At 61.7% G+C, this 88,262-nt stretch carries 89 protein-coding genes and 1 pseudogene; 50 read left to right on the top strand and 40 right to left on the bottom strand.

Translation table 11 applies throughout. The features are described 5' to 3' along the window. Both B0G73_RS34110 and B0G73_RS34115 read left to right on the top strand, forming a co-directional pair. The coding region (locus B0G73_RS34110; RefSeq protein ID WP_181196710.1) for an electron transfer flavoprotein-ubiquinone oxidoreductase at positions 1-678 on the top strand (678 nt) is incomplete at its 5' end. Continuing rightward, positions 647-979, top strand: a complete 333-nt coding sequence (locus B0G73_RS34115) for a pantoate--beta-alanine ligase (RefSeq protein ID WP_258194102.1) — start codon at positions 647-649, stop codon at positions 977-979. The genes B0G73_RS34110 and B0G73_RS34115, both read left to right, overlap by 32 nt. Before the next feature lie 446 nt (positions 980-1,425). Here the strand turns inward: B0G73_RS34115 and B0G73_RS34120 are convergent, their stop codons facing one another. The 3 genes from B0G73_RS34120 to B0G73_RS34130 all read right to left on the bottom strand — a co-directional run bounded on the left by B0G73_RS34120 (position 1,426) and on the right by B0G73_RS34130 (position 4,888). Continuing rightward, the gene (locus B0G73_RS34120; RefSeq protein ID WP_106285521.1) at positions 1,426-3,009 is read right to left on the bottom strand and encodes an AMP-binding protein; all 1,584 of its coding nucleotides are present in this window, start codon (positions 3,007-3,009) and stop codon (positions 1,426-1,428) included. After that, positions 3,006-3,863, bottom strand: a complete 858-nt coding sequence (locus tag B0G73_RS34125; protein WP_106285522.1) for an alpha/beta fold hydrolase — start codon at positions 3,861-3,863, stop codon at positions 3,006-3,008. Before B0G73_RS34125 ends, B0G73_RS34120 begins: the two co-directional genes overlap by 4 nt. 89 nt (positions 3,864-3,952) lie before the next feature. Beyond that, positions 3,953-4,888: an NmrA family NAD(P)-binding protein gene (locus B0G73_RS34130; protein ID WP_106285523.1), complete on the bottom strand. Its 936-nt coding sequence runs from the start codon at positions 4,886-4,888 to the stop codon at positions 3,953-3,955. An 865-nt stretch (positions 4,889-5,753) separates the two neighbouring features. Here B0G73_RS34130 and B0G73_RS34135 point away from each other — a divergent pair. Beyond that, entirely contained in the window at positions 5,754-6,959 is a 1,206-nt protein-coding gene (locus tag B0G73_RS34135; protein ID WP_106285591.1) for an amidohydrolase family protein, read from the top strand. 257 nt (positions 6,960-7,216) lie between these two features. Here the strand turns inward: B0G73_RS34135 and B0G73_RS34145 are convergent, their stop codons facing one another. Next, positions 7,217-8,242, bottom strand: a complete 1,026-nt coding sequence (locus tag B0G73_RS34145; RefSeq protein ID WP_106285524.1) for an NADP-dependent oxidoreductase — start codon at positions 8,240-8,242, stop codon at positions 7,217-7,219. On the opposite strand from B0G73_RS34145, the gene B0G73_RS40245 reads away from it, so the two are divergent. Next, the gene (locus B0G73_RS40245) at positions 8,241-8,678 is read left to right on the top strand and encodes a hypothetical protein (RefSeq protein ID WP_146144265.1); all 438 of its coding nucleotides are present in this window, start codon (positions 8,241-8,243) and stop codon (positions 8,676-8,678) included. The two genes, B0G73_RS34145 and B0G73_RS40245, sit on opposite strands and share 2 nt — an antisense overlap. On the opposite strand, the gene B0G73_RS34155 is transcribed toward B0G73_RS40245, so the two are convergent. The 6 genes from B0G73_RS34155 to B0G73_RS34180 all read right to left on the bottom strand — a co-directional run bounded on the left by B0G73_RS34155 (position 8,655) and on the right by B0G73_RS34180 (position 14,681). Beyond that, complete coding sequence (locus tag B0G73_RS34155; RefSeq protein ID WP_258194103.1) at positions 8,655-9,206, bottom strand: DUF302 domain-containing protein; 552 nt, start codon at positions 9,204-9,206, stop codon at positions 8,655-8,657. The genes B0G73_RS40245 and B0G73_RS34155 overlap by 24 nt on opposite strands. A gap of 85 nt (positions 9,207-9,291) precedes the next feature. Further along, positions 9,292-10,878, bottom strand: coding sequence for a cation acetate symporter (locus B0G73_RS34160; RefSeq protein ID WP_106285527.1), 1,587 nt, complete (start codon positions 10,876-10,878; stop codon positions 9,292-9,294). After that, positions 10,871-11,245, bottom strand: a complete 375-nt coding sequence (locus B0G73_RS34165) for a DUF485 domain-containing protein (protein ID WP_106285528.1) — start codon at positions 11,243-11,245, stop codon at positions 10,871-10,873. Before B0G73_RS34165 ends, B0G73_RS34160 begins: the two co-directional genes overlap by 8 nt. A gap of 54 nt (positions 11,246-11,299) precedes the next feature. Then, a complete protein-coding gene (fahA, locus tag B0G73_RS34170; RefSeq protein ID WP_106285529.1) occupies positions 11,300-12,622 on the bottom strand; it encodes a fumarylacetoacetase in 1,323 nt (440 codons plus the stop codon). Positions 12,623-12,678: 56 nt separating this feature from the next. Beyond that, entirely contained in the window at positions 12,679-13,908 is a 1,230-nt protein-coding gene (locus B0G73_RS34175) for a CaiB/BaiF CoA-transferase family protein (protein ID WP_106285530.1), read from the bottom strand. Between the two features lie 2 nt (positions 13,909-13,910). Beyond that, positions 13,911-14,681, bottom strand: coding sequence for an enoyl-CoA hydratase/isomerase family protein (locus tag B0G73_RS34180; protein ID WP_106285531.1), 771 nt, complete (start codon positions 14,679-14,681; stop codon positions 13,911-13,913). A gap of 387 nt (positions 14,682-15,068) precedes the next feature. Here B0G73_RS34180 and B0G73_RS34185 point away from each other — a divergent pair, with 387 nt between their 5' ends. Beyond that, positions 15,069-16,121 carry an AraC family transcriptional regulator gene (locus tag B0G73_RS34185; protein ID WP_106285592.1) on the top strand — a complete coding sequence of 351 codons (1,053 nt, stop codon included), beginning with the start codon at positions 15,069-15,071 and terminating at the stop codon, positions 16,119-16,121. 166 nt (positions 16,122-16,287) lie between these two features. After that, positions 16,288-16,719 carry a hypothetical protein gene (locus tag B0G73_RS34190; protein WP_106285532.1) on the top strand — a complete coding sequence of 144 codons (432 nt, stop codon included), beginning with the start codon at positions 16,288-16,290 and terminating at the stop codon, positions 16,717-16,719. A 75-nt stretch (positions 16,720-16,794) separates the two neighbouring features. Here the strand turns inward: B0G73_RS34190 and B0G73_RS34195 are convergent, their stop codons facing one another. The 6 genes from B0G73_RS34195 to B0G73_RS34220 form a co-directional block, all read right to left on the bottom strand. Next, on the bottom strand, positions 16,795-17,613 hold the full coding sequence (locus tag B0G73_RS34195; protein ID WP_106285533.1) for an ABC transporter permease: 819 nt from the start codon (positions 17,611-17,613) through the stop codon (positions 16,795-16,797). A gap of 26 nt (positions 17,614-17,639) precedes the next feature. Continuing rightward, positions 17,640-18,893 carry an ABC transporter permease gene (locus tag B0G73_RS34200; protein ID WP_106285534.1) on the bottom strand — a complete coding sequence of 418 codons (1,254 nt, stop codon included), beginning with the start codon at positions 18,891-18,893 and terminating at the stop codon, positions 17,640-17,642. Between the two features lie 37 nt (positions 18,894-18,930). After that, the gene (locus tag B0G73_RS34205) at positions 18,931-19,986 is read right to left on the bottom strand and encodes an ABC transporter substrate-binding protein (protein ID WP_106285535.1); all 1,056 of its coding nucleotides are present in this window, start codon (positions 19,984-19,986) and stop codon (positions 18,931-18,933) included. A gap of 1 nt (position 19,987) precedes the next feature. Further along, positions 19,988-21,169 carry an ABC transporter ATP-binding protein gene (locus B0G73_RS34210; protein ID WP_106285593.1) on the bottom strand — a complete coding sequence of 394 codons (1,182 nt, stop codon included), beginning with the start codon at positions 21,167-21,169 and terminating at the stop codon, positions 19,988-19,990. A 32-nt stretch (positions 21,170-21,201) separates the two neighbouring features. Continuing rightward, a complete protein-coding gene (locus tag B0G73_RS34215; protein ID WP_106285536.1) occupies positions 21,202-22,365 on the bottom strand; it encodes an SRPBCC family protein in 1,164 nt (387 codons plus the stop codon). Between the two features lie 182 nt (positions 22,366-22,547). Beyond that, entirely contained in the window at positions 22,548-23,474 is a 927-nt protein-coding gene (locus B0G73_RS34220; RefSeq protein WP_106285537.1) for a LysR family transcriptional regulator, read from the bottom strand. A 264-nt stretch (positions 23,475-23,738) separates the two neighbouring features. Here B0G73_RS34220 and B0G73_RS34225 point away from each other — a divergent pair, with 264 nt between their 5' ends. Genes B0G73_RS34225 through B0G73_RS34245 form a run of 5 tightly spaced genes read left to right on the top strand, consistent with a single transcriptional unit; the run spans position 23,739 to position 28,877 of the window. Next, on the top strand, positions 23,739-25,088 hold the full coding sequence (locus B0G73_RS34225; RefSeq protein WP_106285538.1) for an NAD(P)/FAD-dependent oxidoreductase: 1,350 nt from the start codon (positions 23,739-23,741) through the stop codon (positions 25,086-25,088). Positions 25,089-25,142: 54 nt separating this feature from the next. Further along, positions 25,143-25,580, top strand: coding sequence for a RidA family protein (locus tag B0G73_RS34230; RefSeq protein WP_106285539.1), 438 nt, complete (start codon positions 25,143-25,145; stop codon positions 25,578-25,580). Between the two features lie 10 nt (positions 25,581-25,590). Further along, complete coding sequence (locus tag B0G73_RS34235) at positions 25,591-26,268, top strand: DUF1028 domain-containing protein (RefSeq protein WP_106285540.1); 678 nt, start codon at positions 25,591-25,593, stop codon at positions 26,266-26,268. Next, positions 26,261-27,424 (top strand): acetylornithine deacetylase, encoded by a 1,164-nt coding sequence (gene argE / locus B0G73_RS34240; protein ID WP_106285541.1) that lies wholly within the window; start codon positions 26,261-26,263, stop codon positions 27,422-27,424. The genes B0G73_RS34235 and argE overlap by 8 nt, the downstream gene beginning before the upstream one ends. Before the next feature lie 25 nt (positions 27,425-27,449). After that, positions 27,450-28,877, top strand: coding sequence for a cytosine permease (locus B0G73_RS34245; RefSeq protein WP_106285542.1), 1,428 nt, complete (start codon positions 27,450-27,452; stop codon positions 28,875-28,877). Between the two features lie 163 nt (positions 28,878-29,040). Here B0G73_RS34245 and B0G73_RS40760 read toward each other — a convergent pair whose 3' ends face one another. Continuing rightward, positions 29,041-29,220 (bottom strand): hypothetical protein, encoded by a 180-nt coding sequence (locus tag B0G73_RS40760; protein ID WP_181196711.1) that lies wholly within the window; start codon positions 29,218-29,220, stop codon positions 29,041-29,043. A gap of 273 nt (positions 29,221-29,493) precedes the next feature. Here B0G73_RS40760 and B0G73_RS34255 point away from each other — a divergent pair, with 273 nt between their 5' ends. Then, on the top strand, positions 29,494-29,766 hold the full coding sequence (locus B0G73_RS34255) for a hypothetical protein (RefSeq protein WP_106285543.1): 273 nt from the start codon (positions 29,494-29,496) through the stop codon (positions 29,764-29,766). An 86-nt stretch (positions 29,767-29,852) separates the two neighbouring features. Here B0G73_RS34255 and B0G73_RS34260 read toward each other — a convergent pair whose 3' ends face one another. Continuing rightward, positions 29,853-30,140 (bottom strand): hypothetical protein, encoded by a 288-nt coding sequence (locus B0G73_RS34260; protein WP_106285544.1) that lies wholly within the window; start codon positions 30,138-30,140, stop codon positions 29,853-29,855. 990 nt (positions 30,141-31,130) lie between these two features. On the opposite strand from B0G73_RS34260, the gene B0G73_RS34270 reads away from it, so the two are divergent. The 5 genes from B0G73_RS34270 (at position 31,131) to B0G73_RS34285 (ending at position 34,296) form a co-directional block, all read left to right on the top strand. Then, complete coding sequence (locus B0G73_RS34270; protein ID WP_106285546.1) at positions 31,131-31,328, top strand: hypothetical protein; 198 nt, start codon at positions 31,131-31,133, stop codon at positions 31,326-31,328. Between the two features lie 235 nt (positions 31,329-31,563). Next, the gene (gene phaP, locus B0G73_RS34275; protein ID WP_106285547.1) at positions 31,564-32,130 is read left to right on the top strand and encodes a TIGR01841 family phasin; all 567 of its coding nucleotides are present in this window, start codon (positions 31,564-31,566) and stop codon (positions 32,128-32,130) included. A gap of 157 nt (positions 32,131-32,287) precedes the next feature. Further along, a complete protein-coding gene (gene phbB / locus B0G73_RS34280) occupies positions 32,288-33,031 on the top strand; it encodes an acetoacetyl-CoA reductase (protein WP_106285548.1) in 744 nt (247 codons plus the stop codon). A 27-nt stretch (positions 33,032-33,058) separates the two neighbouring features. Beyond that, a complete protein-coding gene (locus tag B0G73_RS40765; RefSeq protein ID WP_166799213.1) occupies positions 33,059-33,217 on the top strand; it encodes a hypothetical protein in 159 nt (52 codons plus the stop codon). A 413-nt stretch (positions 33,218-33,630) separates the two neighbouring features. Then, on the top strand, positions 33,631-34,296 hold the full coding sequence (locus B0G73_RS34285) for a protein-L-isoaspartate(D-aspartate) O-methyltransferase (RefSeq protein WP_106285594.1): 666 nt from the start codon (positions 33,631-33,633) through the stop codon (positions 34,294-34,296). A gap of 54 nt (positions 34,297-34,350) precedes the next feature. Here B0G73_RS34285 and B0G73_RS34290 read toward each other — a convergent pair whose 3' ends face one another. Further along, the gene (locus B0G73_RS34290) at positions 34,351-34,695 is read right to left on the bottom strand and encodes a hypothetical protein (RefSeq protein ID WP_106285549.1); all 345 of its coding nucleotides are present in this window, start codon (positions 34,693-34,695) and stop codon (positions 34,351-34,353) included. Positions 34,696-35,262: 567 nt separating this feature from the next. Here B0G73_RS34290 and B0G73_RS34295 point away from each other — a divergent pair. Beyond that, on the top strand, positions 35,263-35,526 hold the full coding sequence (locus B0G73_RS34295; protein WP_106285550.1) for a DUF2934 domain-containing protein: 264 nt from the start codon (positions 35,263-35,265) through the stop codon (positions 35,524-35,526). 191 nt (positions 35,527-35,717) lie between these two features. Here the strand turns inward: B0G73_RS34295 and B0G73_RS34300 are convergent, their stop codons facing one another. The 4 genes from B0G73_RS34300 to B0G73_RS34315 form a co-directional block, all read right to left on the bottom strand. Further along, on the bottom strand, positions 35,718-36,635 hold the full coding sequence (locus B0G73_RS34300; RefSeq protein WP_106285551.1) for a YihY/virulence factor BrkB family protein: 918 nt from the start codon (positions 36,633-36,635) through the stop codon (positions 35,718-35,720). 91 nt (positions 36,636-36,726) lie between these two features. Further along, a complete protein-coding gene (locus B0G73_RS34305; RefSeq protein WP_106285552.1) occupies positions 36,727-37,599 on the bottom strand; it encodes an endonuclease/exonuclease/phosphatase family protein in 873 nt (290 codons plus the stop codon). 50 nt (positions 37,600-37,649) lie between these two features. Then, a complete protein-coding gene (locus B0G73_RS34310) occupies positions 37,650-38,249 on the bottom strand; it encodes a ParB-like protein (RefSeq protein WP_106285553.1) in 600 nt (199 codons plus the stop codon). 277 nt (positions 38,250-38,526) lie between these two features. After that, on the bottom strand, positions 38,527-39,432 hold the full coding sequence (locus B0G73_RS34315; protein WP_106285554.1) for a DUF72 domain-containing protein: 906 nt from the start codon (positions 39,430-39,432) through the stop codon (positions 38,527-38,529). Between the two features lie 153 nt (positions 39,433-39,585). On the opposite strand from B0G73_RS34315, the gene B0G73_RS34320 reads away from it, so the two are divergent. Then, positions 39,586-40,092 (top strand): hypothetical protein, encoded by a 507-nt coding sequence (locus B0G73_RS34320; RefSeq protein WP_106285555.1) that lies wholly within the window; start codon positions 39,586-39,588, stop codon positions 40,090-40,092. Between the two features lie 12 nt (positions 40,093-40,104). Here the strand turns inward: B0G73_RS34320 and B0G73_RS34325 are convergent, their stop codons facing one another. Further along, positions 40,105-40,848: an SDR family oxidoreductase gene (locus tag B0G73_RS34325; RefSeq protein WP_106285556.1), complete on the bottom strand. Its 744-nt coding sequence runs from the start codon at positions 40,846-40,848 to the stop codon at positions 40,105-40,107. 98 nt (positions 40,849-40,946) lie between these two features. Here B0G73_RS34325 and B0G73_RS34330 point away from each other — a divergent pair, with 98 nt between their 5' ends. The 6 genes from B0G73_RS34330 to B0G73_RS34355 all read left to right on the top strand — a co-directional run bounded on the left by B0G73_RS34330 (position 40,947) and on the right by B0G73_RS34355 (position 45,630). Next, entirely contained in the window at positions 40,947-41,849 is a 903-nt protein-coding gene (locus B0G73_RS34330; protein ID WP_106285557.1) for an AraC family transcriptional regulator, read from the top strand. Positions 41,850-42,008: 159 nt separating this feature from the next. Then, the gene (locus B0G73_RS34335) at positions 42,009-42,482 is read left to right on the top strand and encodes a hypothetical protein (protein WP_258194104.1); all 474 of its coding nucleotides are present in this window, start codon (positions 42,009-42,011) and stop codon (positions 42,480-42,482) included. A gap of 11 nt (positions 42,483-42,493) precedes the next feature. Continuing rightward, positions 42,494-43,375 (top strand): RNA polymerase sigma-70 factor, encoded by an 882-nt coding sequence (locus B0G73_RS34340; RefSeq protein WP_106285559.1) that lies wholly within the window; start codon positions 42,494-42,496, stop codon positions 43,373-43,375. 185 nt (positions 43,376-43,560) lie between these two features. Beyond that, positions 43,561-44,040 carry a carboxymuconolactone decarboxylase family protein gene (locus B0G73_RS34345; RefSeq protein ID WP_106285560.1) on the top strand — a complete coding sequence of 160 codons (480 nt, stop codon included), beginning with the start codon at positions 43,561-43,563 and terminating at the stop codon, positions 44,038-44,040. Between the two features lie 71 nt (positions 44,041-44,111). Further along, positions 44,112-44,519, top strand: a complete 408-nt coding sequence (locus B0G73_RS34350) for a cupin domain-containing protein (RefSeq protein WP_106285595.1) — start codon at positions 44,112-44,114, stop codon at positions 44,517-44,519. 100 nt (positions 44,520-44,619) lie between these two features. Then, positions 44,620-45,630: a LysR family transcriptional regulator gene (locus B0G73_RS34355; protein ID WP_106285596.1), complete on the top strand. Its 1,011-nt coding sequence runs from the start codon at positions 44,620-44,622 to the stop codon at positions 45,628-45,630. 202 nt (positions 45,631-45,832) lie between these two features. On the opposite strand, the gene B0G73_RS34360 is transcribed toward B0G73_RS34355, so the two are convergent. Both B0G73_RS34360 and B0G73_RS34365 read right to left on the bottom strand, forming a co-directional pair. Beyond that, positions 45,833-47,308, bottom strand: a complete 1,476-nt coding sequence (locus B0G73_RS34360) for a UdgX family uracil-DNA binding protein (protein WP_106285561.1) — start codon at positions 47,306-47,308, stop codon at positions 45,833-45,835. 9 nt (positions 47,309-47,317) lie between these two features. Further along, positions 47,318-48,526 carry a putative DNA modification/repair radical SAM protein gene (locus B0G73_RS34365; protein WP_106285562.1) on the bottom strand — a complete coding sequence of 403 codons (1,209 nt, stop codon included), beginning with the start codon at positions 48,524-48,526 and terminating at the stop codon, positions 47,318-47,320. A gap of 325 nt (positions 48,527-48,851) precedes the next feature. On the opposite strand from B0G73_RS34365, the gene B0G73_RS34370 reads away from it, so the two are divergent. Continuing rightward, positions 48,852-49,457: a 2'-5' RNA ligase family protein gene (locus tag B0G73_RS34370; protein ID WP_106285563.1), complete on the top strand. Its 606-nt coding sequence runs from the start codon at positions 48,852-48,854 to the stop codon at positions 49,455-49,457. 44 nt (positions 49,458-49,501) lie between these two features. Here B0G73_RS34370 and B0G73_RS34375 read toward each other — a convergent pair whose 3' ends face one another. Beyond that, entirely contained in the window at positions 49,502-49,735 is a 234-nt protein-coding gene (locus B0G73_RS34375) for a hypothetical protein (protein WP_106285564.1), read from the bottom strand. 259 nt (positions 49,736-49,994) lie between these two features. Here B0G73_RS34375 and B0G73_RS34380 point away from each other — a divergent pair, with 259 nt between their 5' ends. From B0G73_RS34380 to B0G73_RS34425, 10 genes are all read left to right on the top strand, one after another. Beyond that, positions 49,995-50,396 (top strand): DnaJ family domain-containing protein, encoded by a 402-nt coding sequence (locus B0G73_RS34380; RefSeq protein ID WP_106285565.1) that lies wholly within the window; start codon positions 49,995-49,997, stop codon positions 50,394-50,396. Next, positions 50,393-51,136, top strand: a complete 744-nt coding sequence (gene tadA / locus B0G73_RS34385) for a tRNA adenosine(34) deaminase TadA (protein WP_106285566.1) — start codon at positions 50,393-50,395, stop codon at positions 51,134-51,136. The genes B0G73_RS34380 and tadA overlap by 4 nt, the downstream gene beginning before the upstream one ends. A 28-nt stretch (positions 51,137-51,164) precedes the next feature. Further along, positions 51,165-52,091, top strand: coding sequence for a muramoyltetrapeptide carboxypeptidase (gene ldcA, locus B0G73_RS34390; RefSeq protein WP_106285567.1), 927 nt, complete (start codon positions 51,165-51,167; stop codon positions 52,089-52,091). Between the two features lie 316 nt (positions 52,092-52,407). Next, positions 52,408-53,148, top strand: coding sequence for a GntR family transcriptional regulator (locus B0G73_RS34395; RefSeq protein WP_106285568.1), 741 nt, complete (start codon positions 52,408-52,410; stop codon positions 53,146-53,148). A 335-nt stretch (positions 53,149-53,483) separates the two neighbouring features. Next, the gene (locus B0G73_RS34400) at positions 53,484-54,965 is read left to right on the top strand and encodes an NCS1 family nucleobase:cation symporter-1 (protein ID WP_106285569.1); all 1,482 of its coding nucleotides are present in this window, start codon (positions 53,484-53,486) and stop codon (positions 54,963-54,965) included. A gap of 26 nt (positions 54,966-54,991) precedes the next feature. Next, positions 54,992-55,858, top strand: coding sequence for an aspartate/glutamate racemase family protein (locus tag B0G73_RS34405; protein WP_106285570.1), 867 nt, complete (start codon positions 54,992-54,994; stop codon positions 55,856-55,858). Between the two features lie 237 nt (positions 55,859-56,095). Beyond that, positions 56,096-57,046, top strand: coding sequence for an allantoinase PuuE (gene puuE / locus B0G73_RS34410; protein ID WP_106285571.1), 951 nt, complete (start codon positions 56,096-56,098; stop codon positions 57,044-57,046). Continuing rightward, positions 57,043-57,564 (top strand): 2-oxo-4-hydroxy-4-carboxy-5-ureidoimidazoline decarboxylase, encoded by a 522-nt coding sequence (gene uraD / locus B0G73_RS34415; RefSeq protein ID WP_106285572.1) that lies wholly within the window; start codon positions 57,043-57,045, stop codon positions 57,562-57,564. Before puuE ends, uraD begins: the two co-directional genes overlap by 4 nt. A gap of 72 nt (positions 57,565-57,636) precedes the next feature. Beyond that, on the top strand, positions 57,637-58,650 hold the full coding sequence (gene alc / locus B0G73_RS34420; protein ID WP_012433323.1) for an allantoicase: 1,014 nt from the start codon (positions 57,637-57,639) through the stop codon (positions 58,648-58,650). Next, positions 58,647-59,159, top strand: coding sequence for an ureidoglycolate lyase (locus tag B0G73_RS34425; protein ID WP_106285573.1), 513 nt, complete (start codon positions 58,647-58,649; stop codon positions 59,157-59,159). Before alc ends, B0G73_RS34425 begins: the two co-directional genes overlap by 4 nt. Positions 59,160-59,281: 122 nt before the next feature. On the opposite strand, the gene B0G73_RS34430 is transcribed toward B0G73_RS34425, so the two are convergent. The 4 genes from B0G73_RS34430 to uraH all read right to left on the bottom strand — a co-directional run bounded on the left by B0G73_RS34430 (position 59,282) and on the right by uraH (position 63,059). Then, positions 59,282-60,631 carry a type II toxin-antitoxin system HipA family toxin gene (locus tag B0G73_RS34430; protein ID WP_106285574.1) on the bottom strand — a complete coding sequence of 450 codons (1,350 nt, stop codon included), beginning with the start codon at positions 60,629-60,631 and terminating at the stop codon, positions 59,282-59,284. Next, on the bottom strand, positions 60,631-60,894 hold the full coding sequence (locus tag B0G73_RS34435) for a helix-turn-helix transcriptional regulator (protein WP_106285575.1): 264 nt from the start codon (positions 60,892-60,894) through the stop codon (positions 60,631-60,633). The genes B0G73_RS34430 and B0G73_RS34435 overlap by 1 nt, the downstream gene beginning before the upstream one ends. Positions 60,895-61,162: 268 nt before the next feature. Continuing rightward, entirely contained in the window at positions 61,163-62,356 is a 1,194-nt protein-coding gene (locus B0G73_RS34440) for a urate hydroxylase PuuD (RefSeq protein ID WP_106285576.1), read from the bottom strand. Between the two features lie 349 nt (positions 62,357-62,705). Further along, positions 62,706-63,059, bottom strand: a complete 354-nt coding sequence (uraH, locus tag B0G73_RS34445; protein ID WP_012433320.1) for a hydroxyisourate hydrolase — start codon at positions 63,057-63,059, stop codon at positions 62,706-62,708. 537 nt (positions 63,060-63,596) lie between these two features. Here uraH and B0G73_RS34450 point away from each other — a divergent pair. After that, positions 63,597-64,985: an 8-oxoguanine deaminase gene (locus B0G73_RS34450; protein WP_106285577.1), complete on the top strand. Its 1,389-nt coding sequence runs from the start codon at positions 63,597-63,599 to the stop codon at positions 64,983-64,985. A gap of 53 nt (positions 64,986-65,038) precedes the next feature. On the opposite strand, the gene B0G73_RS34455 is transcribed toward B0G73_RS34450, so the two are convergent. Continuing rightward, positions 65,039-65,971 carry a LysR substrate-binding domain-containing protein gene (locus tag B0G73_RS34455; protein ID WP_074764203.1) on the bottom strand — a complete coding sequence of 311 codons (933 nt, stop codon included), beginning with the start codon at positions 65,969-65,971 and terminating at the stop codon, positions 65,039-65,041. Positions 65,972-66,222: 251 nt separating this feature from the next. Here B0G73_RS34455 and B0G73_RS34460 point away from each other — a divergent pair, with 251 nt between their 5' ends. From B0G73_RS34460 to B0G73_RS34475, 4 genes are all read left to right on the top strand, one after another. Next, the gene (locus B0G73_RS34460) at positions 66,223-67,824 is read left to right on the top strand and encodes an ABC transporter ATP-binding protein (protein ID WP_106285578.1); all 1,602 of its coding nucleotides are present in this window, start codon (positions 66,223-66,225) and stop codon (positions 67,822-67,824) included. Positions 67,825-67,899: 75 nt separating this feature from the next. Continuing rightward, the gene (locus B0G73_RS34465; RefSeq protein ID WP_106285579.1) at positions 67,900-69,006 is read left to right on the top strand and encodes an ABC transporter permease; all 1,107 of its coding nucleotides are present in this window, start codon (positions 67,900-67,902) and stop codon (positions 69,004-69,006) included. Positions 69,007-69,050: 44 nt separating this feature from the next. Next, positions 69,051-69,980, top strand: coding sequence for an ABC transporter permease (locus B0G73_RS34470; protein ID WP_012433315.1), 930 nt, complete (start codon positions 69,051-69,053; stop codon positions 69,978-69,980). A gap of 53 nt (positions 69,981-70,033) precedes the next feature. Then, complete coding sequence (locus tag B0G73_RS34475) at positions 70,034-71,140, top strand: BMP family ABC transporter substrate-binding protein (protein WP_106285580.1); 1,107 nt, start codon at positions 70,034-70,036, stop codon at positions 71,138-71,140. 122 nt (positions 71,141-71,262) lie between these two features. Here B0G73_RS34475 and B0G73_RS34480 read toward each other — a convergent pair whose 3' ends face one another. After that, a complete protein-coding gene (locus B0G73_RS34480) occupies positions 71,263-71,469 on the bottom strand; it encodes a dodecin (RefSeq protein ID WP_091793652.1) in 207 nt (68 codons plus the stop codon). Between the two features lie 171 nt (positions 71,470-71,640). Here B0G73_RS34480 and B0G73_RS34485 point away from each other — a divergent pair, with 171 nt between their 5' ends. Together B0G73_RS34485 and B0G73_RS34490 are read left to right on the top strand one after the other, a co-directional pair. After that, positions 71,641-72,657, top strand: a complete 1,017-nt coding sequence (locus tag B0G73_RS34485) for an NAD(P)-dependent oxidoreductase (protein WP_106285581.1) — start codon at positions 71,641-71,643, stop codon at positions 72,655-72,657. Positions 72,658-72,740: 83 nt separating this feature from the next. Continuing rightward, positions 72,741-74,333: an ABC-F family ATPase gene (locus tag B0G73_RS34490; protein WP_106285582.1), complete on the top strand. Its 1,593-nt coding sequence runs from the start codon at positions 72,741-72,743 to the stop codon at positions 74,331-74,333. A gap of 233 nt (positions 74,334-74,566) precedes the next feature. Here the strand turns inward: B0G73_RS34490 and B0G73_RS34495 are convergent, their stop codons facing one another. From B0G73_RS34495 to B0G73_RS34505, 3 genes are read right to left on the bottom strand one after another with little or no spacing between them, the layout of a single operon-like run. Beyond that, a complete protein-coding gene (locus B0G73_RS34495) occupies positions 74,567-75,028 on the bottom strand; it encodes a hypothetical protein (protein ID WP_106285583.1) in 462 nt (153 codons plus the stop codon). 21 nt (positions 75,029-75,049) lie between these two features. Then, positions 75,050-75,832, bottom strand: a complete 783-nt coding sequence (locus tag B0G73_RS34500; RefSeq protein ID WP_106285584.1) for a hypothetical protein — start codon at positions 75,830-75,832, stop codon at positions 75,050-75,052. Between the two features lie 9 nt (positions 75,833-75,841). Next, positions 75,842-76,474, bottom strand: coding sequence for a hypothetical protein (locus tag B0G73_RS34505; protein WP_106285585.1), 633 nt, complete (start codon positions 76,472-76,474; stop codon positions 75,842-75,844). Between the two features lie 535 nt (positions 76,475-77,009). Here B0G73_RS34505 and B0G73_RS34510 point away from each other — a divergent pair. The 3 genes and pseudogenes from B0G73_RS34510 to B0G73_RS34520 form a co-directional block, all read left to right on the top strand. Then, positions 77,010-77,183 (top strand): annotated as a pseudogene (locus B0G73_RS34510) (aldehyde dehydrogenase family protein); the annotation flags it as partial. A 161-nt stretch (positions 77,184-77,344) separates the two neighbouring features. Then, complete coding sequence (locus B0G73_RS34515) at positions 77,345-78,535, top strand: nitronate monooxygenase family protein (protein WP_106285586.1); 1,191 nt, start codon at positions 77,345-77,347, stop codon at positions 78,533-78,535. Between the two features lie 71 nt (positions 78,536-78,606). Beyond that, a complete protein-coding gene (locus B0G73_RS34520; RefSeq protein WP_308706160.1) occupies positions 78,607-79,275 on the top strand; it encodes an OmpW family protein in 669 nt (222 codons plus the stop codon). A gap of 143 nt (positions 79,276-79,418) precedes the next feature. Here B0G73_RS34520 and B0G73_RS34525 read toward each other — a convergent pair whose 3' ends face one another. The 3 genes from B0G73_RS34525 to B0G73_RS34535 all read right to left on the bottom strand — a co-directional run bounded on the left by B0G73_RS34525 (position 79,419) and on the right by B0G73_RS34535 (position 82,699). Further along, positions 79,419-79,622, bottom strand: a complete 204-nt coding sequence (locus B0G73_RS34525; protein ID WP_012433308.1) for a DUF1289 domain-containing protein — start codon at positions 79,620-79,622, stop codon at positions 79,419-79,421. A 156-nt stretch (positions 79,623-79,778) separates the two neighbouring features. Beyond that, complete coding sequence (locus tag B0G73_RS34530) at positions 79,779-81,116, bottom strand: phospholipase A (RefSeq protein WP_106285598.1); 1,338 nt, start codon at positions 81,114-81,116, stop codon at positions 79,779-79,781. Between the two features lie 278 nt (positions 81,117-81,394). Beyond that, positions 81,395-82,699 (bottom strand): Nramp family divalent metal transporter, encoded by a 1,305-nt coding sequence (locus B0G73_RS34535; protein WP_106285587.1) that lies wholly within the window; start codon positions 82,697-82,699, stop codon positions 81,395-81,397. Between the two features lie 510 nt (positions 82,700-83,209). Here B0G73_RS34535 and B0G73_RS34540 point away from each other — a divergent pair. From B0G73_RS34540 to B0G73_RS34555, 4 genes are all read left to right on the top strand, one after another. Then, a complete protein-coding gene (locus tag B0G73_RS34540; protein WP_106285588.1) occupies positions 83,210-84,310 on the top strand; it encodes a polyamine ABC transporter substrate-binding protein in 1,101 nt (366 codons plus the stop codon). A 92-nt stretch (positions 84,311-84,402) separates the two neighbouring features. After that, positions 84,403-85,569, top strand: coding sequence for an ABC transporter ATP-binding protein (locus B0G73_RS34545; RefSeq protein WP_181196712.1), 1,167 nt, complete (start codon positions 84,403-84,405; stop codon positions 85,567-85,569). Then, positions 85,566-86,495 (top strand): ABC transporter permease subunit, encoded by a 930-nt coding sequence (locus B0G73_RS34550; protein WP_106285589.1) that lies wholly within the window; start codon positions 85,566-85,568, stop codon positions 86,493-86,495. The genes B0G73_RS34545 and B0G73_RS34550 overlap by 4 nt, the downstream gene beginning before the upstream one ends. Beyond that, on the top strand, positions 86,495-87,313 hold the full coding sequence (locus B0G73_RS34555) for an ABC transporter permease subunit (protein WP_106285590.1): 819 nt from the start codon (positions 86,495-86,497) through the stop codon (positions 87,311-87,313). The genes B0G73_RS34550 and B0G73_RS34555 overlap by 1 nt, the downstream gene beginning before the upstream one ends. A 596-nt stretch (positions 87,314-87,909) precedes the next feature. Here the strand turns inward: B0G73_RS34555 and B0G73_RS34560 are convergent. Then, positions 87,910-88,262 (bottom strand): transposase (locus B0G73_RS34560; RefSeq protein WP_146144249.1); only part of this gene is annotated, 353 nt, incomplete at its 5' end.

The raw sequence follows: 88,262 nt of genomic DNA on the forward strand, positions 1-88,262 counted from the left end.
GTCGGCGACGATGCGGGTTTCCTGAACGCATCGCGGATCAAGGGTTCGCATGCGGCGATCAAGACCGGCATGCTGGCTGCCGAAGCTGCTTTTGACGCTGTGCAGGCAGGTCGCACCAGCGATGAACTCACCGCGTATCCGGAGAGTTTCAAGACGTCGTGGCTGCACACCGAACTGCACCGCGCACGCAACTTCAAGCAGTGGATGAGCAAGGGCCTGTACCTCGGCACGCTGATGGTGGGTATCGAGCAGAAGCTGCTGGGCGGCAATGTACCGTGGACGCTGCATCACCAGCATTGGGATCACGAGATGCTCAAGCCGGCTTCCCAATGCAAGCCGATCGTGTATCCGAAGCCCGATGGCAAGCTTACGTTCGACCGGTTGTCTTCCGTGTTCATCTCGAACACCAACCACGAAGAGAATCAGCCGGCTCACCTGACGCTGAAAGATCCGTCCGTGCCGGTGAATGTGAACTGGCAGACGTATGCCGGTCCGGAATCACGCTATTGCCCGGCGGCCGTGTACGAGTTCGTCAAGAACGACGACGGCAGCGAACGCCTCGTGATCAACGCGCAGAACTGCGTGCACTGCAAGACCTGCGACATCAAGGACCCGACGCAGAACATCGTCTGGGTCACGCCTGAAGGTGGCGGCGGTCCAAACTATCCGAACATGTAATCAATCTCCCAGACTAAATCGGTACCTGTCGCCGGCAGAGCGCGCCGAAGCGCCTGGTCTATTCCGACTGCTGAATCGGATTCGTGACGAAGTGTTGGGCGGACAGCGAGATCTGCAATCGATCGAGTTCAAAGCGTTCAGAGCACTTGCCGAACGGGGATGGGTTCCGGACTATGTTTCTATCCGCAAGCGGTCGGATCTGCAGCCGCCGGGTGCATGTGCATCCGTCGACGAGCCTCTTGTGGTGACGGCTGCGGCGAAGCTCGGCGCAACTCGCCTGATCGACAATCTGGAAATCTGAACGCGCGGCACCGTTGGATTAAACCATGAGCGTCCATGCGCAAGACGTCCGTACAACGATTATCTGACGGCCGGCAGCAACTGATCGCGCGTCGCCAGCGGGATGTGCAGATATGTCTCTCGCCTTCGGGTTAGGGGCGCAACGAGACCAGTGACGAAGGGGTTTGAGAGTCGCCGCGTGGCACGCGTCGTCGACGGAGGATGTACATACTGACCTGAAAAGATTGCCCTTCCTTCAGTTCGCGACAGCGATTGAGTTGTGCGCGGAACTCGTCAGGGACTGCGAACCCTGCCGCCGTCCAAGCCACCAGCATTGACTACTGCAGCTACGTAGTCAGCATCGGATACGCGAGGTCCGAGGCCTCCCCATAGTATGGGATGGCGGATACCTGGGAAGATCGTGGTGCTTGTGGTCATTTGAAACTCTCGTTGTCCGTTTGCCCGACGTCATGGGCTGGTCTTTAGCGCGTTGGCCCGAGCGCGCAAATCGCCTTTGCGCACTTTCCCCGATGCCGTGCGGGGCAACTCGTCGACGATAAGCAGACGCTCAGGCGTTTTCTGACGCGCCACGCCGGCTTGGGCGAAATGTCGTCGTACAGCGGCGAGATCGAGTTCAGCGCCGGACTGGAGCACGACAACAGCACACACTTTTTCGCCGTATTGCGCATCGTGCTGGGCGACCACTGCGACGTCCCGTATCGCGTCGTGTGTGGCTAGCACACGTTCGACCTCTTGTGATGAGATGTTCTCGCCACCACGAATCACAATATCTTTCTTGCGGTCGGTTATCGTCAGGCAGTTCGCCGAATCGAGCTTGCCGATGTCGCCGGTACGAAACCAGCCGTCGCGGCTGAACGCGTTCGCATTGAGCGACGGATCGGTGTAGCCGACAAACAGCTCGGGACCCTTTGTCAGAATCTCGCCCTCACTTCCGGTCGGCAAGTCACAATCCAACTCATCGACGATGCGAACCTGACTACCGGGCTGAACGCGACCGTCTGTGCACGCGCGCTCGGAGAACGTGTTGTCGCGCCAGCCGATGCTTACCGTCGAGTGTTCTGTCAGGCCGTAAGCGCGCGTGCCGGCGAACCCGGAACTGTCGGCTAACGCCACATGCTCCGGGGTGACTCCGGTCCCCCCCAGTCCGTATGTGACCAGAGACGAGAGGTCGCGTCCGGCGTGCCGTGCGGCGTCAAGCAATCCTTGAAGATGAAACGGCGTCCCTCCGGACAGGCGAACGCGATAACGCTCAATCAGTTCGGCCGCGAGGGGCGCGTCCCAGCGGTCCATGAACACCATGTCGGTGCCAGTCACGAAAGGACGCAGCAGGAAGTTGAAGCCAGCAATGTGTCCGGCGGGGAAGGGCGTGAGATAAGGCCCGGGGCCGTCTATGAATGGAATCGACCACTCCGCTCCGACAGTCTGATGCGTGTGCTGAACGCCCTTCGGGGCGGCGGTGGTGCCTGAGGTATACAGCAGCAGGCAAACGTCCTGTGGCTGCGGTGGCGACTCGTTTTTGATCTTGCCATGCTGCGAAATCGCTTCGACCTCTTTCAGCGTGATGCCGTTTTGTGGCGTGCGCTCGCCGACGACGATGACCCGCTCCAGATCAGGCAGATTGCCGAGCGCTTCGACACGCTCCAGAAAATCGATCCCGCGCCAGCGCTCAGGCACGCACAGGAATCGCGCGCGCGACTGACGCAGAATAAAGCCGACTTCGGCAGGGCCATAGATGTGCACAATGGGCACCAGCACCGCACCGACTTCGAGCGCAGCCAGATAGAGCACGGCGGTCTCGCGCTGCGTCGGCAACTGCATGGCAATGACATCACCGCGGCGCAGGCCAACGGCACGCATCCCGCGCGCGAGTCGATCCGCGGCGGTAGCCAACTCTAACGTCGTGACGCTCGTCACCCCCTGCTGAGTATGAAAGTGCATGCGCGTTCCCGGATTGGAGTGCGCTGCCTTCGACAACAATACGTTCAGGGGTACGTTTGGAACCCAATTTCTATCGCTAACCGACTCATTCATAACAATTGCTCCAGCAATTTCCGCAACTGATCGACGAGCGCTAGCGGGTTATCCAGCATGAGGTGGTGATGTGCACCGGGCATCGTGATCAAGTTCCGCGCGGTAGGGATGGCACCGATGATTCTGTTGGCCCGATCGGCGCTGACGACCGTGCTCATTTCCGCGTGTACATAGGTCACAGGAACTGTTATTCGGCCCAGCAACCCCTCATCGCTCTCGACCGTCTGGACATGACGCAAAGCTGGGTCGAAGCGCCAGGTCCAGCCCGTTTCTGCTTGTCGCAGGGACGTCCTCGCAAGATGATCCATCAGCCATGGCTCACACTTCTGATCGGGAATAAGCCGAAAGTGCCTCATGCCAGTCGCGGCATCGAGGTACGGTCGAGGCGCGGGGCGTCCTTCTATCACTGGAAGCGCGTCGCCAGGCAGCGCATAGAATGAATCGAGCACGATCGCATGGCGGATCAGTTCGGGGAACGTCGCGCAAGTCTGCAGAAGGCGCGAGCCACCAAAGCTGTGTCCCACTACGAAGGCCGGTGCAATGAATGCGGCCTTGAGCACTGCGGAAAAATCGCGCACAAAACTGTCGGGGCGATACTCCGCGCGATAACCACTCTCGCCCATGCCGCTGAAGTCGAATGCGTGCACGCGGAATCGTTCCGTAAAAAACGGTGCAATAAAGTCCCACCAATGGCTATGGCCTAGATAGCCATGCGCGAACAGCAAGCCGGGTTTGTGCGTGTCTTCAGCATTCCATGACACGTAATGGATGCGTGCGCCGCTGGCATCGGTGAAGTGGGATTGGCGTGGCCGTTGCAGAGCCCGTTCAAACCACGAAGGTGCCGCGCTCGTCATCACTTTGACTCCATCATTGGTTGGCCTTTGATATGAAGCCGGGGCGTCGGCGGCTCCGCAGACCACGACTTCTGCCCGGTCTCGTCACGTTATTCATGCAAGAGGGTATTGTTGGTCGGTAGCCGGTTACGGTGGTTCTGAGCCCATTCCCGCAGGGAAGTCAGCGGAATACCGTACGACTCGACTTTGTCGATATCGACGCGGTAGCCCACCTCGTTGATCCATTCCTGTGCGTTCACCCAAGCCGGAAAGAGACCGCGTGCGATCGCCTCCTGCGGCGCCACGTGCACCGCTTTGATACCTGTCCTGAGCACAGCGGAAAGTGTCGCGGCTACCTGGGACATCGTAAACGCTTCGGAAGCCAGCGGGATAGTCTGCTCATGAAAACGCAGAGGATCAACTATCGACGCCGCAGCGAATGCGCCTATGTCATCGGCCGCAACGAAGTCCAGTCTGGTTTGTGGCAGCAGCGCGGATAACAACTCCCCTGTTTGTAAATGCGGAAACATGGACGTGGCTTTGGGGAGTGCCAGATTGTCCATCATGAAGGCAGGCCGCAGCACGGTCCAGCTGCCGAATCCCGCATTGCGCACTGCGTTTTCAACGTCCCACTTGTCCGTCCAATATTGGGTCGACCAGCGGTTTTTATTCCAATCTGGAAAGGACGTGTGATTTCCCGATTGCGCCACTGACGTGTGCACGAACTGCTCGACGCCGGCCGCTAGCGAAGCGTTGACAAGCGCAAACCCGTGGCGGCGCTCGCTATCCTTGCCGCTGACGCTCGGCAATTGCACCGAAAAGACTGCATTGACTCCATGTAAGGCCACTACGAGGGAATGAGTGTCATCGAAATCCCCCTTAATTGCATACGCGCCAGCGGCTTGGAGTGCGCGTGCGGCAGCAGACTCCGGGTCGCGTGTCAGGAATCGCACGCGGAACCCGCTGGCAAGCAAGCGACGCGCGGTGGCGCCCCCTTGCGCTCCGGTGGCGCCTGTGACAAGGACTGTGCCGGATGGTCGAGTCATTGAGTCTCCTTAGTGGCCTTGGCGTCGTACTGGCGGCCATCGTTTCGAAGCTCACCCCCGCGGGAACACCCGAAGGCGGATCATTTTTTACTTCGACTGACAGCATTGCTCGTTCGAATTATCATACACCGTTCAAATATTGCGTGTCTGAGTTATGATTCGCTCGTTGAGGCCCGGCGAGTCGGGTCCGGGTCTTCGGCGGTTCCTGGCTTGCAGAGAACTCCATGTCTTCCATAGTGTTTGAGGTGAGCCGCAAGGTTGCTTTATGTTCTGACTGATGGGACGGATTTCCCGTGGTTCGAAACCGATTCGTCGGGGCGTCCACCGATGCTGCCGGCCGAAAAACGCTTCGAAGAACTGGTTGTGCTGTTTGGTGAAACGGGATGAACACGAACAACGCGCCGCGTCCGTGGGGCGGCCCGTATGTCATCTTCTGGAAACGTCGTATGCACAAAGCTGGCCGCGACAGGCATTGCCGTTACTCCTTTACGCTTATCTGCAGAGCGCGCGTGGTGATGCCGCGTGTATGAGTATCTTGCTCGGCATGACCATGTGCGCTCCGGCCTCACTGAATGACGTCCATGAACTTGTGCTCAAGCGGGATCACGATACTTCTATAGCCTACCGAAAGGCGCTTGAGATTCTTTCGGCATCGCGTTTAAACGAGCTTTCCTCGCGTGATACCTTGCAGATCGTCGATAATCTGATGTCTAGTTCATCGAACTGGCGTGGCTCGCTGCGGGTGGCCCGTTGGACGGCCATCCAGCAACTGCCGTTCGGGGAGACGCTGCCTATGGTGCATGTTGGCAGTCCGCTGCAAAGAGGACGAACACCGAGCCCGTATCGTTATTTCTGCCAAATCAACATGACATCTTCGCTATCTTCTCTCGTCATTTCCAATGTCCGGCTGGCCGACGGCCAGCCGGTGGACGTGTCGATTGCCGGCGGGCGCATCGCCGCTCTCGGCCCGGACCTCGTGCCGCAACCGGGCGCCGCTGTGGAAGACGGCGGCGGCGCGTTGCTGCTGCCTGGTTTCGTCGAAGGGCACACGCATATCGACAAAACCAACTGGGGCAGGCCGTGGTATCGCAACGAGGTCGGCGCGACGTTGCTCGATCGCATCAACAACGAGCGCCGCTGGCGCAAGGAATCGGGTCACGACGCGGGCGCGCAGTCGCTCGCGCTTGCGCGCGCCTTTGTAGAGGCGGGCACCACGCGCCTGCGTACGCATGTGGACGTCGATACCGACGCGGGTTTGCGCTACCTTGAAGGCGTGCTCCAGACCCGCCAGGCGATGCGCGATCTGCTCGACATCCAGATTGTGGCGTTTCCGCAGTCCGGTCTGCTGGGCCGTCCAGGAACGGACGAACTCTTGGGCCGCGCGCTCGCCGACGGCGCGGACGTGCTCGGCGCGCTCGATCCGGCATTGATCGACGGCGATCCGGTCGCCTCGCTGAACCTGACGTTCGCGCTTGCCGAGCGCTATCACAAGCCGATCGATATCCATCTGCACGAGCCCGGCGAGGTGGGCGCATTCACCTTCAAACTGCTGCTCGATCGTGTCGAGGCGCTGGGAATGCAAGGACAGGTCGTGGTCAGCCACGCGTTCTGTCTGGGCGCACTGCCGGAGCGCGAACGCGATGTGCTGCTCGAACGGATTGCCCGGTTGAACGTGGCGCTCCTGACCTCGGCGCCGCCGTCGCGTCCGGTTCCGCCATTGAAGATTTGCAGGGAAAAAGGCATCACTATCTTTGGCGGAAACGACGGCATTCGCGATACCTGGTCGCCGTATGGCTCGCCTGACATGCTCGAACGCGCGATGTTGATCGGCCTGCGTTACGACATGCGCCGTGACGACGAACTGGCCGTCGCTTTCGATTGCGTCAGCGCAGCGGCGGCACGCGGTTGCGGGTTCCGCGACTACGGGCTGCACGCCGGCGCAAGGGCCGACCTCGTGCTGGTCGACGCGGAAACCGTCGCGCAGGCGGTGGTCGCCCGGCCCAGGCGCAAGCTGGTGGTAGCCAACGGGCGCATCGTCGTGCGCAACGGCGAACTGGTCGTGGAGGCGTAACGTGACGTCTTCAGAAGGACCATGCTCGGCGAGGCAATTCGGGTAGGAACAGTCGGGCACGGATCGATGTACTGATCAAAAACGCCTGTGTGATCACTGTCGATTCACAGCGACGTGTGATCGAAGATGGCGCAGTCGCTGTGTAGGGCGAGCGCGTCGTCGCTGTCGGCGAGACGTCCGCGCTGGCGTCGCATTACTGCGCGCATCGGATGATCGATGCGAGCCTTGCTTCTTTTGCGGGCGCGAAACGAATTCGTTCAAACCCTCACGAGCAACTTGCCGACATTACCGCCTTCGAACAGGCTATTCAGCGCAGCAGGCAGTTGTTCGAATCCATCGACGAAAGTCTCCTTGAATACGATCTCGCCGCTCTTAACCCACGGCGTCACTTGCGCGACCATTTCGTCCATACGATTGGTGTAGTCTCTCGCCAGCACGCCCTGGATGGTGGCGCGCTGAAAGAGCATGTGCTGGAGAAATCGTGGGCCCACGTCCGGCGTGTCCAAACCACCGTCGTATTGACTGATCGCTCCGCAAATCACAATGCGAGCCCGGCGCTTGATAAGTGGAATCACGGCATCCGTGATCGGGCCGCCGACGTTGTCGAAATAAACGTCCACTCCTCCTGTGGCCTCGATCAGCGCGCTCGTCAACCCTTCGTGCGTTTTGTGTTCCCGGTAATCGACCGCGCGATCCAGTTTCAGTTCGTCGAGCAGGAATCGGCACTTGTCTGGACCACCGGCAATGCCCACGACCTTGCAGCCCGCCTTTTTACCGAACTGTGCAACCAGCGAGCCGACGGCCCCGGCCGCACCGGACACAACCAGGGTATCACCAGGGCGCGGCCGGCCGGCTTCCATGAGGCCAAACCAGGCGATACGCCCCGGCATGCCGAGCACACCGAGTGCCGTGGAAACCGGCGCGCTTGCCGGATCGAGTCTGGTCAGTTCGCTGTGATGGCACCGCGCGTACAACTGCCAACCCGAATAGGTCGAGACCCAGTCGCCTTTGGCGAACAGTGGGCTGGCTGACTCGACCACTTCTCCCACTACGCCGGAGCGTTGCACGATGCCGAGAGGATGAGGCACGTCATACGTGTTGCGCTCGTGCTGCTGGATGCGAATGTACGGGTCCACGCTGATATACCGCGCGCGGACGATGACTTCGTTCTCCGCCAACGGTCCCGAGATTTCGCTTTCACGAAGCTCGTAGTGTTCCGATCCAACGCGACTCGTGGGACGTTTTACATAGAACCATTGGCGATTCGAATAGGGTGCGTTCATGGATTGGATTTCCGGTGTGACTTGCGATGCCGTGGGCACGATTCAATTGAGTTGCGCGAGGCGTTTGCAATGTTGGTATGACGGATTCAACAAGGCAAGACAGCGATCTTCGGCGGCTGGTTTCGTGCGCCAATATTTTAATTTTATGGACAGCCGCCGTCGACTCATTATTTATCGTCGCCGCGATATCCCGTTCCACGAGTTGCTCGCTGGTCAGAGCGACGCCTTGGCCCGATATCGCGGCATCGATTGCAAGGGCGGGTTGGCCGGCAGCGCGGTTTGCTCAAAACGGAATTTGCCGGCGGTTGGCTGTCCATCCGGACGGGCGGCAAGAACGATCTGTCTGGAAGTGTCTATTTTTATGGCGAATATCCGCTTCGTCAGGACACTCGCCCGTCAGATCCCGCAGGATCTACTGCAATACCGAAGCACATAACTTCGCTAGCCTGTCGTCGAGCGAGCGGCCTTGCACGTCGATCTGAGCGCTGTGGAACTGGCTGAGTTGGGTCGACGGCTTATCGTACTCGATCGTCGTGCCACCCTGTGCGTTTTCGTAGACCATGATACGCAACGGCGCATACAGTCCCGCCGCCATATTGACGCTGGTCATTTCTGTCGCGGTGAGAACATTGCCGGTGAAATACTCGGTGCCGTTTCTGCGCTGTCCTTTCAGCACGAGCCAATCTCCATGCAGCCCGATGTAGTGAATCACAAGACCGTCGTTGCCGGCGGCTTTCTGAAGGGCGACACGCAATTCGTCGACCTTGTCCTGCTTTAGCAGCGTGCGGATATGATCGTCGAGTCGGCCGAGACGGCTCTCCAGATCCTGCTTGACGGACGCGTAGGGTTTGCTGGAAGAGACGGTCACGTGATCGATAATCGTCTTTGTTTCCGATACCTCGACTGTCGCCGCCATCGCGGGCGCACAGAACATGTTCAAACTGATCGCAGCAACGGCGGCCATTGGCAATGCAACTCGTGAAGCGGTAGTACGTAAGTTAATCACTGTTGTCTCCTTGTTGGACAGATAAGTAGGGCGCTTTCTCGCCTCAGTGTTCCGACGCGGCTTCGGCTCCAAGGCCGCTTAGCATGCGAAGTTGCTGGGCATCGAAGGAGGCGTCGGCGGCGTTCTTGCGTGTCGTGACCGATCCGATCCAGCCCGCGATAAAGCCCACCGGAATGCTGAACAGGCCGGGATTCGAGAGCCAGAAAGGCGGGGTGGAATCCTTGAAGATAATGCCTTTCGCTCCGATAACGGCCGGCCCCAGCAGCACGAGCCCAATCGAGGAAAGGGTGCCGGCGAGCACGGCGGCCACTGCGCCTCGATCCGTGAAACGCCGCCAGTACATCGAGAAAAGAATCACGGGCAAGTTTGCGCTGGCTGCGATGGCGAACGCGAGACCAACAAGAAATGCGACATTGAACGTCTTGACGAGCAGTGCGAGTCCCATCGCGGCGATGCCGAAGACTATCGTGGCGATCTTCGCGATCACGACCTGCCGGCGCTCCTTGTCGCGAGACGCCGAGAAGAGCTGGCCGAAGATGTCGTGAGAGATGGTCGAGGCCGAGGAAATCATGATGCCGGAGACGACCGCAAGAATCGTCGCGAAGGCGATTGCCGAAACGCAGGCGAGCAGCAGTTCACCGCCGGCAGAACCCGCACCGCCGCCGAGTGCCGTGGCGAGCAGGGTGATGGCGCTGTTTCCTGAACTATGTGTCGCAAGAATCGCCGCCGGCCCCACGATTGCGGTGGCGGAAAATCCGAGCACGATCATCATTACCGCAAAAGACGTCATCACGATCAGGCCGATTTTCGCGGACTTTCTTGCCGCGACGGCGGACGGCACCGTGTAAAACCGGGTCATGACGTGCGGCAGTCCTGCTGTGCCCAACGCCAGTGCGAGGGTGAGCGACAGCGTATCTAACGGATCCTTGAAGTAGCCGCCCGGCACAAAGTACTGCGCCGGATGCAGCGAAGAGAGGCGTGCCTTACTGAATAGCGCACCCACGTCGAAGGAAAAGTGGGCGAGAGCGAGCAGTACAAGCACCGCTCCGGCAGTCCAGACGAGAACAGCCTTGACGATCTGCACATAAGTCGCGGCCACCATTCCGCCGAACAGCACATACGCGATCATGAGTACACCGATCAGCACGATCGCGGCGTTGGTGCCGATCGGCAGTAGCAGACTGGCCAGTGCGCCGCCGCCGACGAGTTGCGCGAGCAGATAGGCTAACGAAATGATCAGCGAAGAAACCGATGTGGCCGCTCGAACGCCGCGGCTGCGCAAACGCAGTGCGACCACATCGGAGAGCGTGTATTTGCCGCAGTTTCTGACCGGCTCGGCGACAATCAGCATGATCATGATCCATCCGGCGATAAAGCCGACCTGATACACGATGCCGTCGAATCCGAACAGGGAAACGAGTCCCGTCACACCGAGAAACGAACCGGCGGACATAAAGTCTCCCGCCAGCGCGAGGCCGTTCTGGAACGGCGACAGATTGCGTCCGGCCACGAAAAATCCCGCGGTTCCGCGTGACCGGCGAGCGCTCCATGCGGTCAGAATGAGGCTGAGTCCGATAAATCCCACGAAGGCGACGATTCTGAGCCCGCCATGACTGATCAGATTATTCATGTCGATCACCGTTCGATTGTGCAAACGCGCTTTTAAGCAGGTCGGCGGCTTTCGGGTCGTAGACGCGCTCGGCCCATGCGCAGTAGCCCCAGAAGGTAGCGATCGTGAGCGCGAACTGAACGACCACCGCGAGCAGTCCGAGGTTGAGCTCGCCGTAGACGGATACGGACATCGCACCGGGAAACTCCAGCACCGCGATCAACAGGCCGAAATAGATTCCCAATGAGATGTAAAGCAATGACCACACGAAGCGGTTCCGGAACTTTGCGAGCGCTCGAGTCTTCTCGACGAGCGATAAGCCGGATGATCTGGCTTTCGTCACGTTTTGCCTCTCGAACTCCGCGTTGATTGATTCCATCGATTGCATGTCGGGTCTCCTCCGTTATGGTGTTCATGACAGACATTTGAAGAGGTTGGGTCGCTAGAGTTTTGCCGGCAGAACCTGGCCGCGGCTCTCTCCAAATCCAATTCGTGCAAAGCCTGCTTTCTCACAGTAGCCGCGCAGGATAATGGCGTCGCCATCCTCCACGTAGCTGCGCTTTTCGCCTGTATTCAGCGTGACCGGCTCGCTTGCGTTGCGTGCAAGTTCCATCAGTGCGCCCGCTTCCGATTTCTCGGGACCTGAAATGGTGCCGCTGCCAAGCAGGTCTCCAGCACGCAGATTGCAGCCGCCCACGGTGTGATGCGCGACCATCTGTGCGATGCTCCAGTACTGATGCCTGAAACTCGTGAGTGAGAGTTGCGCGGCAGGAAGACTCGCGGCTTTATGGCGGGAAGTCTCCATGCAGACTTCCAGTTGGATATCGATGGCGCCCGCCGTGCTATTCCGGTCGGAATCCAGATAAGGCAGCGGCTTTCCATCCGTGTCCGGACGCGGCAGGGGAAGTCTGAACGGCGCCAGCGCCTCCATGGTCACGATCCACGGCGAGATCGTGGTGGCGAAATTCTTCGCCAGAAAGGGTCCTAATGGCTGCATCTCCCAGGCCTGAATATCGCGAGCGGACCAGTCGTTGAGCAGACACAGCCCGAATACGTGACTGTCGGCCTGATCCAGGCCGATCGGCTCGCCGGCCGCATTGCCTTGTCCAATGTAGATGCCGAGTTCGAGTTCGTAATCCAGCTTGCGCGACGGCGAGAAGATCGGCGCATCTTCGCCCGGGAGCATGATTTGGCCCGCCGGGCGCCGGAACCGCTGACCGCTGAGCCCGATGCTCGAAACCCGGCCGTGATAGGCAATGGGTATCGATTTGAAATTGGCGCCTACACCGCTTAGGCCGAGTAGCTTGCTGATGTTCGTCGCGTGATGAATCGAGGTGTAGAAATCCGTGTAATCGCCAATCTGTGCAGGCAGGCCGTATTCCACTTCCGATTGCGGGACCAGACAGGCCTCGATCGCCGCGCGATCGTCCGAAGGGGCTCGCTCGTGAAGCGCCGCGAATAGCGCGTGCCGTACAGCGCGCCACGCGGACGGACCCAGTGAGAAGAACTCGTTGAGCACGGGCTGCGCGCACGCCCGCGCGGCCTCGCGCGCGATTCCATTCAGACCGGCATGAGCCGCCCAGGCGGCCATATCGACGACCTGATCGCCGATTGCGACCGCACCCCGGAACGCCTCACCGGAATGCTTTCTGCGGAAAACCGAAAACGGCAGATTCTGGATTGGAAAGTCACACGCCGGTGCATTGGCGGATTCGACCCAACTGCGCGCAGCGGGGTCATGCGTCTGATTCAGAGTGTGTTGCATGTTCGTCCCGATTCATTCGGTTATGGCGCGAGCGGCTCGCGTAATAGCAGCGACGTTCAGTCGAACGGGCGCGTGGGGCTGTGCCTGCTGAGAAGAATTCCGCGCTCCTGCAAATCCCGGATGAATGCTGCGCTAAGGTTGCGTTCCGAGAGCACCTCGGCGTTATGCTCGCCCTGGAAAGCAGGGCTGCCCGGCTGCGGCAACTCGGACTGGCTGAAATGCCAGGGCGCGCCTGGCATGCGTGTCGTGCCGCCGGATCTGTCGTCGACATCGACTAGCGCACCCCATTCCTGCACCCACTCGGAATCGGCGAACTCGTTGACGCTGCGGACCACGCCAATGGCCAATCCCGCTTCGCTGACCTGCGTCTGGAGCTGATCCAGGTCATTGAACGTGAGAAGCCATGCGCGTACTTCGGCCAGCAAATCAGCAATGTTTTGCCGGCGCAATAGCGCCGTGCCGAAGCGGGGATCGCTCAGTAGATCGTTGCGGCGCATCATCGCGCAGTAACGCGAAAACATTGGCGTGTAGATCGGGCTGCCTGCGATAGTGAGTCGACGTCCATCGGGTAAATCGAAGATGTGCGAATCGGGCGCGGAGAGAATAATCGGTTCGCCCTCCGTATCGATTTCCGACAGTTGGGCACCCACGCGTTCGTTCACCGATAGCATGGTCGCCGCCATCGAGACGTCCACGTGTTGTCCCTCGCCGGTTCGCGCGCGATGCTGAAGCGCGGCCAGAATACCGATTACGCCGTGAAGACCGGTGTACATGTCGGCGTGGCTGCATGCGTCGTTACGAACTTCGGTGAGCGCAGCGCCGAAATGGTGCTGGACGATGTCGGTCAGTCCCGACTCGGCTTGCACGGTCGGCGCGAAGGCGGGGCGGTTGCGCCATGAGGTCGATTGTCCATAGCCGCTCAAAGAAGCGTAGATCACGGACGGATTGAAAGCGCGCACCTGCTCATAGCCGAGCCCGAACCGGTCCAACGTACCGGGGCGAAAATTCTCGACGATGATGTCCGCGTCCCGGCACATGTCGACCATGATCGAGCGTGCCTCCGGGAAGTTGAGGTCGAGGCTCACGTTGCGCTTGCCGGCGTTCTGTTGCACGTAATACAGCGACATGTCGCCGATATGCGGCATGCTCACGCGGCCGATGTCGCCGGAGGGCGGTTCGATCTTGGTCACGGTGGCGCCGAGATCGAGGAGCGTTTTGGTGCAATGCGGTCCGGCCAGCACGCGTGTGAAATCGATCACACGAATACCTTCGAGCGGTGCTGACATGATCAATCTCCCTTGAATTCGGCGGTGGCGGGCCCGGTCGAAAAGAACGAAGCGAAACCTCGTTCGCGATCCCCCGTCTGCCAGATCATGTTGTTGAGACGGATCTGTTCGAGGTCGGCGCTGCGCACGCCGCCGTTGGCGGCAAGATTGGCCTGCTGTTTTATGCCGTAGAGAACTTTGGTCGGACCTGCCGCCAGTTGCCGCGCGAACGACATGGCGGCGCTCTGAAGTTCGGCTTCGGGCACGACGTGATTGATGATGCCCCAGCGCTCGAATGCTTCCGCTGCGTGCCGCCGTCCGATTAGTGCGATTTCCTTGGCGCGCACGACGCCCGCTCGCTGTACGAGTCGTTGCGTGCCGCCGAGCAGGGGAATCAGACCGACGATGTTCTCGACCTGGCCGAAGTAGGCCGTGTCCGCGGCGACGATCATGTCGCATGTCAACGCCAGTTCGAGGCCGCCGCCGAGCGCGGCGCCGTGAACAGCGGCGAGTGTGGGGACCGGCGCGTTCTCCAGCACGTCGAGGAACTCGAGGAATTGATCGGCGTTGTGCTGGATCACTGTCTTGCCGTCGGTAAATGAACTCATTTCCGCACCGGCGGAAAAGTGCCGCATGTCGCTTTTGAGCACGATCGCGCGGGCGCCTTCAGCGACTACGCTGCGATACGCGGCGAGCAGATCCGCAATCATCGCGTCGTCGATCAGGTTGTGCGGTGGCTTGGCTAACGAAACGATTCCGACGGCGCCATCCATTTCGATCTTTACTGTGGTCATGGTTCTCTCTGCAAGTTGTTCGCAATATGGCCTGTGTGTGGGAGTGCCGGCTGACGGGTCTGTTATCGGTGTATTAAACCGATGCGGCAGTGGTGCTTATCAGCGGAGCGTGTTGCGTCGCCGCATTGACGGGACCGATTGCGCCAACCACGGTCTCAGGATGCGCACCGATCAGGGTTGTCACTAGTGTCCGCGCGGGGTCAACTGAGGACTTCATAGCTTGTCTCCATCTGTTTTTCGGCATGCGCCGTTGATGGTTACTATCTCAGCCAGCTCGTTGAGCGGCAACGTCCAACCCTGCCAATTGCCGTGTCAAACTGTGCCAAACGCGCCCAACGAAGATCGAGAAAATGTGCGAGCATGTCCGCAACTGGAATGAGGCATATCGTGCGACCACCCAAAATCATCACGCCATTGCATCCGGATCTCGACGCGCCCACGCAGAGTCTTCTGGGCTTGGCCGCGCTCGCCGCGGAACTGGCGGCGGAGGGCGTTTCCGTCAACAAACTGTTCGCGAACACGGGTGTCCATGCGAACCAGTTGGAGGATTCGCAGGCGAGAATTTCGCATCGTCAGCGCCTCGCCATTTATCGAAACGCTCAACGGCTTGCGACACGAGCCGATGTTGGATTGCTCGCCGGCGCTCGTCAGAGGATCAGTGACTTCGGCATATATGGCTACGCCATGGTCAGCAGTACAACCTTTGGAGACGCGCTGAAATTCAGCGTCGAAAATGTCAGGATGGCCGGCGCGGTTCTGCAGATCAGCTATTCCACCAAAGGGGACACCGGCATTCTGAGCAGCCACGGACTCGCATCGCTTGGCGACATGTTGCCGTTTGTCGCCGAATTCTGGCGCAGCTCTATGACCGTGTTATTCAGCCGCGTGCTGGAAGCGCCTTTTCCGTCGAAGCGCATGGTTATGGCGTATCCGGCGCCGCCGCATTGGCGGAATTACGAAAGGATGTTCGACTGTCCCGTGGAATTCGGCGCGGATACGATGGAGTGGCATTTCGACGTGCATGTACTGGACCGTCCGTGTCCGAATGCAAATCCGATTACCGCGCAAATCTGCCAGCAACTGTGTGATCGCATTCTCGAAGAACGCGATGGCATTCCCGAACTTCCTCGGCAAATCCGCATGGCGTGCCTGAACGCACCGGGCGTGTTCCCATCCGCGGAGAAGATGGCCGCCCAACTCGGCATGTCACTGCGAACCTTGCATAGACGGCTCGCCGACGATAACTACTCGTATCAAACCTTGTTGAACGATGTGCGCCGGTCGCTTGCCATCGAATTTCTCGAGAACACGCGACTTCCTATCGATCAGGTTGCCGAGCGTATTGGATTTTCGGACGCGGCGAGCTTTCGCCGGTCGTTCAGGAAGTGGACTGGAAACTCACCCAGTCTTTATCGGAAGGGAACGGGCCAGGATGGGTGACAGGCGCGGCGCGCCTGCATAGGTCCGCGACAGTGCCATGGCGAGCGCAGATGATCATTCAGTTGCAGACCTTCAACGTGTCGGTCAGAATTGATGACCGCGTTCCCAAGGTCCGATTGCAAGTCGCACTCCGCCGTTGGAACCGCCACTGAATCCAAAAGAAAACATGAGACGACTATTCCTCGCTTCACTCACGGCCATCTCTTTCGCGACCTCCGTTCATGCGCAGAGCAACGCGCCCGGCCCGCTTGCCACGCCTTCGGGCGCACTGGAATTCGCTCGCGCGGAGCGCGATTTCGTGGGGATGCTCGACAAGGAAGTTTTCGATCGTTTCAGCGCCGACACACTCACGCATTTCGATGAGGTCGGTAATGCAAGCGACACCGTCACGCGCACGCTGGTGCAGACCGATTCCGGTCCGGTGCTGTACGACTTTCGCCGTCGTCCGCCGCTTGTGCAGCGCTCGGGTAAGCGCATGACGGTCAGGCGCGTGTTCTGGCAAGGCGATGAAGTCGTGATGCAAAGCTCGCAAGGCTGGTTCAGATTCAAAGGCGGTGTACTGACGAAGCTGCAATCGTCGACGACGACGTACCATTGATTTCGCGGCGCATCCCGAAGCGAGGAGGGCGAGCGTCTTGCGCCGACGATAGATATCGCGGGGCAGCACGCTCCGTTATTCCTTAATCCCGTCCCGGCTCCCATGCAGCCAGTTGATGCTCGCGAAGAGCAGCACGGCGAACACGATCAGCATCGTGGCCACGGCGAGGATCGACGGATCGATCGAGTCGCGAATCCCACTCCACATCTGCCGCGGTACGGTTTTTTGATCCGGGCCGCCAATGAACAGAATAACGATGACTTCGTCGAACGAGGTCGCGAAAGCGAAGACGCTGCCGGTCGCGACCGCCGGCGTGATGAGCGGTAAGGTCACGCGCCTGAACGTGATCCAGGGCGTCGCCCCGAGTCCGGACGCGGCGCGCAACAGACTCTGATCGAATGAAAGCAGCGACGCCGTCACGGTGATCACCACGAACGGCGTGCCGAGCGCCGCATGCGCCAGCACCACGCCGGGATACGAGTTGACGAGGCCGAGCGGCGCGAAGATCAGATAGAAGCCCGCGGCCACAACGACAATCGGCACGATCATCGGCGAGATGAGGATCGGCATGATCAGCGAGCGCAGCGGAAACTGCGTGCGTGAAATGCCCAGCGCGGCCAGCGTGCCGAGACACGTGGCGATCAGCGTGGACGCCGCGCCTATGCCGATGCTGTTCAGAAGCGATCGCTGCCAGTCCGCGCTCGTGAGCGCCTGCTCATTCCAGCGCAGCGAAAAGCCCTGCAACGGGTAGGAGAAGTACGAACCCGAATTGAACGAGAGCGGAATGATCGCGAGAATCGGCGCAATCAGGAAGAACAGCACAAGCGCTGTATGCAGCCGCACCCAGCGCGCGGCGACGCGTTCCGTCAGCACCTTGTTGCGTTGTTCTTGCATGTCGATCTCTCGTCGTGTCAGCGTGTTTAACCGAAGCGCAAGCGGTCGATGCCGACGATCCGGTTGAACAGGAAATAGAAAATCGCCGTGAAAATCACGAGATACGCCGAGAGCGCACCGGCGAGGCCCCAGTTGAGTTGCGTGTTGGTCTGTATGGCAATGAGCTGGCTGATCATCTCGTCGCCGGCGCCGCCGAGCAGCGCGGGCGTGATGTAGTAGCCGAGCGCGAGCACGAACACGAGGAAGCAGCCCGCTCCCACGCCGGGCAGCGTCTGCGGAATGTAAATCCGCACGAACGCGGTGAACGGGTGCGCGCCGAGCGATTGTGCGGCGCGTACGTACACGGGCGATACGCTCTTCATCACCGAGTAGATCGCGAGAATCATGTACGGCAGGAGCACATGTGTCATGCCGATGAGCACGCCCGCGCGGTTGAAGATGAGCGGCAGTGGATGGGTGGTGAGACCGAGACCCATCAGCAGGCTGTTGATGACGCCGCCCGGCTGCAGCAAAACGTACCACGCGGTCGTGCGCACGAGCAGCGAGGTCCAGAACGGTACGATTACGAAGAGCATGAGGCGATTGCTGCTTTTCGCGGGCAGATTCGCGAGCAGCCATGCGACCGGATAGCCGAGCAGGAGGCACAGCAGCGTGACCGTGGCGCTGATCGAGATCGTGCGCACGAATGCCTGCCGATAGACTGAAGCGTTATCCGGCACGAAGGCGACCGCGCCTTGTGGTGTCACATGCGCATCGACGGCCGCGAGCAGATAGTCGGGCGTCGGCGAAGTGGCGGCGCGCTTCAGCAAGCGCCAGATCTCCGGCGAATTCCAGCGTGGGTCGAGTTCGATGAGGGCCGGTTTCCATGAGGGCGGCGCGTCGGCGGGCAACTGGCGCGCAGTACGCATTAACAGGCTGCGGAACTCGGCCTGATCGAAGTTCAGCCGCCGCGCGACCGTGCCGAGCTGCCCGCTTTGCTGCGCCTCCCTGAGCCCCGCGGCGAGCAGGGTGAACATGCGCTCGTCCGGCACGCCGCGCCCGTCCCATGCATCCAGCGCACGGGTGAGCGTGGGCATGCTGTCGGGCACTTCGTGGTTCTGTACGCTGCGCGCAAGGAGCAGCGCGATCGGCGCAATGAACGTCGACAGCAGAAACACGATCAGCGGCAGCGCGAGCAACAGCGCCTGCACCGAGGCACGGCGGCGCGCCTTTTGAAACGACGCGCGGCCGTCGGCTCTCGTCGGAGAGCCCGGGGCCGTGGCGCGGGCCGAAGCGGGCATGTGAGCAGTCAAGTCGGGCTCTCGTCGGACGGTTGTGTTACTGCGTCAGCCATACCTGGAAGCGCTTGTTGATCTGGTCCGCGTTGTCGGCCCAGAAGTTCGCGTTGATCTGCAAGGCGCGCTTGAAGTTCTCGGGCGCGGTCGGCAGATCGGCGAGACGTTGCTTGTCGATCAGCGCGATTGCGTCCTTGCGCGGCGGCGCGTAGGCGATGTACTTCGACAAGTCCGCGTACGCCTTCGGCTGCGAAGCGGAGGCGATGAACTTCGCGGCGGCGTCGGCGTGCTTCGCGCCCGTCGGCACGGCCCACCAGTCGAAGTCGTAGACCTGCGCGTCCCACACGGTCTTGAACGGCTTGTTGTCCTTCTTCGCGGCGTCGGATATGCGGCCGTTGTAGGCCTGCGTCATCACGACGGCGCCGTCGGCGAGCAACTGCGGCGCCTGAGCGCCCGACTCCCACCACACGATGTTCGGCTTGATCGTGTCGAGCTTCTTGAACGCGCGATCCACCCCGGCAGCTGTCCCGAGTACTTTGTAGACGTCCTTCGGATCGACGCCGTCCGCAATCAACGCCCATTCCATCGTGACCTTCGGCGATTTGCGCAGGCCGCGCTTGCCCGGGAATTTCTGCAGATCGAAGAAGTCGTTGACGGTGGTCGGCGCGGTCTTGAGCTTGCTCGCGTCGTACGCGTAGACCGTGGACCAGACCATGCTCGCGACCGCGCAATCGCTGATCGTGCCGGGAATGAAGTCGCTCGTCTTGCCGATCGTCTTCTTGTCGAACTTCTGCAGGAGGCCTTCGTCGCAGGCGGTGATCGCGTCGTTCGTTTCGAGGTCGATCAGATCCCACGTGGTGTTCTTCGCCTGCTCCATCGCGGAGAGCTTCGCGAGGCCGCCGTCATACGATTCGGTCGAGAAGCCGATGCCGGTGGCCTGGGTGAACGGTTCGAAATAGGCCTTCTTTGCCGCCGCTTCGTATGCACCGCCGAAGGTCACGACGGAAAGCGTCTCCGCGGCCTGGGTGGTCATGGTGGTCAAAGCGGCTGCGGCGAGTACTGCGAGTGCGACGTTTTGTGTTTTGATGAGAGTGCGCATTTTAGTTGGCTCCTGCAGGTGCGGTCGTGATGATGGAGGGTGAGAGCGGGGTGGATGCGGGGATCACGGGCGCGCTGCGCGGCACGCTCATCGCGAGAATCTTGCAGTCGTCGTGGCGCCATGCGATTTCGATCTCGCTGCCGGGCGAAGGCAGCGCATGGCGCTGCGTATTAGGTACTTTCACGACAAAGGAATCGCGCGAACCGAGCGCGAGGTGCACGCGGTGATGATCGCCGCAATACACCAGTTCCTGGACCTGTGCGCGCACCACGTTGCTGTGTTCGTCGACCTGCACGCCTTCGGCGCTGGGAATATGTGCGCGTTCAGGGCGCAGCGCGAGCATCGCTTCGTCGCCCGCGCGCAGGCCTGGTTCGCTGCGGCCGCGAATGACGCTGCCGTCCGAGAGCGCGAGCGTCGCCCAGTCCTCGCCCACACTGACGACGCGCCCAGTCAGACCATTGTTCTCGCCGACGAAGTTCGCGACGAAGGCGTTCTGCGCGTTCTCGTACAGTTCGCTCGGCGTGGCGGCCTGCTGAATGCGGCCATCGGAGAACACGGCAACGCGGTCCGACATGGTCAGCGCTTCGGCCTGATCGTGCGTCACGTAGACGATCGTGAGCGACAACTCGCGATGCAGGCGCATGATTTCGTATTGCATGGTTTCGCGCAGGCGTTTGTCGAGCGCGCCGAGCGGCTCGTCCATCAGCACGACGCTCGGCTCGAACACGAGCGCGCGCGCGAGCGCCACGCGCTGCTGCTGTCCCCCGGAGAGTTGCGCGGGACGCCGGTTCGCCAGATGCGGCAGCTCGACCATCTCGAGCGCGCGCTGCACACGCGTTTTCTGCTCGGCGCGGCTCACGCGCCGCACGGAGAGCGGAAACGCAACGTTCTCCGCAATCGTCAGATGGGGAAAGAGCGCGTAGTTCTGAAACACCATGCCGATGTCGCGCTGATGCGGCGGCTTGTCGTCGAGCCGGCGGCCGTCGAGGCGAATCTCGCCGTGCGTGGGCGATTCGAATCCCGCGAGCATCATGAGCGTGGTCGTCTTGCCCGAGCCGGACGGGCCGAGCAGCGACAGGAATTCTCCCTTGCGCACGTCGAGGTTCAAGTCGTCGACGACGTATTGGGCGCCGTCGTACGATTTGCTCACGCCCGAGAACGAAATGAAGGAAGGGTTTGACATCGTGATCGCGTCCTGTCGATGGTGCGTCGTAATCAATGCGCGCCGGCCTGCGCCGCGCTTGTTTTGCCGGCGATATAGCGCGCGAAGTCATAGTTGGGACGCTCAAGAGGGCTCAGGTGACCGGGCCTGGCGAGCGGCGCATGCACGCCGCGAAACACGGCTTCCACGCCGCGTTTGTCTTCCGCGTTCACTTCGTCGAGCAGCTTCTTCAGCGTCGTCATATGCGCATTGGCCTCGGGATCGGCGATGAACTCCGGTGCAAGCCCGCCGCCGAAGCGGATATGCACGTGCTCCGCGCCTTGCGGTTGCAGCACGAGATACCAGAAGTAACCCGGCGTGAGCGTGACGAGATGCGTCGGGTAGATCGCGAGCAGCGCCGTGGTCTTGCGCCAATGTCCCGTGAGGCGCGTGTTGTCCGGATGCGCGTTGCCGATGGGCAAGGACGCTTCCTTCGTGATCCAGTGATAGTTGAAGGCGGGATAGCCCGGCGGGCATTCCATTTCCTCGAGCCGCGAATGCGGTCCTACCGTCGCGCGATGCAGCATGGGCAGGTGATAGCTTTCCATGAAGTTTTCCGCGAGAATCTTCCAGTTCGTGTTCCACACGTGCTCTTCATGGAAGGTCTCGACGTAGTCCGACATGCCGTATGCGCCGATGAGTTCGCTCAGTTCGTCGAGTTGGGCATGAACAGGCGGCGCGTGTGCGTCGAGCGTCACGTAGATCCAGCCTTGCCATTCTTCGCAACGCACGGTGGGCAGCCGGTAGCTTTCCTTGCAGAAGCTTTCCTGCCGATCCATGAGCGGCGCGCCTTGCAGCGCGCCGTCCAGTGAATAGTTCCACGCGTGATACGGGCAGACGATGCGACGCACGTTGCCGCGTCCTTCGAGCAGCACAGACATGCGATGCAGGCACACGTTCGACATCGACTTGAGTTGCCTCTGTTCGTCGCGCAATACGACGACAGGTTGCGCGCCGATCCGCGCCGTCATGTAATCGCCAGGCACCTTGAGCGCACTGGCGCGGCCGATGCATTGCCATTCCCGCTCGAATATAGCGCGCTCTTCCAGTGCGAGGAATTCGGGCGACGTATAGACGCCGGGCGGCATCGCATGCGCGTCGCCGAATGGCCGTTCGCAACCCGCGCGCAGTTCGTCGACAAGTGCTTGCACTGCGATCGTCCTTGCCGGGTTGGCCATGGTGTCCCCCTTGATTCGTCACGGTGAGAGCGCGTCAACGCGAGGCTTTACGGCGCAGCGCTCAACATGGACACCAATCTAACAAGCCAAATTGCAAGCCAAAATATTGTTTTCAGATACAAAGCAAAGCTTTTGTCTATGCAACGCGCGTGCGATTGAAACAGAGAACCGCGCATTTCTCATCATGCGTCGAAATGCAGCCTCTGGATATAGGTCTCGCAGAACGAGGCAAAGCGATGCACCACCTGGCGCGGCTTCATGGTGCGCGATTGCGCGATGCCGAGCATCGTTGCATTGACATTGTCTTTGAAACGCTTAATGACGAACTCTTCGCCGTCCACGGTGCGGTTCGATTTGAGCGGAAAGTTCAGAAGGCTATAGCCGAGACCATTGGCCACCATGCCGCGCACGACCTCCGGCTGCGACGAACGGAATGCGGGTACGGGACGGCTGCCCACCGCATCGAAGAGTGCGGCGAAATACTCGCGGCTGTGCGGCAGGTCGAGCATCACATAAGGCTCGGGAAGGAGGTCGGCGAGCGATACTTTGCGCGCGCGTGCCAGACGATGCGTCCGCGGCAGGATCGCATAAGGCGGCAGCGAGAGCAGCGGCGTGAAGGCGATGTCTTCAGCCAGGTCGAGACTGTAAGTGAGGGCAATGTCGAGCGAGCCGTCGTGCAGGCCGCGCAAGAGACCGTCCTGATGCGCCTCCACCGTGCGAAACGAGATGCCCGCGTGCTCGTCGATGAATCGGCTGATCAGTCGCGGCATCAGCGGCGGCGCGAGCGAGACCATGCAGCCGAGCGTGATGGCGCCGGTCATGCCGCCATCCATTTCCTTCGCGGTGGTCTGCAACTCCTCCGCAAACTTCAGGAGATTGCGCGCTTGCCCGAGCAGATCGCGCCCGGCTTGCGTGAGCGAGAGACCGCTCGCGTGATGCCGGATGAACAGTTGCACGCCGAACGACACTTCGAGATCCGCGAGCGCTGTCGAGATCGACGGCTGGGAGATGTGCAGGCGTTTCGCTGCGGCGGTGAAAGACAGTACTTCCGCGGTGACCACGAAATAGCGCAACTGGCGCAACGAGTAACGCAACGGTTGACTCTCCATCGACGACGCTCCATGTTTTAGACCTGTCATGCGCGGCATTGTGAGGCGGTCAAAAAGCCTTGCATAGGCAAATCCGATGCGATGCATTTTTTAAATATATTTTTCAAATTCTGAAGGGACGCGTAGATTTTGACGAGAGACAAACGGACCGGGTGGCAACGCGTAGCTGGAAAACACCGCCGGGTCCGCAACGATCGCGAGCGCTTAAAGGCCGTGACGCCGCGATCGAATCGAAATATTCCGCTTTTTTAGAAGGACTCAGCCATGACAGTGGAAACAACGTCAATCGACACGCTCGTAGTCGGCGCCGGTCAGGCCGGCGTCGCCATCAGCGAACATCTGGGCAAGCTTGGCGTGCCGCATCTCGTGCTGGAACGCGCCCGTATCGCCGAGCGCTGGCGTACGGGACGCTGGGATTCGCTGGTTGCCAATGGCCCCGCGTGGCACGATCGTTTTCCCAATCTCGAGTTCGCGGACTTCGACCCCAACGCATTCGCTTCGAAGGAGCAGGTCGCGGATTATTTCGTCGCCTATGCGAAGAAATTCGACGCACCGATCCGCACGGGTGTGGAAGTGAAGAAGGTTGTGCGCAATGCGGGGCGCCAGGGCTTCACCGTCGAAACCTCGGAAGGCACGATCGAGGCCAATCGTGTAGTGGTCGCAACCGGACCCTTTCAGCGCCCCGTCATTCCGCCAATCGCGCCGCAAGATTCGGGTCTTACGCAGATTCATTCCGCCGACTATCGCAATCCCGCTCAATTGCCGGAAGGCGGCGTGCTGGTGGTGGGCGCGGGTTCGTCGGGCGTGCAGATCGCGGATGAGTTGCAACGTGCGGGCAAGCGCGTCTATCTGTCGGTCGGCGCGCACGATCGTCCGCCGCGCGCCTATCGCGGCCGCGATTTCTGCTGGTGGCTCGGCGTGCTCGGCGAATGGGATGCCGAGGTCATGAAGCCGGGCAGGGAGCACGTCACGATTGCGGTGAGCGGTGCGCGTGGCGGCCATACGGTGGACTTCCGCCGTCTCGCGAATCAGGGCATCACGCTCGTGGGTCTGACGAAATCCTTCGATGACGGCGTGGTCACCTTTGAAGCGGATCTCGCGGAGAACATCGCGCGCGGCGACGAGAACTATCTGTCGCTGCTCGACGCCGCCGACGCGTATGCCGAGCGCAACGGTCTCGATCTTCCCGAAGAACCCGAAGCGCGCGTCATTCCCGCGGATCCGGAATGCGTGACGCACCCGCTGCACGATCTCGATCTGGCGAAAGCCGGCGTGACGTCGATTATCTGGGCGACTGGTTATGCGGTCGATTTCAGCTGGCTGAACGTCGACGCGTTCGATGAAAAGGGCAAGCCGAAACATCAGCGCGGTGTATCGAAGGAGGCCGGCATCTATTTCCTCGGTCTGCCGTGGCTGTCGCGCCGCGGTTCCGCATTCATCTGGGGCGTCTGGCACGACGCGAAGCATATCGCCGATCACATCGTGACGCAGCGCAAATACGCGGCCTATTACGGCGACGCGCAACAGCAGGCACAGAGCCACGGCGAGGAAAGCGTTGAAAACCTATCCGCCGGTCCACGCGTTCACAAAGTCAGCGAGATGGGCGTGAATTGATGCGTACGCCTCTCTAATCCGCGATTCATTTCTTCCTAACATTGAGGTGCATTGATGAACCAGCCTACGCATACCCGTATCCGCATGTTCAACACGAAGGACACGTATCCGAACCAGACGCTCGACAACGATCTTTGCCAGGCCGTGCGCGCCGGCAACACGGTCTATGTGCGCGGTCAGGTAGGCACGGATTTCGACGGGCGCCTTGTCGGGATCGGCGATCCGCGCGCCCAGGCCGAGCAGGCGATGAAGAACGTCAAGCAGTTGCTGGAAGAAGCCGGCAGCGACCTGTCTCACATCGTCAAGACGACGACGTTCCTGACCGACGTCCGCTACCGCGAGCCGGTCTACCAGGAAGTCGGAAAGTGGTTGAAGGGTGTATTTCCGATTTCGACAGGCCTGGTGGTGGTCGCGTTGGGTCAGCCACAGTGGTTGATGGAGATCGACGTTGTCGCGGTGATTCCGGACGGATGGACGCCGCCGCAAGCCTAAGGAGCGGGACATGACATTCTCAATCGTCGGACGTTGCCCGCAATCCGGGCAGCTTGGCATCGCGATCAGTTCGTCCAGCATCGCGGTGGGCGCGCGCTGCCCATGGGTCCGCGCAGGTGTAGGCGCAGTGGCGACGCAAAACGTCACGCTGCCCGCGCTTGGGCCGCAGATTCTCGATCTTCTGCAGCACGAGCGACTCGATCCCACCGCGGCATTGGACCGAATGCTCGGCGCGAGCGAGTGGAGCGAGTACCGCCAGGTGACCGTGATCGATGCGCAGGGCCGCACGGCGTTCTTTAGCGGCAAGGAAGCGCTGGGCACGTATCACGCCGTCGCCGGCAAGCAGTGTGTGGCGGCAGGCAACATGCTCGCTGGCATCGATGTGATCGAGGCGATGCATTCGGCGTTCGAGCAGGCAACTGGCACGCTTGCCGATCGGCTGCTCGCGGGCATGCATGCCGCGATAGCCGCCGGCGGCGAAGCAGGACCCGTGCATTCGGCGGCGCTCAAGATCGTGGGCGACGTGAGCTGGCCGATCGTCGATTTGCGGGTCGATTGGGCGGATGACGATCCCATCGGCCAGCTCGCCGGTCTGTGGCAAGCGTACCAGCCGCAGATGCAGGACTACCTGACCCGGGCGTTGAATCCGACCGCCGCGCCGAGCTACGGAGTGCCCGGCAATGAATGAGCGCTCCAGCCGCGCGCTGCTCGAACGGCTGATCGGCTTCGCCACGGTCAGTCGCGACTCCAATCTCGACATGATCGAATTCATCCGAAGTTACCTCGATGAACTCGGTGTGGAGAGCGAACTGTTTTACAACGCCGAGCGCACCAAGGCGAATCTGTTTGCGACCATCGGCCCGCGTGAGCGCGGCGGCATCGTGCTGTCCGGCCATACCGACGTGGTGCCCGTCGATGGCCAGGCATGGACCGTCGATCCATTCCGTCTCACCGAGCGCGACGGACGGTTATATGGCCGCGGCACGGCCGACATGAAGGGATATATCGCTTCGGTGCTGGCAGCGGTGCCCGGCTTGCTCGAGCGCGAGTTGAAGTTGCCGGTGCACCTCGCTTTTTCGTACGACGAAGAAGTCGGATGCCTCGGCGTGCGGCCGATGCTGGCGGAATTGGCGCAGCGCGCGCACAAGCCGGCGCTGTGCCTGATCGGCGAACCGACGGAACTCAAACCGGTGCTGGGCCACAAGGGCAAGCTGGCGATGCGCTGTCAGGTGAAAGGTGCGCCTTGCCATTCGGCTTATGCGCCGTATGGCGTCAACGCCATTCAATACGCGGCGCGCATGATCGGCCGCCTGGAAGAGATCGGCGAGCAACTGGCGCGGCCCGAACATCACGACGAGCGCTTCGATCCGCCGTTCTCGACTGTGCAAACCGGGGTGATCAAGGGCGGCCGTGCGCTCAACATCGTGCCGGCCGAATGCGAGTTCGACTTCGAAGTGCGCGCGCTGCCTGGCTTCGACGCCAACCGGGTGGCCGACGAGTTGCAGACCTACGCCGAGGCCGAGTTGCTACCGAAGATGCGCGCGGTGAAAGCGGACACCGAGATCCGCTTTGAACCGCTGTCTGCCTATCCGGGATTGGCCACATCTCCCGACAGCGAAGCGGCGCGTCTTCTGGCGCTGCTCAGCGGTTCCGTTGAGTTCGGCACCGTCGCATTCGGCACCGAGGGCGGGCTATTCAATCAGGCGGGCATTCCGGCCGTGGTGTGCGGACCCGGCAGCATGGACCAAGGGCATAAGCCGGACGAATTCGTCACCGTCGAGCAATTGCGTGAATGCGACGCGATGCTGGCTCGCCTGGCGGAATACGTTTCGGCCGCGTCCTGAGACGACACAACAGAAGGAGACGAACTTGAATACTTCCGAACACAATGCCCCGGCATTGATCGAAAAACACACCATTGGCTATGTGCCGCCCGAGGATCGCCATGGCAAGGTGCGCGATCTGTTCACGCTATGGTTCGGCGGCAACATCGCGCCATTGCCCATTGTCACCGGCGCGCTCGGCGTGCAGATTTTCCACTTGAACTTGCTGTGGGGCATCGTGGCGATCGTCGTCGGTCAGGCGGTCGGCGGCGTGTTGATGGCGCTGCATTCGGCGCAGGGTCCGCAAATGGGCATCCCGCAGATGATCCAAAGCCGCGCGCAGTTCGGTTCATGGGGCGCGCTGCTGGTCACCGTGATCGCAGGCGTGATGTACGTGGGTTTCTTCGCGTCCAATATCGTGCTCGCCGGGAAGTCTCTTCACGGCATCGAGAAGGGTATTCCGGTTCCTGTCGGCATTGTGATCGGCGCGCTGGGTTCCGGGCTGATCGGCATCATCGGTTACCGGATCATCCATATCCTGAACCGCGTCGGAACCTGGGTGCTCGGGATCGGCATCGTGATCGGATTCGGCTATATCCTCACGCATATCGCCACGGACGACTTTCTCACGCGCGGCGGATTCAACATCGCCGGCTGGCTCGCGACGGTTTCGCTGTCGGCGCTCTGGCAAATCGCTTTCGCTCCGTACGTGTCCGACTATTCGCGCTATCTGCCGGCGAATGTGCATGTTGCATCGACGTTCTGGGCGACCTACCTCGGCTGCACGATCGGCTCGACGCTCGCGTTCGTCTTCGGCGCGGTAGCCGTGCTCGCGGTGGCGCCCGGCGCCGACGCGATGGATGCCGTCAAGCAGGCCACCGGACCGCTCGGGCTGCCGATGCTCGTCCTCTTCCTGCTGAGCGTGATCAGCCACAACGCGCTGAACCTGTACGGCGCGGTGCTCGCGGCCATCACGTCGCTGCAGACCTTCGCCTATCGCTGGATTCCCACGGCGAAAGCGCGAGCCGTGCTGTCGATTGCGATACTCCTGGCATGCTGCTACGGCGCGATCGGCGCGTCGGCGAATTTCGTCGGCAATCTGGTCGATCTCGTGCTCGCGCTGCTGGTCGTGCTGGTGCCGTGGACCGCGATCAATCTGATCGACTTCTATGTGATCCACAAGGGCAAGTACGACATCCAGTCGATCTTCCAGGTGGACGGCGGCATCTACGGCCGCTTCAACCCACAGGCGCTGATTGCCTATGGGATCGGCATCGTCGTGCAGATTCCGTTTATGAACACGCCGATGTATGCAGGTCCGGTGCCGAAGTATCTCGACGGCGCGGATCTCTCCTGGGTTATCGGACTGCTTCTGACGTCGCCGCTGTATTACTGGCTCGCCTCGCGCGACTCCAGCTATCGGCGCAGACAAACGGCTGCCGGTGTTACAGTTTGCGCGGCGAGACAGTCGTGACTGTTGGTGGGCTTCCGTGCGAGAGTATGGAAATCTTTCGCCAGCTTGACGATCGATCGTCCGGATCGGCTCCGTCGAAGAAGGCGATCCATCATCAGATCGAGCTGGCTGGAACGGTCAGTAAGATCAGGACGCCCGGATAGATCGGCATCCTGATCGATTCTTATCGGCCTTGAATCAGAAACGGGCGCAGTTGCTCCTGCACGGCGGCGGTCTTGGCCTCGACGCCATCGCGGCCGAGGTTGATTACGTCGCCGGAGCGACGTTTCGAACGCTTTTTCGCCAGCGCCTCGGACGAGGAGTCCGCGGTCTTCGAGCCGACCTGCGCTGACTGCGCTTGCATCGTTAGACGAGGCGGATATGGCCGCGATTTCAGGCAGCCGCGCCTCGTCTCTGGTCAGGGTCCGCTGTCGGCGTGGTATCGGTGCCCAGGCCGCCGACGTCGCGCGCTCTGGCACTACGCCGACGATGAGGTGAATGACGCCATTTTTCGAGCCTGATATTGCAAGCGGAATTATTCGCAAATCCTATCGCCGCGTGGTTACAACTGCGATGTACACTTTCCTGCAGGGACATTCCACGGTTCAAGGACCGGGCAGAACATGCAGGATCGGCGATGAAAAGAATCTACGGGTACAAAGGCTTTGAGGTCACCGTGGAGCTAGAACCCGTTTGGGAGACCGCGGGCAGCGTAACGCTGCTGCCGCCGCGAGGCTTTGTCGCCGTCGTGCACGTCAGAACGATGGGCGCGGTGGGCGCCACGCGCCCCGTGATTGCGCCGATCCGCCTCGGGGCGGCCATCCAGCAACCGTTCCCGACACAAGCCGAGGCGCTCATGGCGGGGTATAGCGCAGGGCAGCGGGTAGTGGACGACACGTTCGCGCGTTGACCCTATTCTCCGGACGAAAAAAGCCGCAGCGATCACCGCGGCCCGAACACAGCCGCAACGCATGAGACGCTGGCGCCAATATCCGGTTATCTGGCCGGGACCTTCGCCGGTCTTTCGTTCTGCCGGGCCAACGAACCAGGGTCCGTCATCGTGGAATGATCGTCACGCGCATCGATCCACTCGATTGCCCATTGCCGCGCGAGCTCGATGGCCTCGTCTTCGGTTTCGAACCAGGCAAGATTGCGCTCGATGTGCATTTCGGTATCCACATCGTCGTCAGGGGAAGTTCGGATGATCCGCGCATGCGCGAAGAACTGACCCAGCGAAAAATCCGCGGTTGCGTCGATAACCCAGCCGCCGTACTCGTACTTCATGTTGCCTCCGATACCTGCTAATCGAAATTCGAACAGACAAAGCATGGATCCATCAGGCTGCCTTCGCTGAGCCTCCACCGTTGAATGGCGGACTTGGGGGCGGCCGGACAGCACGCAGCCCGTCCACTCCGCAGCGCCTTATTGTTATAGATCATTCGTGGTTGAACGGTTGTGCGGAGCGGGGGCACGCAGTGTCAGCAAACACGCAGGCGGCTCAATTGTCGTCCGATCTGCTCGGCAGATGCTCGTGCGGCACCGGTTCTGCTTCCGCGGCGTCGGGAACATCGGGCTTGGTGCGTGGTGCAGATTTGGCGGTCGCCGACCGGGTGCCCGGCGTAACGCCGCGGACTGGATGGTCCGGAATTCCTGGCCGGTGAATGCGGCGTGTGGGCGGTGTTGAAGGCATGATTTCCTCCTACGCGGACGTGACTTGCAACATCCATCATACCTCTGTCGAAGAGGCAGAACATACCGGCGGAGGCCAGTATCTGGCGAGCTTTCGCCGAATCAGACATGACCGATATGGTCCGCCGCTTTTTCACCCGGCGCCGCGCGACAAATACGACCGCCGTAATAAATATTTCGCAATTTTGCGATAGTCGTAGAGGGCGGGACTTAACGTATAAATATACGATTCAAATATAAACGGCCTATTGGATTCGCGGCCGATCAGTTGTGGTAAGTAAGTGAGCTATTAAAACGGCAATATGTAATACGGATAGATGAAAGCCACGCTGGTAATGCGTTTCAGAGATTTCTCAGACGAATGGAAAAACCTTCGAGTTGCGTTCTACATAAAAAGAAAACGCATCGACGCAAAAAAAGCATTTCACATATTGCGTTCAAAAATTGAGCGGTTATGATGGCGTCTCCGTGATTCGATTTCTCGCACGATTGCTTCACGGAGGGAGTGGCAGGAAATTTGCCGGCAGTTTTGCAGGAGACGTAATCCATACGCTTGGCGTAGAGAGACTAAATCGAGGAGACGCTATGTTGAGTCCCCATGAGTTCGCTACCTTGATGCTCATCAAGAGCGCACCGGACCAGATCGAACTGGGCCGCGCCGAACTCGACACGCTGCTGGAGCGGCAGCTCATCTCGCTGGAAAATTTTGCGTCAGGAAGCCCGCGTGCTCATCTTACGAGCGACGGCGATTCTATTCTCAGGGCGGTCGCCCGGATGCGCTAAATATTCGCGGCGCTCGCCTCCCGGCGAGCACGGCGAAGACACAGTCATGAATGCATTGTTCTGGCTGCGGGTTGGTTTGTAGTGCCTGTTGATGTAACGACCGTCGAAGTTCTGGCGACGCATTCTGCCTGACAGGCGTCCTTGCGCTTCGATTTATCCACCATCACGATCCGTCGCAACACTCCCGTCCGATCGGGGGTTTCGTGCACCGGATCGAATTTTGAGGAATTCAACCATGGCTCTATCGAGTCCCGACCAGGCCGTTGCCGTGAAGGCCAGCCTCGACGCATTTTTCGGGTTGACAGGGAAGGTCTTTGAAGGCGCGGAGAAACTGGTTGCGCTGAATCTGCAGGCCGTCAGGTCCACGCTGGCTGAGGCGCAGGAGAATATAACGAAGTCGCCGGGCACGACGGACCCGCTGCAATGGTTCGCGCTGCAATCAGGCCTCACCGGGCCTTTCGCTGAGAAATCGCTGTCATACGGCCGGCAAGTGTTCGACATCGCATCGGCCACGCAGGCTGAACTCACGCAGTTGGCACAGGCGCAGTACGAGCGGCACAACGCGCGCGTGCAGGCGTTCGTCGAGGAAACGGCGAAGAATGCGCCGGCAGGTTCCGAAGCGGCGATCGCCGCGTGGAAGTCCGCGATCAGCGCCACGACCACACTGTACGAAACCCTGCAGAAAACCGGGCAACAGGCCGTGCAGGCCGCCGGGAGTAATTTCGACGCTGTCACAGCCATAGCCTCGAAGGCCGCTCGACGCGCCGAACAGGTTCCGGTAGCCGTCGGCGCGAAGGGATAAGACCAACGCGGGCAGCGATGCCCGCGTTGCCGTTCCTGTTTTATCTGAAGGAATACTGAAGGAGCGACGCAGGCCGGTTACCAGTACATCAAGTTCTTGACTGAATGCAGCGTGGCTCCAGGTATTTACGAGGCCGATTTTTTGCGAGGACGATTCGATGGCAAAGCAGATCGCGGTGGTGACGGGTGGAATGGGCGGACTTGGTGAAGCAATCAGCATCAAGCTGCATGACGCCGGGTATGCGGTCGTGGTTACCTGTTCGCCGGCCAATACCGGCGCGAACGAGTGGCTCGCGCGGATGGAAGCGCAGGGACGACAGTTCCGCGCATACGCGGTCGATGTCGCCGACTACGACTCGTGCAGCCGATGCGCGGCGCAGATCGGAGCTGAAGTCGGCCCGGTCGATATCCTGATCAATAACGCCGGCATCACGCGCGACGCGAGCTTCAAGAAGCTGGACAAGGTCAATTGGGACGCGGTAATCCGAACCAACCTCGATTCGGTATTCAACATGACGAAGCCGGTGTGCGACAGCATGGTCGAGCGAGGCTGGGGCCGCATCATCAACGTGTCGTCGATCATCGGCTCGAAGGGCGGCTTCGGTCAGACCAACTATGCGGCGGCCAAGGCGGGCATGCACGGCTTCACGAAATCGCTGGCGCTCGAGGTGGCGAAGCGAGGCGTGACCGTCAACACGATCTCGCCAGGTTATATCGCAACGAAGATGGTGATGGCGGTGCCCGAGGAAATCCGCGAGACGAAGATCATTCCGCAGATTCCGGTCGGCCGCCTCGGACAGCCCGACGAAGTCGCCGCACTGGTGCTATACCTGTGCTCGCGCGAAGCCGGTTTCGTGACCGGAGCCAACATTGCGATCAATGGCGGGCAGCACCTGCAATGAAGCGGATAGTCAGCAGCGGAGGTTCCGATGAATGAAGCAGTGGCAATCGTCGTAGGTTCGTTCGTGATGGCGACCGCAGCCGTGTTCGTCGCCGCTCACTATCACCAGGAGCAAATGCGTCGAAAGCGGCTTAGGCAGATGGGGCACCATCACTACTGGCCGCATTGGCGCAGCGCACGGCATTGAGCCGGGTTACCGCGCTCTAGGGCGCGGTGAATTATTGATGGGAAGAGGACGTGTTGCCGCGCTCGACGTCCCGCCATTCTTCGTGATCAGCGCGATCACGATTGTCATGACGCTTTAAGCGGGCCACGAATGTTGCGCGGGCGCACGGCGCGTGACATTGCGCCTTTATATCAAGCGTCTTTTCGCACTCTTCGCCCAATGTCGACGGGCGCTTTCATCGGCGTAGCCGGGCGTGATGAGCCGCCTGCGTACCCGATCCCGAGGCACGTCAGTTGCTGAAAAAGATAGGCGGCTCCGCGTACATAACGGCCTTCGTTCTCAGGCTATGTCTTCCGGCATTTTTCGCGCTATGGTGAAGTATGTTCAGGCAGCCCCGGGACAGTGTGCCGCTGCACAATAAGGGGAGAAGCACGGTGCATGAAGATCTTGCAACGTCGCGCGAAAGGATGGTCGAGCGGCAACTGATCGCGCGCGGCATCGCGGATTCGCGCATTCTGAACGCAATGCGTCGCGTGCCGCGCGAGGTGTTTCTAAGCCCTGATTTGCGCGCGTGGGCTTATGCGGACGCAGCCCTGCCGATCGATGCCGGCCAGACCATCACACAACCGTTCATGGTCGCGCGGATGCTCCAGGCGGCGCGCCTCGAGCCGCAAGACCGTGTGCTCGAGATCGGCACGGGTTCCGGCTACGCGGCGGCCGTGCTTGCGGAAATGGTTGCGCGCGTCGACACGATCGAGCGTCACAGGCAGTTGGCTGAGAGCGCCACGGATCGGCTCCGCGCGCTAGGCTATCGCAACGTGAATGTCTACACCGCGGACGGCACGCTCGGGTTGCCGGCGCGTGCCCCGTTCGATGCCATCGTCGCCACCGCATCCGGTCCGGGCGTGCCACCCGCGTGGAGCGCGCAACTCGAGATCGGCGGCCGCATTGTGATGCCTGTGGGCCCGGATCCGGACCATCAGCGGCTGATCCGCCTCACTCGGGACAGCAGCACAACCTACCACGAAGAAATACTCGAACTCGTGCGTTTTGTGCCGTTGATCGGTGCCCAGGGCTGGGGCGACATGGACGGGTGGTAAGTCGATGCGGGCGCGTGAGGCATTCGTCGGCCAGCGGACGCGGGAAGGAAGCTGTTACCCCGACGACAACGCGCAGGGGCAAAAATACGCGTCTAGCGCCCATGGCAGCGCGACCAGGCGGCCCACCATCGCCGCGAGCGTGTCGGGCGACACCGCCGTGAATGTAACGGTCATTTCTTCGTAGCAGTGACGCCGATCCACGCGGATGCGCACGTGGTCCGCCTGCGGTGCCTCGCAACCGAGAACCTGCCACGCGGCAACGACTCTCAGATGCCCCGCCTTTGCGCGCACGGTGAGCCGGTAACGATCGTGCCGATCCGCTGTGCTGTTTTCAACCGCCATCTCTTTCGCGGCGGGATCATCCGGTGGCACTGCGACTTGCTCGTCAGTCGATTGCATTCTGAACTCCGAATGGCCAGTCACGCGGGGCAGGAGCGGGAGCCGATCGGCCGCTCGCAGGAGGTTCACTGTATGAGTACCGTTATAGTCTGCCCGTTCACCGAACATGAGGACTGTGCACCGTAATCGGCGACGTTTGCGTGCGGAAACCCGCTGAATTACTCGTCGATACTGTGGTGTGGCGTGTCGTTGCGATGGGGCGACTGGTCGGTCACGAAGAGCGGCGAATTGCGATCCATTAGCGGTTTATAGAAGAAGCACGCATAGACGCGAATTTTTTGCACTGCATTGCAAGTCGAGCGAAGCAATGTAAGCCGTGAGGCAACCGGCCAGTTTCCAGAACCGTGCGGGTATAGCCTTTGCTCAAGCTCATACGGCCATTCTCACTTCCTGTGTAACGTGAGATCCGCACTTGGGGACGACACTGTCCGGCTTCTGTTATCCGGCGCGCTCTGCATCATCATGGTTCGTCCGTGCGCGTGCCGATCAGCGAACGACAGTAGGGCGCCGGACTCGCCGCGACACCGGCTCGCATCGCCGCATTCACTTTTTTAGGAGAAACGCAGCATGGACAACGATCTCGAAGCCCGCATTCGTACCCGGGCATATCATCTCTGGGAAAACGATCCGTCACCGGACAACAACGCGGAAAAGCACTGGGAGGAAGCGCGCCGGCAGATCGAAGCCGAGGGTGACGATGCGCAGGACAGTCTTGAACCCAGCGCCGATCAGTCAGCTGAACGGGAGCGGGGCGGCCGCATCGCGCCAGAAGAGCAGTTACAGGACATGTCTGGCGACGGTGCGGATGCAGGAACTCGAGAAAACCGGTAGCGTCGGCGCTGCCGTGGCGTTCGGAGCGCACGGCTCGCAGATACTGCTCGCTAACTGATCGGACCAGCCGAACTGCGTTGCGGGCGTCGGCAGGATCGCCTCACACTGCCGCGCCTCGCATGCGTGGATTGAGGCCGCATACTCGCCGCCTCGGATGTCCAGGTTTGAAACGCCCGCTTTTTTAGGGCGCTTCAATGCGTCGCGTTCAAACGAGCCTTGACGTCCGCGGCGTTGTCGTCTTTCGGCGTTTGAGACAACGAAGCAGTGACCTCCGCGCCGAAAAGAAAAACGATGCCGCAAAAATATAGCCACATCATCAACACAGCGAGCGAACCTGCTGCACCGAATGCGCCTGCGGTTCCAGCATGCGCGAGATATAAACCGAACAGGTGCCGGCCCACGGTAAACAGCAGCGCCGCGACGGCCCCGCCGATCAGCGCGGAACGGAAATTGACCCGCTTGTCGGGGAGCCACTTGATCAGCGCGCCGAGCCCGAACGTCAGTATCACGAGGCCGAAAGTGGACTGCGCGACGTCGGCAATGACGCTAAGCGTCGAGCTACCGAAAACGGCGCTGCCGGCCGTCTGTATCGCGGCGTCGAGTACCAGCGAGACCACCAGCAGAAAGCTGAGTCCCATGAGCAGGCCGAGCGAGACGAGTCGCGCCCGTATGACCCACGCGAGGCCCACAAGGCCTTTAGGCGATTTTGCCGCGAACACGACATCGAGTGCTGTATTCAGGCAGGAGAACGTCGCCGAGGCCCCGACGAGAAGCAGCACGACAGAGAACGCCGCCGCCATGCCGCTACCATTCGAACGATGCGCGTGCTCGACGACAGCCTGCATCGCACTGGCGGCGTCATTGCCGAGCAACTGCCTGATCTGACCAAAGAATTGCCCCTGCGCGATGTCGCGGCCGACGAACCAGCCTGTAATCGCGAGGACGATCACTAAAGTCGGGGCCAGAGAAAACGCGGAGTAGAAACCGATGCTCGCGCCCATCATCGCGCAACGGTCCGACGAAAATCGCTCGACGGCGTCCCTCATGACGGCCACTGCGCCGCCTGCCCGGCTGGATCGGGAGCCTGCATCGCGTCGCTGATATTCCATGCTGTTCTCCGGCCGGCTGGTTGTCTTCAGTGTCCTCGATCCGAGCAATTTCCGAGCCGCCGCGGCGTCAGGGCTTGTTTTTCATCGACGCCTAGCGCAGTTCGAGCCACATCGGCTGATGATCCGAGGCCTCGCTATCCTGATCGACCTCGCAAGCTGCGATGCGCGATGTCAGATCCTCGGTTACGAAAATGAAGTCGCAGGCGAATGGCCCCTCCGGCCACTGGTCGTGGTCATATAAACCCACTGTCGGGGCACGCGGAGCGTGAGGGTGCGAACTGGCCCACGCGTCGATAAAACGGGGAGCGTCGGCAATCGGTTCGAGCATCTGGCGATACGCGCTGCTTTCGAACGCACTGTTAAAGTCGCCACAGACAATCGCGTCCATGGGTCGCGCGGTGTTGTAAAACGGGCTGTCGATTTTCTCCGCCTTGGCGGGCGCTCGCGCGTGAGCGCACGCTTCCCTGTGCAGTTCCCGCAAACTGGCGACCTGCGCGAGCCGCTGCGTCTCCGAATAGAACTCAAGGTGCGTGGAGACCACCCGTATCGCGCCAATATCGGTTTCGATCACGGCTTCGAGCGCGACTCTCATCATCGACGGTTTGGCCGGGTCCGCCGGCCAGGGCAGCGAATGACGCAGTACTTGCCTGACGGGCAGGCGCGTGACGATCGCGTTGCCGAACTGACGCCGGTGCCGGCTCGCGCCGAGCGCCGGAAGATCGGATCCCACTGCGTCGAGCACCGTGAACTGCGGAAGCAGCGCGGCCAACTCGACGAATTGATCGGCGGATGGGCCGCCGGCCAAACCGCCCGACGCCGGGCCTTCATGAAAACCGCGCGTGACTTCCTGCACGCAGAGAATGTCGAAATCGCACAGCGCGCGCGCTTCGCGTACGATTCGGGCGAGGTCGACCCGGCCGTCCGCGCCGCGTCCCCATTGAACATTCCAATCGACGAGTTTCATGGCGGTTTAACCTCCATTCGGCTTGCGCCGCCAGGTTGTCCGGGGCAGAGCTAGCCCACTGTGTCCGGACCGAGGTAGCCGGGCAGTCCCAGCGCCGCCTTGGTCTTTGCCAGGCTGATCGCTTCGTCCACCAGCGCGGCGAATTTCTCGTCGCTGTCCGGTCGTGGCAGATTCGAGCGAAAGAAGTCGGCCCAGCGGAATTCTTCCAGTGGGACATTGGTTTTCTCATAGCCGCCGGCATCGCGCACTGCCGCTGCGAGGCTGCGGTACTCGTCATCGGGCAGCGCCCAGATGTGTTCCGGCAAATCGGAAAACGGCCGGCGTTTGCCTTCAGCGTCGAACGGATACGCCCACCGTTCGTTTTCCATGCTCAGCCAGAAAGACGCCTGCGAATAAGAGGAAAGATCCCTGACCAGAACGACCGGCACGGACTTGACGCCCACGTGCCAGAGCGCGGCGGCCACGTGATGATGGTCGATCGCAAACGGCGTGTCGCCCGGACCGTAGACGACGGGTATCGGTTTCTCAGCGATCGCCATTTCCAGATCGTGCCCGCTCAGCGCTTTATATTGGCTGATTTTATTGCGGACCTCCCGCGCGCCGTGTGTCAGTTGAGTGGGACGCAGGCGTTCGATTTTTAGTGTGATCATGCCGTCTCCCTTGCAAAAAGCGGTCGACCAGAGTCCGCCTGTTGAGTCCTCGCGCAAGATGCATGCCGCTGTGAATAGAAGCAGCACGCGTGTCTGGCAGTCGTCATGACGAACCCTCGTTCTCGCGCCGGGCGTGTGCCTTGCTCCGAGTCAAACCGGCGCGGCAACGCGTCTATAACCGCGATTGTCGCTGCCCTTCAACTCGCGGACAAGCTGAGCAGTAAGCGCAAACAATCGATCTAATGCTTGTGGTCCGCGCTGAAATCCTGCCTTCCGCTTACGCCACCGAATGCACGGCTTCTAAGCCGAGCCGTTCGATCAACCGCTGCGCGTCGAAGGGCGCATGTGTTTTGGCATCGTTGTCGAAATAGCAGTACACGTCGCGGCGCGCCCGACGCGGTGGATGAGGATTCGGCGCGATCAGCCGCGCGTTTGCGGGCTGCGAACCGCGGCGCCATGCGTCGATGCGGGCGGCCCAGTCGTCTAGCGCTTCGTCCGCGTAGGCGCCGGAATACCGCGACTCGGTGCCGTGCAGTCGGATGTACACGAAGTCAGCGGTAACGTCTTCCGCCAGCGGCCACGGTTCGGTCGAATCGGAGACAACCAGCGCGGTGTCGTATTGCCTGAGCAGGTCGATGAAAGCGGCGTCCATAAAACTGGCGTGACGCACCTCGACGGCGTGGCGCAGTTTGCGCTTGCGGTCTATCGCGACATAGGGCGTCTTGACCCGCGCATCGTGTTGCTCCGCCAAAGAGAGCGCGGCCGCAGTGTCGCGAGGCAGGAAACGTAAAAAGCGTTCCATGGCCGCCGGCTCGAAGCGGAACGAAGGCGGGAACTGCCACAGAATGGGGCCCAGCTTTTCATTCAGGGCGAGCAGGCCCTGCGCGAAAAAATTGGCGCTGCCCACTTGCGCGGTGTCGTCGCGGAAACGCAGCAGATGCGTCAGATACCGCGCGCCTTTCACACTGAAGACGAAATCGGCGGGCGTCTCGGCATACCAACGCCGCCAACTGTCGAGCGACTGAAGGCTGTAATGCGTACCATTGATTTCAATGCTCTGGAAAAGCGACGACGCAAACTGCAGTTCGGCGGCCTGTTTCAGCCCACGGGGGTAGAAGGCATCTCTCCACCCCTTGTAGCGCCAACCGGAAATGCCGATACGTACGTCGCCGATCTGTTTCATGGGTCTATCGCGCGAATGCATGTGTGAACCGAATGCAGACGACGCGAGCAACCGGTGTTCCCGCAGTGTCGCGGCGCCCGGGGTTCAGTTCACAGGGTACGGATCGCCTGACTGCAAGGCGCTCAATAACGGACTATCAAGGAGTAAGAAGTCGTGCCGAAAGCTTCTCCATCAACCGCGTTTGGAATTTTCGAGCGCGTGGTCGTTAGCCTCTACGACGGCGGCGTGCTGTCGCCGGCGGTGCTGGAGCGCGTCATTGGCGCGTTCGCCCAAGCGGATGCCGACTGGCATGGCACCCCACGAGTCCGTTCCGTCGATGGCCGCTCGCTGCATGAAATCGTCGTACACACGATGCTTCCGGGCGATGACCAGCAGTCGGCGTCGACCTCGTTTATGACGGTGGTCGAACACATCGCGGAAACCGCGCTTTCGGCTGGCGCTGCGAGTGAAACTGCCAGGGAAGCCGAACCGCGGCGCGCCAAAACCAGAAAACCAGCCGACGCGAACGAAGAATCCGCTGCGGATGAACTGCTGGCGCAATTGTCCGGCAGTGCACCCTCGGCCAAGCGGCGTCGCTCGAACAAAGCCGATACGCCGGCCGGGTCGAGCACCTTCAATCCGTTTCTGAATGCGGCGCTACCGCGTACGAAGAAGTCCTGACAGCCGTCCGCTTCACTGCGAATTGGCCCACGCAATAGCGTCCTCACCGGCGGCGATGCGCAGCGGGGCCGATGGGTCGTTCGCCGCGCGCCACACGGCTTGCGCTACGTCGAGCGAGCGTGTGATCGCCGACTCCTGCTGCCATTGGGCGAAGACGCGTTGCGCCAGATCCGAATACGCTTCGGGAACGCCGCCCTGCATGCGGGACTGCGCGTTTTCGCCGAAGCGGGTTTCCGGCGCGCGTCCCGGCAGGACGAGGCGCACGCGTACATCGAACGGCTCCAGTTCCAGCGCCACGGATTCGCTGAACGCGTTGATCGCCGCCTTGCTGGCGGTGTACACGGACAACAGATGGAGCGGCCTCAAGGTCACACTCGAAGTGACGTTGACGACGACGCCTTCCCTGCGTTCCCGAAACTGAGGCAGGACCGCCTGGGTCATCGCTATCGTGCCGAGCGTGTTCGTTTCGAAGACTTCGCGAGCGATGTCCATCGAGGTGCCTTCTAGGGCGTTCAGCACGCCAATCCCCGCGTTATTGACGAGTACGTCGAGCGGCCCGGCAGCCTCCACGGCATCACGGATGCTCTGCGGATCCGTCACATTGAGGCCAAGTACGCGCAGACGTTCGGAGCGCGGCAGAACATCCTCGCGCGGCGTGCGCATGGTGGCGATGACGCGCCAGTCACGTTCGAGGAAATAGCGGGCGGTGTCGAGGCCGAATCCGGACGAGCATCCGGTGATCAGGACGGTTTTCATGGCGAGTCCAATAGAGGGTGGCGGGATCCACACAATAAGTCGCCACCGCCGGACTTGCTACAATCGAGCGTCCGGTTTTCATTCGAAGGAGTCCGGTTATGGTGGACCCTCTTGCCGAGATCGTCACGCTGCTGCAGCCGCTCGCCACGTTCTCGAAGGTGGTCAGCGGCGCGGGTCGCTGGCGCGTTCGCCGCTCAGAAGCCGGGCAGCCGTTCTACTGCGTGATCCTCGCCGGTTCGTGCCGCCTCGCGGCGAATGGGCACGAGCCGATTATTCTTCAGGCAGATGACTTCGTTCTGATCCCTGAGGTATGCGGCTTCACGATGTCGAGTCTCGAGCCACCCGAACAGGAGGACGCCGACACTTCGCCCGTCGCGCTGCTCGACGGCGGATTCAGGCTCGGCGTCGAGAGCGGCCCGGCTGACGTGCAACTGCTTGTCGGCCACTGCGTGTTCGGTTCGCCGGACGCGGCCTTGCTGGTCTCACTTCTTCCTGATCTCGTGCATGTTCGCGGCGAGCCCAGGCTGGCCACCCTGGTGAAACTCGTGAGAGACGAATCTCGTGAGCAGCGTCCCGCGCGGGAGGTCGTGCTCGCGCGGCTGCTCGAGGTTCTTTTCATCGAAGCGCTCCGGTCGACGGGAACGGCAGCGTCGCCCGGCCTTGTGCGCGGACTCGCCGACGGACGTCTTGCGCTGGCCATACGTCAGATGCACGAAAGTCCCGGCAAGTCCTGGACGGTTGCGCAACTGGCGGCAGCCGCCGCGCTGTCCCGCTCGGCATTTTTCGAACGCTTCAGCCGCGCAGTCGGCGTCGCGCCGATGGAATACCTGTTGTCCTGGCGCATGGCCTTGGCGAAGAACCTGTTGCGGCGGAATGACAGCGGCGTCGCGAAAGTAGCGGAGCGCGTCGGCTACAGTTCGGCGAGTGCGTTCAGCGTCGCGTTCACTCGCCATGTCGGACTGCCGCCGACCCAGTACGCGCACGAGCAGAGCGATACGTAACGCCTGTGATGTGCGCCGGAATGCGGCGAGTTGCCTGCACAATTTCAGGTAGTATTTGTTCGCGGTGAACTGCAACGTCGATTAGAACAAGTCATGCATTCGGCGCGAGACGCTCTTGCCAATCAGAGTTGTGCCAGTCGGCTTTGAGTGTCTCCCGCATTGCTGCATAGCGAGGCCGCTCCAGGAGGATCTGCCATGAATACGAAGCAGGGTAAAAAAGTGCATCTCGATGCTGCCGCATCGCATCACGAGCAGGCGGCGCGCTTTCATCGCGAGGCATCGCAATACTACGAGGCGGCCAGGAATTACGATCACGCCGCTCATCAGGCCGTACTGGCGCAAGGCCATGCACTGTATGCCATCGAGGAATCCAATCTCGCCGCCAGGCATTCAGGCACTCCGTTGCCGGCAGGGTCCGTCGATAGCGGCCTGACTGCCGCGCAACATCATGCAGCGGCGTCGGAACTTCATGGGCAGGCGGCGCAACATCTTCGGCGCGCGGCAAAAGTCTTCGATGAAGACCGCAGCGCAGTCGCCCATGAAACTCAGGTGGGATTTTCTTTGGCGTCACGGGCGCTCGCGCATGGCAACGAAGCCGCCAAACAATATGTCGCATCGCTGCGGGAAAAATAGGAAACCGGTGCATGGACGACAACGCACGTGCCTTTAATGGGCTGCGCCCGCGATTGCAGAAGATTGCGTATCGAATGCTGGGGTCGGTTGCCGAGGCCGAAGATATCGTGCAGGACGTCTGGCTGCGTTGGCATGCAACAGCCCGTGATGCCATCGACAACGCGGAGGCATGGCTGGTCGCGGTCACGACACGGATGTCCATCGACCGTCTGCGCGCGGCGAAGATTCAACGCGAACACTACACGGGCATCTGGTTGCCCGAACCGCTGATGAGCGATTTGCCGGCGACGCCGGAGGAGGCCACGGAGCGCGCCGACGACGTCTCCGTGGCTTTTCTGGTGCTGCTCGAGCGGCTGACACCTGAAGCCCGCGCGGCGTTCCTGCTGCGCGAGATATTCGACGCCGACTATGACGAGGTCGCCCAGGCCATAGGCAAGACGGAGGCGGCGTGCCGCCAGCTGGTAAGCCGTGCAAAAGCGCAACTACGCGACGAACGTCCGCGCTACGAAGTACCGCGCGAAACGCATCTGCGCTTGCTGCGAACATTCGTGCAGGCGCTGCAGCGCGGCGACTTTCACGCGATCAACGCATTGCTGGCCGAAGACGCAAAGCTGATCGGCGACGGCGGCGGCAAAGTCCAGAGCTTCCCGAAACCGATGGTTGGCGGCCAGCGCATTGCGCAGCTGTTCTACGCGTCGTCCCGGCGTTATGGCGACGAACTCAGCGTCAAGCTGGTGGTGCTCAACGGCCAATGGGCGCTGCTGCGCTTTATCGAAGGCAAACTCGAATCGGCACAGTCGTTCGAAACCGACGGCGAACGCATCGTTCGTATTCATGTGCAGCGCAACCCTGACAAGCTTGCGCGCATCGCGGCAGCACACGCCAACGGCTGAACGCCGGTTTCTCCGCAGCGCGGGCGCGCGTCGCCGACTCGATTGGTGCCGCGCGGACAACACGGTGAGCGCGTCCCCAGGCCTACCGTGACACGCCGCGCCCACCTACGATGACTTTGTGCGGCTCGTTGCCGCTAACGCCACCTGCAAGGCAGGGTGGCCACTCATTGTCGCCAGGAGAAATCATGACGCAGCGTATCAACTATGTGCAGCAATCGCCGGAACTGTTCAAGAAGTTTTTCGAACTCAGCAATCTGCTGAAAGACAGCACGATCGAAGAATCGATCCGTGACCTGGTGTCGATCCGGGCGTCGCAACTCAATGGCTGTGGATTCTGTCTGGACATGCACGTGAAGGAAGCGCGCATGCACGGCGAGCGCGAGTTGCGCGTCCATCACCTCGCGACGTGGCGCGAGTCGACGCTTTTCGCGCCGCGCGAACGCGCCGCGCTGGCGTGGACGGAAGTGTTGACCCGGCTTCCCGAGCACGGCGTGCCCGACGAGCTCTACGAGCGCGTGCGTGGCCAATTTTCCGAAAAGGAACTGTCGGACCTGACGTTCGAAGTGATGGCGATCAACGGATGGAACCGCGCGAACGTCGCGTTCAAGACGGTGCCGGGTTCGTCCGACAAGGCATTCGGTCTGGACAAGGCGAACCTCGTCTGAGCAGACGGGTTTCGCTTTTGTCCAGTTCAGGCCCGCGCGGGCGGGCCGCGTTATTCATGGACACACTTATCATGCCTCGTTTGAGAAATACGGCACTGGCCGCGCTCGTCGTCGTGAGCGCGTCGTTGAGCGTGGCGCGCGCCGAGGCGCCCGCCGCAGTCGTCACGCCGTTGATGACGCAGCCTCTTGACGACTATCCGGGCAAGGAAGCCTTGATGATCGCCGTCGAGTATCCGCCGGGTGCGGCGGACCCAGTCCATCGGCATCATGCGCACGGTTTTATCTATGTGCTGGAAGGATCGATCGTGATGCAGGTCAAGGGCGGCAAGGAAGTCACGCTGACGCCCGGGCAGACCTTCTATGAAGGTCCAGGCGATGTTCACACGGTCGGACGCAACGCCAGCCAGACGAAGCCGGCCAGGTTCCTCGTGCTACTGCTGAAGGATAAGGGCGCACCGGTTCTCGTTCCGGAGAAATAGCCGCCTGCGCGCCGCATCCGGTTTCAAAAAAGGGCGGACCGTGTCACAAATGGCAGCGCTGATACGTCTAGTCGCTATGGACTTTACGAACCGCGCTTCCATGTCAGACGACCCTTCACGCCGCCGCATCGCCGGCGCCGCCGACCCGTTCGCCAGCAGTTTCGCGACCAGCTACGCCGGCGTCGTTTCTTTTCTCGCCGTTGCCAACGAAGGCAGCTTTGCCCGCGCGGGCGATCGCCTCGGCATCGGGCGTTCCTCCGTTAGCCGCAACGTGCAGAAACTCGAGGCCCAGCTCGACGCGCGCCTCTTTCTGCGCACCACGCGCAGCACGTCGTTGACGCGCGAGGGCGAACTGTTCTACGAGAACTGTCAGCCTGGCATCGAGCGCATCGCCCAGGCGCTGGAAGACATGCGGGAACTGCGCAACGGGCCGCCGCGCGGCCATCTGCGCATCGTCTCTCCACCGGGTTTCGGCCGCAAGATCGTCGCGCCGTTGCTGCGGGGCTTTCATGCGCGCTATCCCGAGATCGCCCTCGAACTGCTGCTGAACGATCGACCCGCCGATTTCACGGCCGACCGTGTCGACGTGTCGTTTCACGACGGGCGTCTGGCAGACAGCGGAATCGTGGCGCGCCGGCTGATTCCGATGCAGATGCTCGTCTGCGCGTCGCCCGCTTATGCGCGAAGATACGGGCTGCCACGGCATGTCGATGAACTGGCGGAGCATCGTTGCATCAACTTCCTCGCCGCGTCCGGCCGCATCAGTGAATGGGAGTTCAAGGTGGACGGTCTCCCGCAGCGCCACCAGCCCGCTGCGCAGCACACATTCAACGACCCCGATCTGATCGTGCAGTCGGTGCTGGACGGCTTGGGAATTGCGCAGTTGCCCGCCTATCAGGTGTGCGACCTGCTGGCCGGCGGGCAGTTGCTCAGTTGTCTCGCGCAGCACGCGCCGGAAGATGGCGGCCATTACCTCTGCTATCTCAGCCGCAAGCAGCTTCCCGCGCGGGTCCGCGTGTTCGTCGACTACATGACCGAGCACACGCGCGCGCTCGACCTTCAGTGCCTGACGTCGATGGCGACGCGGTCCTCGTTATCGACGGTCGAGTGACGGCGTCTGAGCGACCTTGCGTTGATTGAGGCTTTTCATGCAACACGGTGCGTTCCGCTGCGGCTCTACTGCATGACGCGGTGCGTCGCTGCCATGTTTTCTGTACGCATGGCACGTGCGGGGTGTCGTAGCGTTGCGTGAGTTTTGTTGTGAACGGACTGTCTAACAGCAGGGAAGAGGGCTTCGCTGCGTCATTTGTTATTCATTGCTGCTCTTTCGTTGCGGTCGGCGTGGCGGAGTCGGCCAGCTCGCGTGCCCGGATGAGCGCGCTGCTGATCTCGGCCAATATTTTGTCGCGGTCCGCGTCGGTCTGCTGCCGTAACGCGAACGACGGATGATAGGTGGCGATGCCCCAGCCGCCGTCCACGTTGAATGGCGCGTCGAGATAATCTTTCAGGCTGACCTTCCCGCGCAGCAAGGCAGTCAGCGCCGTAGCGCCAAGCGCGACAATCACCGCCGGGCGCACCGCGTGCAACTCGCTCTCGAGCCAGTAAGAACACGCTTCGATCTCACGCTGTCCCGGTGTTTTGTGCAGCCTGCGCTTGCCGCGCGGTTCCCACTTGAAATGCTTCACCGCGTTGGTCAGATAGACCTGCTCGCGCGACAAGCCGGCGCGCGTGATCGCAGTCTCCAGCAATTGCCCCGCCGGCCCGACGAACGGCTGGCCACTCAGATCTTCCTGGTCGCCAGGCTGCTCGCCGATCAGCATGATGCGCGCGTCGCCTGGCCCCGAACTTCCGACAGCTTGCGTCGCATTGCGCCACAGGTCGCAACGCCGGCAGGTATCGAGCGACGAGGGCTGGACGCGAATCGGTTGCGCCATGTCCGCTTCGATCGGGATCATTTTGCCGCCCAGCGCGCCGACGCCGCTCGCCTGCGCCACACGGCGCGCGCCGCTTTTCGCTTCGCTGATCATGGCGGGGATCAGATGACCTTCCGGCAAGCCTTTCCAGAAGCGTACCGGCATGTGCTGTTCGAGCGCCGCCTCGTTCAGCCGCGCCGGATTGAACGTGCTGCGGTAGTAGGCGAGCCATAGCGCCTCGGCTTCGTCGGCGGTATCGCAACGATGGTCACGGGGCAGGGCGCGGCGCTGCTTCAGATGCAGTTGCTGACCGTCCCAGAAAGCCGCGCCGCGCGGCGTGGTGATCATCCAGGTCGCGCGCCCCATGCGTTGCGCAAAATGTTCCGCGGCCCACGCCAACACATCATGCTCGGGTTCGTACCACGCGATGTATTCGGGCGTCTGCACCGCCGACATTAACGCTGACGCCTGCTTGCGAAACCGCACGTAGGCAATCATGTCGTGCTTGGCACGCCGCACGCTTTTGGCCATGCGATAAAGGCGTGCGCCATCCGCGTCCGCCGGCGAGGCCGCCGCGCGGTCGCCGCGATGCCAGCGCCACAGGACCTTGTACAGAAACGCCCAACGCTGTGATTCGCGGCACAGGGCGGCGTCTTGCAAGAGCGCCGCCAGCTCCTTCGAAACATGCACGGCGGTGGATCGAGCCTCTGCGTCCTCTGACGTCGTGCCATAGTCGAACAGCGCCTGCTCCTGCGGTAACTCAGGTTCCTGCTTGATGCGCCATTCGATCGTCTCCGGCGCGAGGCCTTCAGCTAAAGCGCCGAGCGATGCGGCGCGCCAGGCGGCGAAATGGTCTTCGATAACGATGGAACGCATTGCGACGCTTCACAACAACGCCAGTTGCACCGGCGGCGCCAACACCCGGCGCAAGCGGGCCGACGACGTGTCATGCAGCGCCGCGCGATAGTCTTGCGTCACGACGAACGGCTTGATCTTTTCCAGCGGACAACGCAGCCGCACGAGGTCCTCGTAGCGCACCCGGCGCGAACGCCGTAACTCCACCAACCGTTTTGCGTTGCGCATGCCGATGCCCGGCACGCGTGCGATCATGCGCAGCGGCGCGCGGTTCAGGTCGACCGGAAACTGATCACGATGCGCTAACGCCCACGCGAGCTTCGGATCGATGTCGAGCGACAGGTTGCCGGGCTGTTCGAACAGTTCGTCCGCACTGAAGCCGTAGCCGCGCATCAGGAAATCCGCCTGATACAGCCGGTGTTCGCGTAACAACGGCGGTGCCTGAGCCGGCAATGCGGAAGGACTGTCGGGAATCGGGCTGAAGGCGGAGTAGTAGACGCGCTTGAGCTTGTATGACCCGTAGAGCGTCGCGGCGGTCTGCAAGATCGTGCTGTCGTTCGTCTGATCCGCGCCGACGATCATCTGCGTGCTTTGGCCCGCGGGCGTGAACTTTGGTGCTCCGGCGTCGCTATGCGCTTCTTCCTGCGCAAGGCGGATCGAGCCCATGGCGAGCTTGATGGTGCGCACGTTCTTTTCCGGCGCGAGCAGCGCGAGGCTGCTGTCCGTAGGCAGTTCGATGTTCACGCTCAAACGGTCGGCATAACGCCCGGCTTGAGCAATCAACTGCGGATCGGCGTCGGGAATGGTCTTCAGATGAAGATAGCCGCGAAACTGATGATCCTCACGCAACGACTGGGCGACGCGCACGAGTTGTTCCATCGTGTAGTTCGACGACTGAATGATTCCGGAACTCAGAAACAATCCGTCGATGTAATTGCGCCGATAAAAATCCAGCGTCAGGTCGACAACTTCCTCGGGGGTGAAGCGCGCGCGTGGCACGTTGCTCGAGCGCCGGTTGACGCAGTACTGACAGTCATACAAACAGAAATTGGTGAGCAGGATTTTCAGCAGCGAGACGCAGCGCCCGTCTGGCGTGAAACTGTGGCAGATGCCCGCGCCGGTGCTGGCGCCGAGGCCTGCAATGCCGCGCGAGCCGCGTTTGGGCGCGCCGCTGCTTGCGCATGACGCGTCGTACTTCGCGGCGTCGGCCAATACTTCCAGCTTTTTGAGCAGTTCCACGTTGCCACCAATACTGTATGGATGTACAGTATTGTACGTGGGGACGCGGTGACTGCAAGCGGTTTTTTATGGGAAACGGGCGTTGGCTTCGGCGCGTATCCGGCGAACAAGCGGGGCGAAAGGGCTGCAAGGGCAATGGATGTGTGCGGAATGTGCTGCCTTTGCCTGCAACGGGGAGCTATCTCAAGAGTAACGACCGGATTTGATAAACGCGGTCGCGGAACCTTGCACAGTCGAGCGGTCTGAATAGAGCAGCTATCGCGGGTGAGCCCGCACAATGAACGGAGATTCATCGACATGCCGGCTTTATCCGGTCAGGAACGTCATGCCTGAACAACTTTGGCTGCCTGGGCTCGAGGCGCCGCCAACGCCGACAGACGGCCTGTTCTTCGCCGTCTTTCCCGATACCGCCACCGCGGCCGGCATCTCGAAGCTCGCGCAACAGCTTTGCGGGGAGACGCGCGCGCGGAGCAAGCCGCTTGCGGCGGGTCGTCTGCATGTCACCTTGCATCACCTGGGAAATTTCGCCGGTGGTTTGCCCCAGAAGCGAGTCGATGCGGCGATGCAGGCGGCTGCGTCGATCAGAATGGAGCCGTTTAGCGTCGAATTCGACACGGCGGTCAGCTTTGCCTTGAAGCCAAGACCCGGCCCGCTGGTGTTGGGCGGAGGCGAAGGCGTCGCCGGCTTGCACGTACTGCACGACGCCTTGGGTCGCGCGTTGCAGAGCGCCGGTTTGGGTGAGCACGCGGTCTCGTCCGCGGCGCAGTACACACCGCACGTCACGCTGGCGTATGGGATGCCATGGGCCGCGGCACGCCCCGTCGAGCCGGTCTGCTGGAACGTGCGCGAGTTTGCGTTGATGCACAGTTTGCTCGGGCGTACGCGGCATGTCGCGTTGGCGCGCTGGACTTTGACTGGCGCCGAATCTTAGCGCGCGTCGCCCTGGGTGACGGCGGTGTATCGAAGGACGCCCTGCTAGAACCGCATTCCAGTTGCGCAACCGCCAGCGAAACCGGCGCCGCTTCCGCCCGCGCCACCGCAGAACACGCCGCAACCGGAGAGCGCGAACGCCATGGTGACGCCGGCTAGCGTCGCGCGCAGCCACGGCTTTCGAACGCGCTTGCCTGGATTGACGAGATCCGCGGCCGGCTGTGGACTGATGCGGGCATGGAGAACGATGGAGGTGTGACTGCGGCTTGAAGTGATCATTCGGGGTTTCATAGCGTGGATGACTGTGGGAGCGGGAGGGACGGCGAGCAGGGCGCCGTCTGCTGAAAGTGTTTTGTCAGATTTGGCTGTGGAAAACGGAGCGGCAAGTGCCGCGGTAATGAATCGCCGAGGCTAGCGCACGACCGTGTGCCCTCAAATACGCGGAATCTGAAAACGTAGGAGGTTTCGTCGGTTCGAGAAGCGGAACGATCGTGCGCGCCCTGATAGAATGCTTGGGCCGCAACGTAGTGGATTGCAGATGAAATTGCTTGATGCGTTAGTCGAACAGCGTATTGCCGCCGCCGCCGCGCGAGGCGAATTCGACGAGTTACCGGGCGCCGGCGCGCCGCTGTCGCTGGACGACGATACTTTGGTCCCCGAGGAAGTGCGCGTCGCCAACCGGATTTTGAAGAATGCGGGCTTTGTGCCGCCCGCTATCGAGCAGTTGCGCGCGTTGCGCGACCTGCAAGCGGAGTTGAATGCCGTGAGCGACCGGGCTACCCGTTGCCGTCTCCAGGCGCGCATGCTCGCGCTCGATATGGCACTTGAATCGTTGCGTGGCGGCCCGCTGGTTCTGCCGCGCGAATACTGCCGGCGTATCGCCGAGCGGCTATCCGAGCGCGCGGGCAACCTCGATACGGCAGACGCGGGTTCGCAGTGAGCGAGCCGCTTGCCCAGTCCGCCGCGCCGGATTCAGACTCTGTCGAGTCTCACGGAGCGCTGAATGTGCCGGGTTCCGAACGCTCGGCGAGCGATGTCGCTGAATCGGCAGCGGCCGATTCGGGCGCTGCCGTCGCCTCGGCGGGTTCAGAGGCAGCCCTAGGCGAACCGCCCACATGTTCCACCGTCCCCGAAGTCACGGAGCGCGATCGCCGTTTCATGGCGCTGGCGCAAGCCGCCGCCGAAAAAGCGCGCGCCGCCGGTGAAGTCCCCGTCGGCGCAGTCTTAGTGCGTGGCGATGAAGTCATTGGCACAGGTTTCAATCATCCGATCGGTGGGCACGACCCGTCCGCGCATGCGGAAATGGCCGCTTTGCGCGCCGCGGCGCAAGCCGTCGAGAACTATCGTTTGCCGGGCTGCGAACTCTACGTCACGCTGGAGCCGTGCCTGATGTGCGCGGGGGCGATCATGCATGCGCGCATCGCGCGAGTCGTATTCGGGGCGCGCGATCCGAAAACGGGGGCGTGCGGCAGCGTCGTCAATGCGTTCGCGAATCCTCAGTTGAATCATCACACCACGGTGATCGGCGGCGTGCTCGAAAATGAATGCGGGGCCGCGCTTAAGTCGTTCTTTGCCGAGCGGCGGCGCGCGAGCCGCGAAGCGCGTGCAACGGCACGGGCCGACGCGGCTGGCGCAGCCAGCGCACCGGGCATCGCACCGGGGCCGGCCCGGTCGCTCTAAAACAACAACGTCCAGCAAGGTCCTGCCAATGACCGTCCATCGCACCATCGAACTGATCGCGCCGTCCGGGTATCCGCACGACCCCGAGGTGCTGCATCGCGCGTTGGCGCGCTTCCATGCGCAGGGGCATCACGTCGAGGGCGTGGAAGCGACGAAGCGTCGCTTCCAGCGCTTTGCCGGCACGGATGGCGAACGCGCGGCCGAGCTGAACCGCCTCGCCGATCCGTCGCGTAAGTTGCCGGACATCGTGCTGGCCGTGCGCGGCGGCTACGGCGCGGTGCGCATCCTGCACGGCCTCGACTACGAAGGCTTGCAACGGCGGCTCACCGATCAGCCGATCGCGCTGGTCGGACACAGCGATTTCACCGCGATCCAGCTTGCGCTGCTGGCGCGCGCCGGCGTGAAGAGCTTCGGCGGCCCGATGGTGATGAGCGACTTCGGCGCGGAGGAATTGAGCGAGTTCACCATGCAGCGCTTCTGGTCGGCGGTGACGAAGCCGACCATGACGATCTCGAACAACACGCCGCAAGCGCAGCCGGTCGACGTCTCTGGCATGTTGTGGGGCGGCAATCTGGCGGTTCTGGCGTCGCTGATCGGCACGCCGTACATGCCGCCGGTGCAGGGCGGCATCCTCTTTATCGAGGACGTCAACGAGCAGCCGTTCCGGGTCGAGCGGATGATCTACCAGTTGCACCTGTCCGGCATTCTTGCGCAGCAACAGGCGCTCGTGCTGGGCGATTTCTCCGGCGCCAGGCCCTACGAATACGACAACGGCTACGATCTGCACGCAATGATCGAGCAGGTGAGGTCGGTGATCGGCATTCCGGTTGTCACCGGCCTGCAATTCGGGCATGTCCGCAACATGGTGACGCTACCTGTGGGCGCGGACGCGCATCTCGTCGCGAATGCGCACGGCTTTAAACTTAGTGTGTCGGGCTATCCGTACCTCGCATGAGTTAGCTGGAGGGGGAAGCGGGCGATTGTCCGCTTTCTTTTTTAATTCGAGTAACGCAACTAACGGTCGATTTTTATGGCCTGCCACCGGCAGAGCAGCCCCCGGAAGGTCCGCCAGTTTTGTTGACAAAACAGGCCACCAATGAACGATCCCAGCCAAGCCTAATTAAGCTCGTACTGCGATACCGCCGGATACGCATGCCGGACCGAGCGTCCGTCAGCCCAACCTCGCCGCCAAGATTGTCGAAATTCAAGGCAAAAATTGTTGACAATTTTTATGTCCATCCTATGATGACCAACATACCGAGACGAACATCATGTCCGACACAGACTCCGCTGCCGCGAATAGTTTGAAACCCGAAGCGATCACCGAGCGCATCCGCGCCGCCATCCTCGAGCATCGGCTCGCGCCTGGCGCCAAGTTGACAGAAGCACAGTTATGCGAAGTATTCGGCGTGAAGCGCGGTCCGATCCGGCAGGCGCTGGCGCAGTTGGCAACCGACCACCTCGTCGATCTCGAACCGAATCGCGGGGCGTTCGTGGCAAGTCCGTCGCTGCAGGAAGTCCACGAAGTGTTCGAGATGCGCCGCATCATCGAGCTGGCGGTGGTCGAAAAGATCTGCAGCGGCCACGGCATGCGGCGTTTGAAGAGCATCGGCAGCATGATCGGCCGGGAACGCAAAGCATTTGAAACACGTGATTTTCCAGCGTGGATTCGCCTGTCGGGCGAGTTTCACACCGAGTTGGCCGGACTCACCGGCAACGCTGTGTTGTGCGACTGCCTGAACGGTCTGGTGGCGCGCTCCACACTGATTTCCGCGCTGTACGAGTCGCTCGGACGCAGCCCATGCTCGTTCGAGGACCACGAAGCCATTCTCGCCGCGCTCGACGCCGGCGATGCAAAAGAGGCGGCGGCCCTCATGTCGCGCCATCTGCAAAGCGTCGAGTTGAAGATGCTGGACCGCCCCGCACGTGGCGCGGCCGATCTGCATGAAGTGTTCGGCGCCCTCAACGGCGCAGCCAGAGATTCATCGAAGACCAAGTCCGCGCCAGGCTGAGGCAGGCGGCCGGCGTGCGCCCGTTCCCGGTGCGCGCCGCACTGAATTGAACTGAACGAATCAAGCGTTGCAAGGCGGCTCGGCGTGAGCGCTGCCGGCTTGTGCACGCGTGTCCGCCGCCGGGCGACGGACTTCGGGTAGTAACGCATCGCCGGACTTCGCGGTTGCCGGCGGTGCGACAACCACAAGTACTTCAAGTACGGAGACATCCGCGGCACGGCCGGGACAGACGCGTCAGGCCCCCTCCATTCATGCGGACGAGGAGGGCGCGACTGGCATGGCCGATGCAATGTCCTTCGATTCGCTATCGACGGTCCCTATTCCAAGGAGGAATCATGGCTCAGTTCAGTGCAGCGCCCGGCAATCCCGCAATTTCCCCTTACGCAGACGACGGCGCGTCCAGCGAACCGTCGATGCCCGCAGGCTACAGCGACCGCCTCTATAACGAGGATCTCGCACCGTTACGGCATCAAACCTGGGGCGCCTACAACATCTTCGCGTTCTGGATGTCGGACGTGCACAGCGTCGGCGGCTACGTGTTCGCGGGCAGTCTGTTCGCGCTCGGCCTGACGAGCTGGCAGGTGCTGATCGCGCTGCTGGTCGGCATTACGATCGTCAACCTGTTGTGCAACCTGATCGCCAAGCCGAGCCAGGCGAACGGCGTGCCGTATCCGGTGGCGTGCCGCGCGACCTTCGGCGTGCTCGGCGCGAATATTCCCGCGGTGATTCGCGGTCTGATCGCGGTCGCGTGGTACGGCATCCAGACCTATCTGGCGTCGAGCGCGCTCGTGATCGTCGTGTTGAAATTTGTTCCGCAATTGCTGCCTTATGCGGATGTTCATCACCACGGCTTCCTGGGGCTTTCGATGCTTGGCTGGACCGGCTTCATGGTGCTCTGGGTGTTGCAGGCGCTGGTGTTCTGGCACGGCATGGAGACCATCAAGAAGTTCATCGACTTCGCCGGCCCCGCGGTCTACGTGGTGATGTTCATTCTCGCGGGTTACATGGTGTATCGCGCGGGGTGGCGCAACATCGGCATCAACCTGGGCGGCGTCAAATATCACGGCATGCAGGTTGTGCCGGTGATGATCACGGCCATCTCGCTGGTGGTGTCGTATTTCTCCGGTCCGATGCTGAATTTCGGCGACTTCTCGCGCTATGGCAAGAGCTTTCGCAGCGTGCAACGCGGCAACTTCTGGGGCCTGCCGGTCAACTTCCTGGCCTTCTCGCTGGTGACTGTCATCACGACCGCGGCCACGCTCCCGGTGTTCGGCGAACTGATCACGGACCCGGTCGAAACCGTAGGCCGTATCGACTATCCGACCGCGGTGATTCTCGGCGCGCTGACCTTCACGATCGCGACCATCGGCATCAACATCGTCGCCAACTTCGTCTCGCCGGCTTTCGACTTCTCCAACGTCGCGCCGCGCCTCATTAGCTGGCGCATGGGCGGCATGCTCGCGGCGGTGGCGTCGATTTTCATTACGCCGTGGAATCTGTTCAACAACCCGGCTGTGATCCATTACACGCTCGACGTGCTCGGCAGTTTCATCGGACCGTTGTACGGTGTCCTGATCGTCGACTACTTTCTGGTGAAGCGCCAGAAGATCGTTCTCGACGATCTGTACACGGTCTCGCCGACAGGTTCGTACTGGTATCGCAACGGCGTCAATTACCGGGCGGTCGCCGCGTTGCTGCCGGCTGCCGTGATCGCCGTGGCCTGCGTGATGGTGCCCGCGCTCGACGGCATGGCGAATTTCTCGTGGTTTATCGGCGCAGGCCTCGCTGCGTTGTTCTATCGTGTTCTTGCACGCTGAATTTTGCGGAAGCAACAGGAGTCGATATGCGTATCAAACTGATCAACCCGAACACGACCCAACGCATGACGGAAGCCATGGGCCGCTGCGCGCGCGACGTCGCCGCGCCGGGCACCGAAGTCATCGCGGTAAATCCGACCATGGGGCCGCCGTCGATCGAAGGGTATTACGACGAAGCGCTCGCCACGCCGGGCTTGCTGGCCGAAGTCGCCGCCGGCGAACGTGAAGGCTGCGACGGCTACGTGATCGCCTGCTTTGGCGACCCCGGTCTGTACGCCGCGCGCGAGCTGGCGCGCGGCCCGGTGATCGGCATTGCCGAGGCGGCGATGCACGCGGCCAGCGTGCTGGCGCCGGGCTTCTCGGTGGTGACCACACTGGCGCGCACGTGCGGCATGGCGTGGCACCTTGCCGAGCGTTACGGCATGAAGCGGTTTTGCCGCAACGTGCGCGCCACCGACGTCGCTGTGCTCGACCTCGACAAGCCGGGCTCGGCGGCGCGCCGCATCATCCTCGACGAATGCCGGCGTGCGCTCGCGGAAGACGGTTCGGACGCGATCGTGCTCGGCTGCGCGGGTATGGCCGAACTGTGCGCGGAAATCGAAGACGCGCTCGGCGCACCGGTGATCGAGGGCGTGACGGCAGCGGTGAAGTGGACCGAGGCGCTGGTCGCGCTGCGTCTATCGACCGCCAAACGTGGCGATTACGCGCGGCCGCTGGCCAAGCGCTACGACGGCGCGCTGGCGTCCTTCAGCCCCACCGACGCCGACCCGAATCCGCTCGCCACGCGCGGCTCTACCGTCATTTCCGCCGCAAAGTCGCCGGAAAACGAAGGAACGGTCGATTTATTGCGGGTAAACACTACAGAACCGGGACCGTACATACATTCAGTCTGACACGCACTATCTGCCCGGGTGTATGGGCGCACCCGGGTGTTTTCGCTACACTGGTCCAACTCGGTGCGGGCTGCCTGAAAGGCTCTTTTTCTGCTGCTTTCGGTACTGCTTCTGATGTTTTTCCACCGCGCCGGCGTGAGTCGTTTGCACTCAGCGCGCGAGTCCGCGCAACCTCATGTGCATGCCACGTGAGTTCCACGCGAATTTTACGTACCGTCACCACGCATTCGTCAAACCATGCCACTCGACCCGAACTACCCACGCGATCTGATCGGCTACGGCCGCCACCCGGTGCAGGCAAACTGGCCGGGTCGAGCGCGTGTCGCAGTGCAATTCGTCCTGAATTACGAAGAGGGCGGTGAAAACTGCGTGCTGCACGGCGATCCGGGCTCGGAGCAGTTTCTGTCGGAAATCGTCGGCGCCGCCTCTTTTCCGGCACGTCATATGAGCATGGAGTCGATCTACGAATACGGATCGCGCGCGGGTGTCTGGCGGATCCTGCGCGAATTCGAAAGGCGCAAGCTGCCGCTCACGGTGTTCGGCGTCGGCATGGCGGTCGAACGGCATCCGGAATTGGCGCGGGCTTTCGTCGAACTCGGGCATGAGATCGCCTGCCACGGTTATCGCTGGATTCACTATCAGGACATGGCGCCGGAGAAAGAAGCGGAACACATGCGCCTCGGCATGGAAGCGATCGAGCGCGTGACGGGCGAGCGTCCGCTCGGCTGGTACACCGGGCGCGATAGTCCCAATACGCGGCGCCTCGTCGCTGAATACGGCGGTTTCCTGTACGACTCGGATTACTACGGCGACGATCTGCCGTTCTGGATGGACGTCGATGTGACCGGCGGCGCGAAGGTGCCGCAGTTGATCGTGCCGTACACGCTCGACACCAACGACATGCGCTTTGCGAGCCCGCAAGGCTTCAATACCGCGGATCACTTCTTCACGTACCTGCGCGACGCCTTCGACGTGCTCTACGAAGAAGGCGACGAAGCGCCGAAGATGCTGTCCATCGGCATGCACTGCCGTCTGCTCGGACGCCCCGGGCGTTTCCGCGCGCTGCAACGTTTTCTCGACCATATCGAACAGCACGATCGCGTGTGGGTCACGCGGCGCGTCGATATCGCGCGCCACTGGCGCGAACATCATCCTTATCAACAAAACGACCGCGGGGCTGCGGCATGAAGGCGATGCAATACACTCTGGACCAACTCAACAGCATCTCGACCGACGCGTTCGTGGCAGCGCTGTCGGGCATTTTCGAGCACTCGCCGTGGGTCGCGGAAATCGCCGCGCAGCAACGGCCTTTCGCCAGCATCGACGAGGTGCATCGCAAGATGTCGAATATCGTCGAGACGGCGGGCGAAGAGAAGCAACTGGCGTTGATCAACGCCCACCCGGAACTCGCCGGCAAGGCCGCGGTGCGCGGTGAACTGACCGCCGAATCCACGCGTGAGCAAAGCGGCGCCGGCCTCGCGCAATGCACGCAGGAAGAATTCGACAGACTGCTCGCACTTAATGCCGCGTATCGCGAGAAATTCGGTTTTCCGTTCATCCTTGCCGTGCGCGGGTATGACCGTCACGGCATCATCGCGAACTTCGAGGCGCGCGTGAACAACAGCCGCGCCGACGAACTGCGCGCGAGCCTCGATCAGATCTATCGCATCGCACGTTTCCGGCTCGACGACCTGATCGACGCGTAAGGGTTTACCGCGCGTCGCTGGACTCGAACTGAAACGTTTTTTGAGCACTGACCAACACTAAGGAAGACAAAGATGGCACTCCCGATTCTCGACCCCAACGCACCGGAATTCACGCGCCGCTATGTGAATCTGGCGGACCCGCGCCTGGGCGCGCAGGCGCTCGAGGCCAGCGACGATTTCTTCGCACCGAAGGAACGCATGCTAAATCCGGAGCCGGCCGTCTTCATTCCGGGCAAGTACGACGACAATGGCAAGTGGATGGACGGCTGGGAAACGCGCCGCAAGCGCGCCAACGGCTACGACTGGTGCGTGGTGAAATTGGCGCGGCCGGGCGTGATCAAGGGCCTCGATCTCGACACCAGCCACTTCACCGGCAACTTCCCGCCGGCGGCGTCGGTAGAAGCCGCGCGCGTGGTGGATGGCGCGCCTAACCAGTCGACGCAATGGACCGAAATCGTGCCGTCGACCACCTTGCAAGGCAATAGTCACCACTACCACGAAGTCAGCGACGCGAATGCGTACACGCATCTGCGCGTGAACATCTATCCGGACGGCGGCATCGCGCGTCTGCGTGTGTATGGTCAACCGCAAGTCGATTGGGCCGGCGCGAGCCGCACGGAGCAGTTCGATCTGGCGGCGATGGAAAACGGCGCATATCTCGTCGCGGCGAACAACCAGCATTTCGGCGCAGCCTCGACAATTTTGATGCCGGGCCGTGGCGTGAACATGGGCGACGGCTGGGAAACGCGCCGCCGTCGCGAACCGGGCAACGACTGGGCGATCGTCGCACTGGCGCAGCCGGGCGTGATCAAAAAGATCGAAGTCGATACGGCGCACTTCAAGGGCAACTTTCCGGACCGCTGCTCGATTCAGGCCGCGTATGTCACGGGCGGCACGGACAGCTCGCTGATCACGCAGGCCATGTTTTGGCCGGTGCTGCTCGGCGAACAGAAACTGAAGATGGACAACCAGCACTATTTCGAAAGCGAAATCGCGGCGCTGGGTCCGGTGACGCACGTGCGCTTTAACATCATTCCGGACGGCGGCGTGTCGCGTCTGCGTTTGTGGGGCACGCTCGCATCATGAAAACGCTCGCGATCGAACCGTTGACGAAGGAAGCGTTCGCCGCGTTCGGCGACGTGATCGAACTCGAAGGCGCGAAGCAGATTCCGATCAACCTCGGCACGACGATCCGCTTTCACGATCTCGCGAAAGTGGACGTCGCCGACGAAAACGGTCGTACGCTCGTCAACCTGTTTCGCGGACAGCCGCGCACGCTGCCGTTCGAAGTGAAGATGCTCGAACGGCATCCGCTCGGCAGCCAGGCGTTCGTGCCGCTGAACGACAAGCCGTATCTGGTGGTCGTGGCGCCGGCGGGCGAGTTGGACGCGTCGAAGATTCGCGCGTTCGTGACGAGCGGCTGGCAGGGCGTGAACTATGCGAAGGGCGTGTGGCACCATCCGCTGATCGCGTTGGGCGACGTGAGCGACTTTATCGTTGTCGATCGTGGCGGGGACGGACTCAACCTCAATGAGCAGGATCTCGCCGAGTCGCTGTGGCTCACGGAAGATGCGTTGAGCGCGGTGGCTGTTTGAGTTTGATCGCTTTCATGTAGCACGCAGGTCGACTTAAAAGAACCCACAGCATCACCGATGCCGTGGGTTCTTTGTTTTGGCTGCGAATCATAAAGGCGCAGCGCGACGCCCTCGTTGCGCGTCTAACCACGCTTGCCGAGAAGCGGCGAGCGTCCAATCACCTCGCGCGCGCGTTCCGCCGGCTCCGGCATGGAAAAACCTGCGGCTTCGATCGCCGGTTTGAGTCCTTTGAATTGCAGACTCTTCTTCGGTGAGCGCAAGGACGCCATGCCGTCGTCCCAGGCGTGAAGCATGTGCTTCGCGACGGTGTGCCATTGCGGCTCGTTGCGCGCCGCTTCGATCAACTCCTGACCGACGGCGACGGCCGAATCGCACAAGGCCTCGACCATCTGCGCGTATTGCCGCGGCGCGATGCCCATACGCGTGTTGAAGAAGCGCTCCAGCGTTTTGCCGGCTGCCCAGGTTTTGCGGCCGTCGATCGGCAAGCCCGGAGGATTCGCCGCGAAACGCGGGTACGCCTGCGTCGTGACGATGTCGTAGACGGGCGTGAACGCGACATCGTCGACCGATGTATAGAACAACGCCACGTTCTTCGTATGGCAATCCGCGTTGCGTACGACGTAGTTCGTCAACATATGCCAGCCGAGATGCTCCAGCTGCTCGCGCATGGTGTCGCGATCGAGCAGATAGGCTCGTGCGGCATTGAGCATTTTCTCGCTGGTCGAGTTGTATTTTTCGTGCGGCGGCAAACCAAGAAGACCGCACAGGTCCTCGACGCCATAGGCCGGCTTTCCCTGTGCGTCGACGTCGAAGCGCTCGACGATCAGCGCCCGGCCATCGTCCGACATCTTCGTGCGCGCGACCGGCGCGACGCTGAGCCGTTCGAGCACGCGCATGGAATAGAACTCGTTGAAGCCGAGAAACGGCGTGCTGTCGTCCGAGCCTTTGATGATGTGGCGGCTTGTCCGGATGGTGGGTTTGCCGAGCGGCATCGACGTGAATGGCTGCGAGGCATCGTCCTGTGGCGCGATGAACTTGGGCACGGCGCCCGAGATGGCCGCGCGCGCATACTCGCGCACGAGTTGCGCGAAATGTTCGGCCGTGTTGTCGCCGTGCAAAATGTCCTGCACGTCGAGCGCTCGCAGTTCCGTTCCAGGTGCGACGCCTTCCGGCGTCACGGTGACACGGCCGATCCCCATCGCGCCGACCACCGCGAGCAGCGACAGGTCGGTGCCGTCGAGCAACGGTCCGAACTGCTCGCGAATCAGATTCAGCAAATAACCCTCCGGCAGGTTTTGCCGGAAAAACGGATGCAGATCGCGCGGCCAGCGCCAAGGTTCTTCACGCACCGGCATGGTCAGGCTGATGAAATCCGCCGTGCTCGCGTCGCGGTTGTATTTGAGGACGTAGTCGTCGCGCTCGCGAAATAGCGTGGCGACGTTTTTGCCCAGTACCTGGACGTCGAGCCTCATTAGTTGGCGTCCGGATTGCGTTGTTCAGCGAGGATGTCTTCGAGCGTGCGCCCGTGGCCATGCGCGACGAACTTGAGGTCGTAGCCTGCCGCTTCGAGCAGGCGCACGAGCACGGACACGCTCATATCGTTTTTGGCGAGCGTTTCCATACGCGCGACGGTGGTGCGCGCGACGCCCGCCCGACGCGCCAACTCCTCTTGCGACAGATGGCTTTCGTGGCGAACAGCCTTCAGCATGTCAGATACATCGGCGAGATTGGTCATTTGTAGCCCCGAGGCGTCAATTTCGACGAATTCATGCCGTATTGTAGCCCATCGAGCACAACGAGGTCTCGGGAACTTGTGCCTCATGGGCTACATTTCAACGGAATTTGTGAGAAATTGTAGCCCATAGGCTACAATTCGGCCACGCCCGCCTTGGAGAAGCCAACACCAGTGCGGCCAAAGAAAAGCGGGCTTCCCGCTAGCGCGAAAAGCCCGCTTCATATTGCTTCATCCATCGCCACGCCGGGCAGGATGCCCGGCTCGACTATCACTTCGCTGCGCCACCCTGGAACCACGCGGCGATCTTCATCCGCTCGTCGTCGGTCATGTGCGTCACGTTGCCGAGCGGCATGGCTTTCAGCGTCACGGCTTGCTGGTAAATCCGCTGCGCGTTCTGCGAGATTTCATCCGGCGTGTCCAGCAGCACGCCGGCGGGGGCGCTGCCCATCATCGTGGGATGCGCGGAGTGGCAGGCCACGCAGCGCTGTTGCAGCACCGGTGCGATGTCAGCCACTTTGATCGTCGGCGCGTTGGCCGCTTGCGCTTGCGGCACCATCGGCTTCGGCATGGTCCAGAAGAGGGCGCCGAACATCAGGGCAATGCCCGCCAGCGGCAAATACCACAACACCTGGCCACGGTGACGCATCACGAAGAACTGACGGATCAGCGCGCCGGCCAGCATGATGACAAGCAGCACGGCCCAGTTGTACGGATGCGTGTAGGTCATCGCGTAGTGGTTCGACAGCATCGCGAACACCACCGGCAGCGTGAAATACGTGTTGTGCACCGAGCGTTGCTTGCCGCGCTTGCCATAAATCGGGTTCGGTGTCTCGCCTTTGAGCATGGCGTCGACCATCTTGCGCTGGCCCGGAATGATCACGAAGAACACGTTGGCCGACATGATCGTGGCCAGCATCGCGCCCATGATCAGGTAAGCCGCGCGGCCCGCAAAGATATGACACGCGAGCCACGCCGCGATCAGCACGTACACGCCGACGCAGATGCCGAGCACCTTATCCTTGTTGCCGAGAATGCGGCACAGCGAGTCGTACACGATCCAGCCGGCGGCGAGGAAGCCGAGCGCCGAGGCGACGGCGACCACCGGTCCCATATCCAGCACGTTCTTGTCGATCAGGTAAGTGCTCGGCGAGAACAGATACAGCACGGTGAAGAGACCGAAGCCCGACAACCACGTGGTGTACGACGGCCACTTCGACCAGTGCAGATCGTCCGGCATTTCCGGCGGCGCGACCGTGTACTTCTGCATGTTGTAGAAGCCGCCGCCGTGCACGTGCCACAGTTCGCCGAACACGCCGCGCCTGCGCTGGTTCGGGTCTGCCGGCGGTTTCAGGCTGTTGTCGAGCGCGACGAAATAAAATGATTCGCCGATCCATGCAATCGCGGCGATGACGTGAAACCAGCGAATCGCCAGATTCAACCAGTCTGTGATAAAGCCTTCCATGAAACTCCTCCACTTCTGATTCGTTGTACTCGCAGCGACGTCATGTGCCTTTTGAAACCCGGCTCACGGGTCGTTGGCAGGGCAGCACGTCGCTGCGCAGACTGCGGGGTGAAGACGCGATGCGCTCAGTTCGCACAGCGCCGTTTTTTTATTGGCTCGTTGGGCTGGCCGGAGTCGGTTCGAAGTGGGTCGACTCGCATGCGTTCGATTGCGTTTCGCGGGTGCTCGCCCGTGTGTCCCTGTATGTGCCTGAGCATCTGCGCAATGCAATCGAGCGCGAGGGTCATGCTGCGCGAACTCGACCTCGCTTCGTCCAACCTCTTTCCAACACTTCGCGGCAGATGTCTCCTTAGCTGCCGCGATAGGTGCTATACGACCACGGCGACACGAGCAGCGGCACGTGATAGTGCGCGCCGGCATCGGCCACGCCGAAGCGCAACACGACGCGATCGACGAAGCGTGGCTCCGGCACCTTCGTGCCGATCGACGCAAAGTAGTCGCCTGCGCCGAATACGAGTTCGTATTCGCCCGCGACTAGCGCATCGCCTTCGAGCAGCGGCTGGTCGCAACGGCCGTCGTCATTGGTGGTGGTAGTTTTGAGCGCGCGGCGCGTGTCGCCCGAGAGCGCGAAGAGTTCGACCTTGATGCCCGCGCCGGGACGGCCGTTGGCGGTGTCGAGCACATGGGTAGTGAGCTTTCCCATTCGCAATTTTCCTTATGTGAATGCGAGGTTTCGGCGGCAGCCCGATCCAGATACGTTTGCGGCGGATCGAGGCTCCACGTCAGTGGCTACATACCCGTCGGCGAATTGAAGCGAGCGCCGTGACAGCCATTGTAAAAAGGTTGTTCCGTCCAGCGCGCGCGAGATAGGAAAGATAATAGCTGGCGCATGACGGACAGCCTGTTGAAAGCCGCAACGACTCGATTCCTTCGACTATTACAGCGCATTTGCCTTACCGGCGGATCGTACCGGCGCCAAAAAAGGCCCACTATATCGGCAGCGTGAAGTTGGGTATCGCATTGGCGTGAGTTGTCAGCATTATTTTGGCCGTCGAAGGTTACGTCCGTGCATTGCGGCAAACACGAATCGAGGACGATTCAGCCGCGACGCACCCCGAAGACGGCGGAAACACGCTGGGTAACCGGGCCAACGGCGTTCGACGGGACGCGGCGGCACGGTGGCGTGCCGTCACATCGCGTTCGAACGGCTTTGCACGGAAGCAATGAAGCGGAGAAACGAATGACGATGGAACAAGCGGCTAACAAGCCCAAGAAGACGATGTTGGTGAAGCACGCGGACGTGCTGGTCACGATGGACGGCGCCCGGCGCGAACTGCGCGACGGCGGCATGTTTATCGAGGACAACCGCATCGTCGCGGTCGGACCGACGGCGGAATTGCCGCAAACGGCCGACGAAGTGCTGGATATGCGCGGGCATCTGGTGATTCCGGGCCTCGTCAACACGCACCACCACATGTATCAGAGCCTGACGCGGGCGGTTCCCGCCGCGCAGAACGCCGAACTGTTCGGCTGGCTGACCAGCCTATACAAGGTGTGGGCGAACCTCACGCCGGAGATGATCGAAGTCTCCACGCTGACGGCGATGGCCGAGCTCTTGCTGTCCGGCTGCACGACGTCGAGCGACCATTTGTATATCTATCCGAACGGCAGCCGGCTCGACGACAGCATCGGCGCGGCGCGCCGGATCGGTATGCGTTTTCACGCGGCGCGCGGCAGCATGAGCGTCGGGCAGAAAGACGGCGGCTTGCCGCCGGATTCAGTGGTCGAGCGTGAAGCGGACATCCTGAAGGACACCCAGCGGCTGATCGAGACGTATCACGACGAAGGACGTTACGCGATGCTGCGTGTGGTGGTCGCGCCATGCTCGCCGTTCTCGGTGAGCCGCGATCTGATGCGTGAATCCGCGGTGATGGCGCGGCAGTATGGCGTGTCGATGCACACGCACCTGGCGGAAAACGTCAACGACATCGCGTACAGCTGCGAGAAGTTCGGCATGACGCCGGCGGAGTATGCGGAAGACCTCGGCTGGGTTGGCCACGATGTGTGGCATGCGCACTGCGTGCAACTCGACGACGCCGGCATCGACCTGTTCGCGCGCACCGGCACCGGCGTCGCGCATTGCCCGTGTTCGAACATGCGGCTCGCGTCGGGTATCGCGCCGGTGAAGCGCATGCGTCTGGCGGGCGTGCCAGTGGGCTTGGGCGTCGACGGATCGGCGTCGAACGACGGCGCGCAGATGATTGCCGAAGTGCGTCAGGCTTTGTTGCTGCAACGAGTCGGTTTCGGACCTGATGCGATGACCGCACGCGAGGCGCTGGAAATTGCGACGCTCGGCGGCGCGAAGGTGCTCAATCGCGACGATATCGGTGCGCTGGCGCCAGGCATGGCGGCGGATTTCGTGTCGTTCGATCTGCGCCAGCCGCTTTTCGCGGGCGCGTTGCACGACCCCGTCGCGGCGCTCGTGTTCTGCGCGCCGTCGCAAGTTAGCTACAGCGTGATCGGCGGCAAGGTCGTCGTGAAAGAAGGGCAGTTGACGACGCTGGAGCTCGGGCCGGTCATCGAGCAGCACAACCGGTTGGCGAAGACGCTTTACGAAGCTGCGGCGTAAAAGAAGGAACGGGTTATCGGCGCCGCCGATAACCCGTAAAGCAAAGCAAAAACTCAAGGCTTGTCGATCAACGTCTTGGTCGCCTCGGCGACCAGACTGCGCAACCAGCGCACTTCATCGGAGTAATGCACGCGTTCGTGCCACAGTTGGTAGTACTGCATCGGCGGGAAATCGAGTGGTGCGGGCACGACCGTGAGCGGCAGGAACTTGGCGTAATAATCGGCAAAGAGGCGCGTCGTCGTGAAGATCAGATCGGACTTGATCAGCACGTATGGCGCCAGATTGAAGTACGGCAGCGTCACGACCACATGGCGCTTGAGCCGCTCGCGCGCGAGATGCACGTCGATCGCGCCGCGCTGGCCCACCGAATAAGGAGTAGGCGCGAGATGCGGCGCATTCAGGTACTGGTCGAGCGTGAGACCGCCGCGTTTGGCAAACGGATGCGTGTTGCTCATCAGGCAGACGATCTGATCGACGAAGAGGTTCGACAGGTGCAACTGTTCCGGCGGCTCCGGCCAGTTTCCGACCACGATGTCGAGCTTGCCGTCTTCAAGCGCGAGTTCGTAGTCGAAAGCCGGCCCGAGCGAGTGAAACTCGAGCGTCGCGTTCGGCGCGGCCTGACGAAAGCGTTCGACCACCGTCGGCACGAACAAGACGTTCAGGTAGTCCGGGCAGCCGATCCGGTAGCAACGGATCGAAGTGGCCGGATCGAAGTTGTGTTGCTGGAACTTGATGCGTTCGATCTCGCGCAGCGCGTTCTGCACCGGTTCGAGCAGGCGCAGGCCGTATTCCGTGGGCACCATGCCGGATTTGCCGCGCACCAGCAGCGGGTCGCCGGTGATGTCGCGCAAACGGCGCAGCGCCGCGCTGATGGCGGGTTGCGATTGATTCAGTTTGACGGCCGCGCGCGTGACGCTGCGTTCCATCAACAGGGTATGCAAGACGCGTAACAGGTACGTATCGATCGCCTCGCGTTGCTGACTCATGACTTCTCCGAAATATATGTTCTGGCTGATCGAGCGGGCGTGGGTGTATATGACTTTTAATATGAACGTAAAGCCGCGTCAAGAGTGGGATACCCGCAGAGCTCGCTGCGACGCGGGTTTGCGGGGAATTTTGGCGGCTCGACTGACTGGGTCGAATTAGGTATTGTCATCCGGTTGTGGTGACGGATCGCCTGCCGGCAAGGTGGACGGACGCGCTGTAACCGGCAGTCACTGACGTACTACGGAATCACATGAGCGACTCTTCTTATAGCGACGGCGCCGCCGCGCAGCCGGCAGACAGGCCGGAACAGGCGGCGCCCCGGTTGGTGCTTCAGGGCATCACCAAACAATATCCGGCCGTGCGAGCCAACGACGACGTCACGCTGATCGTCGCGCCGGGAGAAATCCATGCCGTGCTCGGCGAGAATGGCGCCGGCAAAAGCACGCTGATGAAAATCATCTACGGCGCGGTGCGGCCCGACGCCGGCGAGATTCGCTGGGAAGGCCAGACGGTCGAGATCGCCAACCCAGCGGCGGCGCGCAAGTTGGGCATCGGTATGGTGTTCCAGCACTTTTCGCTGTTCGAGACGCTCACGGTCGGCGAAAACATCACGCTTGCGCTCGACGAACCGTTCGATCTGAAGACGCTTTCGAGGCGCATCCGCGAAGTCTCCGCCGACTACGGGCTCGATATCGATCCGCAGCGCCACGTGCATAGTCTGACGGTGGGCGAGCGGCAACGCGTGGAGATCGTTCGTTGTCTGCTGCAGAATCCGCGCTTGCTGATCATGGACGAGCCGACTTCGGTGCTGACGCCGCAAGCGGTCCGCAAGCTGTTCGAGACGCTGCGGCGGCTCGCTGCCGAAGGCTGCAGCATCCTCTATATCAGCCACAAGCTCGACGAAATCCAGGAGTTGTGCGACACCGCGACGGTGATGCGCGGCGGCCGCGTGACCGGCCATGTGAAGCCGAAGGGCGAAACGCATGCGTCGCTCGCGCAATTGATGGTCGGCCATTCGCTGCCGGATTACACGCGGCGCGAACACAATCCGGGCGCGGTGCTGCTCGACGTGAAGCACCTCTCGGTGGAAAGCGACGACCCGTTCGGCACCTCGTTGCGCGACGTGTCATTCGGCGTGCATGCGGGCGAAATCTTCGGCGTCGCGGGCGTCTCGGGCAACGGCCAGGCGGAACTGCTGTCGGCGCTGTCGGGCGAAAAACGCGGCGTGCGCGCCGACGCGGTCACCATTTGCGGCAAGGCGGCCGGGCGCCTCGGCGCGGGCGGCCGGCGTGCGCTCGGCTTTGGCTTCGTGCCGGAAGAGCGCCTCGGGCGCGGTGCGGTGCCGGCCATGACGCTGTCGGAAAACGCGCTGCTCACCGCGCATCGTCAGCAGATGGTGAACTCGGGCTGGATCAAGGCCGGCGCGATGCGCGCATTCGCGAAGCGTTGCATCGAGGCCTTCGACGTGCGCTGCGGCGGCTCCGAAGCGCTCGCGCAAAGTCTGTCGGGCGGCAATCTGCAGAAATACATCATGGGCCGCGAGATTCTGCAGGCGCCCAAGGTGCTGGTGGTCGCGCAACCCACGTGGGGCGTGGATGTCGGCGCGGCGTCCTTTATTCGCCAGCAGTTGCTCGATCTGTCGGCGCGCGGCGTGGCGATTCTGGTGATCTCGGAGGAGTTGGAAGAGTTGTTCGACATCTGCGATCGCATCGCGGTGCTCGCAGGCGGCAGACTCTCGCCGGTGCGCGCCACCGGGGCGACCAACGCCGAGGAAATCGGCCGCTGGATGGCGGGCCTGTTCGGCGACCGCGAGGGCGCGGCGCCTTCGGCGGAACAGCCGGCGCACGCCTGAGCCGGCGTCCGTCTCGCGAATACGCGTGACGTCGCCCGGCATCAGAACGAGAACCATATCAATCACACGTTACCCATGATTCTTCCCTATCGACTCGAAGCACGCACGACGCCCTCGCGCACCATGCAGCTCGCCGTGCCGCTGATCGCCGCGTTGCTCACGCTCGCGATCGGCTTTCTGATCTTCAGCCTCGTCGGCCGCGATCCGTTGCAAGCCATGCACGCGTTTTTCATCGAGCCGCTGTCCAGCGTGAACGGCTGGTCCGAACTGCTGCTGAAGGCGTCGCCGTTGTGCCTGATCGGCCTCGGTCTTGCTATCGGCTATCGCGCCAACGTGTGGAACATCGGCGCCGAAGGGCAGATGCTCCTCGGCGGCATCGCCGCGAGCGGCGTCGCGATCTATTTCGATCAGGCCACCGGCTGGTGGATTCTGCCGACCATGATGATCGCCGGCGTGCTCGGCGGCATGGCGTGGGCGGCGATTCCGGCGCTGCTCAAAAGCCGCTTCAACACCAACGAGATTCTCGTCAGCCTGATGCTGACGTACGTGGCCACGCAACTGCTGATCTACCTGGTGAGCGGCCCGTGGCGCGACCCGCAGGGTATGAACTTCCCGCTCTCGGAGATGTTCAGCGGCGACGCGCTCTATCCGACATTCTCCGGCGACTGGCACATCAAATGGCTGCGCGGCACGCGTCTGAACGCTTCGGTGTTCGTCACGCTGATCGCGATTCCGCTCGTGTGGGTTTTCATGCGCAAGAGTTTCGCGGGCTATCGCATGAACGTTGGCGGTCTCGCGCCGCTTGCCGCGCGCTACGCCGGTTTTTCCGACAAGAAAACCATCTGGACGTCGCTTCTGATCAGCGGCGGCCTCGCGGGCCTCGCCGGCATGGGCGAGATCTCCGGCCCGATCGGCCAGTTGCAGGCCACGTGGTCGCCGGGTTATGGCTTCACGGCCATCATCGTCGTGTTCGTGGGACGGCTGCATCCGCTCGGCATCGTGCTCGCGAGCCTGCTGATGGCGCTGCTGTATCTCGGCGGCGAAGCCGTGCAAACCTCGATGCAACTGCCGCAGGCGCTTTCCGGCGTGTTCCAGGGGCTGTTGCTGTTCTGCCTGCTGGGCGCAGACCTGTTCGTGAACTACCGCGTGCGCCGCCGTACGCTGACCGCCCAGGCTCACTGACTCGCCCACTGCTCACCGTTCACTGATTTTTGCGCCGGATCCAAATGGACATTCAACAAGCCAGCTCGCTCACGTCGAGCGCCGTCACCGCCGCGATTCCGCTGATGTTCGCGGGCGCGGGCGAACTCGTCACCGAAAAATCGGGCGTTCTCAACCTTGGCGTCGAAGGCATGATGCTGATGGGCGCGGTGACCGGCTACGCGGTCACCGCGATCACCGGCAGCCCGTGGCTCGGCGTGCTCGCCGCGATCGGCGCCGGTCTTGCCATGTCGCTGCTGTTCGCGTTTCTCACGCTCACCATGCTTGCCAATCAGGTCGCCACCGGCCTCTCGCTGACGATCTTCGGCATCGGCCTGTCGGCTTATGTTGGCAAGCCGTACACGTCGGCGGCGGTGCGCGCGACCATCGACACGTGGACCATTCCCGGTCTGTCCAAGATCCCGGTGCTCGGCCCCGCGTTTTTCAGCCTCACGCCGCTCGATTACCTCGCGTTCCTGATGTTCGCGGTGATCGGCTGGTTCCTGTACCGCACGCGCGCGGGACTCGTGTTGCGCTCGGTCGGCGAATCGCCGCAGGTGGCGCACTCCGTCGGCTTTCCGGTGATCGGCGTGCGCTACGGCGCGGTGGCGTTCGGCGGCGGCATGGCCGGGCTTGCGGGCGGTTACTACTCGATCGTCAATCTGCATTTGTGGCAGGAGCAGCTCACCTCGGGCCGCGGCTGGATCGCGCTCGCGCTGGTCGTGTTCGCGACCTGGCGCCCGGGACGCCTGCTGATCGGCGCGCTGCTGTTCGGCGCCGTGACCGGTCTGCAGTTTTACGCGCAGGCGATCGGCGTGCCGGTGCCGACGCAATTCCTCGCGATGCTGCCGTATGTCGCGACAGTCGTCGTGCTGGTGCTGATCTCGCGCAATCCGAACACGATCCGTCTGAATGCGCCGGCATCGCTGGGCAAACCGTTTTTCTCGGCGGGCTGACCGACCATCGACTCCGCTTTTCACATCATTCGATAAACATGACAGGAGAAAACATGAAGAGAAGAAATCTGCTGACCGCTTTCGCTTGGGGCGCGGCCTCGCTGGCGCTTGGTGCCGCGGTGACCGCGCCGCTCGCACAAAGCGCGCAGGCCGCGGATGCGCCGGGCGTGGCGTTCGTCTACCTGGGCAATCCGGGCGATGCCGGCTGGACCTTCGCGCACGATCAGGGCTCGAAGGAAGCGGAAGCGAAGTTCGGCAACAAGATCAAGATCACGCGCATCGAAAACGTGCCGGAATCGGCCGACTCCGAGCGCGTGTTCCGCGATCTGGCGAACAAGGGCAACAAGATCATCTTCGGTTCGAGCTTCGGCTATCAGGACTTCGAACTGAAGGTTGCGAAGGACTTCCCGGACACCGTGTTCTTGCACGCAACCGGCTACAAGAAGGCGCCGAACTTCGGCACCTATGACGTGCGCATGTACCAGGGCGCGTATCTCGCCGGCGTCGCCGCGGGCTACGTGACGAAGACCAACACGCTCGGCTTCGTGGCGTCGGTGCCGATTCCTGAAGTGATCCGCAACATCAACGCATATACGCTCGGCGCGCGCTCGGTGAATCCGAAGGTGCACACCAAGGTTATCTGGATCAACAGCTGGTTCGATCCGGGCAAGGAAAAGCAGGCGGCTGAAACGCTGATCGGCCAGGGCGCCGACGTGCTGCTGCAAAACACCGATTCGAGCGCCACGCTCGCCACGGCGTCGGCCAAGCATGTGCATGCGTTCGGCTGGGATTCGGACATGAAGAAGTTCGGTCCCGACGCGCACCTCGGTTCGGTGGTCGCGCACTGGGGCGTGTATTACAACGCGGCGATCCAGCAGGTGCTGGACGGCAAGTGGAAGAACGATCCGGTTTGGTGGGGCATTCCGCAGAAGGCCGTCAACCTGGAAGATCTGAACACTTCTGCAATTTCGGCTGACGCGCAGAAGCAAGTCGCGGCCAAGCGCGACGAACTGGCGGGCGGCAAGTGGGACGTCTTCACGGGTCCGATCAAGGATCAATCCGGGGCGGTGAAAGTGCCGGCCGGCAAGACGCTGACCGATCCGGAACTGCAACGCCTGAACTGGTATGTGGAAGGCGTGGACGGTTCGCTGCCGAAGTAACGCCGACGCCAAATCGACCAGGCGGAGGTTTCAGCAACCGCTGTTTTAAGAGGCTGCGTCCGGTGCGGACGCAGCTTTTTTCGTCGGAGTTTTAGCGCGCTGACGGCCACGCCGCCGGCGCGTCAGTCGATGCGCAGGCCGACCTTGATGGTGACCTGCCAGTAAGCCACCTTGTCGTTTTCGATCTGGCCTCGCGTTTCCGTCACTTCGAACCAGTGCAGATTGCGCAGCGTCTTCGACGCTTTCGCGATTGCCGTGCTGATGGCGTCATCGATCGATTTCGTCGACGAGCCGGTCAGTTCGATCTGTTTGTAGACGTGTTCGGACATGGACTTCCTCCTTTGATCTTCGTTGGTGTTCAAAAAGTATAGGCAACGCAAGCGCCGCGAACGGCCTCGTGTGAGCGAGTCATGTCGCACATGCCGTGCCCGGTATGCCGTGGCTGGACGCCGCCGTTATCATGTCCGCGCAACTCAATCTGATAGCCGACGAGGTTCGAAGTGGAAATTGGTTTTTGCGGTCCTGGTTTGATGGGCGCTCCGATGATCCGGCATTTGCTGCGCGCGGGGCATACGGTGCATGTCTGGAATCGCACGCGGGCCAAGGCGGAAGTGTTGATCGCGGACGGCGCTCGGGTGGCCGACACGCCGCGAGAACTTGCGACACGATGTGAAGCCGTGCTGCTGTGCGTCGCGGATGCGGCGGCGGTGGAAGAGACCGTGTTCGGCGCTTCGGGCCTTCTTGGCGCCGATGCGCCCGTATCGGGCCGATTGCGCTGGATCGTCGATCACTCCAGCATCCCGCCGGCCGCGACGCGCGCATTCGCGCAGCGCGCGGCGGCGCTGACGGCGGTTCGCACGGTCGGCGCGGGCCTGGGAGCCGCCGAGCGCGAGGGCGCGAGCGCTGGCGCGGACGTGGACGTGGACGCAGGCGCGCGCGTGGACAAGGGCGCGGACAAGCCGACCGGCAGCATCGGCTGGATCGACGCGCCGGTTTCAGGCGGCGTGGCCGGCGCCACCGCCGGCACGCTGGCAGTCATGGCGGGCGGCTCCGCGGCGGACGTCGAAGCCGTCAAGCCGTTGCTCAGCGCCTACGCGTCGCGTGTCACGCACATGGGCGAGGTCGGCGCGGGCCAGACCGCCAAGCTGTGCAATCAAACCATCGTCACGGCGACGCTCGCGGCGATTGCCGAAGCGGTGAGCCTCGCGCAGCGCAGCGGCCTCGACGCTTCCCGGCTGACCGAAGGTCTGGCCGGCGGCTGGGCCGATTCGGTGCTGCTGCAAACATTCGTGCCGCGCATGACGCAAACCGGCCTCGCGCCGATCGGCGCGTTCCGGACCCTTCAGAAGGACATCGACACGGTGGCGGCGACCGCCTACGAGACCGGCACGCCCATGCCGGTTTCGTCGACGGTTCAGCAATTGCTGCGGCTCGGCGCGGCAATGGGGCTGGGCGAGGCCGACCTGTCGGCGTTCATCGACGTTTTGCAGACGCCGCGAGGCATCCAAAGCCGGTAGCGCGACGGGCGCGCGGGTTGAATTCGCGATAACCTGCTAAAATATTGGGTTTTTCGCCGATATCACATTCAAAGGGACGCGCCGTGCTGTCTACCGCCAATATCACCATGCAATTCGGGCCAAAGCCCCTCTTCGAGAATATCTCGGTCAAATTCGGGGGAGGGAACCGCTATGGCCTGATTGGTGCGAACGGCTGCGGCAAGTCCACTTTCATGAAGATTCTGGGCAGCGACCTGGAGCCGAGTTCGGGCAACGTCATGCTCGAACCGAACATCCGCCTCGGTAAATTGCGCCAGGATCAGTTCGCCTACGAAGACGTGCGCGTGCTCGACGTCGTGATGATGGGCCACGCCGAAATGTGGGCCGCCATGACCGAGCGCGACGCGATCTACGCGAACCCCGACGCAACGGACGACGACTACATGCACGCCGCCGAACTCGAAGCGAAGTTCGCCGAGTACGACGGCTACACCGCCGAAGCGCGCGCGGGCGAGCTGCTGCTCGGTATCGGCATCGCGATCGAGGACCACAACGGCCCGATGAGTAACGTGGCGCCGGGCTGGAAGCTGCGCGTGCTGCTCGCGCAGGCGCTGTTCTCGAAGCCGGACGTGCTGTTGCTGGACGAGCCGACCAACAACCTGGACATCAACTCGATCCGTTGGCTGGAAGACGTGCTCAACCAGTACAACTCGACGATGATCATCATCTCGCACGATCGACACTTCCTGAACCAGGTCTGCACGCACATGGCCGACATGGACTACGGCACGCTGAAGGTCTATCCGGGCAACTACGACGACTACATGCTGGCGAGCACGCAGGCGCGCGAGCGTCAGCAGAACGCCAACGCGAAGGCGAAGGAACGTGTGGCCGACCTGCAGGACTTCGTGCGCCGCTTCTCGGCGAACAAGTCGAAGGCGCGCCAGGCTACCAGCCGTCTGAAGATGATCGACAAGATCAAGATCGAGGAATTCAAGCCGTCGTCGCGGCAGAATCCGTTCATCCGCTTCGAGTACGAGAAGAAGCTGCACAACATCGCGGTGGTGGCCGAGAAGATTTCGAAGAAGTACGAGCGTCAGATTTTCAACGACTTCAGCATTAGCGTGCAGCCGGGCGAGCGGATCGCGATCATCGGTGAGAACGGCGCGGGCAAGACCACGCTGTTGCGCTCGCTGCTTGGCAAGCTCACGCTCGATCACGGCACGGTGAAGTGGGCGGAGAACGCGAACGTCGGTTACATGCCGCAGGACACGTACGAAGAGTTTCCGGACGACGTCACGCTGATGGACTGGATCGACGGCTATCGCCAGGAAGGTGACGACGAGCAGATGGTGCGCGGCACGCTCGGCCGGCTGCTGTTCAATGCCGACGACATCCGCAAGTCGGTCAAGGTGCTCTCCGGCGGCGAGAAAGGCCGCATGATCTGGGGCAAGCTGATGCTGGGCCGTCACAACGTGCTGCTGATGGACGAGCCGACCAACCACATGGACATGGAATCGATCGAATCGCTGCAGATCGCGCTCGACAAGTTCGAAGGCACGCTGATTTTCGTGTCGCACGACCGCGAGTTCGTGAGCGGCCTGGCGAATCGGATCATCGAAGTGAAGACGAATGGCACGTTGAACGACTTCGGTGGCAACTACGAAGACTTCCTGTTGAGCCAGGGCGTGCAGTAACTGTCCCAACGCGCCCATTCATGTGACACCATTGTTCCACGGATTTGTCCCGGTGGGACAATGGCTGCGACGCGCGTCGGCCCAACTTAGCAGACCTGTCATCGCCGCTTCAAGGCGGCTGCAATCGGTGGGGCCATTGTACAGCAAGGCTTTGCTGGCGATGATACGTCGCGATCTAGTCTCGCATTGGCACAGAATTGGTACGGAAGCCTGCGATCTCCGGGCCGAGCAGATTAATAGCGTTCGCGGCTATTGAGCGACCGTTCTATCGCTTGGTCGTCACGGAAATCACGTTTGAATACGCCGTTGCAGATGTAGCAGCGAAGGTACGAGTCGTCATGCTCCGTTTGTAGCACACGCAATTGCTTCGATCCAAAGCACGTCGGGCAGTATTGCAGTCCGTTACCGCCAGCGTGACGGGTCACTACTTGCGCGCCCGTTTCGAGTTGCACGTATGCGTAACTGGACAGTTCGGCTTCTGCTGCCAGTTTTGCATTTGCTTGTCGCAGTTCTTCTTGAAGTGCGGCAATCCTTTCGGACGCAGCAAGCAGCCCGGTCTTCGCTTCAAGGACGGCGTCTAACATCTTGTTAATTTCGAGCTTGATCGCCACGTCCTGCTGCACGCCTATCGCCACCTTCGCTATCTGAATCGCTGTATTGACACCTGATAGGGCGGTTGTAATTTCGGCAATCATTTGCGTCTCCTTGCGTGGGTGCTATTCCAGAAGCAGCTTCGTAGACAGTTGTTCTCGGAGGCGCTTGGACCCGAGATCAGTGAGACGATAGTTGCCGTTCTTTAGGACTACGAGTTGACGGCAATCGGACGCAATCAGTCGCTGCAACGCGCTAGTGATGGTTGAAGCAGCCCAACGCGCCGCCTTTCCGATGTCAGTCCTCGACATCCCCTCTTCGCCAGCGTAGTGCATAAGCACTAGGATCTCTTCGTCGGGTTTTAGGTCGGTGCGCTGAACTAACGGCACCCCGTCGTACACGCCGACGCTCGGCACATCGAACTGCAATAGCTCGCGAATTGCTTTCGCGACTGCCTCTCGATCCCCGTTCCAAAATAGACGAAGCGTTTCGTTCATCGCCCATCGGACGCATTCGATCACAAGCTTGGCGTCCATGTGATTCGGTAGATAGCTTGGCGAGATGTGGACCGCGCCACGCTGGCTTCTGAACTTATAAATGGTTCGAAGCACGCGAATCACATGGATCGCATCCCTGCGGGGCAGCTTATGCCTTACCGGCTCGTTCTCTATGTAACCGCAACATGCGTCAAACTCCTTGTTCTGACTCAACGTTCCAGAATCCATGTGATAGAAGATTCTGGCCAGAATCTCGCAGAATTGTCCGCCGTCTAGCTCCGCAGGCTCCCAGTCGCGCTGAATGAATCGCCGTTCCGCCGAGACAAATTCTTCAACCAGTTGCGCACATAGAAGGTGATCGAGCGGCGGGCTAAGTTCTGCCAGCAGGCGCTTTTTGTCTATCAGAGCCACGCCCGTTCCTTACGTGTCCCGACCCAGTGCCTCGGCCACCAAGTTCTGAGCAGCGCGGATTCCTTCGTCGGTCAGATACCAAACACTCGGTGTGCGTGTTGTGTCCTCCGATACGAGTACCGGCTTTTTCAGGCGGAGTTTCCCAAGGTCACGAGTCACGTTGTTGGCAATGATCTCTTTAGCTTGCCTGAAGTGCTTATTGAACGACAGGGTGATGCGTTTAGCAGACAACTCCTTTTCGCCGACCATTTCCCCGATCACATACAAAGTCCATAGCGCTTTGTTTGCCGTAGTCCACGCTTGGACCGGATTACCGTATAGCTCAGGGGCGTGACGGAAGTCGATCGCCGTTGCTTCAACATCCTCGACACCGTTGCTTTGCACTGGGCGACGAGTCCGGGCACGAGTTCGCTTACGAGCTACCGATTCCGGTTTTACTTCCTCGACCGGCAGTGCCTCGGAGATCGACGGCAGTACAGTGACAGGGGAGGTGACGGGAGGCTCAACGATTCCAGTCGGCGGTTGCAGCATTCCAGCAAGTTGCCGCGTCAGTGCCTGTGTGATGTTGGGGACATCATCACGAGAGCCTTCAATTTCCATCTCGAAGCCCGTGATCTTCATCTTGACTTTGAATTTCGACATTCGCTGGTCTCGCAATAATAGATTGATGCGAACTTCCCGTACCGATGATCGTTAGGGCACAAGATGTTGTGTGAAACGATGGCGAGAATACTATAACAGGTATAGGGTACGCATTAATCGGCTCAAAAGAAGAATTTGCGACAAGGGTATACCCGTAGAAGCAAATTTGCCGCACTCTTTAGCGGGCACTTACGCCACCCACGCGCTTGCGCACGCCCCCCGTACGCCCGCCTGCGCGCATCTTTCCAGCCAGCGGAGGGTGCCACGGTGCCCGGTCGATGGCCTTGCTCGCGTAGTAGACGTGATGCGCAGGATGCACGTGCGGCTGGCGTACAGCGTCCGCAGCGCTCCACACTACCTCGGACAAGCCACGCCATACGCTAGAGCCTCGGCGGCGCTCGCCGCCGTACTGTTCAACAAACGACCGAATGATGCACGCCCACAACACTGCCGTCAGAGTGTGCAAAAAGTCCATTGACAGGTTTGTTGAACACAGCACGCTAAAATGAGCCGCACCTTTCCTTTACGCTCGAGTCTCGGCGGCGCGGTATGGGCAGGCAGCGACGAGCGGGCCGCGGATGTCGCGCGGCGCATCCGCACCGGCCAGGTGGATATCAACGGCGGCACGTGGAACATGGCTGCGCCGTTCAGCGGTCTCAAGCAGTCGGACTTTGGCCGGGAAAACGGAGTCTACGGACTCGAAGAGTAACTCGAACTCGAGTCCATGCAGTTCAAGGCGTGATTCGACTGACCGGCATCAATAGAAGGGCACACATGACCGCACACTTGCCCACCCATTGACCTGAAACAACGCAGGCTGCGCCGGACCGACGATTATCAGCGTTTCGATAATCCGCCATCGGGCCAGTCATGCTCACCTCTCATCCCCTCCCACCGCTCGTCATTCGCGGCCGCTCACTACTGCCGATCGTGCAAGGCGGCATGGGCGTCGGCATTTCGGCGCACCGGCTGGCCGGCAGCGTCGCTCGCGAAGGCGCGCTGGGCACCATCGCCAGTATCGACTTGCGGCATCATCATCGCGACCTGATGGACCGCTGCCGCGAGTCGCCCGAGCGGGCCACGCTGGAAGCGGCCAATCTCACCGCGCTGGCCCGCGAAATTCACTCCGCCAAAGCACTCAGCGAAGGCCGCGGCATGATCGCCGTCAACGTGATGAAAGCGGTCAGCGCGCAAGCCGACTACGTGCGCGTCGCATGCGAAAGCGGCGCCGACGCGATTGTCATGGGCGCCGGCCTGCCGCTCGATTTGCCCGACATGACCCAAGGCCACGACATCGCGCTGATTCCGATTCTGTCGGATAGCCGCGGTGTCGCGCTCGTGCTGAAGAAGTGGATGAAAAAAGGCCGTTTGCCCGACGCGGTGGTGATCGAACATCCGGCGCATGCGGGCGGCCATCTCGGCGTCAGCAACCTGACCGATCAACACGATGGACGCTTCGATTTCTTCCGCATCCTCGAAGAACTCGACACGGTATTCGTCTCGCTCGGCCTGAACCGGCAGGACGTGCCCTTGATCGTCGCGGGCGGCATCAATAGTCACGAGGCCGTCTGTAAGCTGCTGAACGCGGGCGCCAGCGGCGTGCAACTCGGCACGCCGTTCGCCGTTACCGAGGAAGGCGACGCGCATCCGAATTTCAAGCGCGTACTGGCTGAAGCCACGCCGGAGGACATCGTCGAATTCGTCAGCGTGACGGGACTGCCCGCGCGCGCTGTGAAAACGCCGTGGCTGATGCGCTATCTGCGCCATGAAACGAAAATCCGCGAGAAAGTCGGCGCGCTCAAACATATCTGCCCGACCGCGCTGGAATGTCTCAGCGCGTGCGGCTGGCGCGATGGTATCGAGAAGTTCGGCCACTTCTGTATCGACACGCGGCTCGCGGCGGCATTGCGCGGCGACGTGGCGAACGGTCTGTTCTTCCGCGGCCGCGAAGCGTTGCCGTTCGGCACGGCGATCCGCAGCGTGCACGATCTGCTCGAACTGCTGTTGACGGGCGCGACGCGACCGGCTGTCGCAGGGCGCTGGGCATTCTCACTGGGTTGATACGCGTCAACCTGCCGCGCGACGAGAACTTCGACAATCCCCGCATGCAAACAAACCAAGCGGGGAAGCACATGAAGCACTCGTCCAGAAACAGAAACGGAAACAGAATCCGCACCGCCGCCATCGCAGCGAGCCTGCTGTTCGCGGGCGCGCTCGCGCCGCTGGCGCATGCGGCCGGCGACGACGCGATGAGCGGTATTCACGCCGGCGACGTGCTGGTGCGCTTGCGCGCCATCAGCATCATGCCGAACGTGAGCACGACGCAATCGCTGAGCGCGCTCAACGTCGGCGTCAATAACGCGACCGTGCCGGAACTGGATCTGACCTACATGATTCGCGACAACCTCGGCGTCGAGTTGATTCTCGGCACATCGCGGCATCAAGTGACTTCGAACCTTGGCGGCCTCGGCGGCGTAAACGTATTGCCGCCCACGCTGCTGTTGCAATATCACTTCAATCACGCGGGCCGCGTTCGTCCGTATGTCGGCGCGGGTCTCAACTACACGTTGTTCTATAACAGCGGCCTGAGCGCGGGCGGCCAGCCGATCTCGATCAACAATCACAGCTGGGGACCAGCGTTGCAGGCCGGCGTCGACGTGCAGGTCACCAAGTCCCTGTTCGTCAACGCGGATATCAAGAAGATCTGGATGCACACGGATGCTTCGCTCGGCGGGCAGCCGCTTGGCCGCTTGAGCATCGATCCGGTGGTGGTCGGTCTGGGTGTCGGCATGCGGTTCTGATTCTCGCGCATCGCATGCGCGCTTGATCAACATGCGTTGCCATGTGAAAACGCCGGGTGCAATTTCGCCCCGGCGTTCTCTTTGACATTGATTCTGAGCGGCCAGCGCCGCAAGCATCGGGCGACCGGAGCCGCGAGGCCAATCTACAGTTTGTCGTTCGCAAACCGCATCGCGGTGCCTTCCTGCTCGATGCGAACCCATACGGCGCGCTTTTCCTCGTCGCTCAGGAAAACCCAGTTGGACACTTCGACGGCGGTGCGACCGCAGCCTTTGCAGACATCGTCGAACAACGTGGAACAGACGCCGATGCACGGGCTGTCGGGAAGATCGTGGAGATTCGAAGCCATCGGAAACCTTGGGGCGGAGAAGCGAAGTTCCGCTATGTTAACCGATGCGCGCCGTGCGCCTCGCCGCGTGCCGCCGGCATGGCCGCGGTTCGCGCATTGTTGGCAGCATCTGCCGCATATTTCGACGCCTTCGACGCGCGATATCGCCCGCTCGCATCAACGCGCGATGCTGTAGCCGATCCGCGCGATCCAGTGCTGGCGGTTGTTGTAGTCGAGCAGGTCTTCGCCGTAGCCATTGAAATAGCCCACCCACACATAGCCGCCCCACGCGCTGCCCAATAGCTTGGCGAGCGGATAGGTGAATTGCGAATCCACGCTGCCGTACCAGTGCTTGGTGCCCTTGCGCAGCGTGGTCGCCAGTTGCCAGCCGTCCGGGCTGCCGTATTTGACGAGCAAGTCGACGTAACCGCGATAGTCGGCGATATCGGGGTTGCTGCTCGTGCCGAGGTAGTAATAGATCTTCGGCGACACGGTCAGGTGGTTGGCCGTCAGATCGCCGAATTCCCAGGTCGGCCGGATAAACGGCATGTTGATGCTGCGCGAGTCCGCGCCGGCTTTGCCGTTCGACTCATGCGCAACGCCCGCCGCGAAACCCATGCGCGTGTATAACGGGCTCTGCCAGCCGGTGTCCGGCACGTAGTAGAACAACTGCGGCGAATAGGTCGTGTCGCGGAACGGCCGCGAATCGGCGGACAGATCCCAGATCGAGGTCTGCGTATATGCGAAGTACAGGTTGTCGAGGAAGGCTTTGGAGCGCAAATCGTCCGGGATCAGGATGCGGTATTTGAAGCTCAGTTGCAGCCGCGCGTTCGTGTCGCCGTTGTGGCCGAACGCGATGTACATCGGATCGTAATAGGAGAGGTGCGAGAGCACGCCGCGTCCGGTGGTCGCGAGCGAATCGCCGGGCGGCGCAATGGCGTCGCCGGTCGGGCCGCCGACCACGGCCGCCGTTGCCGCAACTTGAGCGGGCGTGGTCGCCTGGCTTTCCGCGCGTTCGGCCTGGGCAATCGCGTCCTGCTGCGGCCCGCGATTGATCGCGACGAGCGCCGGCGACGCGTCGAAGCCCACCGGGTCGATGCGCACCTCGCCACGCGCCGACTGCGGCCAGGGCGCCGAGAAACGCACCTTGCGGAACTGGCCCGGCCGCAGATGCAGCGTGTCGGGCACGCCCGCTTCGCGTTTCAAATCGAGCGGCTGCGGCGACTGTTCGCCTGCGCTCATCGTTACGCGGATGGTCGGCGGGACGGTGACGGTCAGGGGCTTGGTGTCGTCGGCGGAGTACAGCAGTGTGATCTGCAACGGCTCGTTGGCGGCGGCCACGCGAGCGGGTTGCAGCATCGCGACCGTCGCGCGCGCCTCGCCGCTGAGGAGGGCGCAGGCGGCGCAGACGGCGAGCGTGGCGAGCAGCGTGACGCGGGAGAAGCGCGCCGTGAGTTGACGGGACTGAGGGGAGGCATTGCGGGCAAGGCAGTCGATTGAGGCGTCAAAACGCATGAGGCTGTCGTCCTGGAGCAAGGGCGGCGAGCGAAACGGACACGGCAGGCATCGAAAGACGACACCCGCAACGCTCACCGGATCGGTCGCGCGGAAGCGCTGAAGGGCGCAAAAAATGGGCACAAAAATGGCTGCCGCAAACAACCCGGCAGCCGGGATGAAACAGACCGCACAGCCGGCGCGCCGCGCAAGCAGACAGCGTCGCTGGTGATGGCGAGATACTCAGAGAATACTTACAAAGTCATTTGATTGACAGGCCGGTCGAAAAAAACGGCCTCTCAGACACCGAACGCGAGTTGCCACAACAACGCGCCGTTGAGCATGATGATGAACGCCGCGGACAGCCACGCGAGCACGAGCGGCACGCCGCGCACGCGCCAGCCGCGCATCAGCGCGGCGTCTGACGTGAAGCGGATCAACGGCACGACCGCGAGCGGCAATTGCAGGCTCAGCACCACCTGGCTTGCCACCAGCAACTGATTGGAACCGTGCTGGCCGAACAGCGCGACCGCGAAGAGCGCCGGCCCGATCGCCAGCGCGCGGGTCAGCAGGGCGCGCTTCCAGCGCGGCAGACGGATGCGCAGAAAGCCTTCCATGACCGCCTGGCCCGCCAGCGTGCCGGTCACGGTCGCGCTCAGTCCGCAGGCGAGCAGCGCCGCCGCGAACAGAATGCCGGCCCAATGCGTGCCGACGAGCGGTGCGATCAGACGGTGGGCATCCGCGAGATCGGTCACGTCACGATGGCCGCTCACATAGAACACGGCGGCGGCCACGATCAACAACGCCGCATTGATCACGAAAGCAAACGACAGCGAACCGAAAGTGTCCAGATTGACGACGTGCAGCGCGACCCTGATCTGCGCGTCGCTGCCGTCGGGCGCGTGATGCTTGACGAGCGCCGAGTGCAGATAGAGGTTGTGCGGCATCACCGTCGCGCCGACGATGCCCGCCGCGAGCCACACCATGCCCGCGTTGCGCAGCAGCTCGACGCTCGGCACGGTGCCGGCGAGCGCCGCATGCCAGTCCGGCCGCGCCAGCGCGAGCTGGACCACGAAGCACAGGCCGACGAAGCCGATCAGCGCCGCGATCACCGCTTCCAGTTTGCGGCCGCCTTTCCGCTGGAGCGCGAGCAGCGCAAAGGTGCAGACCGCCGACATGAGTACCCCGACCGTGAGCGACACGCCAAGTAGCAATTGCAACGCGACGGCGCTGCCGACTACCTCGGCGACGTCGCACGCGATGATCGCGACCTCGCTCGTCAGCCACAGGAAGAGGGTGCCGCGGCGGCCCGTGCGTTCGCGGCAGACTTGCGCGAGGTCGCGCCCGGTCACGACGCCCAGGCGCGACGACAGCCACTGCAGCAGCATCGCCATCAGGCTCGACAGCAGCACGATGCCGAGCAGGCGGTAGCCGTAGCCAGCGCCGGCGCCGAGAGCGGTCGCCCAGTTGCCCGGATCGATATAGCCCACCGCGATCAACGCCCCCGCGCCGACGAACGAGAGCCAATGCGGCGGACGTGCCGCCCCATCGCCCGGCAGAGGCCGGCGGCGGTTGGGACGCAATGCGAACGGATTCGTGTTCATCGATGCCTGAGGTTTAAGACTGAATCCTCTTGCAAGCCACGTGCCCGCCGCGCGTACGGCTGGCGGCGCGTCGAGACCGGGACGCGGCAACGCGATTGGCGGCGTGCCGTCGCTCGGCCTGTGAGAGCTATTGTGCACCGTCGAACGCTTCGCGGCTTGAGTGCACTCCGACCTTGGCCGTTCGGCATCGAAGTCACGGAAAACGGCCGCGGGCCACCACCGTTTGCTCGAACGAAGCGCGCCCTGCACAGCGTCAACTTGACAACCGGATAACGGCGCGCCGGTACGGGTGTTTTTTTCGGGTGGACACGCGCGCATAACCCGCTAAAATTGCGGCCAATTTTCCAGCGGTGCGGCGGACGCTGTACCGTTTGCGCGACAGCCTGGCAATTTTTTTGGTCCGCGCAATAATTGATGGTACTTTTCGGGTTTTTCAGGGGAGCCGTGGGCGCAGTGCCGCGGCGCGGGTGAGGACGGCCGGCAACGGGCCGGTCAGGATCGGAGAACGGAATGAAAAGACGGGTAGTGGGGCAAGTGGCGGCGCTGGTCTTGTGCGCGGCGCCGTGGTTGACGGCCGCTGCGAAAGACACGCAGCTCAACGTGTATAACTGGTCCGATTACATCGCCAAGGACACCATTCCGAACTTCACCAAACAGACCGGCGTCCAGGTCAAATACGACAACTACGACAGCGACGACACGCTGCAAGCCAAGCTCCTCACCGGCAATTCCGGCTACGACATCGTCGTGCCGACCAGCAATTACGCCGGCAAGCAGATCGCCGCCGGCATTTTCGCGCCGCTCGACAAATCGAAGCTGCCGAACCTGAAGTACCTCGATCCCTCGCTGATGGCGCTCGTCGCCGGCGCCGACCCGGGCAACAAGTTCACGGTGCCCTGGGCCTACGGCACGACCGGACTCGGCTACAACGTCACCAAAGCGCAGCAGATTCTCGGCAAGAACGTGCCGCTCGATAGCTGGGACGTCCTCTTCAAGCCGGAAAACATTTCGAAGCTGAAGGCGTGCGGCGTGTCCGTGCTCGACGCGCCGGACCAGATGTTCGCCGCCGCGCTGCATTACATCGGCAAGGATCCGATGAGCACGAACCCGGCCGATTACCGCGCCGCGCTCGAAATGATGAAGAAGATCCGCCCGTACATCACGCAGTTCAATTCGTCGGGCTATATCAACGACCTGGTTGGCGGCGACGTGTGCTTTGCGTACGGCTGGTCGGGTGATGTCGTGATCGCCAAGCATCGCGCGGTCGAAGCGAAGAAGCCCTACAAGGTCGAGTATTACATTCCGAAGGGCGGTGCGCCGGTGTGGTTCGACGTGATGGCGATCCCGAAGGACGCGAAGAACAAGGAAGCCGCGCTCGAATGGATCAACTACATCGAAACGCCGCAGGTTCACGCCGCGATCACCAACGCCGTCTACTACCCGAGCGCCAATCTCGAAGCGCGCAAGTACGTGGACAAGGACGTGGCGAACGACCCGGCCGTGTATCCGCCGCCTGAAGTCATCAAGACCCTGTTCCTGCTGAAGCCGTTGCCGCCGGAAATCCAGCGGCTGCAAACGCGGCTGTGGACTGAATTCAAGTCCGGCCGCTGACCCGCGGCCAGAATGAACGGGTAAGCATCATCAAGAAGCCCTCGGTGTTCACCGGGGGCTTTGTTCGTCAAACGCCGGAGTCAAGCATTGTGATGAGTAGTGACCAGTCGGGCGCGCTGGCAGGGGCCGTCGCGCCGTCCCCGGGCCAGAACGCCGTTGCAGGCGACGCCACGGACAACTTCGTCCAGGTCGTCGATGTCGTGAAGAAGTTCGGCGAGACCGTGGCGGTCAAAGGCGTCAACCTCTCGGTGAAGAAGGGCGAGCTGTTCGCGCTGCTCGGCAGTTCCGGCTGCGGCAAGTCGACCTTGCTGCGCATGATGGCCGGACTCGAAAGCGTGAGCTCGGGCAAGATCCTGATCGACGGTGAAGACCTCGCGCAATTGCCGCCGTACCGGCGGCCGGTCAACATGATGTTCCAGTCGTACGCGCTGTTTCCGCACATGACCGTGGAGGGCAATGTTGCCTTCGGGCTGAAGCAGGAAGGCGTGCCGAAAGCCGAACTGAAGGACCGCGTGCAGACCGCACTCGAACTCGTGCAGATGTGCCGCTTCGCGAAGCGCAAGCCGAATCAGCTGTCCGGCGGTCAACAGCAGCGCGTGGCGCTCGCGCGTTCGCTGGTCAAGCGGCCCAAGCTGCTGCTGCTCGACGAGCCGATGTCCGCGCTCGACAAGCAGATCCGCCAGCGCACGCAAATCGAACTGGTCAACATTCTCGACAAGGTCGGCGTGACCTGCATGATGGTGACGCACGATCAGGAAGAGGCGATGACCATGGCGGGCCGCCTTGCCGTGATGAGCGAAGGCGAAATCGTGCAACTCGGCACGCCGCACGAAGTGTACGAATATCCGAATAGCCGTTTTTCGGCCGAATTCATCGGCTCGACGAATCTGTTCGAAGGTCATACGGTTGAAGACGAGCCCGATCACGTGTTCATCGAAACGCCGGATCTGTCTTGCCGTTTGTATGTGAGCCACGGCATTACCGGTCCGCTCGGCATGCCGGTGACGATTTCGGTGCGTCCCGAGCGGATCGCATTGACGCGCAAACCGCCTGAGAGCGCATACAACTGGGGCAAGGGCGTCGTCACGAATATCGCCTACATGGGCGGCTATTCGCTTTACCACGTGAAGCTCGACGCCGGCAAAACCGTGATCGCGAACGTGACGAGCCTCGCGCTGACCGAGATCGATCCGCCTACCTGGGGCGACGAAGTGTACGTGCGCTGGAGCGCATCGGCCGGCGTGGTGCTGACGTCATGAAGCGCTCGTTCAATTCCTTCGCCACGTGGCCGGTGCGGCGCTTCAACCTGACCGGCCGCACCGCGGTGGTGGCCGGTCCGTTCATCTGGTTGCTGCTGTTTTTTCTGGTGCCGTTCCTGCTGGTCGTCAAGATCAGTTTCGCCGATCTGCAGCTCGGCATTCCGCCTTACACGGAGTTGACCCAATTTGTGGACGGCGCAATTCACGTCACTCTGGATCTGTCGCATTACGCGTTTCTGCTGACCGACAGCCTCTATTTCGCGACCTACGTGAATTCCGTGGTGGTCGCGGCGATCTCGACGCTATTGTGTCTGCTGATCGGCTATCCGATGGCGTATTACATCGCGCGTTCGAATCCGGGCAGCCGCAATCTGCTGATGATGGCCGTGATGCTGCCGTTCTGGACGTCGTTTCTGATTCGCGTGTATGCGTGGATCGGGATTCTGAAGAACAACGGCTTGCTGAATAACTTTTTGATGTCGATCGGGTTGATTCACTCGCCGATCGAGTTGTATCACACGAATACCGCCGTTTATATCGGCATGGTCTATTCGTATCTGCCGTTCCTTGTGATGCCGCTGTATGCGCATCTCGTGAAGATGGACATGACGCTGCTGGAAGCCGCCTACGACCTCGGCGCGAAACCTTGGAAGGCGTTCTGGCAGATCACGTTGCCGCTCTCGAAGAACGGCATCATCGCCGGTTGTTTGCTGGTGTTCATTCCGGCGGTGGGCGAGTACGTGATTCCCGAATTGCTGGGCGGCGCGAACACGCTAATGATCGGCCGCGTGATGTGGAATGAGTTCTTCGACAATGCCGATTGGCCGATGGCGTCTGCCGTGACGTGCGCAATGGTGTTGTTGTTATTGGTGCCGATGGCGTTTTTCCAGTACGCGCAGGCGAAGGCGATGGAGGAAAGGCGCTGATGAAACCGAACCGGATTTTGCAGTTGATCGCCTTGGGGATCGGGTTTCTGTTTCTGTACATTCCGATCGTGAGTCTGATTGTGTATTCGTTCAACGAATCGCAACTGGTCACCGTGTGGACGCGTTTTTCGACTCGCTGGTATGCGGCGTTGCTGCAGGATGACGAGTTGATCGCGGCGGCGTGGTTGTCGTTGCGGGTGGCTTTGTTGACGGCGTTTGCTTCTGTTGTCATTGGCACGTGGGCCGGTTTCGTGCTCGCGCGGATGGGGCGGTTTCGCGGCTTTACGCTGTATACCGGGATGATCAATGCGCCGTTGGTGATCCCCGAGGTGATTCAGGGGATTTCGCTGCTGCTGCTGTTCATCGAAATGGCCAAGTGGTTGGGTTGGCCTGCCGGGCGCGGCATTTTCACGATCTGGATCGGACATGTGATGCTGTGTATTTCTTATGTGGCGATCATCGTGCAGTCGCGGGTGAAGGAGTTGCATCCCTCGCTCGAAGAGGCGGCGCTGGATCTTGGGGCTACGCCGTTGCGGGTGTTTTTCTTCATTACGTTGCCGCTGATTTCTCAAGCGCTGGTTTCCGGGTGGCTGTTGTCGTTCACTTTGTCGATTGATGATCTGGTGCTGTCGGCGTTTTTGTCTGGGCCTGGGTCGACTACTTTGCCGCTCGTTGTTTTCTCGCGTGTTCGGTTGGGGTTGAATCCGGAGATGAATGCGTTGGCTACTCTGTTTATTGCTGTGGTTACTGTTGGGGTGGTGGCGGCTAATTATTTTATGCAGCGGGCGGAGAGGAGGAGGGTTGGGATGGCGGTTTGAGGTTTTTGAGTTCTGTTGCGGTGGTCTTTGCGTTTTTGGCCTTTTCTTGTGTTCTTGGTGGTCTATTAGTGTTGCCCCTGTGCGGGGCGGCACTTACTTCTCTTTGCCGGCCGCAAAGAGAAGTAAGCAAGAGAAAGCGGCTCACACCGCTAATTCTTAAGCGGGTCCCCCGCACAGTTGCGGTAGTGGTGCATCTGGAATCTGGGTTCTCGCGCATTCGGCGCTTGTGACAAGGCGCTCATTCTTCCCGCCTCGCGCTCCGCGCTCGCCGGAACGGTACGCTCAAAGGTAGTGGGTTTGTTTGTGCGCGATGGGGTCATCAGCGTTGCCCCGTGATGGGACCTATCCGTAATTTCGTGGGCGGGGCATATCATGAGGGATCAAGGTCATGGATGATGCCGCGCACATCGTCGTCAGCCGCTTTCTGAACGACCGCGACGGCGCGCGCAGCGCCGCCGGAAAAATGACTCCTTTGTCACTCACGCGGAATGTGCGAGAGCACGGATTCCAGATGCACCACTACCGCAACTGTGCGAGGGACCCGCTTAAGAATTAGGAACCTGTCCGCATTTTTGTGTGCGAGGCGGTTAGCGGAGTTACCCGCGTGCGTTGGTAAAACGCTCGCCAAACAGAATGGCGAACTGGTTCATGGCGGAGGACCAGTCGAATGCCGCCCGTACAGACTTCGCCAGCACGTTGCGCAATGCCAGCCACAGTAGCTTGATGGCGGCCTCGTCGTTGGGGAAGTGACCGCGGGTCTTGATGATCTTGCGTAGTTGCATGTTCAGGCTCTCAATGGCATTCGTGGTGTAGACGACACGGCGTATGTCGGGCGGAAACACGAAGAACGGTGTGACGTTCTCCCACGCCCGTCGCCACGACTGCACGATGGTCGGATACTTCGCGCCCCATGGCCCTTCGGCAAAGGCCTCCAGGGCCTGCTGCGCGG

It is taken from the genome of Paraburkholderia sp. BL25I1N1, assembly GCF_003002025.1.
GTDB lineage: Bacteria > Pseudomonadota > Gammaproteobacteria > Burkholderiales > Burkholderiaceae > Paraburkholderia.

Coding starts and splice junctions, on each gene's coding strand:
- B0G73_RS34455 (WP_074764203.1), bottom strand. CDS start 65,971: ATGAGTCAGCAACGCGAGGCGATCGATACGTACCTGTTACGCGTCTTG.
- B0G73_RS34505 (WP_106285585.1), bottom strand. CDS start 76,474: ATGTCGAAATTCAAAGTCAAGATGAAGATCACGGGCTTCGAGATGGAA.
- B0G73_RS34325 (WP_106285556.1), bottom strand. CDS start 40,848: ATGAAAACCGTCCTGATCACCGGATGCTCGTCCGGATTCGGCCTCGAC.
- B0G73_RS34255 (WP_106285543.1), top strand. CDS start 29,494: ATGAAAAGAATCTACGGGTACAAAGGCTTTGAGGTCACCGTGGAGCTA.
- B0G73_RS34495 (WP_106285583.1), bottom strand. CDS start 75,028: ATGATTGCCGAAATTACAACCGCCCTATCAGGTGTCAATACAGCGATT.
- B0G73_RS34305 (WP_106285552.1), bottom strand. CDS start 37,599: ATGAAACTCGTCGATTGGAATGTTCAATGGGGACGCGGCGCGGACGGC.
- B0G73_RS34470 (WP_012433315.1), top strand. CDS start 69,051: ATGGACATTCAACAAGCCAGCTCGCTCACGTCGAGCGCCGTCACCGCC.
- B0G73_RS34400 (WP_106285569.1), top strand. CDS start 53,484: ATGGCTCAGTTCAGTGCAGCGCCCGGCAATCCCGCAATTTCCCCTTAC.
- B0G73_RS34405 (WP_106285570.1), top strand. CDS start 54,992: ATGCGTATCAAACTGATCAACCCGAACACGACCCAACGCATGACGGAA.
- alc (WP_012433323.1), top strand. CDS start 57,637: ATGGCACTCCCGATTCTCGACCCCAACGCACCGGAATTCACGCGCCGC.
- B0G73_RS34175 (WP_106285530.1), bottom strand. CDS start 13,908: ATGTCAGCACCGCTCGAAGGTATTCGTGTGATCGATTTCACACGCGTG.
- B0G73_RS34310 (WP_106285553.1), bottom strand. CDS start 38,249: ATGATCACACTAAAAATCGAACGCCTGCGTCCCACTCAACTGACACAC.
- B0G73_RS34290 (WP_106285549.1), bottom strand. CDS start 34,695: ATGCAATCGACTGACGAGCAAGTCGCAGTGCCACCGGATGATCCCGCC.
- B0G73_RS34345 (WP_106285560.1), top strand. CDS start 43,561: ATGACGCAGCGTATCAACTATGTGCAGCAATCGCCGGAACTGTTCAAG.
- B0G73_RS34540 (WP_106285588.1), top strand. CDS start 83,210: ATGAAAAGACGGGTAGTGGGGCAAGTGGCGGCGCTGGTCTTGTGCGCG.
- B0G73_RS34210 (WP_106285593.1), bottom strand. CDS start 21,169: ATGTCAAACCCTTCCTTCATTTCGTTCTCGGGCGTGAGCAAATCGTAC.
- B0G73_RS34380 (WP_106285565.1), top strand. CDS start 49,995: ATGAAATTGCTTGATGCGTTAGTCGAACAGCGTATTGCCGCCGCCGCC.
- B0G73_RS34525 (WP_012433308.1), bottom strand. CDS start 79,622: ATGGCTTCGAATCTCCACGATCTTCCCGACAGCCCGTGCATCGGCGTC.
- B0G73_RS34535 (WP_106285587.1), bottom strand. CDS start 82,699: ATGAACACGAATCCGTTCGCATTGCGTCCCAACCGCCGCCGGCCTCTG.
- B0G73_RS34430 (WP_106285574.1), bottom strand. CDS start 60,631: ATGAGGCTCGACGTCCAGGTACTGGGCAAAAACGTCGCCACGCTATTT.
- B0G73_RS34435 (WP_106285575.1), bottom strand. CDS start 60,894: ATGACCAATCTCGCCGATGTATCTGACATGCTGAAGGCTGTTCGCCAC.
- argE (WP_106285541.1), top strand. CDS start 26,261: ATGAATGAGCGCTCCAGCCGCGCGCTGCTCGAACGGCTGATCGGCTTC.
- B0G73_RS34350 (WP_106285595.1), top strand. CDS start 44,112: ATGCCTCGTTTGAGAAATACGGCACTGGCCGCGCTCGTCGTCGTGAGC.
- fahA (WP_106285529.1), bottom strand. CDS start 12,622: ATGCAACACACTCTGAATCAGACGCATGACCCCGCTGCGCGCAGTTGG.
- B0G73_RS40245 (WP_146144265.1), top strand. CDS start 8,241: ATGGATTGGATTTCCGGTGTGACTTGCGATGCCGTGGGCACGATTCAA.
- phbB (WP_106285548.1), top strand. CDS start 32,288: ATGGCAAAGCAGATCGCGGTGGTGACGGGTGGAATGGGCGGACTTGGT.
- B0G73_RS34330 (WP_106285557.1), top strand. CDS start 40,947: ATGGTGGACCCTCTTGCCGAGATCGTCACGCTGCTGCAGCCGCTCGCC.
- B0G73_RS34395 (WP_106285568.1), top strand. CDS start 52,408: ATGTCCGACACAGACTCCGCTGCCGCGAATAGTTTGAAACCCGAAGCG.
- puuE (WP_106285571.1), top strand. CDS start 56,096: ATGCCACTCGACCCGAACTACCCACGCGATCTGATCGGCTACGGCCGC.
- B0G73_RS34145 (WP_106285524.1), bottom strand. CDS start 8,242: ATGAACGCACCCTATTCGAATCGCCAATGGTTCTATGTAAAACGTCCC.
- B0G73_RS34200 (WP_106285534.1), bottom strand. CDS start 18,893: ATGCCCGCTTCGGCCCGCGCCACGGCCCCGGGCTCTCCGACGAGAGCC.
- B0G73_RS34530 (WP_106285598.1), bottom strand. CDS start 81,116: ATGCGTTTTGACGCCTCAATCGACTGCCTTGCCCGCAATGCCTCCCCT.
- B0G73_RS34440 (WP_106285576.1), bottom strand. CDS start 62,356: ATGGAAGGCTTTATCACAGACTGGTTGAATCTGGCGATTCGCTGGTTT.
- phaP (WP_106285547.1), top strand. CDS start 31,564: ATGGCTCTATCGAGTCCCGACCAGGCCGTTGCCGTGAAGGCCAGCCTC.
- B0G73_RS34555 (WP_106285590.1), top strand. CDS start 86,495: ATGAAACCGAACCGGATTTTGCAGTTGATCGCCTTGGGGATCGGGTTT.
- B0G73_RS34480 (WP_091793652.1), bottom strand. CDS start 71,469: ATGTCCGAACACGTCTACAAACAGATCGAACTGACCGGCTCGTCGACG.
- B0G73_RS34180 (WP_106285531.1), bottom strand. CDS start 14,681: ATGACCACAGTAAAGATCGAAATGGATGGCGCCGTCGGAATCGTTTCG.
- B0G73_RS34315 (WP_106285554.1), bottom strand. CDS start 39,432: ATGAAACAGATCGGCGACGTACGTATCGGCATTTCCGGTTGGCGCTAC.
- B0G73_RS34235 (WP_106285540.1), top strand. CDS start 25,591: ATGACATTCTCAATCGTCGGACGTTGCCCGCAATCCGGGCAGCTTGGC.
- uraD (WP_106285572.1), top strand. CDS start 57,043: ATGAAGGCGATGCAATACACTCTGGACCAACTCAACAGCATCTCGACC.
- B0G73_RS34340 (WP_106285559.1), top strand. CDS start 42,494: ATGGACGACAACGCACGTGCCTTTAATGGGCTGCGCCCGCGATTGCAG.
- uraH (WP_012433320.1), bottom strand. CDS start 63,059: ATGGGAAAGCTCACTACCCATGTGCTCGACACCGCCAACGGCCGTCCC.
- B0G73_RS34520 (WP_308706160.1), top strand. CDS start 78,607: ATGAAGCACTCGTCCAGAAACAGAAACGGAAACAGAATCCGCACCGCC.
- B0G73_RS34450 (WP_106285577.1), top strand. CDS start 63,597: ATGACGATGGAACAAGCGGCTAACAAGCCCAAGAAGACGATGTTGGTG.
- B0G73_RS34215 (WP_106285536.1), bottom strand. CDS start 22,365: ATGGCCAACCCGGCAAGGACGATCGCAGTGCAAGCACTTGTCGACGAA.
- B0G73_RS34460 (WP_106285578.1), top strand. CDS start 66,223: ATGAGCGACTCTTCTTATAGCGACGGCGCCGCCGCGCAGCCGGCAGAC.
- B0G73_RS34165 (WP_106285528.1), bottom strand. CDS start 11,245: ATGCAATCGATGGAATCAATCAACGCGGAGTTCGAGAGGCAAAACGTG.
- B0G73_RS34550 (WP_106285589.1), top strand. CDS start 85,566: ATGAAGCGCTCGTTCAATTCCTTCGCCACGTGGCCGGTGCGGCGCTTC.
- B0G73_RS40765 (WP_166799213.1), top strand. CDS start 33,059: ATGAATGAAGCAGTGGCAATCGTCGTAGGTTCGTTCGTGATGGCGACC.
- B0G73_RS34545 (WP_181196712.1), top strand. CDS start 84,403: ATGAGTAGTGACCAGTCGGGCGCGCTGGCAGGGGCCGTCGCGCCGTCC.
- B0G73_RS34205 (WP_106285535.1), bottom strand. CDS start 19,986: ATGCGCACTCTCATCAAAACACAAAACGTCGCACTCGCAGTACTCGCC.
- B0G73_RS34195 (WP_106285533.1), bottom strand. CDS start 17,613: ATGCAAGAACAACGCAACAAGGTGCTGACGGAACGCGTCGCCGCGCGC.
- B0G73_RS34295 (WP_106285550.1), top strand. CDS start 35,263: ATGGACAACGATCTCGAAGCCCGCATTCGTACCCGGGCATATCATCTC.
- B0G73_RS40760 (WP_181196711.1), bottom strand. CDS start 29,220: ATGCAAGCGCAGTCAGCGCAGGTCGGCTCGAAGACCGCGGACTCCTCG.
- B0G73_RS34135 (WP_106285591.1), top strand. CDS start 5,754: ATGACATCTTCGCTATCTTCTCTCGTCATTTCCAATGTCCGGCTGGCC.
- B0G73_RS34360 (WP_106285561.1), bottom strand. CDS start 47,308: ATGCGTTCCATCGTTATCGAAGACCATTTCGCCGCCTGGCGCGCCGCA.
- B0G73_RS34515 (WP_106285586.1), top strand. CDS start 77,345: ATGCTCACCTCTCATCCCCTCCCACCGCTCGTCATTCGCGGCCGCTCA.
- B0G73_RS34225 (WP_106285538.1), top strand. CDS start 23,739: ATGACAGTGGAAACAACGTCAATCGACACGCTCGTAGTCGGCGCCGGT.
- B0G73_RS34160 (WP_106285527.1), bottom strand. CDS start 10,878: ATGAATAATCTGATCAGTCATGGCGGGCTCAGAATCGTCGCCTTCGTG.
- B0G73_RS34120 (WP_106285521.1), bottom strand. CDS start 3,009: ATGAATGAGTCGGTTAGCGATAGAAATTGGGTTCCAAACGTACCCCTG.
- B0G73_RS34355 (WP_106285596.1), top strand. CDS start 44,620: ATGTCAGACGACCCTTCACGCCGCCGCATCGCCGGCGCCGCCGACCCG.
- B0G73_RS34130 (WP_106285523.1), bottom strand. CDS start 4,888: ATGACTCGACCATCCGGCACAGTCCTTGTCACAGGCGCCACCGGAGCG.
- B0G73_RS34270 (WP_106285546.1), top strand. CDS start 31,131: ATGTTGAGTCCCCATGAGTTCGCTACCTTGATGCTCATCAAGAGCGCA.
- B0G73_RS34220 (WP_106285537.1), bottom strand. CDS start 23,474: ATGGAGAGTCAACCGTTGCGTTACTCGTTGCGCCAGTTGCGCTATTTC.
- B0G73_RS34300 (WP_106285551.1), bottom strand. CDS start 36,635: ATGGAATATCAGCGACGCGATGCAGGCTCCCGATCCAGCCGGGCAGGC.
- B0G73_RS34125 (WP_106285522.1), bottom strand. CDS start 3,863: ATGACGAGCGCGGCACCTTCGTGGTTTGAACGGGCTCTGCAACGGCCA.
- B0G73_RS34375 (WP_106285564.1), bottom strand. CDS start 49,735: ATGATCACTTCAAGCCGCAGTCACACCTCCATCGTTCTCCATGCCCGC.
- B0G73_RS34230 (WP_106285539.1), top strand. CDS start 25,143: ATGAACCAGCCTACGCATACCCGTATCCGCATGTTCAACACGAAGGAC.
- B0G73_RS34425 (WP_106285573.1), top strand. CDS start 58,647: ATGAAAACGCTCGCGATCGAACCGTTGACGAAGGAAGCGTTCGCCGCG.
- B0G73_RS34190 (WP_106285532.1), top strand. CDS start 16,288: ATGAGACGACTATTCCTCGCTTCACTCACGGCCATCTCTTTCGCGACC.
- B0G73_RS34465 (WP_106285579.1), top strand. CDS start 67,900: ATGATTCTTCCCTATCGACTCGAAGCACGCACGACGCCCTCGCGCACC.
- B0G73_RS34475 (WP_106285580.1), top strand. CDS start 70,034: ATGAAGAGAAGAAATCTGCTGACCGCTTTCGCTTGGGGCGCGGCCTCG.
- B0G73_RS34260 (WP_106285544.1), bottom strand. CDS start 30,140: ATGAAGTACGAGTACGGCGGCTGGGTTATCGACGCAACCGCGGATTTT.
- ldcA (WP_106285567.1), top strand. CDS start 51,165: ATGACCGTCCATCGCACCATCGAACTGATCGCGCCGTCCGGGTATCCG.
- B0G73_RS34155 (WP_258194103.1), bottom strand. CDS start 9,206: ATGGCCGCCGTTGCTGCGATCAGTTTGAACATGTTCTGTGCGCCCGCG.
- B0G73_RS34370 (WP_106285563.1), top strand. CDS start 48,852: ATGCCTGAACAACTTTGGCTGCCTGGGCTCGAGGCGCCGCCAACGCCG.